Genomic DNA, 115,343 nt, shown 5'->3' on the forward strand with positions numbered 1-115,343 from the left:
TGGCAAGCGCGTGAACTCCGGCGGCTTCTACTCGATGGCCACCAACGCCGACGGCTCGGTCAACCAGAGCGGGATCAACACGTTCGCCGACTCGACGGTCGCCTTCATCAAGAAGTACGGCTTCAACGGCGTCGACATCGACTACGAGTACCCGACGACCATGAAGGACGCCGGCAACCCGCTGGACTGGACCCTGTCCAACGCCCGCCGGGCCGGACTGGTCAAGAGCTACGCCGCGCTGATGAAGACCCTGCGCGAGAAGCTCGACCGGGCGTCCGCCGCCGACGGCACGCACTACCTGCTCAGCGTCGCCGCCCCTTCGTCCGGCTACCTGCTGCGCGGCATGGAGACCTTCCAGGTCCAGAAGTACCTGGACTACGTCAACATCATGTCGTACGACCTGCACGGTGCCTGGAACGAGTACGTCGGCCCGAACGCCGCGCTGTTCGACGACGGCAAGGACGCCGAACTCGCCCAGGCCAGTGTCTACTCGACGTCGCAGTACGGCGGGACCGGCTACCTCAACACCGACTGGGCCTACCACTACTTCCGCGGTTCGATGCCGTCCGGCCGGATCAACATCGGGCTGCCGTACTACACCCGCGGCTTCAAGAACGTGCAGGGCGGCACCGACGGCCTGTGGGGCAAGGCGGCCACCACCGACTGCCCGGCAGGCGCGGGTCTCACCAAGTGCGGGGACGGCGCCGTCGGCATCGACAACCTCTGGCACGACCTGGACACCAGCGGCAAGGAGGCGCCGGCCGGCTCGAACCCGATGTGGCACGCGAAGAATCTGGAGAAGGGCGTGGTCGGGGACTACGTCACGGACTACGGATTCCCCGCGAACACGCAGCTGACCGGCACGTACGTCCGCAAGTACGACACGACGCTCGTCGCCCCGTGGCTGTGGAACGCCCAGAAGAGGGTCTTCCTCTCCACCGAGGACGAGCAGTCGGTGAAGGCCAAGGCCGACTACGTGGTCGACAAGGGCATCGGCGGCACCATGATCTGGGAGCTCGCGGGCGACTATGGCTGGAATGCCGCCAAGGGCCAGTACGAGCCCGGCTCCACCCTCACCTCGACGATGTACGACACCTTCAAGTCGGCCAAGCCGTACGGTGCCAAGCGCTCCACCATCGATCTGCCCACCAAGGCGCTGGACATCGACGTGTCCTTCGACCAGTTCCCGCTGGGTGACTCCAACTACCCGATCAGCCCCAAGCTGAAGATCACCAACAACACCGCGGCGACGCTGCCCGGCGGCACGGAGTTCCAGTTCGACTACGCGACCTCGGCGCCCGCCAACGCCAAGGACCAGTCCGGCTTCGGCACGACGATCGTGCGCAGCGACCACACCGCCGCCAACAACATCGGCGGGCTGAAGGGCGACCACAACCGCGTCTCCCTGAAGCTTCCGTCCTGGCAGAGCGTGGCGCCCGGCGCCTCGGTTCAGGTGGACTTCGTCTACTACCTGCCCACGTCCACGCCGTCGAACTGGACGGTGACCTTCGGCGGCACGTCGTACGCACTGGCCGCCGATCTGGCCCGGGGCACCACGGTCGTCCAGCCGGGCACCGGCACCACGCCGTCGCCCGACCCGACCACCAGCACCCCTCCGGGCCCCGGCGGCGCCTGCGCCGCGACGGCCTGGAGCGCATCCTCCGAGTACGGGGCCGGTGCGACGGTCAGCCACGGCTCGCACGAGTGGAAGGCCAAGTGGTGGACGAAGGGCGAGACGCCCGGATCCACCGGTGAATGGGGGGCCTGGGAGGACCGCGGCGCCTGCTGAGCCCCTCTCCACACCCGCCCGGCGGTGACCGGATCGCCCCCGGTCACCGCCGGGCCCCTTCGTTGCCGGGCCCCGTCACCGACGGGGCCCGGCGCGCGTTCCCCGTCATGGTTTTCGCGGTCCCGCAACGGGGCCGACAGCCTCCGGGCCCGGCCAACGGATCGGGCCGGCGAGGCCGGGCGCACCGGACCGGTAGTTCAGAGTGCCGGGGCGAACAGCGCGTCCTGAGCCGCCTCCCGGGCGGCGAGCAACGCGCCGCGCAGGACCGCGGTCCCGCCGAGCAGACCGGCCCTGACCTCGGTGCGCAGCGGGGACATCGTGGCCAGCCGATCCTCGACCCGGGCGGCCAGCGCGTCGCCGCCCGCGTGGCCGACCTCGCCCGACAGCAGCACGCACCCCGGGTCGAGGACCGAGACGACGGCTGCCGCGCCCAGGGCCAGCCGGCCGGCGAGGGCGTCGAGGAACGCCTCGCTGTCGCCCCTACCCGCGAGGGCCGAGCGTACGGCGATCGCCGCGCCCGGCTCCTGCCCGCCGGACGGGGCGGGGATGCCGTGGACGGCGGCCAGTTCGCAGAGTGACGCCGATCCCGCCAGGGAGTGGAACCCGCCGTCGCAGTTGACGGCTGAGGGGGTGCCGATGGTGCCGGGGACCGGCAGGAAGCCGATCTCGCCCGCGCCGCCGGAGACCCCGCGGCGCAGCTTCCCGTCCAGCATGACGGCCGCCCCGACACCGTGTCCGAGCCACAGCAGGACGAAGGTGTCCTGGTCGCGGGCCGCTCCGACGCGGTGTTCGGCGACGGCGGCGAGATTGGTCTCGTTCTCGACGAGCACGGTCGCGGGCAGCCGCTGCTGAAGCACCCGGACCAGGGTGCGGTGCCAGGCGGGCAGGCCGTTGGTGTCGCGGAGTTCGCCGGTGACCGGGTCGATGAGGCCGGGGGCGCCGATGCCGACGCTGTGCAGCGGCGCGGTGCCCGCCCGGTTCGCGGTGCGTTCCAGGAGGGCCACGGCCTGCTCGACGGCGTCGTCGGTGGCGGTCTCGCTGCCGATCGGCAGGGTCGCCTCGGCCAGTGTCGCGCCCAGGAGGTCGGCGACGACCACGGCGACGCTGTCGGTACGCACGTCCAGGGCGGCCAGCTGGGCACGGTCGGCGACGATCCCGTAGAGCCGGGCGTTGGGCCCGCGGCGCTCGGCTCCGGCTTCGCCGACCACCTGGATCAGGCCCGCCCCCTGGAGCCGTTCGACCAGGTCGGCGACCGTGGGCCGGGAGAGTCCCGTCAGGGTCTTCAGCTGTGTGGCCGTCAGCGGGCCGTCCTGCTGGAGGAGTCGCAGGGCGAGCCGGTCGTTGATGGCCCTGGCGGTGCTCGGTGATGCGGGCATGCCGGGATCCTTCCAGACCTCCGCCGCAGTCGATGCCGGCACGGTCTATTTATCAGGCAGGGTTCCTGATAGTTTACTGCCCGCATCGTGGAGAAGGGCGCCGAGGAGCGTCGCGGGCCGCGGCGTCGAAAAGTTTCCAGGGGAGGGCACGGCGGTATGACGACAGATTCCACGGCAACGGTCTTCAGTACGGAACAGGTGAGGCGCGCCAGGTACGCCGTCGCCTCGGTCTTCGCCGTGCACGGCGCGGTGACCGGCAGCTTCGCCACCCGGGTGCCGTGGATCCAGGACCACGCCGGGGTCAGCGCCGGGCAGCTCGGTATCGCCCTGGCCTTCCCGGCGATCGGCGCCTCCCTCGCGATGCCGCTGGCCGGTGCGGTCAGCCACCGCTTCGGTGCCCGGACCGCGCTGCGCGGACTGCTGATGGTGTGGACCCTGGCGCTGATCCTGCCCGCCCTGGCCCCCAACCTGCTGACGCTGTGCGGGGCGCTCTTCGTGTACGGGGCGTCGGCCGGCATGTCGGACGTGGCGATGAACGCGCTCGGGGTCGAGGTGGAGAACCGCCTCGACAAGTCGATCATGTCCGGGCTGCACGGGATGTGGAGCGTGGGCGCCCTGGTCGGTTCGGCGGCGGGCACGGTGGCCGCCCATCTGGGGGCCGACGCGCGGCTGCACCACACCATCGCCGCACTCGTTCTCACGGCACTCGGTCTGATCGCCTGTCAGCGGGTGCTGGATCTGCGCAGCGAGCCGGACTCGGAGGCTCCGCCGCGCTTCGCCCTGCCGCCCAAGTCGGCGTTGATCATCGGCGCGGTCGGCTTCTGCGCGGTGTTCGCCGAGGGCGCCAGCCTGGACTGGTCGGCGGTCTACCTCCGGGATGTCCTGGGCAGTTCCGCGGGCCTGGCGGCCGCGTCGACGACCGCGTTCGCCCTGACCATGGCGGTCGCCCGGATCGCCGGTGACCGGGTCGTCGACCGCTTCGGCGCGGTGCGGACCGTACGGACCGGCGGCGTCCTCGCCACGGTCGGCGGGGTCCTGGTGGTCACCGCGCCCAACGCGGTCCTGGCGATGTGCGGGTTCGGCCTGATGGGCCTCGGTATCGCCGTGGTCGTGCCGCTCGCCTTCGCGGCGGCCGGGCGCAGCGGACCGAACCCGAGTCAGGCGATCGCGGGTGTCGCGACGATCACCTACACCTCGGGGCTGATCGCCCCGTCGGCGATCGGCTCGCTCGCCGAGGCGACCTCGCTGATCGTCTCCTTCAGCCTGGTGTCGGTGCTGGCCTTCGGGCTGGTACTCGGCGCCGGGGTGCTGCGGGCGGGCGACCGCAAGACGGTGTCCTCACCGGACGCCGGTGCCGCGAGCCGCGCACCGGCCGAGCCGCGCCCCTGAGCCGTCCGGGCCCCTGGGTACGGCGGGCGGTTCACCGGCGATCGAGTCGAGTTGCTCCGCGGCGGGCCGCAGGGCCCGCGGGTCGCCGTCGGGCGGTGCCTGAAGCCGCCCGACGGCGGCTCGGGCCCCGGCCTCACCGGCGTCGGCGGCCGCGTGCGCGATGTCGCTCGCCGCGTACCGGTAGAACTCCAGCTCCGGATGGGGCCAGGGGGACTCCCCGGTCGCGGCGGGCAGTAGATGGTCGAGCGCCGAACACCCCCAACAGTCCCCTGTACGAACCACGTTCACGAGAGAGACCCTCGTGTGCGTAGGGCTGCCTGATCGGGGTGACACTACCTCGCACACCATTCACGGATGGGTTCCGGAGCGGCGAGCCTCGTGCCCGTATCCCGGCCGAAGGCGCATCCCGATCCGGCACTAACATGGCGCTGATCATTTCTGCGGTCCGCGCCGGATCCCCGCGAGGCACCGGTCTCCATACCTACGCACAGGGAGCGACCATGGGCCTCGGCGATGAGCGCGCAGACCGGCACTCCCCCGCAGAGCACGACGCCCCGGGCTGATTCCCCGCCCTCGCGGCCAGCCCTGTCGGCACGCGTCTGAACTGCATGTTCCGCTAGTCGCTGAGCCCTCCGGTCCAGCCGGCGGGTCTCGGCACCACCCCGGCGACACATCAAGGAGCAAGACCATGGCGGGCTTCGGCTGGAAGCTGCACGGCGACGGCAAGCGCCTCGAACCGGGCGAGGTCGTAAGACCGGACGAACGACTCACCTGGGGGCGCACCGTCGGTCTCGGCGCGCAGCACGTGGTCTCCATGATCGGAGCCTGCTTCGTCGCCCCCATCCTGATGGGTCTCGATCCCAACCTTGCCGTGATGGCCTCCGGCGTGGCCACCATTCTCTTCCTGCTGATCACCCGGGGTCATATCCCGAGTTACCTGGGCAGCAGCCTGTCGTTCATCGGTGTCGCCGCTGTCATCAAGACACAGGGCGGTGACGCGGCGACTCTCACCGGCGCGCTCCTGGTAGTCGGCGCGGTCCTCTTCCTGTGCGGGGCCGTCGTCCGCGCCCTCGGGGCCCGCGTCATCCATGCCGTGCTGCCTCCCGTGGTCACGGGTGCGGTGGTCATGCTGATCGGGTTCAATCTGGCTCCGGTCACCGCCGGTACCTACTGGCCCCAGGATCAGTGGACAGCTCTTCTGACCATGCTGTTCACAGGTTTCGCCCTTGTCGTACTGCGCGGCTTCTGGTCCCGTATCGCGATCTTCCTCGGGCTGGCCTTCGGGTACGTCATCTCATGGATCTTCGACCGTGCGTTCGGCAAGATCCACTCCCCCGCGGGCGGTGCCGAGTCCATTGACCACTGGCGTCTCGACCTCTCGGGCGTGTCCAAGGCGGACTGGATCGGCCTTCCGACCTTCCATGCCCCGAGCTTCTCCCTCTCGGCCGTTCTGGTCGCCCTGCCCGTCGTCATCGCCCTTGTCGCCGAGAACGCGGGACATGTCAAGGCTGTCGGTGAGATGACCGGTGAACCACTGGACGACAAGCTCGGTACGGCCATCATGGCCGACGGCGCGGCGACGATGGTGTCGACCGCCGTGGGCGGGCCTGCCACGACCACGTACGCCGAGAACATCGGTGTCATGGCCGCCACGCGTGTCTACTCGACCGCCGCCTACTGGTGCGCGGCCGGCTTCGCGATCCTGTTCGGGCTCTGCCCCAAGTTCGGTGCTGTCGTGGCCGCCATTCCCGGCGGCGTCCTCGGCGGAATCACGGTCATCCTCTACGGCATGATCGGCCTGCTGGGCGCCCAGATCTGGGTTCGTTCCCGCGTCGACCTCTCCAACCCCCTGCACCTGGTACCGGTGGCCGCGGGGCTCATCATCGGAATCGGCAATGTGAGTCTGAGCCTCACGGACAACTTCCAGCTCAGCGGCATCGCGTTGGGAACGCTGATCGTCGTCATCGGCTACCACGCCCTGCGCATCATGGCTCCCGCCCACCTGACGCACGAGCCCCCGCTCCTCGATCCGGAAAACCCGGGGTACGACCGAGGCCAGGCGGATCGTAACCGCGAGCGTGGCCGGTGAGCCGCAGCGGCCGGATCTCGGCACAGTTGCCGCCCAGCTGAGACGGGACAGCGCCTCGGCTCGCCCACGGCTGCCGCGAGTTGCTCCCGATCGGTGATCGGTTCGGGGACGTCCCGGTTCTTGGCTTGACGGAACCGCCGGGGCTGACCTGCGCGCATGAGGTATCCGGCAGGCGTGGGGCTTCCGGCCGCGGCCGGGAGCCCCACGGGCCCACGTGGTCAGATCGTGCTCGGGGCCGATGAACGGACCCGTACCTGGAACTCCAGGGTCGCCACCGCCGCACGGGCCGCCTCGACCGCCTCGTCCGCCGTAGTGGCCAGCGCGCGGGCGTACGCCACGCGGGACACCGAGCTCTCCAGGGCGCCCACCTTCGCACCGGGGCGGACCATCGGTTCCACCTCCGTCACACCGGGGAGGGCGCTGGCCTCCTTCAGACCCAGGATCTCGTCCAGGGTCCCGGGGGCTCCCACCGAGGCGAACCAGATCGCCGAGCTGTGCGGTTCGGGGCGCGGCTCGGCCAGCCGGGACCGGATGCCGGGCAGCACCTTCTCGCCGAGCGTCTGGCGAGCGGTGCAGTCGTCGATGTCCACGCCCGTCGCCTCCAGTGTCAGCGTCGGGATCATGTCACCGCCCATCCGGACATGCGTCTCGATCAGGCGGGGTCCCCTGTCGCCGAGGACGATCTCCGTGTGCGTGGGCCCGAATTCGACGGCCAGGGCGTCGAGAACGGAGCACGCGTAGTCCGATATCGCCTCGGTGTCCTCGGCCGGGAGCTCGGCCGGCGACACATGGCCGAGCTCCACGAAGCTCTCGGGGTCCGAGTACTTGCGCGTGATCGCGACCACCTGGTGCTCGCCCGCCTCGGAGAACGCCTCCACGCTGAACTGCGGTCCCTCGAAGAACTCCTCCACCAGCACACCCGTGTTCGACAGGCCCAGATAGCTGTCGGCCGCCCGCTCGAAGGCCGTCGCCAGTTCGCTCTCGTACGAGACCTTGGTGACGCCCGCGCTGCCTGAGCTGGAGACCGGCTTGACCACGCAGGGGGTTCCGTTCGCGCGCACGAAGGCGCGGAGTTCGTCCAGGTCCGCGACCCGGGCGCAGGCGGTCGCGTCCACGCCCGCCTCCCGCAGCCGGGTCCGCATCGCCGCCTTGTCGTGGACCAGTGTCACCGTCTCGACGGTGTGCGCCCGCAGACCCAGTGCCTCGGCCACGACCCCGTAGTGGTCCTGGTCCCGCTCGCCGAAGGTTCCGATCCGGGTGAACGGGTCGAGGGCGTGCGCCGCCGCGGCCAGGTCGATCCACTCCTGGTCGGGGGCGTCACCGCGGACGCCGATCACCCGGGCGTTCTCGCCGGGGGTGCGGACCTTGCCGAGGTAGTCCAGCTGGCAGATCACCGTGGTCCGGGTGCCCGGCTGCGCCTCGCGGATACGGGCCGGGAAATCGCGGCCGGGGCCCACGACCAGGACGTGCTCAAGGGAGTTGGGGGCCTCGGGAGGCATGGCGGTTCCTTTCGGTTGGGACGGTGCGAAGGAGGGAGCACGGAGCAGGGGTGGTGGTCAGCGCCACGCCGTGTTCTGCTGCCACCAGTCCAGCGCCTCCGCGAGGAGCTTGCGGACCGCTTCCGCGGTGGCCGCCTGAACGAAGACCGTGGCTGCCGCGTCCGTGACATGCTCCACGCCCTTGCGCCGGGTGCCGGGAGCCAGCAGCAACTCCACCTCGGCGCCCGGCACGGGGCAGGGCCCCGCGGGTGGTACGAACTCGCCGTGGCCCGGGGGCAGCAGCACCCAGCCGACGGCGACAGCGGGAGCGGCCGGCTGCTCGGCGAGGGCAAGGGGCGCGCCGCACTGCGCGCGCAGGCCCTCCCGGGCCAGCTGGACACCAAAGGCGCGCTCGTACGCCTCGGCTATCAGCCCACCGCCCGCGCGGCTGGCGATCTCGCACAGCACCGGCACTCCGTCGGGCGAGATCCACGCCTCCAGGTGGAAGGCGAGCGGGTGCGGGGCGGCGGGCAGGGCCGCTATCACGTCCTCGGCCATCTTCCGCATGACCGTCGTCCGCGGGTCGTCGGGCGCCAGCAGCACACTGCCGATGTGCAGTTCGTCGTGGATGCGCTCGGCGAGGCCGCCGCTGTACTGGCTGGGCCAGGCGTGCACGACGCGGCCGTCCCGCATGATGCCGTCGACGTGGAAGAACTCCCCCGTCGCATAGCCCTCGACCATCCACTGCCCCGGAAGGTAGGGGATGTCCGAGGTGCGTTCGCGGGACAGGAACGCGTTCACGTCGTCCGGGTCGCGCAGGATCGCCACGCCCTCCGCGCCCGCGCCGAGCCGTGGCTTCGCCACCACCGGGAAGCCCTCGGCCGCGATGAAGTCCAGCAGGTCCGTCGTGCTGTCGACCGGGGCGAAGGCGGGAACCGTGATGCCGGCCGCCCGCGCCAGCCGCTTCATCACCACCTTGTCGCGGTACGCCGTCGCCGAGGCGGTGTCCTGGCCCGGCAGCCCGAGGCGGCCGCGCAGCCGGGCCGCGCGCAGCACATCGCTCTCGCTGGTGCTGGCGACAAGGTCGGCCCCGTACCGAAGGGCGGCCTCCTCGGCGGCCTGCTCGGTGGACCAGCCGTGGTAGTCGTCCACCAGGTGGTGCATCGGGAAGTGCTCGGTCAGCGTCTCCTCGTCGCCGGCCACCGCCTTCGGCGCGGTCAGGAGGATCACGTCGGCCGCGGTGGAGTCGAGCCACTCCTGCAGTGGCCGCTTGGTGAGCGGCTGGCGGGAGAGCAGCAGAACTTTGGGCATGGTCAGGTCCTCGCAGGAGTGGGGGCGGTCACCGGCCGTAGATCCCTGTGCAGATGCACCAGGCTGTCGCCGGGCGTTCCGTGCCGTGCGTATTCGACGGCTCCCACCAGCAGATGGTGGTCACCGAGCCGCAGTTGCTCGTACGGGGAGCAGACCAGCCAGCTCAGGCAGTCGTCGAGCAGCGGCACCCCGTGCGGGCCGGGGTGCCAGGCGGTGGGCGGCGCGAACCGGTCGCCGGGCCGCGCGAACCGCATCGCCGTCTCCGCCTGGTGGGCGCCGAGCAGCTGGATGCCGAACCGGCCGCAGTCCTTGACCCGGGCCCAGGTGGTGGAGGTCTCGGCAAGCGTGACGGAGACCAGGGCCGGGTTCGCGCTGACCGAGGTGAACGAGGTCACGGTCACGCCGACCGGTCCGGCCTCGTCGGCGGCGGTCAGCACGGCGACCCCGGCAGCGTGCGCCCGCAGCACGGAACGCAGTTCGCCGCCGCCGACGGTGCCGGTGCCGGTGCCGGTGCCGGTGGCCGTACCGGGGACGGTCACCGACCGCTCCCCGCTGCCGCCGAGCCGAACGAGGGACGGGGCAGCCCCAGGTTCTCCCGGAGCGTCGTGCCCTCGTACTCGGTGCGGACCAGGCCGCGGCGCTGCAGTTCGGGCACGAGCAGGTCGACGATCGCGTCGAGGCCGCCGGGGTGGTAGTCCGGCATGATGTTGAAGCCGTCGGCTGCTTCGCTCACGAACCACTCCTCCAGCTGGTCCGCGATGGTCTCGGGGGTTCCGAGGAGGAAGCGGTGACCGCGGCCGGCCGCCACGGACAGGTACAGCTCCCGGATGGTGAGGCCCTGCCGCCGCGCCTGCTCGTAGATCATCTGCTGCTTGCTGGTGCTGCCCTCGGTGGCCGGCAGTTCGGGCAGCGGGCCGTCCAGCGGGTAGCCGGAGATGTCGACCATGCCGAGCTGGTAGGACAGCATGCCGAGGCCGACGACCGGGTCGACCAGCGACTGCAGGGTCTCGTACTTGTCCTCGGCCTCGGCCCGGGTGCGGCCGACGACTATGAACGCACCGGGGAGGATCTTGACGTCGTCGGGGTTGCGGCCGTAGTCCGCGACCTGCTTCTTCAGGCCCCGGTAGTAGACCTGAGCCCGGTCCAGGGTCTGCTGCACGGTGAAGACGACCTCGGCCCAGCGGGCGGCGAAGTCCTGGCCGTCCGGGGAGGATCCGGCCTGCACGATCACCGGGTAGCCCTGCGGCGGACGCGCCACGTTCAGCGGGCCCTTCACCGAGAAGTGCTCGCCCCGGTGGCCGAGGATGTGCAGCTTCTCCGGGTCGAAGAAGCGGCCCGACTCCTTGTCGTAGAGGAAGGCGTCGTCCTCCCAGCTGTCCCAGAGGCCGGTGACGACCTCCATGAACTCGCGCGCCCGGTGGTAGCGCGCGGAGTGCTCCGGCTGCTTGTCCAGGTTGTAGTTGCGGGCCTCGGCATCGGTCGCGGAGGTCACCACGTTCCAGCCGGAGCGGCCCGCGCTGAGGTGGTCGAGCGAGGCGAACTGCCGTGCCACGGTGAAGGGTTCGTTGTACGTGGTCGAGGAGGTCGCCGTCAGGCCTATGTGCGTGGTGTGCACGGCGAGCGCGGACAGCAGCGTCAGCGGCTCGAAGTGGACCATGCGGCCCTGCCGGCTGAGCTCGTCCGCGTCCTTGTACTTGGTGCGTACGCCGGCACCGTCGGACAGGAACACCATGTCGAACCTGCCGCGTTCGGCGGTCTGCACCAGCGAGCGGTAGTAGTCGAAGTCGAGTCCGCCGTCGGGCCGCGCCTCGGGGTGGCGCCAGGCGGCGACGTGGTGTCCGGGCGCGGGCAGGAAGGCGCCGAGTTTCATCATGCGGCGGTGCGGGCTGCTCACCGGGGGTTCTCCAAGTGGGTGGGGTTGCGGGTCTTCGGGGGTGTACGAGGCCGGGGGCACCCCCGGCCTCGTAGCGCAACGGCGTCAGCCGAGGCGGCGGACCGGTGCGCCGGCCAGATAGGCCTCGATGTCCTCGACCGCGTGGCCGTAGTACGTGCGGTAGTTGTTCCCCGAGACGTAGCCGAGGTGCGGGGTGGCCAGCAGGCGGGGTGCGGTGCGCATCGGGTGATCGGCGGGCAGCGGCTCCACGTCGAAGACGTCGACTCCCGCTCCGGCGATCCGGCCCTCGTGCAGTGCGGCGAGCAGGGCGTCCTGGTCGACGAGGCCCGCCCGGGAGGTGTTGACCAGGTAGGCGGTGGGCCTGAGCAGGGCCAGTTCGGGGGCCCCGAGAATTCCGCGGGTGCGGTCGCTCAGCACGAGGTGCAGCGAGACGAAGTCACTGGTCTCCAGCAACTCCTCTTTCGAGGATGCCAGTTGGACACCGACCTCGTCCGCGCGCTCCTTGGTGAGGTGGTGGCTCCAGGCCGTCACCTCCATGCCGAAGGCGAGGCCGACCTGCGCCACCCTGCTGCCGATCTTGCCGAGGCCGAGCAGCCCGAGCCGGCGGCCGTGCAGATCGGCGCCGACGGTGGACTGCCAGGGGCCGCCGGAGCGCAGCGCGTTGTTCTCGGTGACCAGGGAGCGGGCAAGGCCCAGGAGCAGCGCCCAGGTCAGCTCCACCGGCGGGGTGGAGGTGCTCTTGGTGCCGCACACGGTGACGCCGTTGCGCTCGGCGGCCGCGTAGTCGATGACCGAGTTGCGCATGCCGGAGGCGATGAGCAGCTTGAGCCGGGGCAGCCGGTCGAGGAGGGACGCGGGGAAGGGGACGCGTTCGCGCAGGGTCACGACGATGTCGAAATCCGCGAGTGCGGAGGCGAGTTCGTCCTCGGACGCGAAGTGCTCGGTGAAGCTGACGACCTCCGTCCTGTCCTGGACCGGGGTCCAGTCGGCCAGGGTGGTGGCGACGTCCTGGAAGTCGTCGAGCACGGCGCAGCGCAGCCGCATGTCAGTCCTCTCCACGGGGTTGGTTGACGGGGGTGGCGCCGATGCCGGGCTCCTCGGGCAGCGTGAGGTCGCCGCGGTCGATGCGTACGCCGGTGAACGGGTCGTCGAGCAGACCGACGGGACCGTCCAGGTCCAGGTGGTCGGCGAGACCCGCGAGCTGTGCCATGGCGGTGGTGCCGAGGGCGCTCTCCACCTTGCAGCCGAGCATAGTCCGCAGGCCGCAGGCCCTGGCGAGCAGCAGCATCTCGTGGGCCCTTGCGAGCCCGCCGCACTTGAGCAGCTTGATGTTGATGCCGCTGACCCGGCCGCGCAGCCTCAACACGTCCTCGGGGCCCGCGCAGTCCTCGTCGGCGAAGACGGGGACCGTCGAGCGCTCGTGGACGTACTGGAGGTCGTCGAGCGCACCGGGTGCCACGGGCTGTTCCAAGAGCTCGACACCGTGACGGTCCAGCTCCTCGGCGACCCGCAGGGCCTGGTCGGGGGTCCAGGAGCCGTTGCCGTCGATGCGGATGCGGCCGCCGTAGACCGAGCGGAGCACTCCGGCGCGGCTGCCGTCGTCCTCGGGGGTGAGCTTGAGCTTGAGGATCGGCCAGTCGGCCAACTCACGTGCCTGTTGGACGAGTTCCTCGTCAGGGCAGGCGCCGATGGACAGGGCGGTGGGCTCCATGGGCAGGCCGTCGAGCCCGAGGAGGCGGTGCAGGGGCTGCCCGGTGGCCTTGCCCAGCAGGTCGTGCAGCGCCATGTCGAGGGCGGCCCGGGTCGCCTGGGTCACCTGGAGGCGCTCCAGCGCGGCGCGCATCCCGTACGGGGACGCGTCGGCGAGGAGCGGGGCGCAGCCGTCGAGTTCCGCCGGGGTGGCGCCGCGCGAGGTGCCGTGTCCGAGCAGGCCCTCCCAGTGGAGCTCGACGATGCTCTGGCGCACCTCGGTGGTGGTGCCGGTGTTGCTGACGAACGGTTTCTTCAGGGCGATGACGACCTCGTGGTGGCTGAGTCTCATCCCAGTACCTCTTCGAAGGCCGCGACGGCGCCGCACGCCTGGCGGAAGGTGAGTTCCCGGAATCCCTCGGGCTGCACAGGGACGGCCGGGTCCCGCGGGGTGCCGTCGGCGGGCACTCCGCTGCCGGCGCGGAAGCGGCCGCGCAGGTAGTCCGAGAGCCGGTCGCGGTTGCCGTCGAGCCAGGTCAGGGTCGTGTCGTACGAGGCTTCGGGGCCGGCCGCCCGCACCGAGCGGAACAGCTCGGCCAGCACCTCGGTGTCGTCCGGCGATGTGCTGGGCGGGCAGAGCATGAACGCCTGGGCGGGCAGCAGTACGAAGGCCGTCGGGCTCGCCTCGTCGAAGTGCCGGACCAGTGGATCGGTGATCGCACGCAGTGAGCGCACCGTGGAGCGGCGGGACAGATAGCCGCCGCGCCGGGGCGGGCAGCCGGCCATCGCCCGTGCCCCCCAGTGGAGATGGGTGATGAACGGGCTCTCGGGGGCGCCGGCCGGGGTGTCCGGGTGGTGCGTGTCCAGCAGCGCGAACAGCACGTTGGTGAGCTGCAGCGACATCACCGGGAGCACCGGCGGCAGTTCGGGCAGCCGGGCGAAGAACTCGGCCGGCTCCACCAGCGCGCGCACCGCGAGCATGACCGTCTCGGCGAGGGCGCGGGCGGACGGGTAGTGGTGGCCGTCGAGCCGATAGCCCGTGCCGTCCGGCCTCAGATCGCAGCGCGCCACCTCGCCGTCCAGCCGCACCGCCTGGCTGATCAGCTCGGCGAACGCCTGGTTGCGGCCTTGGGCCGCGGCCTGTTCCAGGAGCAGGGTGAGCATGTCGGTGACGAGCGGCGCGTTGGCGGTGAGGGGTGCGGCCCACTGCTTGAAGCGGTAGCGGCCCGGCAGGGCGAGCATGCGCTGCCAGTGCAGTTCGACCAGGGGGACGAGTTGACCGTCCACCTCGGCCTGCACCAGGGGGCAGAACAGTGCCTTGCCGCGGTCCCGGCGCACGAAGCCGGTGCCGTCCCAGGTGTACAGCGGCAGGGTGTGCCGTTTGCCCTGGTCGATGAGCGAGCCCGGCTGGTAGGCCTCGTCGCCGCCCTCCGTCTCGGCCTCGGTGCGGGTGAAGCCGTAGATCAGCGGATAGCCCCAGCCGCCGCCGCAGATCGCGGTGTTGAAGTCCATCGGTCCGGACCGTCCGGCCGCGATGTCCTCCCAGTTGCCCAGGTGGCCGGTGCGCGGGGGCAGCAGGGCGGGGTCGGCGTCGAGCGCGTCGAGCACCGTGCCGACGGGTACGTCATGGGTGCCGACGTGCACCGGGACGAAGGTCTTCGTGCCGGCGGCGAGCGCCTCGGCGCCGGCGGCCTCGCGCAGGCCGAGGGTGTCGAGGATGTGCGCCGTCATCGCCCGGCCTCTCCTTCGGCCCGCAGCCGCTGGAGCAGGAACGGCAACGTGCCGCCCGCCAGCAGCACGTCCCACTCCCCCGCCGACGGCACATCGGTCCGTACGGTGAAGTCCTTGCCGCCCGCGGTGACGCGCACCTCGCCGGTCTCCCGCATCCGGTCCAGGTCGAGGGCGAACTTTTCGTGCCCGGTCAGCCCGAGCGCGGCCCAGCCCTGCGGGAGCAGCAGCGGCAGGATGCCCATCGCGCACAGGTTGGCGCGGTGGATGCGCTCGAAGCTCTCGGCGAGGACCGCGCGGACGCCCAGCAGCCAGGGGCCCTTGGCCGCCCAGTCGCGCGAGGAGCCCATGCCGTAGCTGTGGCCGGCCAGCACGACGAGAGGGGTGCCGTCAGCGGCGTACCGTTCGGCGGCCTCGAAGACGGGCAGTCGCTCGCCGGAGGGCAGGTGCAGTGTCGTGCCGCCGCTGTCGCCTTCGCCGACCAGGTGGTTGCGCAGCCGCGGGTTGCTGAAGGCGCCGCGGGCCATGACCTCGTGGTTGCCGCGCCGGGAGCCGTAGGAGTTGAAGTCGCGCACCTCCCGCTCGGCCAGGTGCCGTCCGGCGGGCGAACCGGCGGGTATCGCGCCGACCGGGGAGATGTGGTCGGTGCTGATGTCGTCGCCGAGTGCCAGCAGGGCGCGGGCGCCGGTCATCGAGGCGAGGGCGGGCGCCGGGTCGACGTAGACGGGGGGACGGATGTAGGTGGAGGACTCGTCCCAGGCGAACACCTCGCCGTCGGAGGCGGTGATCGCCTGCCAGGCGGCGCCGGGCGCCTCGTCCTGGGCGAATACCTCGGGAGTGATGAACTCGTCCTCCAGTTGCTGGAGTTCGCCGCTGTGTGGCCACAGGTCGCGCAGATAGACGGGGGCGCCGCCTGGGTCGGTGCCCAGTGGCTCGTTCTCCAGGTCGGCGCGGACCGTGCCGGCCAGTGCGAGGGCGACCACGAGAGCCGGGGAGGCGAGGTACCCGGCGCGCACCTGGGAGTGCACGCGGGACTCGAAGTTGCGGTTGCCGCTGAGCACGGCGGCCACCGTGAGGCCCGCGCGGTCCACGGCCTCGCCGACTCCGGGATTCAGCGGCCCGCTGCCGCCGTTGCAGGTCATGCAGCCGTAGCCGGCGACGTGGAAGCCGAGCTTCTCCAGATCGGGGAGGAGTCCGGAGTCCTCCAGGTATCGGGTGACCGCGCGGGAGCCGGGCGAGAGGCTGGTCTTGACGTGCGCGGGCACGTTCAGGCCGCGCTCGACGGCGCGCCGGGCGAGCAGTCCGGCGGCCAGCATCGCCTTCGGGTTGGAGGTGCTGGTGCAGGAGGTGATGGCGGCGATGACCAGGTCCCCGTCGAGGATTCCGGCCTCGCCGCGTACCTCGCCGGAAAGCAACGCCTCGAAGGAGGAGGGGAGTTCTCCCAGCGAGATTCGCTGGTCGGGGCGGCTGGGACCGGCGAGGCTGGGGCCGACCCGGCCGAGGTCGAAGTCGATGGTGCGGCCGAAGACGGGCTCGGGCCCGTCACGCAGCAGCCGCTGGGTACGGCAGTAGTCCCGTACGCGTGCGATGGCCGCCTCCGTGCGGCCGGTGCGGCGCAGATAGTCGAGGGTCTCCTCGTCGACCGGGAAGAACGCGGACATGGCGCCGTACTCCGGGGCCATGTTGGCGATGGTGCAGCGGTCGGGCGCGGAGAGTGCGGCGACGCCGGGCCCGGTGAACTCCAGCATCAGGGCCCGTACGTTCTCCTCGCGCAGTCTCTTGGTGAGTCCGAGGACGACATCGGTGGGCGAGGTACCGGGGCTCACCGCACCGGTGAGGCGGACCCCGACGATCGCCGGGACGCGCAGCGGCTGGGCGAGGCCCAGCATCTGCGCCTCCGCCTCCAGGCCGCCGACGCCCCAGCCGAGCACACCGAGGCCGTTGACCATGGTGGTGTGGCTGTCGGTGCCGATCACGGTGTCGGGGAACAGGGTGCCGTCCGCGCCTTCGGCGACCACGGTCGCGAGGCGCTCCAGGTTGACCTGGTGGACGATGCCGCGGCCCGGCGGGATGACCCGCAGTCCGTGGAAGGCGCCCTCGGCCCACTTCAGGAAGGCGTAGCGCTCCTGGTTGCGGGACATCTCCAGCGCCTCGTTGAGGCCGAGCGCGTCCGGCCGGCCGGCCCAGTCGGTCTGCACCGAGTGGTCGACGACGACGTCAATGGGCAGCGCCGGGTTGACCCGGCCGGGCACGGCGACACGGTCGCGCAACGCGGCGAGGTCGACGAGGAGCGGGATTCCGGTGTAGTCCTGCACCAGGATGCGGGCGGGGCGGAACTCCATCTCCAGGCCGGGTTCCTCGCCGGCCGCGAGCCGCTTGCCGAGGACGGCGGCCCGCTCCGGGTCGCCGGAGCGCAGCAGCGATTCGAGGAGTACGCGGCCGGTGTACGGGAGGGCCCCGAGGTCGAAGCCGTGGTCCTCGGCGAAGCCGGGAAGGTCGGTGCGGCTCATCGGGCATCGGCCCCCGGGTAGGTACGGCCCTGTGGTCCGACGTAGTCGAGCAGCGGACGGATCAGCACGTTGTTGGACTGCTGCTCCAGGGCCTGGGCGACCCAGCCGGGGGTACGGCCGACGGCGAACAGCGGGACGGCGAGGTCGTCGGGCAGACCGAGGAGGCGGTAGGCGAGACCGGCGTAGAGGTCGACGTTGGCGGCGACGCCGTGCCGGCCGTACGGGGACATCGCCGCGGCCACGGCGTCGAGGATGTCGAGGCCGCCGGTGTCGCCGCGCTCCTGGCTCAACTCGACGACGGTGGAGCGCAGATGGCGCACCCGGGGGTCCTCGGTCCGGTACACGCGGTGGCCGAAGCCCATCACGGGCTCGCCCCGGCCCTGCACCGCCGCGACATGCGCCTCGGCGTTCTCCGGGGTGCCGACCCGGTCGATGAGGCCGACGACGCGCTCGGCGGCGCCGCCGTGCACGGAGCCGGCGAAGGCCGCGACGGCGGCGGTGAGCGCGGCGGTCATGCCGGCCCGGCAGCCGATGGCGACACGTGCGGTGAACGCGGAGGCGTTGGAGCTGTGGTCGGCGTGGACGATGAAGCCCTTGTCGATGAACCGCACCGCGGCCGGGGTGGGCCGCTCGCCGAGCAGCACGGTGAGGAACGCCTCGGCGTGGGTGGCGCCCTCGGCGGGCCGCAGCGGCTCGCGGCCGCTGCGGAAGGCGTGGTGGGCGGCGACGATCATCGGTATCCGTGCGATCAGCTCGATACCGGCCTCTCGCGCCTCGTCGTAGCTCTCGTCGGTGCCGGCCGCGCGGCGCGGCGCGTGGGCGCCGAGGGCGGAGACACAGGTGCGCAGGGCGTCCATGGGGTGGGCGTGCGCGAGAGAGCGGGCCAGGTCCAGGACGGGTTGCGGCAGTTCACGGGCGGCGCTCAGCTGCTTGGCGAAGGCCTCCAGGGCGGCGGCGTCGGGGAGTTCGCCGTGCACGAGGAGATGGGCGACCTCCTCGAAGGAGGCCTGCTCGGCCAGGTCGTGGATGCTGTAGCCGCGGTATTCGAGGGTGCCGGCGGCGCCGTCGATACGGGTGACGGCGGTCTGGTCGAAGACGACGCCCTCGAGTCCGCGGTGGACGGTGCGGCGGCCGGCGGGGGCCTTCGCCGGGGTCTCGGCCACCCCCCGGACCGTTCCCCCGGCGGCAGTTCGGTCCGCGCCCTCGCGGGTGGTCCCCTCGGCGTTCCGGGCAGCGGCGAACCCCCGGATCGCGGCGACCGAACGGAGCTCCAGCGTGAGGTCGTCGTCGACCTCGACGCCGTACGCCTCCTCGATGGCGACCATCAGCGAGACATGGCCGAGCGAGTCCCACTCCCTGATCGACTGGTATTCGAGCCCGTCGGTGACGCGGTCCTCGGTGATCCCGAGGGTGTGCGCTATGAGCTGGTCGGCGTTGCTCACGGTGGCCTTTCTGCGGAGGTGGCGTGGGGGCGGGGTCAGCCGCGGGAGGTGGAGATCTCGTCGAGCCGGCGGCGCAGCGCAGCCCGGTCGACCTTGCCGTTGCCGTTGACCGGCATCTCCTCGACCAGATGTACCGAGCGGGGGGCCATGTAGGCCGGCAGCGAGCTGTCGCAGGCGGCGGCCAGCGTGGCCGTGTCCGCCGCGCCGGAGACGACGGCGGTGATGGTCTCCGGGTCGGGCCAGAGCAGCGCGACGGCTTCGACGGCGCCGGCGCGACGCAGCACGGCCTCGATCTCGCCCAGTTCGATGCGGTAGCCGCCGACCTTGACCTGCTGGTCGTTGCGCCCCAGGCAGACGTATTCGCCGTCCTGGAACCGGACGAGGTCGCCGGTGCGGTAGTAGGTCTGCCCGGCGTGCGTGAAGTAGCGCTCGGCGGTGATCTCGGGGGCCCGCCAGTAGCCGGGGGTGGTCTGCGGCCCTGCCATGCAGAGCTCGCCGCTCCCGCCGTCGGGTACGGGGTTCAGCTCGTCGTCGACGACCAGGGGCCGGAGTCCGGGGTAGGGCTGCCCGATGGGCACGTTGTCGTGCACACAGGCGGCCGGGCTGGTGGCCGGGTCCCAGCGGTGCACCGTACAGGCGATGGTCAGCTCCGTCGGCCCGTACAGGTTCTCCACGACCGACTGCGGGGCGGCGGCCTGCCAGTCCTCGGCGGTGGCGCGGGGCAGTGCCTCGCCGCAGAAGAGGCTCCAGCGGAGCGTGGGCATGCTGCCCGGCTTGAGCACCCCGCGTCTGCGCAGCATGGCGGCGACGGAGGGCACCGAGAACCAGACGGTGATCCCGTTCCGTTCCAGGTACTTGAAGGGCGCGAGGATCTCGATGGGGTCCATGGAACAGACGCGGGCGCCGTGCTCCCACGCCATGAAGAGGTCGAAGACCGACAGGTCGAAGGTCTGGTCGAAGGTCTGGGTGAGCCGGTCCTCGGGCGTCAGCCGGTACCTGGCCTGGTTGGCCTCCAGGAAGGCTCGGACATTGCCGTGGGTGACGGGCACTCCCTTCGGGGTCCCGGTGCTGCCGGAGGTGAAGAGCAGATAGGCGATGTCGTCCCGGGACACCTCGGGCAGCCGCACCAGCGGCGCGGCCGCGGCGAGATCGACCGCGTCGGCCACGCGCGCACCGCCGAGGTCGCCCGCCTCCCCGCGTACGACATCGGGAAGCAGCACGAGGGGCTTGCCGGGCAGGCCCCGCAGGATCTCGGCGAGCCCGGGCAACGAACCGGCGTCGACGATCAGCGCGTCGACATCGGCGCGCTCCAGCATGGAACGGGTGCGCTCGGCGGGGAACTTCCGGTTGAGCGGCACGAAGGCGGCGCCGGCGAGCAGCGCGGCGGCGGCGCCGAGATAGGAGGCCTCACTGCGGTGGGCGAAGACGCCGACGCGGCGCGGCCGCCCACCAGCCGCCTCGACGAGCACACCGGCCCACCGCCGGGCGATGCCGGCGGCCTCCTCGTAGCTGTATTCACGGCGCCCGACGGTCAGGGCGACGCTTTCGGGCCGGAGGCACGCGTGGTCGAGCAGCCCGGCGCCCAGGCGCGGGTTCAGTGCTGTGGTCATGTCGATCCGTACACATCGGCAACGGGACGTGACCGACGCTAATGGCGGCTTCCGGGGCCCGGACCGGTTGCGCGCGCTGAACCCCTTAACCCTCTTAGAAGAGAAAATCCCGTTGTGCTCAATCGCTGTGCGATCCGACCGCGGGGCAGCGAATTCCATGGAAAGAGCGAGTGGCCGACGGTCCGGAGACCGTCGGCCACTCGCTCACATGGACATGGACCGAAGGGAATTCAGTCGGTGAAGCCCTGTTCGCTCAGCGCCTTCTCGATGCGCGCACGGTGGTTCGCCTCCCAGGCGTCCAGGGTCTCGTCCGCCTCCTTGGCCAGCTTGGCCCGGGCGCCGGACAGGGTGCCGGAGGCCTTGGCCGACGGTGTGACGACCACGCCCTCCTCGTCGGCGACCACGATGTCGCCGGCGTGGATGAGCACACCGCCGACCCGGGCCGGCTCACCCAGGGTGCCCAGCTTCTTCTTCGCGCCGGGGATCGGGATCACACCCCGCGAGAAGACCGGGAAGCCGGCGTCTCTGACCTCCGCCAGATCCCTGATCACGCCGTCCACGACGAAACCCACGATGCCCCGGCGCTGGGCGACGGCGCACACATTGCCGCCGGCCAGGGCGTGGTCCGTGTCGCCCGACTCGACGACGATCACCGAACCGGGATCGGCGCGGTAGATGGCGGCGTGCAGCATCAGGTTGTCCCCGGGTGCGCACTTCACCGTGTACGCCGGGCCCGCGATCCGCGGCGAGTCCCACAGCGGGCGGATGCCGGTGTCCATGACCTGCTCGCGGCCCAGCAGGTCCGCCAGGGTCGTGGTGGGTACGTCCTTGAATGCATCGATGTTCGTCATGTGTCTTTCTCCGGGCTGTAGAAGTGCTGCTCCCAGGTGGTGCCGCCGTCAGCGGTCGACAGTATGGTGCCCTCGTCGCCGATGATCCAGAGGGCCTCGGGCGAGAGGACCCGGACGTTCCAGAGGGACACTCCCGCGCCTGTGGCCGTCAGGGTCCAGGTCAGGCCCCCGTCGAGGGTCAGTACGGCTGTGTCGCTGCGGCCCACCGCCATGCCGGTCCGGCCGTCCGGGGTGAAGTGCACGGCGGTGAGGTTCTGTCGGGTCGGGCCGCTGATCCGCCGCCAGGTGGCGCCGCCGTCCCGGGTGTGCGCGACGACGCCCTTGTGGCCGACCGCCCACGCCGTCCGCGGGTCCACCGCGTGCACGTCGATCAGGTCGTCCTCGCCGCCGCTGTCCTGGCTGGTCCAGGTGGCGCCGCCGTCGGTGGTGGCGAAGACCGTGCCGCCCGTGCCCACCGCCCAGCCCGTGGCCCCGTCCGCGAAGTCGACCGCCCACAGGCCGCAGTCCTGGTGGGGGCTGGTCTGGTGGGTCCAGGTGGCGCCGCCGTCGGTGGTGGCGAGGACGGTACCGCCGTCGCCGACCGCCCAGGCCGTCAACGCGTCCGGGCGTACGTGGACTTCGATGAGGTCCTTGGTGCTGCCGCCGGCCTGTCGCGCCCAGGTCGTCCCCGCGTCCCTGGTCACCAGGATGGTGCCGGCCCGGCCCACGGCCCATGCGGTCGAGCGGTCGGCCGGCGAGACCGAGTAGAGGTTCGCCGCGGTGCCGCTCGGCTGCGGCGCCCAGCGGGCCCCGTCCCGGCGGGCCAGTACCGTACCGCCGTCGCCGACCACCCAGCCGTCCCGGCCGCCGGGGAAGAGGTGGGCTCCGTACAGGTTGCGGCCGGTGCCGGCGACGCGCGAGGACCAGGTCGCGCCGCGGTCCGTGGTGGCGATCACTGAACTGCCGTCGCCGACCGCGTACACCTGGCTGCCGTCGGGTGCCGCCCAGACCGCCTTCAGGTTGTCCACGACGCCGGCGGCCCGGCGGGTCCAGCTCGCGCCGCCGTCCTCGGTGGCCAGGACCGTGCCGCCGTCGCCGACCGCCCAGCCGTGCTCGCCGGCATCGGTGAACGCGACGCCCCGGAGCGGGACTTCGACCCCGGCGTCCTGCGCCTGCCAGGTGACGCCGGCGTCTTTCGTGGTCAGTACGGTGCCGGCGCCGCCGACGACACGGGCGGCGCCGTCGGTGCCGGCGTGGACATGGGTCAGGGTCTGCCGGGTCGGGGTGTCCTGCCTGGTCCAGGTGGCGCCGCCGTCGTCGGTGGCGAGGACCGTGCCCTCGGCGCCGACCGCCCAGCCCTGCTTGCCCTCGGGGGCGAAGGCGACGCTCAGGAGGGGCAGTTCGGTGGGGGTGGCGGCCGGGTGCCAGGTGCGGCCGCCGTCCTCGGTCCGCAGGACCGTGCCGCCGTCACCGGCCGCCCAGCCGCGCTCGTCCTCGAAGTGCACGGCGTACAGGGGCCGTCCGACGGCATCCTGGCGGGTCCAGCTCACCCCGCCGTCCTCGGTCGCGAGGATCGCGCCCGTGTCGGCCACCGCCCAGCCGCGTCGGGCGTCCGCCAGGAAGACGACGTCCCAGATCAGTTCGCCGGTCCCGGTCCCGCCCACCTGCCAGGTGGCGCCGCCGTCCGCGCTGGCCGCCAGCAGACCGTCCCGGCCCATCGCCCAGCGGGCGGAGCCGGATCCGTACACACTGGTCAGGTCCTTGTGCATGCCGTCGAGTTGCGGGCTCCAGGTCTCGCCGCCGTCGCCCGTGGCCAGGATCAGGCCGCAGTCACCGACCATCCAGCCGTGCCGCGCGTCCGGCATCAGCGCGAGCGAGACCACGTCCGCGGCGGTGCCGCTGTGCTGCGGCGCCCAGGTGCGGCCGCCGTCGTGGGAGGCGAGGACCGCGCCGTCGTCGCCGGAGGTGCGGACCTCCCGGCCGTCCGGTGCCGCCCACAGCCCGTACAGGTCGAGGCCGGTCCCGGCGTCCTCGCGGATCCAGGTGGCGCCGCCGTCCTCGGAGCGCAGCAGGGTGCCCATCCGGCCGGCCGCCCAGCACAGCTCGCGCGAGACGGCGTAGATGCCGCGCAGGTCGTTCTCGGTGCCGCTCCGCTGCACCGTCCAGGTCCTGCCGCCGTCGGTGGTGGCGTGGATGGCCCCGTGCTTCCCGATGATCCAGGCGGTCCGGTCGTCCAGCGCGAAGCAGCGCGTGAAGCGGGTGTCGTCGGAGTGCTGCGGCTGCCAGCCGAGACCCCCGTCGGTGGAGACGAGGATGGTGCCGCTGTCGCCGACCGCCCAGCCGGTGCGGCCCGACGGCTCGAAGGAGACGCCGTAGAGGTTGCGGTCGGTGCCGGTGGAGCGGCGCTCCCAGGTGCGGCCGCCGTCCGTGGTGTGCAGGATCGTGCCGTCCCGGCCGGCTATCCAGCCGCGCTCGGTATCGGCGAAGCAGACCATGCGCAGGTCCTTGTCGGTGTCCCCCTGCGTGTGCCAGCGGGAGCCCCCGTCAGCGGTGGTGAGGATCATGCCTCCGTCGCCGACGGCCCAGCCGTGCATCTCGTCCACCAGGCAGACGCCTTGGAGGTTCACGCTCCGGGGGGCAATGGTGCAGATCATGGGCGGGCCTCGCTGTCTCTGGTGGTGCGTACTGCGGTGGCGGGGGGGGTACGGGACCGGCGGGCCTCAGGCAGTGGCCTGGGCGGGCTCCGCGGCGGCCCGGCTGCGTACCCCGCGGGCCACGACGGCCGGCATGGCGGCGCCCAGGACGGCGTACGACACGCCGAGGACGATCCAGCCGATCGTGCCGTGGTCGATGATCAGCCAGGCGAAGAGGGCGGGGGCGAACATCTTGCCGATGTCTCCGCCCATCTTGTACGTGCCCTGGTACTGGCCCTGGGCGTGGTCGGGCGCGAGGTCGAAGGTGATGGTCCAGCTGCCGGCGGCCTGGCGGATCTCGCCGAGCGCGTGCAGCAGGGCGCCGACCACCAGCAGCCCCACGGCCGCGATCACCCCCGTACTGCTGGTCAGGGCGAACACCAGGCACGCGACCGCGACGCAGCCGGCGCCCTGCAGGCTCGCCCAGGAGGCGGATCTGAGGTCGCCGGTGCCCCGGGCGGCCCTGGTCTGGAAGGCCACCACGAAGGCGGTGTTGATGAGGAGGATGACCGCGCTCATCCAGCGCGGGGCGTCGGTGTGGTGGATGACCCACAGCGGCAGGACGAGGTCGAGGAGCAGTGCGTGGGTGACGAGCAGCCCGTCCAGGGCGGTGAACATCAGGAACGGTACGTCGCGCAGTACCGCGAAGGCCGCGCCCGCCGAGGCCGGAACCGGAGGCACCGGCGCCTCCTTCACGGTGAGCAGGCCGGTGACGAGGAAGCAGAGCGCGGTGAACAGGACGGCGCCCTGGTACCCGATGCGTTCGCCCCAGGCCAGGACGAGGCCGGAGAGGCAGGCGCCGATCGCCATCGTCGCGTTGAGGGCGGCGCGGATGTACGCCATGACGTGCGCCCGGTTCTTCTGCGGGACGTTGGCCGCGATCATCGCCTTGCGGGCGTTGTTGGCCGCCCGGTACGCCAGCCCCTGCACCGAGGTGACCAGGAGGTACGACCAGAATCCGTGGACGAACAGCAGCCCCGCGGTCAGCGGCGCCAGCGACAGGAACGACCACATCTGCACGGAGCGCGGCCCGGTCCGGTCGGCGAGATGGCCGAGCGGGATGCTGGACATGAGGACGAGCGCGGCCGATATGCCGAGACTGACGCCGAGTTGACCCGCGGTGAGGTGGACCATCGTCACCGCGTAGATCGCGTTGATCGCCATCCACAGCCCTTGCCCCAGGCTCATCACCATGGTGATGACGGTGAGCAGCCGGACGGGGCCGGGCGGGGGGAGAATACGGGTCAGCACGGATCGTTTCCTGTCGCGGTCGTCCCTGTGAATTCCCTTCGGGACTTGGGGGTTTCCCCTCTCGCCGCCCGTCTCCCCCGCGGGAATGCCTGGCTCTCTGGACTCGCGGCAGGCAAGAGGCACCGCGGCACTGGCTACAGAGGCTAGATGACGGGTGTGAACGGACAACCGTTGTCACCACAAACCGACTTGACCCCGAAGACTTCGTTTATCTCGTAAATCCCAACAAGGTGCCGAAGCCTCGTCACCGCACCCGCGGGCCACACCGCCGCCCGTTTGCCGCACATCCGCACCACGTCCGGGGACCGATGCGGAAGTCGCCGCATCCCACATGCCCGATCGCGGTCGCCCAAGCCCGCCTACGGCCGGATCGTCCGACCGACCCCAGCCATCCACACACGTACAAAACACCCACATACTGGTCCAACTTGCGGGGTTTCAGAAGGAGTTACCCGGTCGGTCCTCATGGACGCACCGAACGACCTCTTTACCATTCCGGTCTTGCCGATACGACACCCTTCTGGATGCAATGGCATGTTCGCCTCACCAGCTGCCGACACCACAAGAAAGCTGCTCCCTGTGATCCATCACCTTCTTCCGACCGTCCCACAGGCACAAGCCGCACGACGCGGCCCAGATCTCAGTACGGCGCTCCTCCCCGGAGGCCGGAGCGAAGGTACGGAGCTCCTCCCCGACGGCCGCGAAGACGCCGCCCTGGTATCCCTGGAGCATGCGCTGCTGGACGCCCCGGGTGACGGCCGCTATCTCGCCGACGCTCGCATCCGACGCCACGAGCGGCGCAACGCACTGCACACGCTGCATGGCCTGATGGAACTCGCCCGGCACGCCGAGAAGCGCCCCGAGCTGCTCGCCGCTTCCCCCGGCATCCCGCTCGCCAAGGTCTCGGATGTCATCAGGCGGGTCCAAGACCCGCTGATCCGAGCCCAGTTGGTGGGCAAGACCCTGGCCGCCGGGGAGCGCGACATCGCGCTGCGCCTGGGTTCGGGGTCCTCTCTCAGCGGCCATCCCGAACGGGCCGGCGAGATCGCCACCGTGCTCGGCAACCTCATCGACAACGCCATGGACGCCGTGGCCTGCTTCGGCACTCCCGACCCACGGGTCGAGGTGTCCTTCCGCGACACCGGCTGCGGCGTCGAGCTCGGCGTCACCGACAACGGCACCGGCGTCTCACCGGACCTGCGCGAGCTGATCTTCGCCCGGGGCTTCTCGACGAAGCGACGCACCGGCGTACGGCCGCGGGGCGAAGGGCTCGCGCTGGTACGGGACATCGCCGGGGCGTACGGCGGCACGGTCGAGGTGGCCGACCGTGACGGCGGCGGCGCAGTGTTCACCGTACGGATGCCGCTGCTGTACGACATCGGGAGAAGCGCGCCGTGATCGATGTCCTGGTCGTCGACGACGACTTCTACGTGGCCAAGATCAATGCCCATTACGTCTCCGAGGTGCCCGGCTTCCGGGTCACGGGCATCGCACACAGCGCCGCCCCGGCACTCGCCGCCGTCGAGCGCGGCGGCATCGACCTGGTCCTCCTCGACCAGCACCTGCCCAACGAGAGCGGCCTGTCGCTGACCCGTCGACTGCGCCGTCAGGGGCACGACATCGACGTCATCATGGTCACCGCCGACTGCCGCCCCACCTCCGTGCGCGAGGCGCTGCGCGCCGGCGTACTGCACTACCTGGTGAAACCGTTCACCAGCGAGGGCCTGCGCGGCAGACTGGAGGCGTACGCACAGCTGCGCTCCACCGTCGACGACGGCGCCGAAATGGATCAGGCCGGCATCGACCGCATGGTCGGCGCGCTGCGCACGCCGGAGAACAGGCACGCCATACCCAAGGGCTTCTCGGACCGCACGGCCGCGCTGGTCTCGCGCATCGTAGGGGAATACGGCGCCGAGCGGCACATCTCCGCTCAGGAAGTGTCCGAACGCGCGAGGGTCAGCCGCTCCACCGCGCAGCGATACCTCAAGTTTCTCGCGGAGAACGGCACGTTACAGCTCACCCTGCGGTATGGGGAGAGCGGCAGGCCCGAGCACCTCTACTACTCGGGTGCTTGACGGCGACGCCCCGGTTCGATGCCCATGGCGTGGCCAGTCGGTGTCGGCGGGGTCGGCCCGAAGGTCTGCGACGACTTCGAGCGGGCTGTCAGGAGCCCGCCGGTTCAGAAGCAGTCGCCGTACCAGTGGACCGCGCCGGGCGCCGTGACCGTGGCCCGCACGGACTCGGCCGTGGCGTGCAGCGGACGGGCCATCCCCACGTGCTCCGTCATCTGCCGGGCCTCCGCCAGCAGGGCGGGGAGCGCGGCCCGCACGCCGGGAGTGGCGGAGAGCCGGACCCGGGCCCGGGTCAGTCCCGCCGCCCGGCCCCGGGAACCGACGGCGGCCAACAGCGCCCCCAGGCACCCGGCCGCACCCGCGAGCTCGCGCACCTCCACGCAGTCCCCCTCGTACCCGGCCGCCACCCAGCCGACGAGCGCGCCGGATACGGGGTCCTCCGCCACGAGCGACCGGTCGAGCGCGCCGTACCAGGCGGGGACGCGCACCGCCCAGTCCTCGGGAGCACGCAGCGAGCTGAGCGGCCGCTTCGCGTTGTACGCGTGGTGCAGCGCGGCCACCTCCACGGCGTCCCGCTCGGTGGCGCCCCGGACCCGGAACGCCCCGGCGGCGCAGGAACCGGCGGAGGAGGGGACGAGCGTCCCCTCGGTGTACGTGCCGGCGAACTCCCGCCAACCCGAGCTCCGGTAGACGCCGGGCGTCCCGGTGAACAGCAGGGACCAGGCGCACTGTTCGGCCGTCATGGTGCGCCCCGCCGCCACCAGCAGCCGTCGCACCAAGGGATAGCCAGGCATGTTCACCGATGAGGCCGCACTCGAAGAGCGGCTCAATCGGCGCCCCGGTGGCCCGGCCCTCCGCGCTGCTGTGCATCGGCCAGAACTGCGCGGCCCACGCGGCGGAGTCCGGTGCCGCGCCGCCCGAGCAGCCGATTCTCTTCCACAAGTCCCCGAACACGGTCGTCGGCCCGTACGACGACGTCCTCATCCCGCGGGGCTCGAAGAAGACCGACTGGGAGGTGGAGCTGGCCGTCGTCATCGGCCGTCGCGCCTCCTACCTGGACTCCCCCGTGGACGCCGCCGCGCACATCGCGGGATACGCGGTGAGCAACGACGTCTCCGAGCGCGCCTTCCAGCTGGAGCAGTCGGGCGGCCAGTGGTCCAAGGGCAAGAGCTGCGCCACCTTCAACCCGCTGGGCCCGGTCCTGGTGACGGCCGACGAGGTCGGTGACCCGCAGCAGCTGCGGCTGACCAGCCATGTCAACGGTGAGCCCCGGCAGGACTCCTCCACCGCGGACATGATCTTCAGCGTGGCGCATCTGGTGCACCATCTGTCGCAGTACCTGGTGCTGGAGCCCGGCGACATCATCAACACGGGTACCCCGCAGGGCGTGGCCCTGTCCGGCCGCTTCCCGTATCTGGGCCCGGACGACGTGATGGAGGCCGAGATCTCCGGCCTGGGCCGGCAGCGCAGCGTCTGCCGGCCCGCGTAGTCCCGCTCAGTCCTCCGGGAGTTCGACCGGGGCGATCGCGTCGAAGACGTCGCCCGGGCCGGGGTTGGCCGCGTCGGTCGCACCGCCGAACTGGGACATCACGCCCCAGACGGCGTTCAGTGCGGTCTGTACGGCCCCCTCGGCCCAGCCGGCCGTCCAGGAGATGTCGTCGCCCGCCAGGAACAGACCCCGCTTGTCGGCGGGCAGCCGGTCCTGCATGAAGTGGGTGAAGAGCCGCCGCTGGTAGCGGTAGTGGCCGGGCAGATTGGCCTTGAACGCACCCATGAAACAGGGCTCGTTCTCCCAGGAGACCGTCACCGGGTTGCCGATGATGTGCTTTCTGATGTCGACGCCCGGATAGATCTCGCCGAGCGACTTCAGCATCACGTCCATGCGCTCGGTCGCCGAGAGCGGCAGCCACTTCAGGCTGTCGTCGCACCAGGTGTACGAGAGGCAGATGCTGGCCGGCTTGTCCGGTCCGTCGTCGAGAAGGTACGTGCCGCGCGTCATCCGGTCGGTGAGCGTCATCGACATGGTGTCCCGGCCGGTCGGTTCCCCGTTGCCGTCGACGGCCTTGTCCAGCCAGAACGGCCGGTCGACGGGGACGAACAGCTTGGAGGACTCCATGTAGTGGGTGCGCTCCATCGCCGTCCAGTGGTCGATCGGGAAGAGCGCGTCGTCGCAGGCGATCTTGGAGAGCAGCAGCCAGGACTGCCCGGTGAAGACGGCAGCCCGGAAGGTGCGGATGTCGCCGGAGGCGTCGGTGACGGTGATCCTGTTGCCCGCGGTGCGGTTCAGCCGGGTCACCGCGGGACGCGGCTGCCCGTCGTGCAGCGAGGCCAGCGAGGTGCCGAGCGGCCAGTGGATGATCTTCTGCGGTTCGCGTTCCCAGAGGCGCAGCGGAAGCTGCTGGCTGCCGCCGACGATGGAGCGGTGGTGGTCGTCCGCCTCGGTGTAGACGACGCGCAGGATCTCCAGGATGGAGTTGGGGAAGTCGGTGTCCCAGCCGCCGGTGCCGAAGCCGACCTGGCCGAAGACCTCGCGGTGCCGGAACGACTTGAAGGCGTCGGAGTCGCAGAGGAACCCGTAGAAGGTCTGGTTGTCGAGCTTCTCGACGAGCCGGGCCCAGATCTCCCGGATCCGCGGCACGTCGCGCTCACGCATCGCGCGGTTCATGTCGGAGAAGTCGGCGCCCTCCTCCAGACAGCTGTTCCAGGCGTCCATCACATCCCGGTAGATCTGCGGAAGATCGTCGACGGTCCGGGCGTAGTGCGACTCGCCCTTGAGGTCGACGACGGTCGACGGGGTGGCCGGGGAGAGCGGGTTGGGGAACGGTTTCGTCTCCAGTTCGACCAGGTCGATGTAGTGCTGGAGCGCGGTCGAGGACGGCGGGAAGCGCATGGCGCCCATCTCCGCGGTGAGCGGCTGCCCGTCCACCGTGCAGCCGTCGAACTCGACCGTGCGCAGCCGTCCGCCGATCCGGTCGGCCTCGTAGAGGACGGGCCTGAGCCCCATCTTCATCAGCTCGTAGGCCGTGATGATCCCGGAGAGTCCTCCGCCGATGACCGCCACCTCGCTGCCGTGCTCGGTCGCCGGGATCTGTCCGATCCCGGCGGGGTGCGCGAGGAAGTCGTCGTACGCGTACGGGAAGTCCGGCCCGAACATGGTGATCGGCGGGGCTGCCTCGGTGTGCTGGACGGCGGTGGGCACCGTGGACGTCATGGGGTACGGACTCCTTGCGGGGACGGTGTGTGAGCGGGGCGGCGGGCTCAGACGAGGGAGCCGTACAGACCGGGGCGGCGGTCCCGCAGATACGGGTTGCCGGCCCGGGACGCGGTCAGGAGGTCCGGGTCGACGTCCCCGAGGAGAAGCTCCTCGCCGCGTCCCGCGCGGGCACGGACCGTGCCGTCGGGACCGGCCAGGCAGCTCAGCCCGACGAACTCGAACTCGCCTTCCGGACCGGTCCGGTTGACGTAGGCCACGTACAGCTGGCTCTCGAAGGCGCGGACCGGGACGACCGACTCGGCGACGAACGGGAAGGGGTGCATCAGCGCCGTGGGAACCAGCAGCAGATCGGTGCCGGCGAGGGCGTGCGCCCGTACGTTCTCCGGGAACTCGACGTCGTAGCAGGTCAGGAGGCCGATGCGGACCCCGTCGAGCTCGGCCTGGACGACCGGCCGGTCACCGGGGGTGAACCACCGCTCCTCGAAGTCCCCGAAGAGGTGGGTCTTGCGGTAGTTGGCGAGCGCGGTCCCGTCGGGCCCGATGAGCTGCGCGGCGTTGTACAGGGCGTCGCCGTCGCGCTCCGGGTAGCCGTAGTGAATCGCGAGCCGGTGCCGTGCGGCGATCTCGGCGACGGCCTGCGCGGCGGGCCCGTCGGCGGCCTCGGCCAGCCGGGGTACGTCGTCCCCGATCGCGTACCCGGTCAGGAACAGCTCGGGACAGACGAGCAGCCTGGCCCCGCCGGTGGCGGCGCGCTGTGCGGCGTCTTCGAGCACCTCGATGTTCCGGGCCACCGAGCCCGGGCATCCGGAGCTCTGGAGCAGGGCGGTACGCAACGGCGGCATGGCAGACCTCGGGCGGTGCGGGCGGTGCGGGGACGTACTGACGGTACGGTCCGCGATCGACCCCGGACAAGGCGCGACCGTTGCGCACCGACCGTCGATCCATTGCGTCCGACCGGGTGTACGCGACGATTCATTGCGCCCCGGGTTCCCGCAGGTCAACAACGTGACCCAGGTCTCCCGGGCGCACCCGCACCGGCCGAGTCCAGCCCGTCCGGTGTCCGAGGACGATCGGTCGCCGCGGGGCCCGGCCCGCGCACCGTCACCGGCCGGCGCGCGGCCTTCGCGGCGGCGACGCCGCACCGCTAGGCGGCGACGCCGCACCGCTACCCCGGCGATCCCGACGAGTACCGCCGCAACAGCGGCGAGAGCACCAGCACGGACTTCGTCCGCTCCACGTACGGCTCGCCCGCGATCCGCTCCAGCACTTCCTCGAAATGCCGCATGTCCGCCGCGAACACCTGGACGATCGCGTCGGCGTCCCCGGTCACCGTGGACGCGGACGCGACCTCCGGGAACCGGGCAAGACCATGCTTGATGGACTCCGGCGAGGTGTTGCGGCTGCAGTAGATCTCGATGAATCCCTCGGTCGCCCAGCCGAGCGCCGCCGGATCCACCCGCACGGTGAACCCTGTGATCGCGCCCTCGGCGCGCAGCCTGTCCACCCGGCGCTTCACCGCGGGCGCGGACAGCCCGATGATCGAGCCGATGTCGGCGTAGGAACGGCGGGCATCTTCGGCGAGAGCGTGGACGATGCGTTCGTCGAGGTCGTTCAGTCGCACGTCGTACGGATCACTTCTCTGCGATGACCATGGCAAGGGCTAGGTGACGGCCATGGCGACGGCCGGTTCGGGGGCGGCGGTGCCGCCCCCGAAGTAGACCATGGGCCCGCCCCGCAGGGCGCGCTCACCGCAGGTGGAGCAGGGTCAGAACGGGAACTGCGAGCGCCCGTGCTGCACGGAGATCCACTTCTGGGTGGTGAAGGCGTCGAGCATCGAGTCGCCGTTCAGCCGTCCGAGTCCGGAGCTCTTCTCGCCACCGAAGGGAACGATCGGCTCGTCGTGGACGGTGCCGTCGTTGATGTGGATCATGCCGGTACGGATCCGCTGTCCGACCCGGACACCGCGCTCGATGTTTCCGGTGTGCACCGCGCCGCTCAGCCCGTACGGGGTGTCGTTGGCGATCCGGACGGCCTCGTCCTCGCCGTCGAACGGCACGAGGAGCGCGACCGGGCCGAAGATCTCCTGGGACAGCACCGGCGAGTCGGCCGCCAGACCGGTCAGTACCGAGGGGCTGACGAGGTTGCCGTCGGCCCGCCCGTGCAGCAGTGCGGTCGCACCGGCCTCCACGGTCTGGTCGACGAGCGCGGCGATCGCCTCGGCCTGGGTGGAGTTGATCAGCGGACCGATCTGGGTCGCCGGGTCGGCCGGGTCACCGACCCGCAGCGAGGCGACCTTGGCCACGAACTTCTCGGTGAACTCCTGCTCCACCGAACGGTCGACCAGAATCCGGTTGGCGGCCATGCAGACCTGCCCCTGGTGCACGTAACGGCTGAACACCGCCGCGTCGACCGCGTAGTCCACATCGGCGTCGTCCAGCACGATGAGCGCGCTGTTGCCGCCGAGTTCGAGCACGGAACGCTTGAGGTTCGCCGCGCACACGGTCGCGACGTGCCTGCCGACCTTGTCCGAACCGGTGAAGGAGATGACCTGCGGAACGGGGTGCTCCAGCAGTGCGTCACCGATCTCGGCGATGTCGGTGACCACCACGTTCAGGAGTCCGGCGGGCAGCCCGGCGTCCTCGAACACCTTCGCCACCAGGGTGCCGCCGCAGATCGGCGTGTTCTGGTGCGGCTTGAGCACCACGGCGTTGCCGAGCGCCAGGGCGGGGGCGACCGACTTCAGCGACAGCAGGAAGGGGAAGTTGAACGGGCTGATGACGCCCACCACACCGACGGGCACCCGGTAGACCCGGTTTTCCTTGCCCTCGGTCGGCGAGGGCAGGATCTGCCCCGTGGAGCGCAGGGCGAGCTGGATCGACTCGCGCAGGAACTCCTTGGCCAGATGCAGTTCGAAGGCCGCCTTCAGACGCGTGCCACCGAGCTCCGCGACGATCGCGTCACCGATCTCCGCCTCCCGGTCCTCGACGATCCGCAGCGCCTTCTCCAGCACGGCACGCCGGGCGTACGCGTTGGTGTCGCCCCACGCCTGCTGAGCGGTCTCGGCGGCCCGGTACGCGAGGTCCACCTCGTCGGCCGTGGCGACCGTGATCGAGGCGAGCTTCTCGCCGTTGAAGGGGTTGAAATCGATGATGTCCCAGGACCCCTTGCCCGGCCTCCACTCGCCGTCGATGTACTGATGGGCCAGGTCGGTGAAGAAGGACATGAGATCCCTTACCGGAGAGAGAGGGCAGCTGATGGAGATTCATGTTACTTAGTTTTCAACTGAGTTGGAAAGTGTGAAAGCTTGCACGAGCACCCGGATCCGGACACCTGGAACAGCCCGCGCGAGCCCCCCCGAACGCACCGTGCCCCTTCCGGCGCGAACGGCCTGAAGGGGCACGGATGGTGCGGTGACTCGCAATCAACTCCAGCTGGCGTGCAGCGGCTTGCCCTCCGCGTATCCGGCGGCGCTCTGCACACCGACGACCGCCTTCTCGGCGAACTCCGCGAGGGAGGCCGCACCGGCGTAGGTGCAGGAGGAGCGGACGCCCGCGATGATCGAGTCGACCAGGTCCTCGACGCCGGGACGGGACGGGTCCAGGAACATCCGCGAGGTGGAGATGCCCTCCTCGAAGAGCGCCTTGCGGGCCCGGTCGTACGACGACTCGTCGGAGGTGCGGTTCTTCACGGCGCGCGCGGACGCCATGCCGAAGGACTCCTTGTAGAAGCGGCCGTCGGCGGACTGCTGGAGGTCGCCGGGCGACTCGTACGTCCCGGCGAACCAGGAACCGATCATCACGTTGGACGCGCCCGCGGCGAGCGCCATGGCGACATCGCGCGGGTGGCGGACGCCACCGTCCGCCCAGACGTGCTTGCCGTACTTCTTCGCCTCGGCGGCGCACTCCAGGACCGCGGAGAACTGCGGCCGGCCCACGCCGGTCATCATCCGGGTGGTGCACATGGCGCCGGGCCCGACACCGACCTTGATGATGTCCGCGCCGGCCTCGATGAGGTCACGCACTCCCTCGGCGGCGACGATGTTGCCCGCGACGATCGGCACCTTCGGGTCCAGTGCCCGGACCGCGCGGACCGCACTGATCATGGACTCCTGGTGGCCGTGCGCGGTGTCGACGACCAGCGTGTCGGCGCCGGCGTCGAGGAGCTGCTTGGCCTTGCCGGCCACGTCACCGTTGATGCCGACGGCGGCGGCGATCCGCAGCTTGCCGCCCGCGTCGGTGGCGGGGGTGTAGAGCGTCGCGCGCAGTGCCGCCTTCCGGGTGAGTATGCCGACGAGACGGCCCTGCGCGTCGACCGCGGGAGCCAGCTTGCGGTTGGCGCCGTCGAGCTTGTTGAACGCGTCGCGCGGGTCGATGTCCGCGTCGAGCAGCACCAGGTCCCTGGACATGACCTCGGAGAGCTGGGTGAAGCGATCGACGCCGGTCAGGTCGTGGTCGGTGACCACGCCGACGGGCCGGTGGTCGCTGTCGACGACCACGCCGGCGCCGTGGGCGCGCTTGGGCAGCAGGGACAGCGCGTCGGCGACCGTCTGGCCGGGAGCCAGCACGATGGGCGTGTCGAGCACGAGGTGGCGCGTCTTGACCCAGGTGATCACATCGGTGACGACCTCGATCGGAATGTCCTGCGGGATGACGACGAGCCCGCCGCGACGGGCGATCGTTTCGGCCATCCGGCGGCCCGCGATCGCCGTCATATTCGCGACAACGAGCGGGATGGTGGTGCCGGTGCCATCGGGCGAGGACAGGTCGACCCCTTGGCGGGATCCGACCGCCGACCGGCCGGGGACCATGAAGACGTCGTCGTACGTGAGGTCGTACGGGACCGAGGGGGACTCCGTGTATCGACCGGTGCCGGGTTCAAGAAAACGCATAACACTCATTTTTTCATACGAAATGGCGCAGGTCGTTTCCACGAAGACACAACAAATGACTCCCGCGTTCGTATGTTCCTCCGAGGAACATAGTCGGGAGTCCCGGGCAAGTGGAACCTGCCTTGCCCACAGACCCTACCCGCATCGCATCCGAATCATTGGCGATCATCCCCTCTGGACCTGGTGACAGGGAGTCAGGTAGCTTCAAACGCGCAGGTCCCGCGGGTCACCATGCGCCCCGGGTGGACAGGCGCAATGGTCACAACTTCCGTCATATGTACGACCGGAGAGGATCACGACCCACCCGTGGAGAGCGAACTGCCGGACATCTACTGCCCGTTCCCCCGACGTACGAACCCGCACGTCGAACACGTAAGGGAACATCTCGACCGCTGGACCCGCAACACCGGCCTGGTGCACCGGGATTCAGCCAGGGAGCGCTTCGAGCAAGCGGACTTCGGGGCCTTCGTAGGCATGGTGTACCCGACCGCCGACAGTGAGAATCTGGACCTTGTCGCCGACTGGTTCGTCTGGCTGTTTCTCGTCGACGACCAACTGGACGACGGTCACCTCGGCCGCAGCCCGGACCGGGTACGCCATGTGGTCGCCATGATGCAGTCCGTGGTCAACGGCGCGGGCGCACCGGCGGACGTGGAACTGCCGGCCGCTGTCGTCGCCCTCGCCGATCTGTGGGAACGCACGATGCCCACCTCCGCGGCACACTGGCGGCGCCGCTTCTCCTGGCACCTGATGACGTATCTCACCACCGCCACCACCTGGGAGGCCGGGAACCGGGCCGACGACGTGGTCCCGCCCGAAGCGACGTACATCGAGAAGCGCCGCCACACGGGTGCGATCCATGTCTGCATGGACCTGATAGAGATCGTGGCCGGTATCGAGGCACCCGAGTCGATCCACAACGACCCCCGGTTCATCACCGCGCTGGAAGCCTCGTGCAACGTCGTGTGCTGGGCCAATGACGTGTACTCGTACGAGAAGGAGCAGGTACTCGGCGAGATCCACAATCTCGTCCATCTGGTCCGGCACCACCGCGGGTACGGCGAGCAGCAGTCGCTCGACCACGTCTGCACCGAGATCGCCACCGAGACCGAGCGCTTCCTCGCCGCGGAGAACGAGCTGCTCACCGCGTACCCGCAGCTCAACTGGATGCTGGAGCCGTATCTGGACGGGATGCGGAGCTGGATGCGTGGCAATCTCGACTGGTCGCGGCAGACACCGCGGTACAACCCTGCCGACGTCAGCCAGTACAAGGAGCCGGCGCAGTATCTGGAGGCGACGGTCCTGGGCGTGCGGCAGGACTGACCCGGGCCGGCGCGAGCATCGAGGGCGTGGGGGTGCGGGCGGTGTCACCGCCCGGGCCCCCGCGCCCTTCGCTCACTCCCCGTCGGGGTCGGCCCGCTCCAGCGCGGGCCGGCGCGGCACGGCCGAGTCGGTCAGCAGATAGTCGGCCGCCGCGGTGTCCGTCACCAGACTGGTGACCAGTCCGGACCGCAGTACCGCGCCGATCGCCGCCGCCTTGCGCTGGCCGCCCGCGATCGCCACCACCTCGGGAATCCGGCGCAGCCGGTCCGCCTCGACGGTGATGCAGCGCTCGCCGAGGTCCCGGCCGACCCGCCGCCCCTCCGAGTCGAAGAGGTGCGCCGACATCTCGGCGGCGACGCCGAGCGAGGCGTAGTGCTCCCGCTCCTCGTCGGACAGCATGTCGTGGACCGTGGAGATGCCGGGCTCCCAGGAGCCGATGGACACCGCCGCGACCGTCACCTTGTCGAAGTAGTCGAAGGCGCGGGCGATCCCGGTCTGGTGGCGCAGCGCGGCGGCCGTCGCCGGGTCGGGCAGCAGCATCGGCGCGTAGATCGGGTGGGCCTCGCCACCGGACACCTGGGCGGCCCGCCGGACCGCCTCGACCGAGCCGCGCTCGGCGGTCCCCGCGTCGTACACCCCGGTGAGCTGCACGACCGTGCACGGCGGGAGCCGGTCCAGGGCCGCCGCCATGTGGATGGTGGACCGGCCCCAGGCGAGCCCGAGCACATCGCCCTCGTTCACCAGTTCGCCGAGCAGGTCGGCCGCGACCTCGCCCAGGTTCTCCGGGTCGGCGGCGTCGTCCTGCTCCTCGGCGGGGGATTCGACCACGACCGCGTGGCGCAGCCCGTAGCGGGCGCGGAGCGCGTCGGAGCGCTCGGCGTCCAGCTCGGCGGGGACCCGGATCTCGATCCGTACGAGGTCACGCTCCAGCGCGGTCTCCAGGACCCTGGCGACCTTGAAGCGGCTGACGCCGAACTCCTCGGCGATCTGGATCTTGGATTTGCCCTCGAGGTAGAAGCGGCGGGCCATGGCCGCCGCCTGCACCAGCTCCGCGGGCCCCATCCGCAGGGCGGACCGGCCCGCCGACATTGCAGACACCGCGCTCTCCTCACTCCTGTTCACGCTCTTGATACGCCGTTCATCCTGTCAGATACGGCGATCCTTGATCGGCCCCGTCGGACCACGTTCATCTGCCCTTGGCCGGGCCGACCGGCAATCGGGGGCCGAAGCGGCTGTCTGCTCCGTCGCCCGGGTCAGTGGCCGCACGCCCACTCCGCCGAGGCGATGGCTCCGTCGGCCTTGGCGCGCAGGGCCCGTACCGCCGCGGCCGGGTCCTTGGCGCCGTACACGGCGGAGCCCGCGACGAAGACATCGGCGCCCGCGTCGGCGCACCGCTCGATGGTGGACTCGGAGACCCCGCCGTCGACCTGGAGCCACAGTTCGAGACCGTGCCTGGAGATCAGCTCACGGGTGCGGCGGATCTTCGGCAGCATGATGTCCAGGAAGGACTGGCCCCCGAAGCCCGGCTCCACCGTCATGATCAGCAGCATGTCGAGCTCGGGGAGCAGGTCCTCGTAAGGCTCGATGGGCGTCGCCGGCTTGAGCGCCATGGACGCGCGGGCGCCCTTGGCCCGGATCTCCCTCGCCAGCCGCACGGGGGCGGCCGCGGCCTCCACGTGGAAGGTGACGGATCCCGCCCCCGCCTCGACGTACTGCGGGGCCCAGCGGTCCGCGTCCTCGATCATCAGATGGCAGTCCAGCGGCGTGGCCGTGGCCCTGCTGAGCGATTCCACGATCGGAACGCCGAGGGTCAGATTGGGCACGAAGTGGTTGTCCATGACATCGACATGGAGCCAGTCGGCACCCTCGACGGCCCGCGCCTCCTCGGCGAGGCGCGCGAAGTCGGCGGAGAGAATGCTGGGGTTGATCTGGGCCATGGGCCAAGCCTGCCACGTTCTGCGGCACTTCCCCGCTTCAGTGCGCTCCAAAGCCTCACGGGATCATTACGGTTCGCACATTCCAGACTTTTCGCCGCCGGTCCGGGGGCGGCGGCTCCGTCGGCCGGTGTGAACGGCCGGTGTGATCAGCCGGTACGCCGCAGCAGGGCGAGGTACATCGCGTCCGTGCCGTGCAGATGCGGCCACAGCTGGACGTCCGGTCCGTCGCCGAGGGCGGGCACCCCGGGCATCAGCGCACGGGCGTCCACCCACTCGGCCTCGACCGGCGCCCCACCGCGGCCCTTGAGCACGTCCTCGACGACCACCCGGGTCTCCGCGAGGTGCGGGGAGCAGGTCGCGTATCCGACGACGCCACCGATCCGTACGGCCTTCATCGCCTCGCGGAGCAGACCGCGCTGGAGCGGCGCGAAGCTCTCCAGGTCCTCCTTGCGGCGGCGCCAGCGGGCCTCCGGCCGGCGGCGCAGCGCGCCGAGACCCGAGCACGGGACGTCCATCAGGATCCGGTCGAAGGTGCCGGGCTGCCAGGGCGGGCGGGTGCCGTCGGCGGTGATCACCTGGTACGGGCCGGGGTTGCCGGCCAGGGAACGCTCGACGAGGCGGGCCCGGTGCGGCTGCTTCTCGGCCGCCAGCAGGGCGGCGCCGCGTCCGGCCGCGAGGGCGGCCAGCAGGGCGGCCTTTCCACCGGGGCCGGCGCAGCCGTCGAGCCAGCGGGTGTCGCGGCCTTCCAGCGGGGCGTTGGCGAGGGCGGCGGCGACGAGCTGGCTGCCCTCGTCCTGGACACCGGCCCGGCTCTCCTGCACGGCGGTCAGCGCGCCGGGCTCGCCGCCCTCGGCCATCCGCACGGCGTAGGGCGACCAGCGTCCGGGGAGTCCGTTCTCCTCGCCGAGTGCCTCCAGCAGCTCCTCGGTGGTGGAGCGGCCGGGCCGGGCGACCAGGGTGACCTCGGGCCGCTCGTTGTCGGCCTCCAGCAGGTCCTCGATGCCGGCGCGCCCGCCGCCGAGGGCGTCCCAGAGTGCGGAGACGACCCACCGCGGGTGCGAGTGCACGATGGCGAGATGGTCCTCGGCGTCGTCCTCGTACGAGGGCGCGACCCGCGCCACCCACCCGTCGAGGTCGTCGGCGGACACCTTGCGCAGCACGGCGTTGACGAACTTGGCGCGCCCCTCGCCGAGCACCACCCGGGCCAGCTCCACACTGGCGGAGACCGCGGCATGGGTCGGGATACGGGTGCCGAGCAGCTGGTGCACGCCCATGTTCAGCACGTCCAGCACCGGCGGGTCCACCTCGCGCAGCGGCCGGTCGATGCAGGCGGCGACGATCGCGTCGTACGTGCCCTGCAGGCGCAGCGTTCCATAGACCAGCTCGGTCGCCAGCGCCGCGTCCCGGCTGTCGAAGTCCCCCTTGGCGCGGGCCTTCTTCAACAGCGGGGGAAGGACGAGGTTGGCGTACGCGTCGCGTTCGTCGACAGCCCTGAGGGCCTCGAAGGCAAGGAACCGGACCGGGTCCTTCTGCGGGCGGCGGTGCGGTGTGGCGGGACGGCGACGCGGCTGGTCGTTCACGTGAAAGGTGCTCCGCTGATGGTGAGAGGACGAACTGCCCCAGCCTACGTCCCCGCCCCGCCCCGCCGTTCCGCAAGAGGCGCCGAAGGCCCTGGAGCGCCACGCGCGGAGCCCGCGGGGAAGGTGCTAGATCCCCACGAGCTCGCCCGCGACGATGCGCACCCCGCGTGCCCAGTCCGCGGCACGCATCGGCTTCTTGCCCTGCGGCTGGACCCAGAGCAGCTCGATCGCGTGCGATCCGGTGCCCACGTAGACGTTGTTCTTGGCCACGGACAACTCGCCGGGCGCCAGATCGGTCCGGTCCAGAACGGGCACGGCCTGGATCAGCTTGAGCCGTTCCCCCCGGAAGAGGGTCCAGGCGCCGGGGGCGGGAGTGCAGCCGCGGACCACCCGGTCGACGCGCAGCGCGGGCGCCGACCACTGGACCTGGGCGTCCTCGACGTTGATCTTCGGTGCGAGGGTGATCCCGTCGGCGGGCTGCGGAACGGCGTGCAGGGTGCCGTCCTCGATGCCGTCCATGGTCGCGACGAGCAGACCGGCTCCGGCGAACGCCAGCCGGGTCAGCAGATCACCGCTGGTGTCGGTGGGCCGGACCTCTTCGGTGAGGACGCCGTACACGGGCCCGGAGTCGAGCCCCTCCTCGATCAGGAAGGTGGAGGCACCCGTCACCTCGTCGCCCGCCATGACCGCGTGCTGCACGGGTGCGGCGCCGCGCCAGGCCGGGAGCAGCGAGAAGTGGAGGTTGACCCAGCCGTGGGCGGGTACCTCCAGCGCCGTCTTGGGCAGCAGTGCCCCGTAGGCGACGACCGGGCAGCAGTCCGGTGCGATCTCCCGCAGCCGCGCCAGGAAGTCCTCGTCCCGTGGCCGGGCCGGCTTGAGCACCTCGATCCCTGACTCCTCGGCCCGCTCGGCGACGGGACTGGCCACCAGACGGCGGCCGCGCCCCGCAGGCGCGTCGGGCCGGGTCACGACGGCGGCGACCTCGTGCCGGTCGGAGGCGATCAGGGCGTCCAGTGCGGGTACGGCTACCTCGGGGGTGCCTGCGAAGACGAGCTTCATGGGTGGCTGACTGCCTCTCAGGCCGAAACGTTACGGTGACGAGCAACGCACCAGTCTATGGGCCCGGCGGCCGGGGGGCGTACGCATCGTTGCGCGCCCCTCGCACGTGCGTATACGCCCCCGAAGCGTGACCACATCCCCGGGTGAGGCGTTGGTCAAGAGAGATTGACCGAAGCGAGCCGCCACGGTGCGGCCCGATCCCTTTCAACGCCGGTTCGAGAGGCTTCTTCATGGCCGAGCACGCAACCCACGACGCCCAAGCGCGGGCCAGCCTGCATCTTCTGGTGCGAGACATCGAGCGGGTCCGGCGGCAGGTGGACGCGCTGCGCACGCTCACCGCCCAACTGGGCAACGTCTACCGTCCGCGCCGCTCCGGCCCGTCCGCGGGCTTCGTCGTCTACGGCAGGGCCCCGGCCCCCACCGTCAGGCTGGCGCAGGAACTGCGGGACAGTGTCGAGACCCTGGTGACGGCGGCGGTGGACTTCGACCGTTCGCTGGGCTTCTCCTGGGACGCAGTGGGCTCCGCGCTCGGGGTCACCAAGCAGGCGGTCCACCGCCGCTACGGCGCACGGCGCACCACCCCTCAGCCGTTGGCTGCCGAGGTGGACGAGCCCGCGGTGCAGCGTCCGGTACCGGTGGTTCCCGGCTCCCCCGCGGCGGTCGCGCTGCCCGCCGTTCCGGCCGCGCGCTCGATGCCTCCGCAGCCGTCGGCGGACCGCCCGTCCCTGCGCGAGGACCTGCGCCCGGGCGCCTTCCCCGGCCCGCGCAACGGCTGACACCACACCTGTGTGCCTGCCCCGCCACACCCTGGCCACCGGGACCCACCGGGGCAGGCACCCCCCGATCCCCCCAGGCCCGCCCGCGCCGCACTCGGGCTCGCGCGGGCCCCATCAGGCCGCAGCTCGCCCATCGAGCCCGCCCGCGCCCGCTCAAGCCCGTCCGGCGGCTGAGGACGAACGGCCCAGCGGGCGCCCCCGCGCCGTCGCGCCCCGGCCCCGCCTCAATCCGCCCCGCCGCAGGCGCCTTATCACCCGGTCACCCGATATCTGGCGGATCCACCCGAATCCGCACCGTACCTCCACCGCCCCGGGACATCCGCGCCGCCTGCGCCGCCTTCAGCGCGGCCGCCAACGCCGCCCCGCTGCCCGGGCGCACCCGGACCAGGGCCCGCTCCCAGGTCTCCCCCGGCGGTGCGTCGAAGGGCCTGCGGGGCCGCCCCGGCTCGCTGCCGGGGACCGGCACCGGGCCGAGCACCTCCGCGTCCGGCGGCAGGTCCGCGGCGGACAGGAACGCGGCGAGCGCCTGCGGCTCGCCCGTCACCGAAGCCATCCGGGACACCGGCGGAAAGCCCAGCTCGGCCCGTTCCGCTAGCTCACGGCGCGCGTGCCCGACCGGGTCCCAGCGCACCAGGGCCTGCACGGGCCGCAGCGTCGGCTCGGCGACGATCACCACCGTGCCGCCCTCGGGCTGCCCCCGTACCAGCGCGGCGGCAGCTGTCCAGCGGCGCAGCGCCTCCTCCCCGGCCCGCAGGTCGGGGCGGCCGACCATCGCCCAGCCGTCCAGCAGCAGCGCCGACGCATAACCGCCCTCGGCGACCGGTTCGGCGCCCGGGGTGCTGACCACGAGTGCGGGCTGGTCCGGTACGGAGTCCAGCACATGGTCGCGCCCGGAGGTACGCACCGGCACGGCGGGAAACGCCCGGCCGAGCTCCTCCGCGGTCCGGCGGGCGCCGACGATCTGTGCGCGCAGCCGCCGGCCCCCACAGGCGACGCAGTGCCAGGACGTCTCGGCCCGGCCGCACCAGGCGCAGTTCAGGTCCTGCTGGTCGGGCGCCTCCAGCGGCCCCGCGCAGTGCCGGCACCGCGCGGGCTCCCGGCAGCGCTCGCAGGCCAGCCTCGGGGCGTACCCGCGACGCGGCACCTGCACCAGCACCGGGCCGCTGCGCAGTCCGTCACGCACGGTCTGCCAGGCGAGGCTGGGCAGCCTGGCGGCCCGTGCGGCGCCGTCCCGTGCGAGCTCGCCGTCGCCGACGGTACGCACCAGCGGCGCCGCGATCCGCGTCTGCTCCCGGTCGGCGCGCAGCGGCAGTGCCCAGCCGCTCTCCACCAACTGGGCCGCCTCCACGGTGCAGTTCGTACCGCCGAGCAGGAAGGCGCACCTGCTGTGTGCGGCCCGTAGCTCCAGGACCTCGCGGACGTGCGGGAAGGGGGCGTTGTCATCGCTGTGGCTGGAGTCCCCGTCGTCCCAGATCACTACCAGGCCGAGGTCGGCGACCGGGGCGAACATCGCGGCCCGCGTCCCGACCACCGCCCGGACGGACCCGCGCCGCACGGCGAGCCACTCCCGGTACCGCTTCTCGGGCCCCGAACCGGCCGTCAACAGGGCGTGCCGGCCCTCCCCGAGGATCCCGCGGAGCGCCGCGTCGACCCGGCCCGCCACCCGCCCGTCGGGCACCACGACCAGCGCGCCGCGTCCCGATGCGAGGGTCGCGGCAACGGCCCTGGCGATCTCCTCCGGCCAGTGCGGGCCCGGCAGCGCGGTCCACACGGCCCGCGGCGCACCCCCCGCGGCGAGTGCCTCCAGGAACGCCGCCCCCTGCCCGTACCGCGCCCAGGTACCCGGAGCGGGCGCCGCGGGCGGCGGCAGCGGTTCGGGAGACGGTCTGGACTCGGCCCGTGCGTTCCTCGGCGGCACCGCGAGCTGCAGGACGTCCGCGAGGCTGCCCGCGTAGCGGTCGGCGACGGCCCTGGCGAGACCGAGCAGCTCCGGCCCGAGGACGGGTTCGGGGGACACGACGGAGGCGAGCGCGGCCAGTGCGCCGCTGTAGTCGGACTCGGCCAGCCGCTCGACCAGGAATCCGTCGATCAGCCCGCCGCCCTCGCGCCGCCCGCCCCGGACGTTGCGCCCCCCGGCACCGAAGCGCACCCGTACCCGCACCCCGGGCTGCGCATCGGCGTCGAGTTCCTCGGGGACGGCGTAGTCGAAGTACTGGTCGAGATGGAGCGCGCCCTTGTTCACCAGGACGCGGGCGACGGGCAGCTCACCGGCAAGGGTGGCTCCGCGCCAGGTCCGTGGTTTGGCGCGGGGCACCTTGGCCTGCCGCACCGTCTCCCGGATCAGCGCAAGCTGTTCCGGCGCCCCGGTGTCGGGCTCGTCGGACCGCTCGTTGTCGCTGCTCACAGCCAAATTCCTACCAGACGCCACTGACAGCGGCGCCGGACGGACGTGTGGGTCTCCCGAGATCAGGCAGGCCGCGGCGGGATTCCCTTCACCACGGGGCAGCGCCCCGCTCCAGAAGTATCCGCGGCCTTCGCACCGGGAGAACATCATCTCATGGCCCCCGCGCCTCGGCGGCGCCCCCGAATTCCGCGGCCCCGCCCGGTCCGGGCAGACGGTACGCCGGAGCCCGGACGCCGTTGACGGCGTCCGGGCTCCGGCGAACAGGGGTGCCCGCAAGGGGGAGCCGGCGAACCTACAGGCCCGCGGCCTTGCGCAGTGCGTCCACCCGGTCCGTGCGCTCCCACGTGAAGTCGGGAAGCTCGCGGCCGAAGTGGCCGTACGCGGCGGTCTGGGCGTAGATCGGACGGAGCAGGTCGAGATCGCGGATGATCGCGGCCGGGCGGAGGTCGAAGACCTCGCCGATGGCGTGCTCGATCTTCTCGGTGTCGACCGCGGCGGTGCCGAAGGTCTCGACGAAGAGGCCCACCGGCTCGGCCTTGCCGATCGCGTAGGCGACCTGTACCTCGCAACGGGCGGCGAGGCCCGCGGCGACGACGTTCTTGGCGACCCAGCGCATCGCGTAGGCGGCCGAGCGGTCCACCTTCGACGGGTCCTTGCCGGAGAAGGCGCCGCCGCCGTGACGGGCCATCCCGCCGTAGGTGTCGATGATGATCTTGCGGCCGGTCAGACCGGCGTCGCCCATCGGGCCACCGATCTCGAAGCGGCCGGTCGGGTTGACCAGCAGGCGGTAGCCCTCGGTGTCCAGCTTGATGCCGTCCTCGATCAGCTGCCCGAGCACGTGCTCGACGACGAACTCGCGGATGTCGGGCGCGAGGAGCGAGTCGAGGTCGATGTCGCTGGCGTGCTGCGAGGAGACGACGACCGTGTCGAGACGGACGGCCTTGTCGCCGTCGTACTCGATGGTGACCTGGGTCTTGCCGTCGGGGCGCAGGTACGGGATGGTCCCGTTCTTGCGGACCTCGGAGAGGCGGCGCGAGAGCCGGTGCGCGACGTGGATCGGCAGCGGCATCAGCTCGGGCGTCTCGTCGCAGGCGTAGCCGAACATCAGGCCCTGGTCGCCGGCACCCTGCTTGTCGAGCTCGTCCTCATCGCCCTCGACCCGCTTCTCGTACGCGGTGTCGACGCCCTGCGCGATGTCGGGCGACTGCGCGCCGATGGACACCGAGACGCCGCAGGAGGCGCCGTCGAAGCCCTTCTTGGAGGAGTCGTAGCCGATCTCCAGGACCTTGTTGCGTACCAGCGTCGGGATGTCGGCGTAGGCCTTGGTCGTGACCTCACCCGCAACATGCACCAGACCGGTGGTGATCAAGGTCTCGACGGCGACACGCGACGTCGGGTCCTCGCGAAGGAGTGCGTCGAGAATGGTGTCGCTGATCTGGTCAGCGATCTTGTCGGGGTGACCCTCGGTAACGGACTCCGAGGTGAAGAGACGGCGGGACACATCGCTCCCTGGGGTTGCAGCGGCTGCTGGCTGATCATTGGGCGGACGGTCCGGGAGCTGCGCCCGGTACGATCCTGGACCAGTTTATCGGTCGGCTCCGGCTGTCGGACAACGTGTCTCGCCCTTTGGGAGTTCTGTGACATGCGGCACGGGCGCCCGGAGGCCCTCCGGAAGTCTCCGAAGGCGCCGTCGAAGCCCGCGCCCCAAGGGATCGGGGCCGCCGGGGCGAGGACACGGGAATTTCATCCAAGACGCGCCGACACGAGATCCCAGACCGTGTCGGCGAGCGCTTCCTTGGGTCCGAACGGCACCGGGGTCTCGCCGCCCCCGGCCGCGAGCACCACCGCTTCGTTCTCCTCGGAGCCGAAGGTCCTGCGCTCCCCCACCTCGTTGACCACCAGCAGGTCGCAGCCCTTGCGGCGGAGCTTCTCGCGACCGTTGGCCAGGACGTCGTCGGTCTCGGCGGCGAATCCGACGACGATCTGCTCCGGGCGGGCGCGTCGCCCGGCGACCTCGGCGAGGATGTCCGGGTTGCGGACGAGTGTGATCGGCGCGGGCTCCTGGCCGTCCTTCTTCTTGATCTTCCCCGTGGCGTACTCGGCCGGGCGGAAGTCGGCGACCGCCGCCGCCATCACCACGACGTCCGCGTCCGACGCCGCCTTCAGCACGGCCTCGCGCAGCTGCATCGCGGTCCCGGCCCGGACGACGTCGGCCCCGGACGGATCGGGCAGGCCGGTGTTGGCCTCGATGAGCGTGACCCGCGCGCCGCGGGCGACCGCGGTGCGGGCGAGGGCGTATCCCTGCTTCCCGGAGGAGCGGTTGCCGAGATACCGGACCGGGTCGAGCGGTTCCCGGGTGCCGCCCGCGCTGATCACCACATGGCGGCCCACCAGGTCGGGTGCGACGGGGCCGCGGGCCAGCACGCGTCGGCAGACCTCGAAGATCTCGCCCGGGTCGGGCAGCCTGCCCTTGCCGGTGTCGACGCCGGTGAGCCGGCCGACAGCGGGCTCGATGACGAGGACGCCCCGGCGGCGCAGGGTGGCGACGTTCTCCTGAGTGGCCGGGTGCTCCCACATCTCGGTGTGCATGGCGGGCGCGAGGACGACCGGACAGCGGGCGGTGAGCAGCGTGTTGGTGAGCAGGTCGTCGGCCAGGCCGTGCGCCGCCCTGGCGAGCATGTCGGCGGTGGCGGGGGCGACGACCACGAGGTCGGCGTGCTGCCCGATCCGCACGTGCGGTACCTCGTGGACGTCGTTCCAGACCTCGGTCGACACCGGGTGGCCGGAGAGCGCCGACCAGGTGGCCGCGCCCACGAAGTGGAGCGACGACTCGGTCGGCACGACCCGTACGTCATGGCCGGACTCGGTCAGCCGCCGCAGCAGTTCGCACGCCTTGTACGCGGCGATGCCCCCGCTGACGCCCAGTACGACCTTCGGCTTCTCCACTGCGTCTCCCCGCACTCGGGTACGTACTCGGATACGTACGCACCCATGCTGCCTCACCGCCGCGGACGCCGGTCCGCCGCCCCGGACACACCACAGGCCCGGCGGATGGTGACCGCCGGGCCTGTGGTGAAGGTGCGTTTCCTGCTTACTGCGCGGGGCCCTCGATGGCCTCGGAGGTGAGCAGGCCCGCGTTGATCTCGCGGAGCGCGATCGAGAGCGGCTTCTCGTGCACATGGGTGTCGACGAGCGGACCGACGTACTCGAGGAGTCCCTCACCGAGCTGCGAGTAGTACGCGTTGATCTGACGCGCGCGCTTGGCGGCGTAGATCACGAGGCTGTACTTCGAGTCGGTTGCTTCGAGGAGCTCATCAATCGGCGGGTTGATGATGCCCTCGGGCGTGGTGATGGAAGAGGACACTCTCTGCCTTCCGAAGGGGGTGAAGATCAAAGAAATCTTTGACAGTCAGGGGCTGTGTGGTGCGGTCCCCGTGTCGGTGCGTCTACTGAGTTCAGTTTCAGTCGCTTCCTGCACGGTGGCCGGAAGCCTCCAGCATCAAGGCTAGCAGCTCACGCGCCACATCCTCGACGGAGGTATTGACAAGCGTCGTATCGAACTCGGATTCGGCAGCCAGTTCGATCTTGGCCGCGCCGAGACGACGCTCGATCACCTCGGGCGCCTCGGTTCCGCGGCCGGTGAGCCGGCGGACCAGCTCGTCCCAGCTCGGCGGCGCCAGGAAGACCAGCTGGGCGTCGGCCATCGACTGCCGGACCAGCCGGGCGCCCTGGAGATCGATCTCCAGCAGCACCGGCTCACCGGCCTCCAGCCGCTCCTGCACGGCCCTGCGCGGGGTGCCGTAGCGGTTGCCGGCGAACTCGGCCCACTCCAGCAGTTCGCCGTTGGCGATGAGCTTGTCGAACTCTCCGTTGTCGACGAAGAAGTAGTGGACACCGTTGCGTTCGCCGGGGCGGGGCTTTCGGGTCGTCGCCGACACCGAGAGCCACACCTCGGGGTGAACCTTGCGCATATGCGCGACGACCGTGCTCTTGCCGACCCCCGAGGGGCCGGAGAGCACGGTCAACCGCGGACGTACGTCCGGGGGTACGGGGGACGTCCCCCGGGATGTTGCAGCCATGGAGCGATTATCCAGGTTCTCAGGAGTGCCTGAGAACCTCAGGCGGCGCTGCCGCCGAACTCACGCTCCAAGGATGCGATCTGGTTGGAGCCAAGACCCCGGACCCGGCGGCTCTCGGAGATGCCGAGCCGCTCCATGATCTGCTTGGCGCGGACCTTGCCCACGCCGGGCAGGGACTCCAGCAGGGCGGAGACCTTCATCTTGCCGATGACGTCGTTCTCCTGGCCCGACTTGATGACCTCGTGGAGGGAGGCGCCGGAGTGCTTGAGTCGATTCTTGACCTCGGCCCGCTCCCGGCGAGCCGCGGCGGCCTTTTCGAGCGCGGCTGCGCGCTGTTCAGGGGTAAGGGGCGGAAGAGCCACGCCTACGTCACCTCGGATGTCGATCTGTCGGATACGGACCGGTGAGGCAACTGGATCGCCCCTCACCTGGTGAGCCAACGCACAACCTGTGTGCGTTGGCTCTCGACGGAGACTAGCGGCCTGGGCCGCCGGAGTCAGCGAGAACAGACGAAAAGTCCTGGTCAGCCTTTGTCGACCAGGACATTCCTGGCATAACAACCGAGTTTTTTGGTCAGGATTACGTCAACACGCAGTTACGTGGGATGGTCAGCCGTCCGAGACGACCGCGCGGACCTCGTCCGCGAACCGCTCGGCGGCTTCGCGCAGCCCTGCCGCGTCCGGACCGTGGCGCAGCACGCCCCGGCTCACGCTGGGCAGCACATTGCGTACCGCGTCCCCGAAGACCCCCGGCAGATCCGCGGGGGTCGCGCCCTGGGCGCCGATGCCGGGCGCGAGCAGCGGTCCGTTGATCGCGAGGTTCACACCCGCGTCGCCGAGCGTGGCCCCGACCACCGCGCCGACCGATCCGAGCGGGGTGACCCCCTCGTTCTCGGCCGCCATGTGGTCGAGCATCAGCTGGGCCAGCGAGCGGCCGTCGGCCGCGGTGGCACGCTGCACCTCGGCGCCCTCCGGGTTGGAGGTGAGGGCGAGCACGAAGACCCCCGAGCCGGAGATCTCGGCCGCGTCGAGCGCCGGCCGCAGCGAGCCGAAGCCGAGGTACGGGGAGACGGTGACCGCGTCGGAGAACAGCGGCGAGTCCTTGTCCAGGAAGGTGGCCGCGTAGGCGCCCATGGTGGAGCCGATGTCGCCGCGCTTGGCGTCCATCAGGACCAGGGCCCCGGCGGCCCGGGCCTCCTCGACGGTCTTCTCCAGGACGGCGATGCCGCGCGAGCCGAAGCGCTCGAAGAACGCGGACTGCGGCTTGAGCACGGCGACCTGGCCGGCCAGCGCCTCGACGACCGTGCGGGAGAACCGCTCCAGGCCGGCGACGTCGTCGTTCAGTCCCCAGGAGGTGAGCAGGGAGGCGTGCGGGTCGATGCCGACGCAGAGCGGACCACGGGTGTCCATGGCCCGGCGCAGACGGGCGCCGAAGGGTTCCTGAGTCATTTCGCGGCCTTCCTGGATTCCGCGCCGACGGCATCGGCGAGGGTGGCGTACGGGGAGGCGGCCAGGCGTGCGGCCAGGCCCTTGTGGATCGCGCGGGCGTAGAACGGGCCCTCGTAGATGAAGGCGCTGTAGCCCTGGACGAGCGTGGCACCGGCGAGAAGGCGCTGCCAGGCGTCCTCGGCGTTCTCGATGCCTCCGACACCCACCAGGGTGATCCGGTCGCCCACGCGCCCGTAGAGGCGGCTCACGACCTCCAGGGAGCGCTCCTTGAGGGGTGCGCCGGACAGTCCGCCGGTCTCCCCGGTCAGGGACGGTGAGGACTTCAGGCCCAGGCTGTCGCGGGCGATGGTGGTGTTGGTGGCAATGATGCCGTCCAGGCCCAGCTCGACCGCGAGGTCGGCGACCGCGTCGATGTCCTCGTCCGCGAGGTCGGGGGCGATCTTGACGAGCAGCGGCACCCGGCGGTCGGTGACGGTCCGGTCGGCTGCCTCGCGCACGGCGGACAGCAGCGGGCGCAGCGACTCGGTGGCCTGGAGGTTGCGCAGGCCCGGCGTGTTCGGCGAGGAGACGTTGACGACGAGGTAGTCGGCGTGGGCGGCGAGCCGCTCGGTGGACTTCACGTAGTCGGCGGCGGCCTCGGCCTCGGGGACGACCTTGGTCTTGCCGATGTTGACGCCGACCGTGGTCCGGAAGACCGGCACCCGGGCGGCCAGGCGGGCGGCCACGGCGGCCGAGCCCTCGTTGTTGAAGCCCATGCGGTTGATCAGCGCGCGGTCAGCGACGAGGCGGAACAGCCGCTTCCTGGGGTTCCCGGGCTGCGGTTCGCCGGTGACCGTGCCGATCTCGATGTGGTCGAAGCCGAGCATCGACATGCCGTCGATCGCGACGGCGTTCTTGTCGAAGCCGGCGGCGAGGCCGAAGGGGCCGTGCATCCGCAGGCCGAAGGCCTCGGTGCGCAGTTCCTCGTGGCGCGGTGCGAGGGCGGCGGCGACGAAGGTGCGCAGGACCGGGATGCGGGCGGCGAGGCGGATCCACCGGAACGCGGCGTGGTGGGCCTGTTCCGGGTCCATGCGCTTGAAGACCAGCTGGAAGAAGATTTTGTACATCACGGTGTCCTCATGAAGAGGGGGACACCGTTTCCGGTGTCCCCCTGCTGGGCTTCTCTAGTCGCGGGCCGCGGTCAGATGTTCCGCGTGTTCCTGGAGGGAACGGACGCCCACGTCGCCGTGGGTGAGGGCGTCGATGCCCTGGACCGCCGCGGCGAGCGCCTGGACCGTGGTCAGGCACGGTACGGACCGGGCGACGGCCGCGGTACGGATCTCGTAGCCGTCGAGCCGGCCGCCCGTTCCGTACGGCGTGTTGACGATGAGGTCGACGTCGCCGTCGTGGATCAGCTGGACGATGGTCTTCTCACCGTTCGGGCCCTCGCCCTCGGACTGCTTGCGCACGACCGTGGCGTTGATGCCGTTGCGCTTGAGCACCTCGGCGGTGCCGGAGGTGGCCATCAGCTCGAAGCCGTGGGCGACCAGCTCGCGGGCCGGGAAGATCATCGAGCGCTTGTCGCGGTTGGCGACCGAGATGAAGGCGCGGCCCGTGGTGGGCAGCGGGCCGTACGCGCCGGCCTGCGACTTGGCGTACGCCGTGCCGAAGGCCGAGTCGATGCCCATGACCTCGCCGGTGGAGCGCATCTCCGGGCCGAGGACCGTGTCGACGCCGCGGCCGTGGATGTCGCGGAAGCGCGACCACGGCATGACGGCCTCCTTGACGGAGATCGGCGCGTCCAGCGGCAGCGTGCCGCCGTCGCCGTGCTTCGGCAGCAGGCCCTCCTCGCGCAGCTCGGCGACGGTCGCGCCCAGCGAGATCCGGGCGGCGGCCTTGGCGAGCGGGACCGCGGTCGCCTTCGAGGTGAAGGGGACGGTGCGCGAGGCGCGCGGGTTGGCCTCGAGGACGTAGAGGATGTCGCCGGAGAGCGCGAACTGGATGTTGATCAGTCCGCGTACCCCGACGCCCTTGGCGATGCCCTCGGTGGAGGCGCGCAGCCGCTTGATGTCGTAGCCGCCGAGGGTGATCGGTGGCAGTGCGCAGGCGGAGTCCCCGGAGTGGATACCGGCCTCCTCGATGTGCTCCATGACGCCGCCGAGGTAGAGCTCGGTGCCGTCGTAGAGCGCGTCGACGTCGATCTCGATGGCGTCGTCGAGGAAGCGGTCGACCAGGACCGGCCGGGTGGGGCTGATCTCGGTGGACTCGGAGATGTACGAAGCCAGCCGGGTCTCGTCGTACACGATCTCCATGCCGCGGCCGCCGAGCACGTACGACGGGCGTACGAGGACGGGGTAGCCGATCTCGTCGGCGATGGCCTTGGCCCCGGCGAAGGTGGTGGCGGTGCCGTGCTTCGGGGCGGGCAGGCCGGCCTCGGCCAGGACGCGGCCGAAGGCGCCGCGGTCCTCGGCGGCGTGGATCGCCTCCGGCGGGGTGCCGACGATGGGCACACCGTTGTCCTTGAGCGCCTGGGCCAGGCCGAGCGGGGTCTGGCCGCCGAGCTGGACGATGACACCCGCGATCGGGCCGGCGAGGGACTCCGCGTGCACGATCTCCAGCACGTCCTCGAGCGTCAGCGGCTCGAAGTACAGGCGGTCGGAGGTGTCGTAGTCCGTGGAGACGGTCTCCGGGTTGCAGTTGACCATCACGGTCTCGTAGCCCGCGTCGCTCAACGCGAAGGAGGCGTGGACGCAGGAGTAGTCGAACTCGATGCCCTGGCCGATGCGGTTGGGGCCGGAGCCGAGGATGATCACCGCGGGCTTGGTGCGGGAGGCGACCTCGCTCTCCTCGTCGTAGGAGGAGTAGAAGTACGGGGTCTTCGCGGCGAACTCGGCTGCGCAGGTGTCGACCGTCTTGTAGACCGGGCGGATGCCGAGCGAGTGCCGCACCTCACGGACGACGTCCTCGCGCAGGCCGCGGATCTCGGCGATCTGGACGTCCGAGAAGCCGTGCCGCTTGGCCTCGGCCAGCAGCTCGGGGACGAGCTTGTCGGCGGCGGCCAGCTCGTCGGCGATCTCCTTGATCAGGAAGAGCTGGTCGACGAACCAGGGGTCGATCTTCGTGGCGTCGAAGACCTCGTCCTGGGTGGCTCCGGCCCGGATCGCCTGCATGACGGTGTTGATCCGGCCGTCGGTCGGGCGGACCGCCTCGGCCAGCAGCGCGGCCTTGTCGCCGGGCTCGCCGGTGAAGGCGAACTGCGAACCCTTCTTCTCCAGGGAGCGCAGCGCCTTCTGCAGCGCCTCGGTGAAGTTCCGGCCGATCGCCATGGCCTCGCCCACCGACTTCATGGTGGTGGTGAGGGTGGAGTCGGCGGAGGGGAACTTCTCGAAGGCGAAGCGCGGGGCCTTGACCACGACGTAGTCGAGGGTCGGCTCGAACGACGCCGGGGTCTTCTCGGTGATGTCGTTGGGGATCTCGTCGAGCGTGTAGCCGACGGCCAGCTTGGCGGCGATCTTGGCGATCGGGAAGCCGGTGGCCTTCGACGCCAGCGCCGACGAGCGGGAGACGCGCGGGTTCATCTCGATCACGATGACCCGGCCGTCGACCGGGTCGATGGCGAACTGGATGTTGCAGCCGCCGGTGTCGACGCCGACCTCGCGGATGATCGCGATGCCGATGTCGCGGAGCCGCTGGTACTCGCGGTCGGTGAGCGTCATCGCCGGGGCGACGGTGATCGAGTCGCCCGTGTGGACACCCATCGGGTCGAAGTTCTCGATGGAGCAGACGACCACGACGTTGTCGTTCCGGTCGCGCATCAGCTCCAGCTCGTACTCCTTCCAGCCGAGGATGGACTCCTCCAGGAGCACCTCGGTGGTCGGGGAGAGCGTGAGGCCCTGTCCGGCGATGCGGCGCAGCTCCACCTCGTCGTGGGCGAAGCCGGAGCCGGCACCGCCCATGGTGAAGGACGGACGGACGACGACGGGGTAGCCCCCGAGCGTGTCGACGCCCTTGATGATGTCGTCCATGGAGTGGCAGATGACGGAGCGGGCGGACTCGCCGTAGCCGATATTCGCCTTGACGGCCTCGACGACACCCTTGAAGAGCTCGCGGTCCTCGCCCTTGTTGATGGCCTCGACGTTGGCGCCGATGAGCTCGACGCCGTACTTCTCCAGGACACCGTTCTCGTGCATGGAGATCGCGGTGTTCAGCGCCGTCTGGCCGCCGAGGGTGGGGAGCAGCGCGTCGGGGCGCTCCTTGGCGATGATCTTCTCGACGAACTCGGGGGTGATCGGCTCGACATAGGTGGCGTCGGCGATCTCCGGGTCGGTCATGATCGTCGCCGGGTTGGAGTTCACCAGGATGACGCGCAGGCCCTCGGCCTTGAGGACGCGGCAGGCCTGGGTGCCGGAGTAGTCGAACTCGGCGGCCTGCCCGATGACGATCGGACCGGAGCCGATGACCAGGACGGACTGGATATCGGAGCGCTTAGGCACGCTGGCCCTCCATCAGGGATACGAAACGGTCGAAGAGGTACGCGGCGTCGTGCGGGCCGGCGGCGGCCTCGGGGTGGTACTGGACGCTGAAGGCCGGCCGGTCGAGGAGCTGGAGGCCCTCGACGACCTGGTCGTTCAGGCAGACGTGCGAGACCTCGGCCCGCCCGTAGGCGGTGTCGGAGACCTTGTCGAGCGGGGCGTCGACGGCGAATCCGTGGTTGTGCGCGGTGACCTCGACCTTGCCGGTCGAACGGTCCTGCACGGGCTGGTTGATGCCGCGGTGGCCGTACTTCAGCTTGTACGTGCCGAAGCCGAGGGCGCGGCCCAGGATCTGGTTGCCGAAGCAGATGCCGAAGAGCGGGGTCTTCCGCTCCAGGACGCCCTGCATGACGGAGACCGGGTGGTCGGCGGTGGAGGGGTCGCCGGGGCCGTTGGAGAAGAAGACGCCGTCGGGCTTCACCGCGTACACCTCCTCCAGGGTGGCGGTGGCGGGCAGCACGTGCACCTCGATGCCGCGCTCGGCCATCCGGTGCGGGGTCATGCCCTTGATGCCGAGGTCGACCGCGGCAACGGTGAACTTCTTGGTGCCGATCGCGGGGACGACGTAGGCCTCCTTCGTGGCGACCTCGGCGGAGAGGTCGGCGCCGGTCATCTCGGGGGTCTGGCGCACCTTGGCGAGCAGCGTACCGTCGTCGGCGAGTGCGTTGCCGGAGAAAATGCCGACGCGCATCGCGCCGCGCTCGCGCAGGTGGCGGGTGAGCGCGCGGGTGTCGATGCCGCAGATCCCGACGACGCCCTGGCTCACGAGCTCCTCGTCGAGCGAGCGCTGCGAACGCCAGTTGGAGGACACCCGGGCGGGGTCGCGCACGACGTAGCCGGCGACCCAGATGCGCTTCGACTCGGGGTCCTCGTCGTTCACACCGGTGTTGCCGACGTGCGGGGCGGTCATCACGACGACCTGGCGGTGGTACGAGGGGTCGGTCAGCGTCTCCTGGTAGCCGGTCATGCCGGTGGAGAACACCGCCTCGCCGAAGGTCTCCCCCACAGCCCCGTAGGCACGGCCGCGGAAGGCGCGGCCGTCCTCCAGGACGAGTACGGCGGGAGCCTTGGCGGCTCCCCGGGTGGAGATCGTCATCGTGCGGTGCCTTCCGTAGAGCTGGCGAGTTGGTTGACGGCGTCGACCCAGGCAGGGTGTTCGGCCGAGTGGTCGGAGCGGAATCCGGAGTCGATCAGCTGATCACCGAGCGCCCAGGTGATGATCAGCAGACCGCCCTCGGGGAGGACCTTGCCCGCGAGGGCCTTGTCGGTCCGGGCCTCGCGGAGGTCGGCGGCGGGGACGAAGAAGTCCGTCGCGCCGGGCCGCACGACGTCGAGGCCCTGTTCGGTGAGGGTGAGCTCGACGCGGCTGCGGGTGCCGAGGCCGTGGGCGACGATGCGGTCGAGCCACTGCCCGGCCGTCGTCGAGGCGTGGTAGCGCCCGGTCAGGGTGAGGATTTTCTCGCCGTCGGCGAATCCGTCCGGGGTGGTCGCGAGCTCGGACAGTCCGGACTGGAGGCTGCCGCGCCACTTCCATCCCTGGCGCATCAGCCAGTAGATGAAGGCGACGAGGACGATCAGTCCGATCACCCAGCTGATGCGGGCGGACCAGTCGGTCACCTCCGCCGACTTCTGTTCGGCGGCCAGTTGGTAGAGGGGGGTCAGTGTTGTCACGCGAGCTTCCCGTCGACGACCGTGGCACGGCCCCGCAGGAAGGTGTGGGTCACTCGGCCCGGCAGCTCGCGCCCCTCGTAGGGAGTGTTGCGGCTGCGGGAGGCGAAGCCCGCGGGGTCCACCGCTCCACGGTATGCCGGATCGACCAGGGTGAGGTTGGCGGGCTCGCCCGCCGCGACGGGCCGGCCGTGGCCGTCCAGCCGGCCGATGGCGGCCGGGCGCAGCGACATCCGGTCGGCGACGCCTGCCCAGTCGAGCAGTCCGGTCTCGACCATCGTCTGCTGGACCACGGAGAGCGCGGTCTCCAGGCCCACCATGCCCATGGCGGCCGCGGCCCACTCGCAGTCCTTGTCCTCGTGCGGGTGCGGGGCGTGGTCGGTGGCGACGCAGTCGATGGTGCCGTCGGCGAGGGCCTCGCGCAGGGCCAGGACGTCGGCCTCGGTGCGCAGCGGCGGGTTCACCTTGTAGACCGGGTTGTAGGAGCGTACGAGCTCGTCGGTGAGGAGCAGGTGGTGCGGGGTGACCTCGGCGGTGACGTTCCAGCCCTTGGACTTGGCCCAGCGGACGATCTCGACGGAACCGGCGGTCGACAGGTGGCAGATGTGCACCCGGGAACCGACGTGGGCGGCGAGCAGCACGTCGCGGGCGATGATCGACTCCTCGGCGACCGCGGGCCAGCCGCCGAGGCCGAGCTCGGCCGAGACGACGCCCTCGTTCATCTGGGCGCCCTCGGTGAGGCGGGGCTCCTGGGCGTGCTGGGCGACGACTCCGTCGAACGCCTTCACGTACTCCAGCGCGCGGCGCATGATCACCGCGTCGTCGACGCACTTGCCGTCGTCGGAGAAGACCTTCACTCCGGCGGCCGAATCGTGCATGGCGCCGAGTTCGGCGAGCTGCTTGCCCTCCAGGCCGACGGTGACGGCGCCGACGGGCTGCACGTCGCAGTAGCCGGACTCCTTGCCGAGCCGCCAGACCTGCTCGACGACACCGGCGGTGTCTGCGACCGGGAAGGTGTTGGCCATGGCGTGCACGGCGGTGAAGCCGCCGATCGCAGCGGCCCGGGTGCCGGTCAGGACGGTCTCGGAGTCCTCCCGGCCGGGCTCGCGCAGATGGGTGTGGAGGTCGACGAGGCCGGGCAGCAGGACCTGGCCCGCCGCCTCGACGACGGTGGCGTCGGCGGCGTCGAGGCCGGTGCCGACCGCCGCGATGGTCTCGCCGTCGATCAGGACGTCCTGCGGCTCGCCGCCGAGGACCTTCGCGCCGCGGATAAGGATCTTGCTCATGGTTACTTGTTCTCCTCGGTACGGGCGGCGGGCGACGGGTGGGTGGTGGCGGGCTCGGAGCCGCCCAGCAGCAGGTAGAGCACGGCCATCCGGATGGAGACTCCGTTGGCGACCTGCTCGACGACCGTGCAGCGGTCGGAGTCGGCGACCTCGGCGGTGATCTCCATGCCGCGGACCATCGGGCCGGGGTGCATGACGATGGCGTGCTCGGGCATCTTCGCCATCCGCTCGCCGTCCAGGCCGTAGCGGCGGGAGTACTCCCGCTCGGTCGGGAAGTACGCGGCGTTCATCCGCTCACGCTGCACACGGAGCATCATCACCGCGTCCGACTCCGGCAGCACCTTGTCGAGGCTGTAGCTGACGTCGCACGGCCACTGCTCGACGCCGACCGGGACCAGGGTCGGCGGGGCCACCAGGGTGACATGGGCGCCGAGGGTGGTCAGCAGGTGGACGTTGGAGCGGGCGACCCGGCTGTGCAGGATGTCGCCGACGATCGTGATGCGGCGCCCGTCGAGGTCCTTGCCGAGTCCGGCGTCGGCCCCGACCAGTCTGCGGCGCATGGTGAAGGCGTCCAGGAGTGCCTGGGTGGGGTGTTCGTGGGTGCCGTCGCCGGCGTTGACGACCGCGCCGTCGATCCAGCCCGAGGTGGCCAGACGGTAGGGGGCGCCGGAGGCGCCGTGCCGGATGACGACGGCGTCGGCGCCCATCGCCTCCAGGGTCAGGGCGGTGTCCTTGAGCGACTCGCCCTTGGAGACGGACGAGCCCTTGGCGGAGAAGTTGATGACATCGGCGGACAGCCGCTTGGCGGCTGCCTCGAAGGAGATGCGGGTCCGCGTCGAGTCCTCGAAGAAGAGGTTGACGACGGTCCGGCCGCGCAGGGTCGGGAGCTTCTTGATCGGCCGGTCCGCGACTCTGGCCATTTCCTCGGCGGTGTCGAGGATCAGGACGGCGTCGTCGCGGGTGAGGTCGGCGGCCGAGATGAGGTGGCGCTTCATCTGGGTGTTCTCCGGGTGGCTGGAGGATTCAGGCGTGCGGGCGCGCGGAAGCCGCGGTACGGCGGGTGGGCCGTACGGGAGGTGTGGCTACTGCCGGCCCGCCGGGGCGGTCCGCTCGACACCGAGCAGCACGGCGTCGCGGCCGTCCTCCTCGGCGAGCTGGACCTTGACCGTCTCCCGCAGCGACGTGGGGAGGTTCTTGCCGACGTAGTCGGCACGGATCGGGAGTTCGCGGTGTCCGCGGTCGACGAGGACCGCGAGCTGCACGGCGCGCGGGCGGCCGATGTCGCCGAGCGCGTCGAGCGCGGCGCGGATCGTACGGCCGGAGAAGAGGACGTCGTCGACGAGGACGACCAGGCGGCCCTCGATGCCCTCGCCGGGGATCTCGGTGCGTGCCAGGGCCCGTGCCGGGTGCATCCGCAGGTCGTCGCGGTACATCGTGATGTCGAGGGAGCCGACCGGCATCTTCCGGCCGGTGATCTCTTCGAGCTTGTCGGCGAGCCGGCGGGCGAGGAAGACGCCGCGGGTCGGGATGCCGAGAAGCACCACGTCGTCGGCGCCCTTGGCGCGTTCGACGATCTCGTGGGCGATGCGAGTGAGTACTCGGGCGATGTCGGGAGCCTCGAGAACGGGGCGTGCCGCATTGCCGGTGGCGTCGTGCTGTGCGTCCATAAGAAACGGACCTCCTTCTCCGCCTCACTGGACGGATCTTAAAGGACGTCGAAATTGCGTCATCAACGTTACCAGGGCTTGTGCAGGGCCCTCGTCGCACCCCCTGGAGGTGCCGGTCCGGAGCTTTCAGCTTGACGCACCCAAGTAACGCTGCGTAACCTCACAGTGAGTTACCAGCCACGCGGCGGAGCCGCGAAATGTTCCAGCGTCCCGGGAGCCTTATGTCCAGCGAATACGCAAAGCAGCTCGGGGCCAAGCTCCGTGCCATCCGCACCCAGCAGGGCCTCTCCCTCCATGGCGTCGAGGAGAAGTCCCAGGGCCGCTGGAAGGCCGTCGTGGTGGGGTCGTACGAGCGCGGTGACCGTGCCGTGACCGTACAGCGCCTCGCCGAGCTGGCCGACTTCTACGGTGTCCCGGTGCAGGAGCTCCTGCCCGGCACGACACCCGGCGGCGCAGCCGAGCCGCCGCCGAAGCTCGTTCTGGACCTGGAGCGCCTCGCCCACGTCCCGCCGGAGAAGGCCGGACCGCTGCAGCGCTACGCGGCAACGATCCAGAGCCAGCGCGGCGACTACAACGGCAAGGTGCTCTCGATCCGCCAGGACGACCTGCGCACGCTTGCCGTGATCTACGACCAGTCGCCGTCCGTGCTCACGGAACAGCTGATCAGCTGGGGCGTGCTGGACGCGGACGCGCGCCGCGCGGTCGCCCACGACGAGGGCTGAGCACCCCCGCAGAAACGTACCGCCGGATCGGCGGGGCCCTTTCCCGGATGCCCCGCCGGTCCGGCGTTCCTGTTTCCCGGCACCCCGCCCCGGCGGGGTGGGCCGGAGTACGACGAAGGGCCCCCGGTCTGCTTGACCGCGGGCCCTTCGTCGGCTGAGCGCCGCCGGCGGCTACTGCTCCCGGCGAAGGTTCGGCTTGAGGTCCTTGAAACGGGCCAGCAGGCCGTTCACGAAGGACGGGGAGTCGTCGGTGGAGAACTCCTTGGCGATCTGCACCGCCTCGTCGATCACCACCGCGTCCGGGGTCGCGTCCACCCAGATCAGCTCGTACGCACCGAGCCGCAGGATGTTCCGGTCGACGACCGGCATGCGGTCGATCTCCCAGTCCACGGCATAGGTGACGATGAGGTCGTCGATCCGGTCCGCATACTGCGCGTACCCCTCGACAAGCTCCATCGTGTACTCGGTGACCGGCGGCTGACGGGTGTCGGACCGCGAGTGCCGCACCCAGTCCGCGAGGACCGTCTGCACGGACTCACCGCGCTGGTCGGCCTCGAAAAGGATCTGGAAGGCGCGCTTGCGGGCCGTATTCCGGGCAGCCACGGTTAGCTGTTCACCCGGCCGAGGTAATCGCCCGAACGCGTGTCGACCTTGATCTTCTCACCGGTCGTGATGAAGAGCGGAACACCGATCTCGTAACCGGTCTCCAGCGTGGCGGGCTTGGTGCCACCGGTGGAACGGTCGCCCTGGACGCCCGGGTCGGTGTGCTGGACGACGAGCTCGACGGCGGCCGGCAGCTCGACGTAGAGCACCTCGCCCTCGTGCTGCGCCACGGAGGCGGTGAAGCCCTCGATCAGGAAGTTGGCGGCGTCGCCGACGGACTTGCGGTCGACCATCAGCTGGTCGTAGGTGTCCATGTCCATGAAGACGAAGTACTCGCCGTCCATGTACGAGAACTGCATGTCGCGTCGGTCGATGGTGGCCGTTTCGACCTTCACACCGGCGTTGAACGTCTTGTCGACGACCTTGCCGGAGAGCACGTTCTTGAGCTTGGTGCGCACGAAGGCAGGGCCCTTGCCGGGCTTGACGTGCTGGAACTCGACGACGGACCAGAGCTGGCCTCCGTCGAGCTTGAGCACCAGGCCGTTCTTGAGGTCGTTCGTGGAAGCCACGGTTGCGGAATCTCCTGGACTGAAGCTGGTGGAACGACCGAGGATGCGCGCTAGAGCGCGAGCAGCTCCTTGGTCGTAATGGTGAGTAGCTCGGGTCCGCCGTCCGCCTCGGGGCGCACGACGAGCGTGTCATCGATCCGGACTCCGCCCCGGCCCGGGAGGTGGACCCCCGGTTCGACGGTGACCGGCACACAAGCGTCCAGTTTACCCATGGCATCAGGTGCCAACTGCGGGTCCTCGTCGATTTCGAGCCCCACCCCGTGCCCGGTCCGGGGTGTGAGGCCCTCGCTGTGGCCCGCGGAGTCCAGGAGCTGGCGGGCGGCACGGTCCACGTCACGGTAGGCGGCACCGGGCACAAGAGCCTCCCGTCCAGCCCTCTGAGCGGCGAAAACCAGGTCGTAGAGCTCGATCTGCCAGTCGGCCGGAGCCGTTCCGATGACGAAGGTACGGCCGATCTCGCACCGGTAGCCGCGGTAGTTCGCGCCGAGGCGGACGGAAAGGAAATCTCCTTCCTCCACCCTTCGGTCCGAGGGCCGGTGGCGGCCCCGGCCGGAGTTTGGACCGGTGGCGACGGAGGTGGCGAAGGCGGGGCCGTCGGCGCCGTGGTCCACCAGCCTGCGCTCCAGTTCCAGCGCGAGGTGCCGTTCGGTCCGGCCGACCAGGATCGATTCGAGGAGTTCGCCGAGCGCCTGGTCGGTGATCTCGGCGGCGATCCGCAGGCAGCCGATCTCCTCCTCGTCCTTGACGATGCGCAGCTGCTCGACGGTGACCCCGAGGTCGGCCAGCCGGAGCTTCGGAGCGACCGCGCCCATGGCCCGGTGCCGGGCGACCGTCAGATCGTGCTCCTCGACGGCCAGGGACTCCGCGCCGTGGGAGGCGGCCAGATCGGCGGCGGCGACCACCGGATCGCCCCCGGTGACCGACAACCGGTCCACCCGGAGCCGCTCGTCGGTACGCCCTTCGGCCAGGTCACCGGTCGGGGGGCGCGGGCAGAGCAGAACGTCCTCGTCGGGGCCGAGCAGCAGCACGGCGCCCGGGGGCGCTCCGCCCGCCAGATAGTGGACATTGGCGGGGCGGGAGACCAGGGCGGCCGCGGATCCGACGGCGGCGCACCGGTCGCGGAGCAGCCCGCGGCGGACGGCGTACACCTCTGACATGCATCGAGCGTACGAGCGCGGGCGCGAGCCCGCCCGGTCAGCGCACCCGACCGGGGGGCCCGGCGGGCGGTGGAGGTGGGCGTGGAGGCGGAGCCGTCCGACGCCGCGGCTACCAGGCCGGGGGGCTGGCTATGGAGCGGGCGAGTATGTCGTCCAGGACGCGGGCGGTGGTCTCCACGTCGTACGTCGAGTTGTCGATGATCGGCAGCCCGGAGCCGTACCAGCCGGCCATCCGGCCGTGGATCCGGGCGACTTCCTCGTCCGAGAGGCGGCGGTTGCCGCTGCGGGCGGCGTTGCGCTCCAGGACGATCTCCAGGCCGGGCAGCAGGACGACGGGCAGCAGCCCGGGGCCGACATGGCGCTTCCAGCCGCCGAGGCCGACCACGGGGCGGTCCGGGAAGACCGCGTCGTCGAGGATGCAGGAGATGCCGTTGGCCAGGAAATTGCGGGCGGCGAAGCCACAGGTGCGACGGGCCAGGCGGTACTGGGCCTCGGACTGGTCGTTCCACCCGGCCTGCGGGTCCGCGAAGCCGGAGCAGACCCACTCCCGGACGTCGTCGAGGCTGACGTGAGCGGTGGGGACCCGGCGGCGGCTCGCCCAGAGCTTGGCCACGGTGGTCTTCCCGGCGCCTGCGGGGCCGATCAGGAGCACGGCGAGGGTCGCGGTGCCGGTCCCGGGCTCGGCGGGCGGCGCCGGCAGCGCCACGGGCCCGCCGGGTGGCAGTTGGACCTGCCCAGTGGTCTCCCTGGAGACCGGCACGGGGGCCTGCTGTGGTGCGGGCGCGCTCCAGGACTGACTCTGCCCCTGGCGGGCGGGCGGGTCCGGTGGCGGCGGGACGGGGCGGCTCGACGGGGGCGGGCCCGGGTGACCGCTCGGGGGCTGGACCGGCGGACCGGGGTGGCCGGGGTGCTGGGCCTGGTGCGACCAGCCGACGGGGCCGTTTCCGGGCCCCTGGGGCGGCGGCAGCGGTGCCCCCACTGCGTGCTGCATCCGGTGGCACTCCGTCTCGTACAGGCAACTGGCGCTGGTGGAACGGCAACCGTACCGTCCCCGGCCGCCACAGAGGGAACGGCCGGGGACGGTGCGGAGTGCCCGGTCGGCCAAGTCGGCCGTCCGGTGCGACGGTCCGTCAGTCCGTCAGCTCGTCCGCGAGAGCGCGCAGGGCGAGCCGGTAGGAGCCGACGCCGAATCCGGCCACGGTCCCGGTGGCGACCGGTGCGACCACGGAGTTGTGGCGGAATTCCTCCCGTGCGTACGGGTTCGAGATGTGCACCTCGATCAGCGGGGCGGTGCGCTGGGCGGCCGCGTCCCGCATACCGTACGAATAGTGCGTGAAGGCACCCGGGTTGAGAACGACCGGAATTGAACCGTCCGCGGCCTCGTGGAGCCAGCGGATCAGCTCCCCCTCGTCGTTGGTCTCCCGGACGTCGACGTCGAAGCCGAGCTCCTTGCCGAGGGTGCGGCAGACGTCGACGAGTCCGGCGTACGAGGTGGCTCCGTAGACGTCGGGCTCACGGGAGCCCAGCCGGCCGAGGTTCGGCCCGTTGAGCACGAGGACCCGGCGGGTCACGCCGACACCTCCCCGTAGGCGGCGAGCAGGACGGCCGGGTCGGGGCCCTCCAGGACGGTGGGCTTTCCGAGGCCGTCCAGGACGATGAAGCGCAGCAGATCGCCGCGGGACTTCTTGTCGACCTTCATGTTCTCCAGCAGCTTGGGCCACTGGTCGCCGCGGTAGGTGAGCGGCAGTCCGACGGACTCCAGGACGGCACGGTGCCGGTCGGCGGTCGCGTCGTCGAGGCGGCCGGCGAGGCGGCCCAGTTCGGCGGCGAAGACCATGCCGACCGAGACGGCCGCGCCGTGGCGCCACTTGTAGCGCTCGTTCTTCTCGATCGCGTGGGCCAGGGTGTGGCCGTAGTTGAGGATCTCGCGCAGCCCGGACTCCTTGAGGTCGCTGGAGACGACCTCCGCCTTGACCCGGATGGCGCGCTCGATCAGCTCGCAGGTGTGCGGTCCGGCCGGCGTACGCGCACCCTGCGGGTCCGCCTCGACGAGGTCGAGGATCGCCGGGTCGGCGATGAAGCCGGCCTTGATGATCTCGGCCATGCCGCTGACGTAGTCGTTGACCGGCAGCGAATCGAGGGCGGCGAGGTCGCAGAGCACTCCGGCAGGCGGGTGGAAGGCGCCGACGAGGTTCTTGCCCTCGGCGGTGTTGATGCCGGTCTTGCCGCCGACGGCCGCGTCCACCATGGCCAGGACGGTGGTGGGTACGGCGATCCAGCGCACTCCGCGCAGCCAGGTCGCCGCGACGAACCCGGCGACGTCCGTGGTCGCGCCGCCGCCGACGCCGACGATGACGTCGCTGCGGGTGAAGCCGGTCTGGCCGAGCGCCTTCCAGCAGTAGGCCGCGACCTCGACGGTCTTGGCCTCCTCGGCGTTCGGCAGCTGGATGGCGATGGCCTCGTAGCCCTGGTCGGCAAGGTCCTGGCGGACCGCCTCGCCGGTCTCGGCGAGCGCCTCGGGGTGCAGGACCGCGACGCGCTTGACGCGGTCACCGATGAACGTCGGCAGCTCGCCGAGGAGCTGCCGGCCGATCACCACCTCGTACGGGTCGGTGCCCGCGCTGCCGGCGATCTGGATGCGTGTGGGGCCCTGGTCCGTCATCGTTGAGTTCTCCCGGCCGGACGACGCCGCGTCCGGCAGTTCCAGTGCGTCGAGGACCGCCTGGGCGACCTCTTGCGGTGTGCGCTCGTCGGTCGCGACGACCGCGCGGGCCACGTCCGTGTAGAGGTGGCGGCGGGCCTCCATGAGTTCGCGCCACTGCCGGCGGGGATTCACGGCGAGCAGCGGACGCGCGGTGTTCAGCCCGACCCGTTTGACCGCCTCGTCGACATCCATCGAGAGGTAGACGACGGCATGGCCGGCCAGCAGGGTGCGCGTCGTCTCGTCGAGGACGGCGCCGCCGCCGAGCGAGAGAACGCCCGTGTGCTCGGCGACCGCGGCCCGGACGGCCCGGCTCTCCAGCTCGCGGAAACGCTCCTCGCCCTCGTCGTAGAAGATCTCCGCGATCGGCTTCCCCGCCGTGGCCACGACATCGGCGTCGGTGTCCCGGTAGGTGGCGCCCAGCCGTTCGGCGAGCAGCTCGCCGACGGTGGACTTGCCGACGCCCATCGGGCCGACGAGGACGATCAGCGGGGCGCTCATCGGATCTGCAGGTGGTCGAGGTACGACTGCACATTGCGGTGGGTCTCGGGGACGCTGTCGCCACCGAACTTCTCCGCGACCGCGTCGGCGAGCACCAGCGCGACCATCGCCTCGGCGACGATCCCGGCGGCCGGTACGGCACAGACATCGGAGCGCTGGTGGTGGGCCTTGGCGGGCTCGCCGGTCACCACGTCGACGGTGGCCAGGGCGCGCGGCACGGTCGCGATGGGCTTCATCGCGGCGCGGACGCGCAGCAGCTCGCCGGTGGTCAGTCCGCCCTCGGTGCCGCCGGCACGGCCGGAGGCCCGCTTGATGCCGTCCTCGGTGACCAGGATCTCGTCGTGCGCCTGCGAGCCCGGCACCCGGGCCAGGTCGAAGCCGTCGCCGACCTCGACGCCCTTGATGGCCTGGATGCCCATGAGCGCGGCGGCCAGGCGGGCGTCCAGCCTGCGGTCCCAGTGCACGTGCGAGCCGAGGCCGACCGGCACTCCGTACGCCAGCACCTCGACCACACCACCGAGCGTGTCGCCGTCCTTGTGGGCCTGGTCGATCTCGGCGACCATCTGCTTGCTCGCGGCGGCGTCGAGGCAGCGCACCGGGTCCGCGTCGAGCTTCTCGACATCGGCCGGGGTCGGGTAGACCCCGTACGGAGCCTTGGCGGCGGCCAGCTCGACGACATGGCTGACGATCTCGATGCCGGCCGTCTCCTTGAGGTACGACCGGGCGACGGCGCCGAGGGCGACGCGGGCCGCGGTCTCCCGGGCGCTGGCGCGCTCCAGGATCGGCCGGGCCTCGTCGAAGCCGTACTTCTGCATGCCGGCGAGGTCGGCGTGGCCGGGCCGGGGACGGGTCAGCGGGGCGTTACGGGCCTGGGCGGCCAGCACGTCGGGGTCGACCGGGTCGGCCGACATGACCTGCTCCCACTTGGGCCACTCGGTGTTGCCCACCATCACGGCGACCGGCGAGCCCATGGTCAGGCCGTGCCGTACCCCGCCAAGGAAAGTGACCTCGTCCTTCTCGAACTTCATCCGAGCGCCGCGGCCGTATCCGAGCCGCCGCCGGGCGAGCGCGTCCGCCACCATCTCCGTGGTGACCGGGACACCGGCGGGAAGGCCCTCCAGCGTCGCCACCAGTGCGGGGCCGTGCGACTCCCCCGCGGTCAGCCAGCGCAACCTGCTCAACGGTGCTCCTCATGCTCGCGCCTGAAATCCTACGGCGCGACCGGGTGCGCGGCCCTGGCCCGCCGCCCCCGATCCTCCCACGGACGGGGGTGCGGTCCGGCCGCCGGTCCAGCAGACGGACGGATCAGATGCCGAATGCGTGCGCGCAACCTCGACCGATGTGTCCCGGCGAGTTCGGACCGGGGCGGCTCCGAGGCAGCCTCACCCTAGGAGCCGCACGCGGTGGTCCGCCGGTTCAGCCGCAGTTGCCGTACGGGCTGGTGTAAAGGATGTCGTGCGGGAGGCTGGCCCCGTACTCCTCGAAGTAGGCCCAGAACCTTACGCACTTGCCCGGCGCGTTCAGGTAGACGGGACCGGCGTAGTACTTGTAGTCGCCCTGGTCCTTCTTCATGCTGCCGCCCTCGGCCTGGATGCCCGCGCCCAGTCCGGTAGCCGTCCCGTAGACCCAGCCCATGTCGCTGTGCTTGACCGTGACAGCACAGTTGTTGCGCGACGAACTGTTGTACAGAAGGTACGCCGTGACCGAGGCCCCCCAGCCGATCGTCGCCTTGCGCTGAATGTAGTACCCCGAGCCGCAGGCGGACTGAGCCGCACCGTCCGGGGTGGCGGCCTGTGCCGTTCCCGTGCCCGTCACCACCAGCCCGAAGACTGCGATGAATATCGCCATGAGGCGCCCGACCGACTTACGCATGGTTCTCCCCTCCCCGCGGCACACTGCTGCGCCGCATCTCGAAAGAAGAATCTAGGTGTGGACGATCATGAACAGCACACGTATTCCAGCCATCCGCAAAAGTGGCTGTTATGCGCCGGGCAGTCTGCCCCTCAACGCTTCCTCCCCGGCAGCACGCAGCGTGCCGACGCGGCAAGAGGCCAGACCCGTCATCTGCTCGACCTGGAGGACGGCCTGGTGCACCAGGAGATCGAGACCTCCGACGACTGCGCCGCCGCTGTCCGCCCAGGCGGCTGCGAGTCGGGTGGGCCAGGGCTCGTACAGCACGTCGAAGAGTGTGCCGGGAGCCTTCGGTACCGATCCCGTCAGCACGTCCGTGGCCCCGGCCGGAGTGGTCGCGATGACCAGCGGGGCGTGCAGTGCCTGCTCGGCCTCCGCCCAGTCGGCGATGCGGACGTCGACGCCGAGCCGTTCGCCCCAGCCGCGCATCTCGTCACCGCGTCCCCGGCTCCGGACGTATGCCGTGACCGTTCCCGTGCAGATCTCGGAGAGGGCGGCGAGCGCGGAGGACGCGGTGGCTCCGGCGCCGAGGACGGCCGCGGACTCGGCCTTCTCCACACCGCGCTCACGCAGGGCGGCGACCATGCCCGGGATATCGGTGTTGTCGCCGAGCCGCCGGCCGTCCTCGGTGAGGACGACCGTGTTCACGGCCTCGACCGAGGCAGCGGTCCCACTGACGGAATCCAGCAGCGGAATGATCGCCCGCTTGAGCGGCATGGTCAGTGACAGCCCGGCCCACGTGCCGTCCAGCGCCTCGATGAAGCCGGGCAGTGCCTGCTCGTCGATCTCGAACCGGTCGTAGGACCAGTCGTCGAGGCCGAGTTCTGCATACGCGGCCCGGTGCAGGACCGGGGAGAGCGAGTGGGCGATGGGTGAGCCGAGGACGGCCGCACGGTGGCGCCGGTCAGTCGAGGGCATCGAACTTTCCCTTGAGCTTCAGGAATTCGTCGTAGTTCTTGGCGAACTCGGTCTTGCTGTTGCCGTCGGTCGCCACGAAGTAGATCCAGCCGTCCGTGGTCGGATGCAGCACCGCCGCCAGGGCTTCTTCGCCGGGATTACCGATCGGCCCCGGAGTCAGCCCTGTCCGGGTGTACGTGTTGTACGGATCGTGATTCTCCTTGATCTCCTTCACGGTGATCTTGATCTCGCTCTTGCCTCTGAGGTAGTTGTAGGACGAGTCGAACTGGAGGTATTGGTTGGTCTCGGTGTTCGTCGCCTTGAGACGGTTGTAAACGACCTCGGCCATCTTCCGGAAGTCTTCGTGGGTCTTGCCCTCGGCCTGGACCAGGCTCGCCGTGGTGAGCAGTTCCCAGGCATTGGCCAGATGGTGCTTCTTGGCGTTGGCCACGAGGTCGATCTTGTCGTACTCGGAGTTGGCGCGCTCGACCATCTTCTTGAGGACGGACTCCGGCTTCATGCCCTTGGTGACGGGGTACGCGGCCGGATAGAGGAATCCCTCCAGGGGGTCCTTGACCTTGGCGTGCCCCTTCGCCCAGGGCGGCAGACCGAGGTCGGCGGCATTGGCCTTGGCGATCCCCTTGGTCGTGCCCTCCTTGAGCCCCAGCCGCGTGTCGATCTTCGCGTAGATCACACCGTTGCGTGTGCCCTCCGGAATGATCAGAAGATTCTGGCTCTTCGGGTCGACCAGCATCTTCACGGCCTCGGCCGCCGACATCTTCTCGTGGAGGAGATACACGCCGGCCTGGATGAGCTTGCCCTTGGAATTCTCGTTCTGCGCCGACACGAACGCGTCGACGCTCTTGACCACATCGTGCTGCTTCAGGATGTTGCCGATGTCGGATACGTACGCGCCCTTGGGGATCTCGATCTCGACCGAACCCGAGCCGCTGCCGACGTAGTCCGGCGCATCGCCGAACTTGTCCTGGTAGAACGAGTAGCCGAAGTAGGCCGCTCCGCCGAGGCCGCCGACCAGGACGAGGGAGACGACCAGGCAGGCACAGCCGCTTCGGCTCTTCTTCTTGCCCTTGCCGCGACGCTCGCCGCCGCCCCTGCGGGATTCGCGCGGGTCGTCGTCGTACTCGTCGTCCTTGCCCTCGGCGTCGGCGTCGTCGGCGCCCGTGAAGAAGGGGTGGGTCTCCTCCGGCTGGACCTCCGGGTCCCAGTCGGGGTTCTGCGCCGGGGCCGGTTCGGGCACGGCCTCGCGGCGGCCCGGGGGCTGCGGCGGCGGGTAGGCATCAGGGGTGCCGTAGGAGTCGTCGGCGCCGTAACCGGCCGGCTGGCCGTACGGGTCGCCGGGCTGGCCCCCGTGCGGCATCGCAGCGGGCTGCTGTCCGGTGTCCCAGCCGCCGTCGTAGGGAGCCTGCCCGCCGTACGGGTCCTGCTGGGCGCCGTACGGCGGCTGCTGCTGGTACTGCGGCTGCTGGGCGTAAGGATCCTGCTGGTGCTGCTGGCCGGCGTACGGGTCCTGCTGCTGCGCGTACGGGTCCTGCGACTGACCGGCGTACGGGTCCTGCGACTGACCGGCATACGGATCCTGCGGCCGGCCCGCGTACGGGTCCTGCGGCTGCTGCTGCGCGTACGGATCCTGCGGCTGGTGCTGGGCGGCGTACGGGTCCTGCGGCTGCTGCTGAGCGGCGTACGGGTCCTGCGGGTAGGGCTGTTGCTGGCCGCCGTACTGGCTCTGGCCGTGGGCAGGCTGCTGGCCTCCCCATCCCTGGTCCCCGTACAAGGGATCCTCGGGATGCCACGGTTCGGAGCCGGGGCCCCGGCCATACTCAGTCATCGATCCCCTTGAGCCGCGAGACGACGTTCCGTCTCTTTGCTGTGCGATGTTTATTCGAACACCGCCGCATCGCGCGGAACGTTACCGTATCGCGATCAGACAACCACTTCGACGCCTTCGCCGGGAGGATTACCCGAAGCCCGTTCGGACTCCAGAGCGTTCTGAAGGATCACCACAGCGGCAGCCTGGTCGATGACGGATCGGCCTTTTTTGGACTTCACGCCCGATGCGCGCAGGCCTTGACTGGCCGTCACTGTGGTCATCCTCTCGTCCACCAATCGCACCGGAATGGGTGCGACCGCGCGGGCGAACACATCGGCGAAGGCACGGACCTTGACCGCGGCCGGTCCCTCTCCACCGCCGAGGGACCTGGGCAGGCCGACGATGACCTCGATCGGCTCGTACTCCTCGACGATCTGCCCGAGCCGCCGGTGGGCGGCCGGGACATCGCGTCCCGGTACCGTCTCCACCGGCGTGGCGAGGATCCCGTCGGGGTCGCACGAGGCGACCCCGATACGGGCGTCCCCGACGTCGATCGCCAGTCGGCGACCGCGGCGCATCTGCGTCATGTCCGCCGTCACGCCGTCTCGGCGACGAGGCGTTCGACGGCGGCGACGGCGTCGCCGACAGCGTCCGGGTTCGTGCCGCCGCCCTGGGCGACGTCCGGCTTGCCGCCGCCGCCACCGCCGAGGGTCTTGGCGGCGGTACGGACCAGGTCGCCGGCCTTGAGGCCGCGCTCACGGGCGGCCTCGTTGGTGGCGATGACGGTCAGCGGCCGGCCGTTGGCCGTGGTGAACAGGGCCACGACGGCCGGGCGGCCGCCCTGGATGCGCCCGCGCACGTCGAGGACCAGCTTGCGCAGGTCGTCGGCCGAGGTGCCGTCCGGCACCTGACCGGTCACCAGGGCGACGCCCCGTACGTCCTTGGCGGAGTCGACCAGTCCGGCGGCGGCCTGAAGGACCTTCTCCGCGCGGAACTTCTCGATCTCCTTCTCGGCGTCCTTCAGCTTGCCGAGCATCCCGGCGATCTTCTCCGGGAGCTCCTCGGGGCGGCCCTTGACCAGCTCCTGGAGCTGGGCGACGACCGTGTGCTCCTTGGCGAGGAAGTGGTACGCGTCGACGCCGACGAGGGCCTCGATGCGGCGCACACCGGAGCCGATGGACGACTCGCCGAGCAGCTTCACCAGGCCGAGCTGGGCGGTGTTGTGGACATGCGTGCCACCGCACAGCTCCTTGGAGAAGTCGCCGATGGTGACGACCCGGACCCGCTCGCCGTACTTCTCGCCGAACTCGGCGATCGCACCCTGCTTCTTGGCCTCGTCGATGGACATGACCTCGGCCTGGACGTCCAGCTCGCGGGCCAGCACTTCGTTGATCTTCTGCTCGACGTCGGTGAGGACCGTGCCGGGAACGGCGGCGGGCGAGCCGAAGTCGAAGCGGAAGCGGCCCGGAGAGTTCTCCGAACCGGCCTGGGCGGCCGTCGGGCCCAGGGCGTCGCGCAGCGCCTGGTGCGTGAGGTGGGTGGCGCTGTGCGCGCGGGCGATGGCCCGGCGGCGGGTGTTGTCGATGGAGGCCAGGACGCCGGCGCCGACCGTCACCTCGCCGACCTGGACCGAGCCCTTGTGCACCGAGACGCCCGGGACCGGCTGCTGGACGTCGCGCACCTGGATGACGGCGCCGGTGTCGAGCCGGATGCGGCCCTGGTCGGCGAGCTGACCGCCGCCCTCGGCGTAGAACGGGGTGCGGTCCAGGACGACCTCGACCTCGTCGCCCTCGGAGGCGGCGGGCGAGGGCACACCGTCGACGAGGAGGCCGACGATCGTCGACTCGCCCTCGGTGGTGGTGTAGCCGGTGAACTCGGTGAGGCCGGAGTTGTCGGCGACCTCGCGGTAGGCGGACAGGTCGGCGTGACCGGTCTTCTTGGCCTTGGCGTCGGCCTTGGCCTTGTCCCGCTGCTCCTGCATCAGGCGGCGGAAACCGTCCTCGTCCACGGACAGGCCCTGCTCGGCGGCCATCTCCAGCGTGAGGTCGATCGGGAAGCCCCAGGTGTCGTGGAGCAGGAAGGCCTTGTCGCCGGCGATGACCCGGCCGCCGGCGGCCTTGGTCTCGGTGACGGCGGTCTCGAGGATGTTCGTGCCGCCCTTGAGGGCCTTCAGGAAGGCGGCCTCCTCGGCGAGGGCGACGGTCTCGATGCGCTTGCGGTCGGTGATCAGCTCGGGGTACTGCATCCCCATGGTCTCGATCACGACACCGACCAGCTCGTTGACGACAGAACCGGTGGCGCCCATCAGCCGCATGTTGCGGATGGCCCGGCGCATGATGCGGCGCAGCACGTAGCCACGACCCTCGTTGCCGGGGGTGACGCCGTCGCCGATGAGCATGACGGAGGTACGGATGTGGTCGGCGACCACGCGCAGCGAGACGTCCGTGCCCTGGGCGGCGCCGTAGCGCACGCCGGTGAGCTCGGTGGCCTTGTCCATGACGACGCGCAGGGTGTCGGTCTCGTACATGTTCTGCACGCCCTGCAGGATCATCGCGAGGCGCTCGAGGCCGAGGCCGGTGTCGATGTTCTTGGAGGGCAGGTCGCCGAGGATGGGGAAGTCGTCCTTGCCGTCGCCGGCGCCGCGCTCGTACTGCATGAAGACCAGGTTCCAGATCTCCACGTACCGCTCGTCGTTGACGGCCGGGCCGCCCTCGACGCCGAACTCGGGGCCGCGGTCGTAGTTGATCTCGGAACAGGGGCCGCAGGGGCCGGGAACGCCCATGGACCAGAAGTTGTCCTTCTTGCCCAGGCGCTGGATGCGCTCGGCCGGCACGCCGATCTTGTCGCGCCAGATCTGCTCGGCCTCGTCGTCGTCGAGGTAGACCGTGATCCACAGCCGCTCGGGGTCGAGGCCGAAGCCGCCGTCCGCCACGGAGCCGGTGAGCAGCTCCCAGGCGTACTCGATGGCGCCTTCCTTGAAGTAGTCGCCGAAGGAGAAGTTCCCGCACATCTGGAAGAAGGTGCCGTGCCGGGTGGTCTTGCCGACCTCTTCGATGTCCGGTGTACGGACGCACTTCTGCACGCTGGTGACGCGCGGGGCGGGCGGCTTGACCTCGCCGAGGAAGTAGGGCTTGAAAGGCACCATGCCGGCCGGGACCAGCAGCAGAGTCGGGTCGTCCGCGATGAGCGACGCCGAAGGGACGACGGTGTGACCGCGCTCCTCGTAGAAGCTCAGCCAGCGGCGACGAATTTCAGCCGACTCCATCAGTGGTCCTCATTCCGGTTGTACGAGTTGTAGGGGAGCTTGCGGTATCCGGCGGGCGTCCTGCGCCCGTCGGACTCCGCCGCCTCGACGGCGAAGTGGCGCTGCACGGGGAGGTCGGGGTCGACCGGGGCTTCGAGCCCCAGCGCCTCGCCCAGTTCGACCTCGCGTCTGGCCATGCCCTCGCGGACGTCCAGGGCGAAGTCCTTGAGCTTGTGACCGGCCACGACCGCCTTGTCGGCGGCCTGCGCCGCGAGGCTTTCGGGGGTCAGCTGCTTGATCTTCCGGTTGACCTTGGCGGTGGCCCAGACTCCGGCGGCTGCGCCGGCGGTGAACCAGAACGTACGGCGGAACATCGCTGCGTCAATCCTTCGATCCGCGGGATTTTCTGCCGTCGCGCTTCCTGCCACGCGCGGACGGCACGGTCCGGCCGACGATCACCGATCGCCTGGAACGCGCTTCCGGTTCGGGGGCGGTCCTGCGGCCGATGGCCTGCCGGACCCCGTAGCCGAACGCCGCGACCTTGACCAGCGGGCCGCCGAAGGTCGAGGCGACGGTGGTGGAGAGCGCTGAGGCGTTGGAGGTGACCTCCTGGACGTCCGTCGCGATCGCGTCGACCTTGTCGAGCTGGGTCTGCGCGGAGCGTACGGTCGCGGAGGCGTCGGCGAGCAGCGGGACAGCCTGTTCGGTCACGTCCGCCACGAGTTTGGTGGTCGCCCTGAGTGTCTGGGCGAGCCTCACCAGCACGACGGCGAGGAACGAGACCAGGATCGCCCAGAAGACGGCCACCAGGATCCCGGCCACCTCGCCACCGGACACAGTGCACCGCTCTCTCTGGCTTGTCGTCTGTCTCTGTCTTGTTCTCTGCTCGTTCGGCGTCGGCCTTCGTAGCGGCCGGTCACCGCCTCCGAGCCTATCGCGCCAAGGCTCACGCCCTGTACCGCATTACCGTTGGCCGTCGCCGGAGTTCCCCGGACAAGTTTGTACGGAGCGCTTTCGGGCCAGTACTCTGCGTGTTTCATGCGACGCTCCCAGCGCCCCTCCCCCTCCTCCGGTGATCCGGATCCGCTGCCCTGCGCCCATGGCGGACCCGCCCACGGTCTCCCGGGCAATCTGCCGGCGGAACTGAACCGGTTCGTGGGACGCGAGGACGAGTTGGCCGATCTCGCCCGGCTGCTGGAGGAGTCCCGGCTCGTCACCGTCGTCGGGGTGGGCGGGGTCGGCAAGACCCGGCTGGTCAGCACAGCCGCGGCCCTGCTGGAGAAACGGTACTGCGACGGGGTCTGGCTGGTTGAACTGTCCGCCGTCCACGATCCGGAGCTGCTGGAGCACGCGCTCGTCGACGCGCTCGGCCTCACCGATCACACCAGCAGGCCGCCCCGCACGACACTCCTGGAGCACTGCGCCGAACGACGGCTGCTGCTGGTGATCGACGGCTTCGAACATCTCGTGGACGCCTGTGCGGAGTTGGTACGGGATCTACTGCGCCGGGCCCCGCGGCTGCGGGTGCTGGCGGCAGGCCGGCTGCCGCTGGAACTCGACGGCGAGGCGCTCTACCCGCTCGCGACGATGACCGACGAGGACGCGCTCCGGCTCTTCGCGGAGCGGGCCACGGCGGTGCAGCCGGATTTCCGGCTGACCGAGCGCACCCGGGGCGCGGCCCAGGAGCTCTGCCGGCGGCTGGACGGGATTCCGCTCGCGCTGGAGCTGGCGGCGGGGCGGCTGCGGGCCCTGTCGACCGATCAGGTGCTGGAGCGGCTGGACGACCGTTTCCGGCTGCTGACCGGCGGCAGCCGGAGTGCGCCGGCCCGCCATCAGACGCTCCGTACGGCCATCGGCTGGAGCCATGAACTGTGCGCCCCGGAACAGCGGCTGCTGTGGTCGCGGCTCTCCGTCTTCGCCGGACAGTTCGATCTGGAGGCGGTCGAGTACATCTGCAGCGGCTCCGACCTGCCGGCCGAATCGGTGCTCGATGTGCTCTCCGGGCTGCTGGCGCAGTCCATCGTGCTGCGGGAGGACTCCGCGGCGGGCACCCGCTACCGGATGCTGGACACGGTGCGCGAGTACGGCGCCGAGTGGCTGGCGGCCACGGGTGACACGGAACGCCTGCGCCGGCGTCACCGCGACTGGTTCCTGGGGCTCGCGACCTGGTGCGAGCTGGACTGGTTCAGCCCGCGGCAGGGCGAGGTGGCGGCACGGGCGGAGAGCGAACTGCCCAATCTGCGGCGGGCCATGGAGTGTTCGCTGGAGCGCCCGGAGGAGGCGCATCTCGCCCAGTACCTGGCGGGCACGCTCTGGTTCCTGTGGATCGGCTGCGGGCGGCTCTCGGAGGGCCGGCGCTGGCTGGACCATGTGCTGGAGGAGGAGACCCCGTACGACTCCTCACGGCTGAAGGCGCTGTGGGTGCTCGGCTACGTCGCGGTGCTGCAGGGAGACCCGGTGGCTGCGATCTCGGCACTGACGGAGTGCCGGGAGGAGGCGGATCTGGTGGGTGACGCCACGGCGTCGGCGTACGCGGTGCACCGCACCGGCTGCCTGGCACTCGTCACGGACGACATGACACGCGCGCAGGAACTGCTGCACGACGCGCTCGGCCGTTACCGGGAACTCGGTGAGCTGAACAGCAATGTGCTGATGGCTCAGGTCGAGCTGGCGATGGCGGTCGGGTTCCGGGGCGAGCTGGACCGCGCGGTCACGATCTGCGAAGAGGTCCGGGACATCTGCGAGGACCACGGGGAGCGATGGGCCCTCAGTTACGCGTTGTTCGTGCTCGCGTTCGCCGCACTGCAGCGGGGCCGTCCGGCCCGGGCCCGGGAACTCCTCGGGGAGTCGCTGTCCATCAGCCATGCCTTCCACGACCTGCTCGGCACGGTGCTCTCGCTGGAACTGCTCGCGCTCGTCACGGTGGTCGAGGGCGATGCGGCCGAGGCGGCGCTGCTGCAGGGGGCCGCCGAACAGATCTGGCCATCGGTGGGACTGCCGCTGTTCGGTTCGGCGCACTACGGGGCGCCGCGGGCCCGGTGCGAGGCGCTGGCCCGTCATGAGCTGGGCGAGGAGCGGTACGCGTCACAGCGGCGGGCCGGCGGCGAGCTGGGCGCCGACGCGGTGGTGGCAAGGGCTCTGGCGGGCCGGCCCGGGAAGCAGCGGGAGGACGCGGATTCCGGCGGACCGGAGGCACCGGGTCCGCAGCCCGAGGCCGGGAAGACGCGAAAGCCCGCCGCCTCCCCGGCTTCGGGAAGGGGCGGGCCTGAGCGCTGGTGAAGAGCGGCTACGCCTGGATCAGCGAGCGTAGTACTCGACGACGAGCTGCTCGTCGCAGATCACGGGGATTTCCTTGCGGTTCGGGTCCCGGTCAAGGCGGAAGGCCAGGGCCTTCAGGTTCACCTGCAGGTAGCGCGGGGTCTCACCGTCGGTGTCGTAACCACCCTCGCGGGCAACCTGGAAGGGGTACTTGTCGCGGCTGCGCTCGCGGACCATCACGATGTTGTCGGGACGGACACGGAAGGACGGCTTGTCGACCTTGTGGCCGTCGACCTCGATGTGGCCGTGGACGACCATCTGGCGGGCCTGGTAGATCGTCTTGGCGATGCCCGAACGCAGAACCAGCGCGTCGAGACGGCGCTCGAGCTCGACGACGAGCGCCTCGCCCGTCTTGCCCTCGGCCTTCTTGGCACGGTCGTAGGCACGCGCCATCTGGCGCTCGCTGATGTCGTACTGGGCGCGCAGACGCTGCTTCTCCAGCAGACGGACCTTGTAGTCCGAGTTCTGCTTGCGGCCGCGGCCGTGCTCGCCCGGCGGGTAGGGGCGGGCCTCGAAGTACTTGACAGCCTTCGGCGTCAGCGCAATGCCGAGCGCGCGGCTCTTCTTGACCTTGGGACGCGACTGATTAGGCACGTTCTCCAGACCTCCGTTGTAGGTTAGGCTCACCTTACTCAAGGAGATCGCATGTCTCGCCCTGGGAACACCACGCACGTCACGGACAGCACTGACAGTGTCGACGCACCTGAGGGCGTCGATACGACGGAGGACCGATCAGATCGTGGTCAGCCGCGTCCCAGCGGGCTTGAAAACACTCGGATGCCGTCAGCAGCCGAGCGCACACGAACTCTCGTACAGAGTACCTGCTCCGCGGCACTGCTCGTCCCCGGCCTCGACCCAGCGGGCTCGGACCCGCTGATGCCGTTGTCGCGCAGCGTGGGTCCGGACGGCGATCTCATCCTCGAACATCCCGCCGCTTCCCCGGCGGTACGGGCCGCGGCGCACGCCCAGGACGACGAACTGACGGCCGTACTGGAGATCACCGACGTGGCCCCGGTCTCCGTACCGCACCGCATCCGCGGCCGGGCCCGGGTCTTCGGACGGCTCACCACCGTACCCGGCATGGCAGGACCCGGCCGGATGCTGCTGAGGCTGGAGACGGGCGAGGCGTACGTCGACGACCTGTGGGGTGCTGAGCGCATCGGGCCGGAGGAGTTCCGGGACGCGTCCGCCGACCCGCTCGTCGACCATGAGACGGAGCTGCTGCAACATCTGCACACGGCGCACGGAGAGCAGCTGGGAACGTTGCGCGGGCTGCTCGGCAAGCGGGTCGCGTCCGGCTGCCCGGCACACCGGCCGGCCGTCGTGCCGGTCGCGCTGGACCGTCTCGGGCTGCGGGTGCGTCTGTGCGGGCGGGACGGAAGCTGCTTCGACGCCCGTTTCGATTTCCCCGAGCCGGTGCGCGATGTGGTCGAGCTGCGGCGCGCCATGCACACGCTCTTCGAAGCGGCCGCGCACTGAGGCTTCGAGACCTCTCGCGGATGCGGCCTATGCCTCGGACGGGCCTGTGTCGCCGCCGGTGTCCGTGCGGCCGAGCCGCTCGCGGACCCGGTCCGCCACGTCCCCGTACCGCGCCTCGGCGCCGTACCGGGTGGGCAGGTAGTAGCGCTTGTCCCGGACGGCGTCCGGGGCGTACTGCTGGGCGGCGATACCGCCGGGGACGTCATGCGGATAGACATAGCCCTGTGCGTGGCCCAGCTTGGCGGCTCCCTTGTAATGGCCGTCGCGCAGATGGGCCGGGACGGGGCCGGCCAGGCCCTTGCGCACATCCTCCTGGGCGGCCGAGATCGCCATCGTCGCCGCGTTGGACTTGGGGGCGAGAGCCAGGGCGATGGTGGCATGGCTGAGAGTGAGCGCCGCCTCCGGGAAGCCGATCATCGCGACGGCCTGGGCCGCCGCGACCGCGAGGGGCAGCGCCGTGGGGTCGGCGAGACCGATGTCCTCGCTGGCCGAGATCATCAGCCGCCGGGCGATGAACCGGGGGTCCTCCCCCGCCTCGATCATCCGGGCCAGATAGTGCAGCGCGGCATCGACGTCCGAGCCGCGGATCGACTTGATCAGCGCACTCGCCACGTCGTAGTGCTGGTCCCCGTCCCGGTCGTACTTCACCGCCGCGCGGTCGACGGTCTCCTCCAGGGTCAGGAGCGTGATCTCCTTCTCCTGCTTCGACAGCGCCGCACCGGCCGCCGCCTCCAGAGCCGTCAGCGCACGGCGCGCGTCGCCCCCCGCGATGCGCAGCAGATGCTCCTCGGCGTCCTTGGGCAGGGTCACCGCGCCACCGAGTCCCCGCTCGTCGCCCAAGGCCCGGCGCAGCAGATCGCGCAGGTCGTCGTCGGTCAGTGACTCCAGGGTCAGCAGCAGCGAGCGCGAGAGCAGCGGGGAGATGATCGAGAAGTACGGATTCTCGGTGGTGGCCGCGATCAGCGTCACCCAGCGGTTCTCCACGGCCGGGAGCAGCGAATCCTGCTGCGCCTTGGAGAAGCGGTGGATCTCGTCCAGGAAGAGAACGGTTTCCTTGCCGTAGCCGCCGGTGGCGCGGCGGGCGCCCTCGATGACCGCCCGCACTTCCTTGACCCCCGCGGTGATCGCGGAGAGCTCGACGAACCGCTTGTGGGTGGCCTTGCTGACCACGTAGGCCAGAGTCGTCTTCCCGATGCCGGGCGGACCCCACAGGATCACCGACGAGGGGCCCGCCGGTCCCCCGCTCCCCTCGCCGACGAGACGACGCAGCGGCGAGCCCGGCTTGAGCAGATGCTGCTGGCCGACGACCTCGTCGAGGGTACGGGGCCGCATCCGGACAGCGAGGGGGCTGCTGGACGGGTCCTTCTCCTGGCGGTCTTCGGCTGCTGCGGTAAAGAGGTCGGGCTCCACGTTTTGAAGCCTATGTCACCGCACCGACATCCCTGCCTGGCCCCGGTGGGACCTGATGGGACCCGGCGACACGAGAGGTCCGCTCAGCTGGTCCAGAAGTCCCACCAGCGGGTCAGGATCAGCATGCCGATGATGCCGATCCACAGGACCGGCGGCACCCAGTGGAACTCGGTCAGGCCGTTGCGCAGCCAGTTCGGCGCGGGGATGATCCGGTGCTTGATGTTGTGCGTGGTGACGTAGCAGAACATGAAGATCGTGGCGACCCAGGCCAGGCAGCACCACAGGCAGAGGGAGTTGATGCTGTAGAGCGACTGGTACTGGAGCCAGGTGCAGAAGCCGACGCCGAACAGGGTGCCGGCGTTCATCCCCAGCCAGTACCAGCTGCGGAAGCGGGCTCCGGCGAGCAGCGCCAGGCCGATGCCGATGATCACGGGGTAGGTGGCCAGACCGAGCATCGGGTTGGGGAAGCCGAAGGCCGACGCCTGCTCGCTCTTCATGATGTTGCCGCAGGCCACCACGGGGTTGAGGCTGCAGCCCGGGGTGAAGCTGGGGTCCTCGAGGAGCTTGAACTTGTCGATCGTGATGACCCACGCGGCAAGGAGTCCGGCAGCACCCGTGATCACCAGCAGCAGTGCGAAGGCGCGGCCCGCGCCGATGGTTCTCTTCCCGCCGTCCTCGTCCTGGTCGGCAGAGGGATGGTCAACCGCTGCAGTCGTCATATCGCCATTCCGTCACTGAGTAGCCATGCTGGGCATGGTCATTGTGCCGTACCGCTCCACCGGTCTTCCGTTCGATGAACATAAAGGTGCGCGGTGAACGGGCGCGCACGAGCACCGGCGTTGAGATCCTTCAGGGCCGTCCCAGCAGCGGCGGGGGGACGGTCTCCGCCCGCGGCCGGGCTTCGGCCTCCGCTGACGCTCTTCGGCCGGAATCGTCCAGAATCGTCCGGCAGGATGAATCCGCGCCCGCGGAGTTGACGGTACGGACGGCGGTGACGAACGCGTCGGCATGTCCGCCGGCACCTCTGCCCGCCGTGACTGTCGGCCTTCGGGTGGAGGGTACGGGCGGAGAGTACGGGCCGGGGCCGAGCGACCCATCCCGGTCGCGGGCGGACGGAGCACCGCCCGCCTGCGACCGGGATGGGAAACTACGCGAGGCGCGTCCGGATCACCTCGGTGACATCGGCCAGGGCCACGGCCGTCTGCTCGCCGGACTCCATGTCCTTCAGCTGCACGACGCCCTCGGCCAGGTCGCGCTCGCCGGCCACGACGGTGAACCGCGCACCCGACCGGTTGGCGCTCTTCATCGCGCCCTTGAGACCACGGCCCCCGAACGCGAAGTCCGCGGCCACGCCCTCGCGGCGCAGCCGCGTGACGATGCCGAACAGCTCGCGCCGCGCCTCCTCGCCGAGCGGAACGGCGAAGACGCTGGTGGTCGAGGGCAGTTCGAGCTCGACGCCCTCCGCCTCCAGGGCGAGCACCGTGCGGTCCACGCCGAGCGCCCAGCCCACCGACGGGAGCGCCGGGCCACCGATCATCTCGGACAGGCCGTCGTACCGGCCGCCGCCGCCGACCGCCGACTGCGAGCCCAGTCCGTCGTGGACGAACTCGAAGGTGGTGCGGGTGTAGTAGTCGAGCCCGCGGACGAGCTTCTCGTCGTCCTCGTACACCACACCAGCCGCGTTGAGCAGGTCCCGCACCTCCTCGTGGTACGCCTTGCAGGCGTCGCAGAGGTAGTCGCGCAGCACCGGGGCGCCGGTCAGCTGCTTCTGGACCTCGGGGCGCTTGTCGTCGAGGACCCGGAGCGGGTTGATCTCGATGCGGCGGCGGGTCTCCTCGTCCAGGTCGAGCTCGCGCAGGAAGCCCTGGAGCGCGTCACGGTAGACGGGCCGGCACTCCTTGTCGCCCAGCGAGTTCAGCAGGATGCGGAATTCACGCAGACCCAGGGTGCGGTACGCCTGGTCGGCCAGGATGATCAGTTCGGCGTCCAGGATCGGGTCCTCGGCCCCGATGGCCTCGGCGCCGACCTGCGAGAAGTGGCGGTAACGGCCCTTCTGCGGGCGCTCGTAGCGGTAGTACGAGCCGGAGTACCAGAGCTTGACCGGCAGGTTGCCGAGCTTGTGGAGGTTGGCCTCCAGGGCGGCCCGCAGCACGGACGCGGTGCCCTCGGGGCGCAGGGCCAGCTCGTCGCCGCCCTTGGTGGTGAGGGTGTACATCTCCTTGCTCACGATGTCGGTGGACTCACCGACGCCTCGGGAGAAGAGGGCGACGTCCTCGAAGCCGGGGGTCTCGATGTAGCCGTAGCCGGAGCTCTTCAGCGGTGCGGAGATCGCCTCTCGCACCGCGAGGTACTTCGCGGAGTCGGGCGGGGTCAGGTCGTACGTGCCCTTGGGGGCCTTGAAGGTGCTCACGATTTCGCTCTCGTCACATTCCTCGTCGGGGCGCGTCCATACCGTGCAGATACGGATTGGTGGCGCGCTCGCGGCCGATGGTCGTCTGGGGGCCGTGGCCGGACAGCACCACGGTCGAGTCGTCGAGCGGCAGGCACACACGGGCCAGCGACTCGAGCAGCTCGGCGTGGTCGCCGCCGGGCAGGTCGGTACGTCCGACGGAGCCGGCGAAGAGCAGGTCGCCCGAGAAGAGGACCTGCGGAACCTCCGCGGCCTCGGGCATCCTGAACGTCACCGACCCCTTGGTATGGCCGGGCGCGTGCGAGACACCGAACTCCAGACCGGCCAGCATCAGCCGGGCGCCGTCGCTCAGCTCCTTGACGTCGTCCGGCTCCCCCACCGTCAGCTCGCCCATGAGCGGCATCCCGATGGAGCGGCCGAGGGCCTTCTCCGGGTCGCTCATCATGTAGCGGTCCTCGGGGTGGATCCAGGCAGGGACGTCGTGCGCGCCGCACACCGGGACGACCGAGGCGACGTGGTCGATGTGGCCGTGGGTGAGCACGACGGCGACGGGCTTCAGCCGATGCTTCCTCAGCGTTTCCTCGACCCCGGACGCGGCCTGGTGGCCCGGGTCGATGATCACGCACTCCTCACCTGCGGCGGGGGCGACCAGGTAACAGTTGGTCCCCCAGGCCCCGGCGGGGAACCCGGCAATGAGCACGATCGTCCTTAATGGTCGTCCGACGAGGGGTTGCGGCTGCGAGGTCGCAGCAGTTCAGAGCCTACCGGCGCTCCTCATTCCACAGCTAACCCATATACGGTACGGGGCAACTCAGGCCCGATCACACGACGTACAAGGAGATCACCCGGTGGTCAGCAGCGATCAGCGGCGGCGGCAGCTCGCCAGGGAGAAGTTCGAGCGGCAGCAGCAGCGTCGGGAGGAGGCTCGCCACCGGACGCGGCGGCTGACGGTCATCATCACCTCCGCGGTGGCCGTGGTGGCCGTCATAGGCGGCGTCACGTACTTCGCCACCGGCGACGACGGCAAGAAGGACAAGACCGATTCGGCCGCGAGCGCGAGCCCGTCGGCGTCCCCCTCGGCGAGCGAGAAGAGTGCGCCCGAGCCGGCGATGAAGATCGACAAGAAGGCGAAGTACACCCTGTCGCTCAAGACGAGCCAGGGCGACATCGCGTTCACGATGGACGCGGCGAAGACCCCGCACACCGCGAACTCCTTCAAGTCGCTCGCCGACAAGAACTTCTTCGACGGCACGAAGTGTCACCGGCTGACCACGGAGGGGATTTTCGTCCTCCAGTGCGGCGACCCGAAGGGTGACGGCACCGGCGGTCCGGGCTACACGATTCCGGACGAGAACCTGACCGCGCTCGGCAAGGCCGGCAAGGACGGCACGGTGACCTACCCGGCGGGCACGGTGGCGATGGCCAACACCGGCCAGGCGCACACCGGCGGCAGCCAGTTCTTCCTCGTCTACAAGGACAGCAAACTGCCGCCCACCTACACGCCGTTCGGCACGATGGACGAGGCGTCGCTGAAGGCCGTCAAGGACGTCGGCAAGGCGGGTGTCACCGGCGGCGCCGCCGACGGTGCGCCGAAGAAGGCCGTGAACATCTCGAAGGCGACCGTCGACAAGGCGTGAGCCCGGCGGGCCCGGCATGATCCGCACGACAGGCACCGGGCGCGGGGCCGGATAATTTCGGCCGCGCGGAGTGCGGACAGCCGGGTGGCCCGTCGCCTAGATTGACGTTGTGCAGGGCGGGCGCTGCCCGCCCCAGGAAACTGTGGACGATGCCAGGGGGGTGAACCCTCTCGCGGGCATCAGGTGGAGGAGGCGCTGTGAGCAGCGACCCGTGGGGCCGTGTCGATGAGACAGGCACCGTGTACGTGCGTACAGCCGACGGCGAGCAGGTCGTCGGATCGTGGCAGGCCGGTTCTCCGGCGGAGGCCCTGGCCTACTTCGAGCGCAAGTACGAGGGCATTGTGGTCGAGATCGGCCTCCTCGAGCGGCGGGTGAAGACCACCGATCTGTCCGCGAAGGACGCGACGACGGCCATCGAGCATCTGCGTGCGCAGGTGGACGAGCACCATGCCGTCGGCGACCTCGACGCGCTGCGCAAGCGGCTGGACGCCCTGGTGGCGACGGTCGACTCGCGGCGCGAGGAGCGCAAGGCCCAGAAGGCGAAGCAGACCGACGAGGCGAAGCACGCCAAGGAGGCGCTGGTCGTCGAGGCCGAGGAACTGGCGCAGAGCGAGCAGTGGCGTTCCGCGGGCGAGCGGCTGCGTGCGCTCGTCGACACGTGGAAGGGCCTGCCGCGGCTCGACCGCAAGTCGGACGACGAGCTGTGGCACCGCTTCTCGCATGCGCGCTCGGCGTTCTCCAAGCGCCGCAAGGCCCACTTCGCCTCGCTGGACGCCCAGCGCGAGGAGGCCCGCAGGGCCAAGGAGAAGCTGGTCGTCGAGGCCGAGTCGCTGTCCCGCTCCTCGGACTGGGGCACGACGGCCGCCCGTTACCGCGACCTGATGACGGAGTGGAAGGCCGCGGGCCGCGCCCAGCGCGAGGCCGAGGACGATCTGTGGAACCGTTTCCGCGGTGCCCAGGACGTCTTCTTCGCCGCCCGTAGCGAGGTCTTCGCCGAGCGGGACGCGGAGCAGAGCGAGAACCTCAAGCTCAAGGAGGAGCTCGCGGCCGAGGCCGAGAAGCTGGTGCCGGTGAAGGACCTGAAGGCATCCAGGGCGGCGTTCCGGTCCCTCAACGAGCGCTGGGAGGCCATCGGCCACGTGCCGCGTGACGACCGCCCGAAGGTCGAGGGGCGGATGCACACGGTGGAGCGGGCGCTCCAGGAGGCCGAGGAGTCGGAGTGGCGCCGGACCAACCCGGAGGCACGCGCCCGTGCCGCGGGTCTGACCGGGCAGCTCCAGTCGGCCGTGGACAAGCTGCGTACCCAGATCGACGCGGCGCGCGCCTCGGGCAACAACTCCCGTGCGGACAAGCTCGCCCGCGAGCTGGAGGGCCGGCAGGCGCTCCTGGACCAGGCTCTGAAGGGCCTGGAGGAGTTCGGCGGCTGACGCCCGGCTTGCCGGTTGCTTCGTGAAGGGTCCCCTCCGCCACCGGCGGAGGGGACCCTTCACATGGTGGACGGGGTCGGTGCGGCGCACCGCAGCCCCCCGCGTGTGCACGCGAGGGGCTGGAGGGCCGGTGGACGGCCTGGGTCAGGGCCGGCGGGCCGATGTCACCCGGTAGACGTCGTAGACGCCCTCCACGCTGCGTACGGCCTTCAGGACATGGCCGAGGTGCTTCGGGTCGCCCATCTCGAAGGTGAAGCGCGAGGTGGCCACCCGGTCGCGGGAGGTCTGCACGGCCGCGGACAGGATGTTGACGTGCTGGTCGGACAGGATCCGCGTGACGTCCGAGAGGAGCCTGGAGCGGTCCAGTGCCTCGACCTGGATGGCCACGAGGAACACCGAGGACTGGGTGGGCGCCCATTCGACCTCAAGGATCCGCTCCGGCTGCTGCGAGAGCGAGTCGACGTTGACGCAGTCCGCACGGTGGACGGAGACTCCGCTGCCCCGGGTCACGAACCCGATGATCGGGTCACCGGGAACGGGCGTACAACAGCGGGCCAGCTTGACCCAGACGTCCTCGACGCCCTTGACGACCACGCCCGGATCCGCCTTGGCGCGGCGCTTGTTGCGTCCGTGCGAGGGCGGGGAGCTCTCCGCCAGGTCCTCGTTGGCCGCGTCCTCGCCGCCCAGCGCCTGCACCAGCTTCTGCACGACGCCGGCCGCCGCCACATGCCCCTCGCCGATCGCGGCGTACAGGGACGAGATGTCGGGATAGCGCATCTCGTGGGCCAGGGTGACCAGTGAGTCGCCCGTCAGGATCCGCTGGATCGGCAGATTCTGCTTGCGCATGGCCCGCGCGATGGCGTCCTTGCCCTGCTCGATCGCCTCGTCGCGGCGCTCCTTGGAGAACCAGGCGCGGATCTTGTTGCGTGCCCGCGGCGACTTGACGAACCCGAGCCAGTCGCGGGAGGGCCCGGCACCGGCCGCCTTGGAGGTGAAGACCTCGACCAGGTCGCCGTTGTCGAGCGTGGATTCGAGCGGTACGAGCCGCCCGTTGACCCGTGCTCCTATGGTCCGGTGGCCGACCTCCGTGTGGACGGCGTACGCGAAGTCGACCGGTGTCGCCCCCGCGGGGAGCGCTATGACGTCGCCCTTCGGTGTGAAGACGAAGACCTCGTTGCGCGAGAGGTCGAAACGCAGGGAGTCCAGGAACTCGCTGGGGTCCTCCGTCTCCTTCTGCCAGTCCAGGAGCTGGCGCAGCCACGCCATGTCGTTGACGGTGTCCTGGCCGCGGCCGGTGTTCTTGGGGACGTCGGTGCGCACCTTGGAGGCGCCCGCGACGGCCTCCTGCTTGTACTTCCAGTGCGCGGCGATGCCGTACTCGGCTCGACGGTGCATGTCGAACGTACGGATCTGCAGCTCGACGGGCTTGCCGCTGGGACCGATCACCGTGGTGTGCAGTGACTGGTACATGTTGAACTTGGGCATCGCGATGTAGTCCTTGAACCGGCCGGGGACCGGATTCCACCGCGCGTGCACGGTGCCGAGCGCCGCGTAGCAGTCGCGGACGGTGTCCACGAGGACCCGGATGCCCACCAGGTCGTAGATCTCGGCGAAGTCCCGGCCCCGCACGATCATCTTCTGGTAGACGCTGTAGTAGTGCTTCGGCCGTCCGGTGACGGTGGCCTTGATACGGGCGGCGCGCAGATCGGACTGGACCTCGTCGGTCACTATGGCGAGGTACTCGTCGCGCTTGGGGGCCCGCTCGGCGACGAGGCGGACGATCTCGTCGTACATCTTCGGGTAGAGGATCGCGAACGCGAGATCCTCCAGCTCCCACTTGATGGTGTTCATGCCCAGGCGGTGGGCCAGTGGGGCGTAGATCTCCAGCGTCTCGCGGGCCTTCTTCTCCTGCTTCTCCCGCTTGAGGTAGCGCATGGTGCGCATGTTGTGCAGCCGGTCGGCGAGCTTGATGACCAGCACCCTGGGGTCCTTGGCCATCGCGACGACCATCTTGCGCACGGTCTCGGCCTGCGCCGCCTCGCCGAACTTGACCTTGTCCAGCTTGGTGACGCCGTCGACCAGCAGGGCGACCTGGTCGCCGAAGTCGCGGCGCAGGGTGTCCAGGCCGTATTCGGTGTCCTCGACAGTGTCGTGCAGCAGTCCCGCCATCAGAGTGGCCGGATCCATACCGAGCTCGGCCAGGATCGTGGTCACGGCGAGCGGGTGGGTGATGTAGGGGTCGCCGCTCTTGCGCTTCTGGCCGCGGTGCCAGCGTTCGGCGACCTGGTAGGCACGCTCGATCTGGCGCAGCGTGGACGTCTCGATCTTGGCGTCGTTGCTGCGGACGGTACGCAGCAGCGGTTCCAGTACCGGGTTGTACGGGCTGGAGCGCTGGACGCCGAGCCGGGCCAGCCTGGCCCGGACCCGGTTGGAGGAGCCGCCGCCGGTACGGGCCACCGGGGTCGCGGGCGCGGTGGCCGATACCGCGGGCTTCGCCGGGGGCTTCGGCGCAGTCGGGGGCGGTGAGGCGGGCTCGGCCGGCTGGGCCGGGGAAGCGGGCGCGGGCCCGTTCGCCTCCGCGGGGGCGGGGCCCGTGCCGGGCTCGGGCGCCGGAGGCTTCGGCTTCTCCGCGGCCTGCTGCTTCGCGGGCGTGGCTGGGGCCGCCGCGGGCTTGTCGGGCTGCGGGGCGGCGACTGGCTGGGCCTCGTCTGGCAAGAGTGCTCCTCGTGCGGATCCGGACACCCGGAAAGGCCATCGTATCGACCCTGCGGCCGGTCCTCCCCCGGGGTGACCGTGGGAGCCCGCACAACGCGAAGCGGGCACCCGGTTGTTCCCGGGTGCCCGCTTCGGTGCGTGTGATGCGGTGCCGCGTGAGGTCCGTCGGCGTTCAGACCGTGATCAGGGCCTCCAGCGGAGCGCCCTGCAGGTGCTCCTCCAAGCGGCCCCGCCCGGCCAGGAATCCCAGCTCCATGAGGACGGCCACGCCGGCGACCCGGGCCCCGGCACGCCTGATGAGTTCCAGCGAGGCTCCGGCGGTGCCGCCGGTGGCCAGGACGTCGTCGATGACCATGATCCGGTCGTCGGGGGACAGGTCCTCCGCGTGGATCTCGATCTCCGCGGTGCCGTACTCCAGCTCGTACGCCTGGCTGAGCGTGGCGCCCGGCAGCTTCCCGGCCTTACGGACGGGGACGAAGCCGAGTCCGGCCCGTACCGCGACGGGTGCGGCCAGGATGAAGCCTCGGGCCTCCAAGCCGACGATCTTCGTGGCGCCGTGCTTCACGCACAGTTCCGCGAGGGCGTCGGTGAGTGCGGTGAAAGCCACCGGGTCCGCGAGCAGCGGGGTGATGTCCTTGAACATCACCCCCGGCTTCGGGTAGTCCGCCACGTCACGGATCCGGCTGAGCAGGAGGTCCCTCGTGCTCGCGGTGGTGCTGCTGGTCATCGACGCTTCCCCGAGGTCCGGCCGTGGCCCCTGGGGGGCTCCTGGCGCTGGCCGACGACCGCGGCGGCGGGTTCGACGTCCTCGGGGATGCCCTGCTCCGCCTGCTCCGCCTCGGAGAGCTCGCCCTTGGCGGCGGCTGCCGCGCGCTTGGCGAGGATCCGCTTCTTCAGGGCCTTCATCTGCGGGTCGCGTTCCTTGAGGTCGGCGACGAGCGGAGTGGCGATGAAGATCGAGGAGTACGCACCGGCGGCGAGGCCGACGAAGAGTGCCAGGGAGATGTCGTTCAGCATGCCTGCGCCGAGGACACCGCCACCGATGAACAGCAGACCGGCGACCGGCAGCAGGGCGACGACCGTGGTGTTGATCGAACGGACCAGCGTGCCGTTGATGGAGCGGTTGGCGATCTCGCTGTACGTCCACCGGGTCTGCTTGGTGATCCCCTGCGTGCCCTCCTTGAGGCTGTCGAAGACGACGACCGTGTCGTAGAGGGAGTAACCGAGAATCGTCAGCAGGCCGATCACGGTGCCCGGGGTGACCTCGAAGCCCACCAGGGCGTAGACGCCGACCGTGATGGTGATGTCGTGGATCAGCGCGACCAGTGCCGCGATGGCCATGCGCCATTCGAAGGCGATGGCCAGGTAGATCACGACGAGGACCATGAAGACGCCGAGTCCGGTCCAGGCCTTGTTGGCGATCTGCTCACCCCAGCTGGGCCCGACCAGGTCGGCGGCGATCTTCTCGGCCGGAACGCCGAGGTCCTTGGAGAGCTGGCTCTTGATCTGGTCCGACTTCGCGGTGTCGACCTCGGTGATCTGAATCCGCAGACCGCCGTTGCCCAGCTTCTGGACGATGGCCTGGTGCCCGGAGGCATCCGTGGCCAGCGTCTCCGCGCTGGCGACCGTGACGCTCGTCTTCGGTGTGGTGAAGACGGCACCGCCCTTGAACTCGATGCCCATGTTCAGGCCGCTGACCGCCAGGGCGACGATGGCCGTGATGGTGATCAGGATCGAGATGCCGTACCAGATCTTGCGGTTGCCGATGAAGTCGTAGCCGACCTCGCCGCGGTAGAGACGGGCGCCGAGATTGCCGAGTCGCGACATCTCACGCCTCCTTCGGGTCGGTGGGGGCGTTGACACGGCGCGAACGACGCAGCGGCGGCTTGGCACCGAGCCGCTTCGGGTCCAGTCCGGACCACGGGTGACCACTCGCGAAGAATTTGGTACGGGCCATGAGCGTCATGACGGGCTTGGTGAAGAGGAACACCACGACCACGTCGAGCAGGGTGGTGAGACCCAGCGTGAACGCGAAGCCCTGGACCTTTCCGACGGTGACGACGAACAGCACCGCCGCGGCCAGGAACGACACGAAGTCGGAGACCAGGATGGTGCGCCGGGCTCGCGGCCAGGCCCGCTCGACGGCCGGACGGAGCGTTCGGCCCTCGCGGATCTCGTCACGGATGCGTTCGAAGTACACGATGAACGAGTCCGCGGTGATACCGATCGCCACGATGGCGCCGCAGACCGCCGGCAGGTTCAGTGCGAAGCCGATGGCCGGACCGAGAAGCGACATGAGCGTGTAGGTCAGGATGCCGGAGACCAGGAGGCTGAGGAGCGCGATGAGCGCCAGCCCGCGGTAGTAGGCCACCAGGTAGATGACCACGAGGGCCAGGCCGATGGCACCGGCGATCAGGCCCGCCCGGAGCTGCTCGCCACCGAGGGCGGCGGTGACAGTGGTGACACTCTGCTCGGTGAAGGAGAGCGGCAGCGCACCGTAGGACAGCACGTTCGCCAGTTCCTCGGCGGACTGCTGGGTGAAGCTGCCGGAGATCTCGGCGCTGCCGCTGAGCGTCTCGTTCACCTGGGGTGCGGAGACAACCTCGCCGTCCAGTGCGATGGCGAACTGGTTCTGCGGGGACTGCTGTGCGGAGAGCTTCTTGGTGATCGTCTGGAACTGCTTGGAGCCCTTGCCGGAGAACTCCATCTGGACGATCCACATGCCACGCTGCTGGTCAAAATTGGCCTTGGCGCTGTCCACCTCGGTACCGGACACCTCGGCCGGGCCGAGCACGTACTTCGCATCGCCCTCGGAGCTGCACGCGACGACCGTGTCGGTGGGCTTGACGCCCAGGGCCGCCTTGGAGCGACTGGCCCTGCTGGAGCAGTCGAGCTCCTCGAACTGCTTCTGCAGCTTGGCGGCGGCCGCCTGCTCCTCCGCGGAGGCCGTCGGGGCGCTGCTCGCCGCGGGGGTGGGCGAGGTGTCGGCCTTCAGGCCACCGGTGACCGCGCGGCCCTGTGTGGTGGCACTCGCGCTCGGCTTCCCGGACGGGCTCGTCGCCTTGTCCGAGGCGGAGGAGCTCGGCGATGCCGACGGGCTGGCCTTGTCGGAGGACGAGGCACTGGGTGCCGGGGTGGGCGTGCCCTGGGCGACCGTCAGCACCGGCCGGAAGTAGAGCTTGGCCGTGGTACCGACCTGCGCCCGGGCCTGGGCGGAGTTCGTGCCCTTGGGGATGTTGACGATGATGTTGCGATTGCCCTGGGTCTGGACCTCGGCCTCGGAGACACCAAGACCATTGACGCGGCGTTCCATGATCTGGACCGCCGTGTCCATGTTGGTCTTGTTGATCGCCGACTCCTGACCGGGCTCGGCCTTCGCCTCGAGCGTGATGGACGTGCCGCCCGCCAGGTCGATGCCGAGTCGCGGCGTCGGCTGATGGGCCAGGAACATCCCGCCGGTGAGCGCGACCATGGCCATCAGGATCAGAGCCAGGGCACGCCCCGGCCTGCCCTGACCACCGGCCGGACCTCGGCCCTTCTTCGGTGCTGCCACCTTCTCGTTTCTCCCTAGTCCAACCGCCCCGCGCCGGGTACGCGCCCAAGCGGCCACGAAGTGTAGTGGGGACCCGCCCCCGCAGAAGACCGCACGGTCCGGGGATGGCCGGATGCCTGTGGGCTCATGGCATCCCCGGGTCGTGTGCTACTTCGCGTCGGCCTCGCCGTCGGCCTTGCCGTCGGCCTTCTTGTCGGCCTTCTTGTCGACCTGGGTGTCGGCCGCCTCGGCCTCGTCGGCCTCGGCCTTCTTGCCCAGATCGATCTTCGTGTCGTCCGAGGTGTCCTCGTCCGTGGCGTCGTCGAGCTCGGTCAGCGAGGAGGCGTCATCGGGCACGACCGCGCCGTCGACGTCGAGCTCCTCCTCCTCGTCACCGTGGACGATGCGGTTGTACTCCGCGTCGTCCAGAACGGCGCCGATGGAGTTCTTGGCGTAGACGGCATGGACGCCGGGAGCGATCTCAAGGAGCACCGAGTCGTCGTGAAGCTCCTTGACGGTGGCGTACATGCCCCCGATCGTCCGGACGCCGGTGCCGGGCTGCATCTCATTGCGCATGGCCGCAGCCGCCGCCTGCTTCTTCTTGGCGGACCGCGTCATCAGGAACATGGCCCCGATAAGCACGATGAAGGGGAGGAGAGTCACGGGATTCACGGGACGAGTTTCCTTCGCACGACCGCGCTGGAAGGCGGCCTGATCTACGGGGGTGGGTACACCGACCTTTAAGGGCGGCATCGGCGGAGTCTAAGTCAGTCCGCATCGATGGAACAACGCCCAGCATGGCACCCGGGTTCCGCTACGGGCCAACCTGTGACGCATCACGCCCCGAACAGGCCCTGTTGTCCCTTTCCGTCATGCTGCGGTGGAACCAGCCCGAGGTGGGCCCAGGCAGCCGGTGTGGCGACCCGCCCGCGCGGCGTCCTGGCCAGCAGCCCTTCCCGCACCAGGAAGGGCTCGGCGACCTCCTCGACCGTCTCCCGCTCCTCCCCCACGGCGACCGCGAGCGTCGACAGGCCGACCGGGCCGCCGCCGAAAAGTTTCATCAGCGCGCCGAGCACCGCCCGGTCCAGCCGGTCGAGACCGCGGGCGTCGACCTCGTACACCTGGAGGGCCGCCGCGGCGATGTCCCGGTCGATCCTGCCGTCGGCCTTGACCTGGGCGTAGTCCCGGACACGGCGCAGCAGCCGGTTGGCGATTCGGGGCGTGCCGCGGGAGCGGCCGGCGATCTCCGCGGCGCCCTCGACGTCTATCCCGACGTCGAGGAGCCGGGCCGAGCGATGAATCACCCTTTCCAGTTCGACGGGGGTGTAGAACTCCATGTGCCCCGTGAAGCCGAAACGGTCGCGCAGCGGGGGCGGCAGGAGTCCGGCCCGGGTGGTGGCGCCGACCAGGGTGAAGGGCGGCAGCTCCAGCGGGATGGCGGTCGCCCCCGGTCCCTTGCCGACGATCACGTCGACCCGGAAGTCCTCCATCGCCATGTAGAGCATCTCCTCGGCAGGCCGGGACATGCGGTGGATCTCGTCGAGGAAGAGGACCTCACCCTCCTGGAGCGAGGAAAGGATCGCCGCGAGATCGCCCGCGTGCTGGATGGCGGGGCCCGAGGTGATCCGGATCGGCGCGTTCATCTCGGCGGCGATGATCATGGAGAGGGTGGTCTTGCCCAGGCCCGGGGCGCCGGAGAGCAGCACGTGGTCGGCGGTGGCGCCACGGGCCAGGGCCGCCTTGAGCACCAGGTCGAGCTGTTCGCGCACCGTCTCCTGGCCGACGAACTCGTCGAGGTCCTTGGGGCGCAGCGCCGCCTCGACGGCGGTGTCCTCGCCGTCCGCGCCGGCGGCGACCAGCCGCTCGTCGAGCAGCTCGCCGGTGTCGGGTCCGGTCTCGTCCCAGTTCATCTCGTCAGTCCCGCCTCGGGTGTTTCGGTGCCGGCCGTACGTGGCGGCCCCAGGGTGTCGCTGTCCGGCCGGCGCGGCGCCGGCCGGGGCTCGCTCAGCGCGCGCGGTTGAGGGTCTGCAGGGCGGCGCGCAGCAGCTGCGGCACGGGGGGCTGCGCGCCCTCCGCGATGGCCGCCTCCGCCTGCGGGGCCACGGCGGACACCGCCTCGTCCGCCTCGCGGGTCGCGTAGCCGAGGCCGATCAGGGCGGCCTGCAGCTGGTCCCGCCAGGAGGAGGAGACCGGGGTGCCGATGCCCTGCTGGCCGATGTGGGCGCCGACCGGCTCGCCGAGTCTGTCCTTGAGTTCGAGCAGGAGCTTCTGCGCGCCCTTCTTGCCGATGCCGGAGACCGCGGTGAGCGCCTTCTCGTCCCCGGTGGACACGGCGATGCGCAGGGCGTCCGGGCTGTGCGTGGCGAGCATGGCCTGGGCGAGCCTGGGTCCGACCCCGCTCGCGGTCTGGAGCAGCTCGAAGGTCTGCCGCTCGTCGTCGTCGGCGAAGCCGTAGAGCGTGAGGGAGTCCTCCCGTACGACGAGGGAGGTGGCGAGTTTCGCCTCCTTGCCGATACGGAGGCCGGCGAGGGTGTTCGGCGCGCACTGGACGGCCATGCCGATGCCGCCGACCTCGATCACGGCCGTGGTCGGGGCTAGCGCGGCCACGGGGCCGCTGACGAAGGCGATCATCGGGGGACCTTCCGGACGGGAACTGCTGCGGTGCGCGGAACGCGCGCGGTACGGGCTGCGGCGGCCGCGTGCGCCTGCTGGAGACGGTTGACCGCCGGGGCGCGCCAGATGTGGCAGATGGCGAGGGCGAGGGCGTCGGCGGCGTCGGCCGGCTTCGGTGGGGCGTCCAGCCGAAGGAGCCGGGTGACCATGGCGCCGACCTGTGCCTTGTCCGCGCGGCCGCTGCCGGTGACGGCGGCCTTGACCTCGCTGGGGGTGTGCAGGGCCACCGGGATGCCGCGGCGGGAGGCGCAGAGCATGGCGACCGCGCTGGCCTGGGCGGTGCCCATCACCGTGCGGACATTGTGCTGGCTGAAAACCCGCTCGACGGCGACGACTTCGGGGCGGTGCTCGTCGAGCCACTCCTCGATGCCGCGCTCGATGGCCACCAGCCGGTGCCCGAGCTCGGCATCGGCCGGTGTGCGCACGACTCCGACGCCGAGCATCGTCAGGGGACGGCCCGCGACGCCTTCGACGACTCCGATGCCGCACCGGGTCAGCCCGGGGTCCACACCGAGTACCCGCATGGGTCGCCCCCTCCCTGCCGATCGGTCAACTGTTCCCGCAGGCTATCGGCTCGCACTGACAGTGCGACGGGCCGACGGGGCGTGTCCCCCGTCGGCCCGTCCCCGGAAAGCTGCGCCGGTCGGCCGGCGACCGCTCAGGCGTCGACCTTCTCCATGACCTCGTCCGAGACATCGAAGTTGGCGAAGACGTTCTGCACGTCGTCGCTGTCCTCCAGCGCGTCGATCAGCTTGAAGATCTTGCGCGCGCCCTCCTCGTCGAGGTCGACCTGCATGGTGGGCAGGAAGTTGGCCTCGGCCGAGTCGTAGTCGATGCCGGCCTCCTGGAGCGCGGTGCGCACCGCGACCATGTCGGTGGCCTCGCTGACGACCTCGTACGTCTCACCGAGGTCGTTGACCTCCTCGGCGCCCGCGTCGAGGACCGCGTCCAGCACGTCGTCCTCGGACAGTTCACCCTTGGGGACGATGACGACGCCCTTGCGGTTGAACAGGTACGAGACCGAGCCCGGGTCGGCCATCGAGCCGCCGTTGCGCGTCATGGCGACGCGTACGTCGGACGCGGCGCGGTTGCGGTTGTCGGTGAGGCACTCGATGAGCACCGCGACACCGTTCGGGCCGTAGCCCTCGTACATGATCGTCTGATAATCGACGCCGCCCGCTTCGAGACCGCCACCGCGCTTGACCGCGGAGTCGATGTTCTTGTTCGGGACCGAGCTCTTCTTCGCCTTCTGGATCGCGTCCACAAGAGTCGGGTTGCCCTCGGGGTCCACACCACCGGTGCGGGCCGCGACCTCGATATTCTTGATCAGCTTCGCGAAGAGCTTGCCGCGCTTGGCGTCAATCACGGCCTTCTTGTGCTTCGTCGTAGCCCATTTAGAGTGGCCGGACATCTGCCTTCTCCTTCGCGTCACCAAATTCCGTACGAACCCGAGAGATCCTACCGGGATCGAGTCAGCGCGCTGCGCGCACCATGTCGACGAAGTACGCGTGAAGCCGGTGGTCCCCGGTCAGTTCGGGATGGAATGACGTGGCAAGAGCGTTTCCCTGCCGTACTGCCACGATATGGCCGCCGTGCTCGGCAACGACCCGGGCCTGCGCGCCCACGGATTCGACCCAGGGGGCGCGGATGAAGACGCCCTCGACCGGTCCGCCGTCGATTCCGGCGACCTCGACGGCCGCCTCGAACGACTCGTTCTGCCGCCCGAAAGCGTTACGCCGCACGATCATGTCGATGCCGCCGATGGTCTCCTGGCCCGAACGCGGGTCGAGGATCTTGTCGGCGAGCAGGATCATTCCGGCGCAGGTGCCGTAGACCGGCATCCCGGCGGCCACCCGCTCGCGCAGTGGTTCCAGCATGCCGAACAGCGCGGCCAGTTTGGACATCGTGGTGGACTCGCCGCCGGGGACGACCAAGCCGTCGACCTCGGCGAGTTCCTCGGGCCGCCGGACCGGCCTGGCCAGGGCGTCAGCCGAGGCCAGGGCGATCAGGTGTTCCCGTACGTCGCCCTGAAGAGCCAGGACTCCGATCACAGGGGTGTCGCTCATCTGTGACTACCAGCCACGGTTGGCGTAGCGCTCGGCCTCGGGCAGGGTGTCGCAGTTGATGCCGACCATGGCCTCGCCCAGGTTGCGGGAGGCGTCCGCGATGATCTTCGGGTCGTCGTAGAACGTGGTGGCCTTCACGATGGCGGCGGCGCGCTTGGCCGGGTCGCCGGACTTGAAGATGCCGGAGCCGACGAAGACGCCCTCGGCGCCGAGCTGACGCATCAGCGCGGCGTCGGCCGGGGTGGCGACGCCGCCCGCGGAGAAGAGAACGACGGGCAGCTTGCCGAGCTCGGCGACCTCCTTGACCAGCTCGTACGGGGCGCGCAGGTCCTTGGCCGCGGCGTACAGCTCGTTGTTGTCGTAGCCGCGCAGCCGGGCGATCTCGTTCTTGATCTGACGCAGGTGGCGGACGGCCTCGACGACGTTGCCGGTGCCGGCCTCGCCCTTCGAGCGGATCATGGCAGCGCCCTCGGCGATGCGGCGCAGGGCCTCGCCCAGGTTGGTGGCGCCACAGACGAACGGGGTGGTGAAGGCGAACTTGTCGCTGTGGTTGACCTCGTCGGCCGGGGTGAGCACCTCGGACTCGTCGATGTAGTCGACGCCGAGGGACTGGAGCACCTGGGCCTCGACGAAGTGCCCGATGCGGGACTTCGCCATGACCGGGATGGAGACGGCCTCGATGATCTCCTCGATCATGTTCGGGTCGGACATCCGGGCCACGCCGCCGTCCTTACGGATGTCGGCCGGCACCCGCTCCAGAGCCATGACGGCCACGGCGCCCGCGTCCTCGGCGATCTTCGCCTGCTCTGCGTCGACGACGTCCATGATCACGCCGCCCTTGAGCTGCTCGGCCATGCCGCGCTTGACGCGGGCGGTGCCGGTGGCCGGGGAGTCGGCGGACTGCGGGGTGGTGGGAAGCGTGGACACGGATCGACCTCACTGGGAAATAGGACACTGAGCGTGCATGGGGGTGATGCACTGCTGAGCAAACTCCCCATGACCGGTCCACAGCAAGGGCCAATGGGAGGCCGGTGGATCGTTTTGGCCCGGTGGCGGGGCGGGCAGGGCCCGTGTCCGGTGGCAGGGCGGGCAGGGCCCGTGTCCGGTACGTACCGGCGGCCGGCGGCGCCTGCCGGAAGCCGTCCCGCCACGTGCGCCGTGCGGGCGTCAGCTGACGGGGCGGGCGGCGAGGGCGACCGGCGGTTCGTCGTCCATCTCGAAGGCGAGCGGGAACGGGGCGTGTCCGGCCAGCCGGAACCAGCGCACCGTGCGGTGACGGCGCAGCGCCCGGGCGGCCCGCACCGCGTCGTTGTGGAAGCGGCGCGCCATCGGGACCCGGCGGACGGCGGCGGCCAGTTCGGACGCGGCCTCCTCGCCGCCCGGGATCTCCTTCACCGTCTCCACCTGGGCCGGTTCGCCGAACACCGCGCGCAGCGCGGCGCTCAGTTCGCTCTCGGCGACCTCGCGTTGCTCCTCCTCCGCCTGCCGGGCGGCGTGCGCGGCCTCGTAGAGGACAATGGACGCGGCCGGGTCGAGGACTCCGGACGTGGCGAGTTCCTGGGTGACCGAGGCCCGGCGCAGCAGTTGTGCGTCGAGCGCGGCCCGGGCCGCGTCGATACGGGTGTGCAGACGGTCCAGACGGCCGGCGGTCCAACTGAGGTAGAGGCCGATCGCGACGAGCACGACGACGGTCCAGATGAGGGTTTCGGTCACGGGCCGAAGGCTACCGGTGACCGGGCACCGCACCGCCCCCTCGGCCGCCGGGAGGGCCGCCCGGAGAACCGGCACGGTTCAGGGGCTCCTGGGCGGTCCGACGGCCCCTCAGTCCCGCGTCAGCCCGAATCTGGCCCGCAGCCCCGTGCGTTCGTCCGTCGCCACCGACGCCGCCCCGTCCGTCACCGTCTCGTACACCGCGAGGATGTCCGCCCCCACCGTCGACCAGTCGAAGCGCCGCACATGTGCGACGCCGCGCTCCCGCAGCTCCGCCCGCCGCTCCGGGTCGCCCAGCAGCCGGATCGCCGACCCGGCCAGCGCGTCCGCGTCCTCGTTGGCGAACAGTTCGCCCGCCGCTCCCAGGTCCAGGACCTGGGCGAATGCGTCCAGGTCGCTGGCCAGGACCGGCGCGCCCGCCGACATGGCCTCGACCAGGATGATGCCGAAGCTCTCGCCGCCGGTGTTGGGCGCGACGTACACATCGACGCTGCGCAGCAGCCGCGCCTTGTCCTCGTCGCTCACCATGCCGAGGAACTCGACACGCGCACGCATCTCCTTCGGCAGCGAGGCGACGGCATCCTCCTCGTCGCCCCGGCCGGCCACCAGCAGCCTGGTGTCCGGGCGGGCGGCCAGGATCGCGGGCAGCGCCCGCATCAGAACGGGCAGGCCCTTGCGGGGTTCGTCGATGCGTCCGATGAAACCGATCGTGCCGCCCTGCCATTCGGGCCTGGGCTCGGCCGCGGCGAAGAACCCGACGTCGACACCGTTCGGAATGACCACCGCGTCGCCGCCCAGATGCTCGACCAGGGTGCGGCGCGCGTACTCGCTCACCGCGATGCGCGCGCTGATCTTCTCCAGCGCCGGCTGGAGGATCGGATACGCGGCGATCATCGCCCGGGAGCGCGGATTGGACGTGTGGAACGTGGCGACGATCGGCCCCTGAGCGGCCCAGCAGGCCAGCAGACCCAGCGACGGCGAGGTCGGCTCATGGATGTGGATCACGTCGAAGGTGCCGTCGTGCAGCCAGCGCCGTACCCGGGCGGCGGACAGGAATCCGAAGTTCAGCCGGGCCACCGACCCGTTGTACGGGACGGGCACGGCCCGGCCCGCGGACACCACGTACGGCGGGAGCGGCGTCTCGTCGTCGGCCGGGGCCAGCACGGACACCTGGTGGCCGAGCCGGATCAGATGCTCGGCGAGGTCCCGGATGTGGAACTGCACGCCGCCCGGTACGTCCCAGGAGTACGGGCAGACGATGCCGATCTTCACTGCTGGTCTCCGAGGGGTTCGAGGTCGGCGAGCCAGAGCCGTTGCAGCATGTGCCAGTCCTCCGGGTGCTCGGCGATTCCCAGGGCGAAGGCGTCGGCCAGTGCCTGTGTCATGACGGACGTGCGCTGCGCGCGGTCACCTGAGCCGGGAACCTCGACGGGCGGGTGGATCCGCGCCTTCATGACCGGCGTGTCGTCGTAGTTGAGCGTGACCGGCAGCAGCAGTGCCCCGGTCTGCTGGGCGAGCAGCGCCGGACCGGCCGGCATCCGGGCCGTGTCGCCGAAGAACGTCACCTCGACGCCGGAGGCCGACAGATCGCGGTCGGCGACCAGGCAGACCAGGCCGCCCGCCCGCAGGCGCTGTGCCAGCGTTCCGAACGCGGTCCCGCCGTTGTGTGCCAGGACCTCCATGCCCAGTCCCTCGCGGTACGCCACGAACCGGTCGTACAGCGACTCGGGCTTCAGCCGCTCGGCGACCGTGGTGAACGGGACCCGCAGATCCGTGGTGACCCACGCGCCCGCCAGATCCCAGTTCCCCAGGTGCGGCAGGGCCAGAACGACACCGCGTCCCGCGGCGAGCCCCTCGGTCAGCCGGTGCGCGTCTGTCACGTCTATGGAGGCCTTGATCCGCCGCGCACTCCAGGTGGGCAGCCGGAACGACTCCATCCAGTACCGCATGTACGAGCGCATCCCGGCCCTGGACAGCTCGGCGAGACGCGCCGGGCTCGCGTCCGGCACGACCCGCGCCAGATTCGACTCCAGCCTCAGCACGCTCTTGCCGCGCCGCTTCCACACCTGGTCGGCGATGGTGCGGAAGAGCGCCCGCGCAGCCGGTTCGGGAAGCTTCTTCACGGCGGCCCAGCCGAGTCCGTACAGCCCGTCGCTGAGCCGTTCCTTGGGACCGGGCTTCGCGTCCTCGGGCGGGTGGCTCACTTCGCGTCCTCGCTCCCCCGGTCCGCCGTGGCCGACCGGGCGGCGGCCTCGTCGGCCTCCGCGGACTCGCGGCGCACCGTCACGACGCGCTGCACGAGCGTCACCAGGCTGCCCGCGGCGACGATCCAGAGCGCGATCGGGAGCAGGATCTCGATCGCCGGCACTCCGAACTTGTGCAGACCGGCGAGTCCGGCCGCCACGAGTGAGATCACCAGTCGCTCGGCACGCTCCACGAGCCCGTTGACCGCGACCGGCAGACCGATCGACTCACCGCGTGCCTTGGTGTACGAAACCACCTGACCGCTTGCGAGACAGAAGATCGCGACCGCGCACAGGACGTTGTCGTCGCCGCTGCCCGCGTACCAGAGGGCGAAGCCGGCGAAGATCGCCCCGTCGGCCACCCGGTCGAGCGTCGAGTCGAGGAACGCGCCCCACCGGCTGGAGATACCGGCCTGCCGCGCCATGTTCCCGTCGACGAGGTCGGAGAAGACGAAGATCGTGATGACGATCGTGCCCCAGAAGAACTCCCCCATCGGGTAGAAGACCAGCGCACCTGCCATCACCCCGGCCGTGCCGATCAGAGTGACCGCGTCAGGACTCACGCCGAGACGGAGCAGCAGTGCGGCGAACGGCGTGAGGACACGCGTGAAGAATGCACGCGCGTACTTGTTCAGCATGGCCTTCCCGAGGGTTCGGTGGCCGCATGGCCCCGTCGGCCACCGGCTGGCCCATCGTAGTCACCACCGCCGCACTCCACCGTCCGGGCACCCCCGGGCTTCCGGGTCCGGTCGTGCGGATCGTGCCGCAACCACGGCCCCGTCCGGACGGTGGGCCCGGGCCGCGGCTCATGACGTATGGACGCATCCCGGACGGAGTGGAAAGCTCGGAAGTACCGCGGGCGTCGCCGAAGCCGCCGTGGCGGCTCCCCCGTGCCCGTGCACCCACTCCCCACCCCGCGCCCGGCGGTTCTCCCGCCCCGCGCCATCACCTGGGAGGCACACACCATGGGCGACAAGGCGCACGCACACACCGGGGCCGCCGGAAGAGCGTCGACGGCCGGCCACCCCTCCTCCATACGGAACGTGGTGCTGGTCGGCCACAGCGGCTCGGGCAAGACCACTCTCGTCGAGGCGCTCGCACAGACCGCGGGCGCGGTCAACCGGGCCGGCCGGGTCGAGGACGGCAGTACGGTCTCCGACCACGACGGCATCGAGCACCGGCAGCGACGCTCCGTACAGCTCTCCCTCGTCCCCGTCGAATGGGGCGGGGTCAGGATCAATCTGCTGGACACCCCGGGATACGCGGATTTCGTCGGGGAACTCAGGGCCGGTCTGCGAGCGGCGGACGCGGCTCTCTTCGTTGTCTCGGCGGCCCAGGAGGCCGACGCCGTGGCCGGTGCCACCCGCGCCGTCTGGGAGGAGTGCGCGGCCGTCGGCATGCCTCGCGCCATCGTCGTCACCCACCTCGACACCGCCCGCACCTCGTTCGACGCGATGACGCGGATCTGCGGCGAGATCTTCGGCGGCGACGACCCCGACGCCGTACTCCCGCTCCACCTGCCCGTGCACGGGCCCGAGGGCCCCGACGGCCACGCCCCGCTGACCGGGCTCACCGGACTGCTCTCCCAGCGGATCTTCGACTACTCCAGCGGCGAGCGGACCCAGAACCCGCCCGCCGAGGACCAGCAGGGCGCCCTGGCCGACGCCCGTAACCGGCTCATCGAAGGGATCATCGCCGAGAGCGAGGACGAGACCCTGATGGACCGCTACCTCGACGGCGCGGACATCGACGTCAAGACACTCGTCGACGACCTGGAACGCGCCGTCGCACGCGGCACCTTCCACCCCGTTCTCACCGCTGCCCCCGCCACCGAGGGCGCCCACCAGGGCATCGGCACCGTCGAACTCCTCGACCTGATCACCGGCGGCTTCCCGACCCCGCTCGAACGCCCGCTCCCCGCCGTCACCACCCTGCACGGCGATCCGCTCCCCGCCCTCGGCTGCGACGCCCGGGGACCACTGGTCGCCGAGGTCGTCAAGACGGCCTCCGACCCCTACGTCGGCCGGCTCTCCCTGGTGCGCGTCTTCTCCGGCACCCTGCGCTCCGACGACACCGTGCACGTATTCGGCCACGGGCTCACCGACCCCGGCCACGAGGCCAGGCCCTTCCACGAGTCGGAGATCCGTGTCGGCGCGCTCTCCTCACCGTTCGGCAAGCAGCAGCGCCCCCTCACCGAGTGCGTCGCCGGGGATCTCGCCTGCGTGGCCCGGCTGGGCACCGCCGAGACCGGCGACACCCTGTCCGACCCGGACCACCCGCTGCTGATGGAACCCTGGACCATGCCCGACCCGCTGCTGCCGCTGGCCATCGAGGCGCACAGCAAGGCCGACGAGGACAAGCTCTCCGAGAGCCTCGCACGGCTGGTCGCCGAGGACCCCACCATGCGCCTGGAGCAGAACCAGGACACCCACCAGGTGGTCCTGTGGTGCCTGGGTGAGGCCCATCTGGACGTGGCGCTCGACCGGCTGCGCAGCCGGTACGGGGTCCAGGTCGACGCGGTCCCCCACCGCGTGGCCCTGCGCGAGACCTTCGCGGGCCCGTCCACCGGACGCGGCCGGCACGTCAAGCAGTCCGGTGGCCACGGCCAGTACGCCATCTGCGAGATCGACGTCGAGCCCCTGCCACCGGGATCCGGCATCGAGTTCATCGACAAGGTGGTCGGCGGATCGGTACCGCGCCAGTTCATCCCGTCCGTCGAGAAGGGCATCCGCACCCAGGCCGCCCGCGGCGTCGCCACCGGGCACCCGCTCGTCGACCTGCGGGTCACCCTACGGGACGGGAAGTCCCACTCCGTGGACTCCTCCGACGCCGCCTTCCAGACCGCAGGCGCCCTGGCCCTGCGCGAAGCCGCAGCGGACACCCGCATCCAACTGCTCGAACCGGTCGCCGAGATCCGCGCCCTGGTCCCCGACGACTGTGTCGGCCAGGTGATGAGCGATCTCTCGGGTCGCCGCGGGCGGGTGGTCGGCACGGAACAGTCCGGGCCCGGACGCACCCTCGTACGGGCCGAGGTGCCGGAGCTGGAGATCGGCCGGTACGCGGTCGACCTGCGCTCCCTGTCCCACGGCGCCGGCCGCTTCGACCGCACGTACACCCGCCACGAGGCCATGCCCACGCAACTCGCGGACCGGATGCGCGAACAACAGCACAACGGCGTGAACGGCACCTGACGCACCGCGTCCCCCACGGTTGTCCACAGGGCCGGACACCGAATCGATCCGGACGATACGCTGTGGTCCCAGCTCAGAAAGTGTGCCGGGCACGGCAGTTGGGAAACAGCCGCAGGAGCGGTTCCTTGGCGGGCGAGTGGGGGCGACAGTGGCCAACGACGGATTCGATTTCTCTCCCGGAGCGCAGATTCCACTTCAGGGAGCAGCGGGAGCGGCGGTGGCGACGAACGCCCTCGCCTCTGCCGCGTACCGCGACAGCCCGGTGGACGAGATCCTCAAGGCCAACAGCGAGTGGCACAAGTCCGAGGTGAAGGCCGGCCGGTCCAAGTTCATCAAGTCCGACTACTTCAAACCCAACCTCGGCGAGGCCTTCTCCCGCGCCGTACAGGAACGCACGCTGGGCGGCGCCCGCAAGGCACTGATCCAGTCCTTCGGCAGCGATCCGCAGACCGTCGTCGAGCACTGTCTGTCCGCGTCCCGGCTCCGCAAGGCGCGCGATACCAAGCTCACCGTGGTGACCGCCCTGTTCGGCTTCCTCTTCCTGCCCGGAATGCTGTTGTGGGTCATCGCGTTCCGGCTGCGCGACGCCCTCTCCAACACCAAGGACAAGGGCCTCTCCGGCCTTGGCAGCGCCCTGCTGCCGATCATCGGGATCGCCGCGGTGTTCTTCCTGATCAAGATGCCCCTCACCGGATTCCTGGGGCTCTACGTGCGGGCGATGGTCGTCGCCCCCGTCATCGGCTGGCTGATCGCCAAGCGGATCGCCGAGGCCTCCGCCCAGGACATGCGTGTCCGCTGGGAAGGCCTCCTCTCCGGCGGCGGTGTCGTCGCCAAGATCCCCGAAGCCGTACCGAAGAACCCGAGCGAGACCGCCCGTGAGGCACTCCGGCAGGGCCTGGAGAAGCTCTCGGCGGAGCAGCAGTCCAACTCGGTCTTCTACGCCGGCCCCAAGGGCATCCTGGGCATGGGCACCCGCTGGGGCAGCTGGCAGCTCGCCGAGGACCTCGTGGCCAAGGATCCCGGCAAGGAGTTCCACCAGTTCCGCAGCTGGGACCTGGTACGCGTCATCCACGACCAGCTCAAGATGCTGGAACGCGGCCCGCTGAACACCGGCGGCTTCCCCAAGCCCTCGGTCACCCACTGGATCGTGTCGCCCGTCGGTGAGAACGCCGACTCGGTCTCCCGCCCGGCGGGCGAGGACGTCGCCACCTTCCAGGTCAAGCCGCACGAGATACAGCGGATCTGCAACCACCAGCAGTTCGGCGGCGGTGACCGCCACTACCTCGGCGTCCAGTTCACCCTCTGGGACGGCCAGTTGGTCATCACCATGATGATCACCGTCACCGTGCTCTTCGAGACCCTGCGCATCGAGGTCACCGGACACGCGCTCGGACCGGTCCACTCCCTGTTCACCAGCAAACCCGCCGCCAAGAAGAAGACGGTCAACAAGACCGTCAGGTTCTGGGAGACCCGCGACATCACGCTGGCGCTGGTCGAGTCCCACGAGGTCGTCCGCCTCGCCCTGCGTGCCCCGTTCACCTGGTACCCGCCGCTGCTCGACTACCTCGGCGGCAAGATCGCGCTGCCGGAACCGTTCGGGCTGCGGCATGCCTGGGCCGAGAAGCCGTGGCGCCACCGCTTCATGGCCGACGACGCGATGCGTGCGGCCACGCCGGTGCTGCGCGTGGTGCACAGCGCCGTCATCAAGGTGCTGGACGAGAACGGCGTCGACACCGAGCGCTTCGGCAACCGCTCGTCGATACTGAGCGGACTCGTCCAGGACCCGACCCCGCGCAAGGCCGACCTGTACGACGCGTAGACGCCGGCCACGCGCACACACGTAGGGCGCCCCGGAGAACCGGGGCGCCCTACGGTGAAAGCCGGATCGAAGCGCGGCCGACCACCGGACCGGAGGCCGGACCGAACACCGGATCGGATGGATCGGTCGAATCAGGCTGTGCGGACGGGTCAGACGGGCCAGGCGTCGGCCAGCATCTTCCGGGTGTCCGCCAGCAACTGCGGCAGCACCTTGGTGTGCCCGACCACCGGCATGAAGTTGGTGTCACCGCCCCAGCGGGGCACCAGATGCTGGTGCAGATGCGCGGCGATGCCCGCACCGGCCACGGCACCCTGGTTCATGCCGATATTGAATCCGTGCGCCCCCGACGCCGCACGCAGCGCGGTCATCGCACGCTTGGTGAAATCGGCGAGCTCCACCGTCTCCGGACCGTCCAGCTCGGTGTAGTCCGCGACGTGCCGGTACGGCACCACCATCAGATGCCCACCGTTGTACGGGTACAGATTCAGCACGGCATAGACCTTCTCGCCGCGCGCGACGACGAGCCCGTCCTCGTCCGACATCGAGGGAATCGCGCAGAACGGACAGCCGTCGCCGGCCTCCGGACCGGTCGGCTTGTTCTCACCCTGGATGTACGCCATCCGGTGGGGCGTCCACAGGCGCTGGAACGCGTCGGGCGTCCCCACTCCGATCTGCTGCTCCGGCTCACTCGTCATGCCGATCAGCATATTGCTTACCCCGTGCGGAGCGTGTCGCCGGGGCCGAACCCGTTCCCGCACCGCGATGCTTAACCGATGAGCGACCGTGCCACGGCCCAGTCCCCTCCCGCTCTGACCCGATGGGAGCAGCGCGCCGAGGGACCGCTCTTCGTCGCCTCACTGCTGTTCCTGCTCGGCTACGCGACCCGCGTCCTCGCGCCGCACCACGCCGAACCCTGGCGCGGCTTGTCCCTCGTTCTGGTCGGCGTCACCTGGCTGCTCTTCGTCATCGACTACGCCATCAGAATCCGACTCAGCGGTCTCGGCCACCGCTTCGTCCGGGTGCACTGGCTGGACACCCTGGTACTCATCCTGCCGCTGCTGCGGCCGCTGCGCGTGGTCAAGGTCTACACGGCTGTCCAGAAGCGCCGCGACAAGCCCCGGCTGAGCCTGTACGCGCGCGTGATGTCGTACGCCGGCATGACATCCCTGCTGCTGGGCTTCTCGGCCGCCCTCGCGATCTACCACCTGGAGCACAACGCTCCGGGTGCCTCGATCCGGACCTTCGGCGACGCGGTCTGGTGGGCGTGCGCGACGCTCACAACGGTGGGGTACGGGGATGTCGTGCCGGTGACACCGGTCGGCCGGATCGTCGCAGCGGGCCTGATGGCCTGCGGGCTGGCGCTGCTGGGAGCCGTGACGGGTTCCTTCTCGTCGTGGCTGATCCAGACGTTCCGCCGGGAGGACGAGAAGGTGCCCCCGGCGGGCGGATAGCTCGCCGGGGGCACCTTCTCGTGACCGATCAGACCTGGACGCGGTCCTCGACGGCCTTGGCGATCTTGGCGATGGCGTCCTCGACCGGAATGCCGTTCTCCTGCGAACCGTCGCGGTAGCGGAAGGAGACGGCGCCGTTGGCCATGTCCTCGTCGCCCGCGATGATCATGAAGGGGACCTTGGCCTTCTGCTGGTTGCGGATCTTCTTCTGCATCCGGTCCGACGAGGCGTCCACGTCGACCCGCAGCCCCTGCTTGCGGGCCTTGGCGGCGAACTCCTGGAGGTAGGGGATGTGCGCGTCGCCGATCGGGATGCCGACCGCCTGGACCGGGGCCAGCCACACCGGGAACGCACCCGCGTAGTGCTCCAGCAGCACCGCGAAGAAGCGCTCGATGGAGCCGAACAGGGCGCGGTGGATCATCACCGGGCGCTGCTTGGTGCCGTCCGGGCCGGTGTACTCCAGGTCGAAGCGCTCCGGCAGGTTGAAGTCGAGCTGCACGGTCGACATCTGCCAGGTCCGGCCGATGGCGTCCTTGCACTGCACCGAGATCTTCGGGCCGTAGAACGCGGCGCCGCCCGGGTCCGGGACCAGCGGCAGACCCTGCTTCTCGGCGACCAGGCGCAGCGTCTCGGTGGCCTCGTCCCATGCCTCGTCCGAGCCGACGAACTTCTCCGGGTCCTTGGTGGAGAGCTCCAGGTAGAAGTCGGTCAGGCCGTAGTCGCGGAGCAGGTTCAGGACGAAGGTGAGCGTCCGGTCCAGCTCCTCGGCCATCTGCTCCCGGGTGCAGTAGATGTGCGCGTCGTCCTGCGTGAAGCCGCGCGAGCGGGTCAGGCCGTGCACGACGCCCGACTTCTCGTACCGGTACACGGTGCCGAACTCGAAGAGGCGCAGCGGCAGTTCACGGTAGGAGCGGCCACGCGCGTCGAAGATCAGGTTGTGCATCGGGCAGTTCATCGGCTTGAGGTAGTAGTCCACCCCGTCGTCGAGCTGCATGGGCGGGTACATGCCGTCGGCGTACCAGTCCAGGTGGCCGGACTTCTCGAAGAGCTTGCCCTTGGTGGCGTGCGGACTGTAGACGAACTCGTAGCCCTCCTCCTCGTGGCGGCGCCGCGAGTAGTCCTCCATGGCCCGGCGGATGACGCCGCCCTTGGGGTGGAAGACCGCGAGGCCGGGGCCGATCTCGTCCGGGAAGGAGAAGAGGTCCAGCTCGCTGCCGAGCTTGCGGTGGTCGCGCTTGGCGGCCTCCTCCAGGAACTCCAGGTGCGCCTTCAGCTCGTCCTTGGTGGGCCAGGCGGTGCCGTAGATGCGCTGGAGCATGGGGTTCTTCTCGCTGCCGCGCCAGTAGGCGGCCGCGTTGCGCATCAGCTTGAACGCCGGGATGAACCGGGTGGTCGGCAGGTGCGGGCCCCGGCAGAGGTCCTTCCAGCAGAGGTCCCCGGTCTTCGGGTCGAGGTTGTCGTAGATGGTCAGCTCGCCGCCGCCCACCTCGACGTCCGCGCCGTCGTCCGTGGAGGCTGAGCCCTTGATGCCGATGAGCTCCAGCTTGTACGGCTCGTCGGCCAGCTCCTCGCGCGCCGCCTCGTCCGTCACGACCCGGCGGGAGAACTTCTGGCCCCGCTTCTGGATCTCCTGCATCTTCTTCTCGATGGCCTTGAGGTCCTCGGGCGTGAACGGCTTCTCGACGTCGAAGTCGTAGTAGAAGCCGTCCTTGACCGGCGGGCCGATGCCGAGCTTGGCCTCGGGGTGCAGCTCCTGCACGGCCTGCGCCATGACGTGCGCGGTGGAGTGCCGGAGGATGTTGAGGCCGTCCTCGGACGAGATCAGGACGGGCTCGACGGTCTCGCCGTCGGCGACGACGTAGGCGAGGTCCTTCAGCTCACCGGCGATGCGGGCGGCGACGACGGTGCGTTCGCCCGGGAAGAGCTCGGCTGCCGTAGTGCCCGTCGTCACCACGCGTTCTTCCCGCTCGGAATCGCGCTGGATGATCACACGGACGTCTGACACCGGTCTCTCCTGACTCAGGGGGTGCGGCGCATTCCTCCTGCGCGCGCAAGAGGAATCGTACCGAGCCTGCACCCCTCTTAGCGAAAGGGCCGGATTCCGTGGTCCGCGACCGGCTACTCCCCCGTGCATGCCTCCTCGAAATAGTCGATGTTCTCCTGGAGCGACTTCATCAGCCGGTCCCGTTCCGCGTCGTCGACCTGCACGGGAATCACCTGCGAGGTCCTGGTCAGCCGCCGGAAGCCGCCCCGGCTCTCCAGCCTGCCCTCCACCCGCACCGGCAGCCCCACCAGATGGGCGTGGCCGGCGATCCGGTACGCCTCCTCGTCGAGCTCCAGCCGCACATGCGGGACCTCGGCGCCCGCCAGCACCCGAAGCCGTACGATTCCGGCGCCGCGCGGCCCCGAGCGGCGCAGGCGTACGACGGCGCCGGTGATCCGCACCGCGACCGCGGGTTCGTCCCGGAGGTAGCGGGCGCCCGCCCGGCGCAGCGCGGGCAGGTCGCCCGGGGAGAACTCCACCGGTTCGGGGCGCGCCGGGCAGCCGTCGGGGGTTCCCGCGGCGGGGGCCCACTCCAGGGCGATCCCGGCACCCTCGGAGCCGCGGACGAGCGCGACGACGGCCTCGGTCAGTTCACGGCTGACGCCCGCCGCCACGGCGCTGTCGAAGGCCTCCATGCCGCCGGTCGCCCGTTGGTAGTCGACGGCCTCGCGGGTGGCGTGCAGGGCGTGATGGAGCCGTACCGCGACGGGGCGGCCGGTCTCGACGGGGACGAACGCGGTGAGGTCGCGGCCGCCGGGCGCGGGTCCGACGAGGATGCCGTCGAGGGCCGCGAGGGCACGCCGCCGGTGGCGGGCACCGTGGTACCCGGCCCGGCCGCGGACGGCGAGGGCGCCGGCGAGCAGGATCTGCCGGGCCGCGCCATGGAGCTGCTCGGCTCCCGTCCAGCTGGCCACGCCGACGGTTCCGGCGGCCGGTTCGGGGGCCTCGCGCCACCAGCGGATCTCGTCGCTGGGGACGGCGAGGGAGACGAGGATGTCGCGTGCGGAGGGGGCCGCGCTGCGGGCCAGCGCGGTCAGCGCCTCCCCCAGCAGGTCCTCGCTGTCGGGAAAGGCCCCGTTGTCGGGTACGAGCAGGCTGGTGGAGCCGCCGGGTGGGGCGGGTGGTCCGGGCGGCGTCCAGCGGCTGTAGCGTCCGGCGGCCCCGCCGCGCCGCCGCCAGCCGTGGCGCGCGAGCAGGGTGCCGAGCACCGCGGGGTCCACCCGGGCGGGATCCGGCAGGCCACCGGCGGTTGTCGGCCCGATGGGCCGGAGCCCGGGCGGCTCGGTGGGATGGGGTCGTACGACTGACGGGATCGCTTCGTCGGCGGACTCGTCCATAGGCCGGTGCATCAGGGTCTCCCTCCTGCCCCGACACGGGTCATGATCTCGCAGAGCGCCCGGTCGTCGAAGATGCGCGAGGTCGGGATCCGTACGGTCGTCCGGTGCCGGCCGGTCACCGGGTGGCCGGCCAGATTGGTCCAGTAACAGCAGTGCCGCAGGTCGAGGCGGTCGTGTCCGGCGCTGAGCCAGTCGTCCTGGCTGCGGGGCACGAGCATCACGACGAGGATCTTGTGCACCGACACGGGGCTCCGGGCGAGCTTCACGAGGTGGGCGTTGTCGAGCGTGAAGGCGAACGTCGCGCCGGGCGGGCGGGCCGGTATCTGGTAGGTGCATTTCAGCTGGACCTTGATGGTCACCTCGTCGTCGACGACATGGCCGGGGGCACCGTGGCTGACGTGCCAGTCGATGCCGTTGTCGGGGAACGGCTGCGACAGGGAGCACCCCGCCGCGGCCGCGACCGCGTGCAAGTAGCCCACCTGGAGGGTCTCCATGCAGGCGGTGGTGGCGAGTGTGCCGCGCAGCGGTGCGATCCGCTGGGGCAGCAGCCCACTCGGTTCGGGCTGCGCGAGTGCCATGGCTCCGTATGCCTTCCGGGCCGTGCCAATGGGTCGGCGGACGCGGAGGTGTACCAACTTCCGTCCCCGTCATCTGTGTTGTCACCGCAGCGGGCGGTCCGCAAACGGCGTATCAGGCAAAGGGTGCGGGTATCACCGAAACGGGCAGGGGAATCACGCCATCTGCCGCTCGGGCGCGAGGAGTTCGGGGATGACTCAATGGTACGAGGGGCCACTGGCCGCTTTTGACACCGAGACGACGGGAGTGGACGTGGAGGGTGACCGGATCGTTTCGGCCGCCCTCGTCGTCCAGGACAGTGCCGGCGGGCGGATGCGCGTCACCCGCTGGCTGGTGAATCCGGGGGTACCGGTGCCCGCGGGGGCGACCGAGATCCATGGGCTGACCGATGACCACCTCCAGCGCAACGGGCGGTGGCCCGCGCCGGTGGTGGAGGAGATAGCCCGGGCGCTGTCCGAGCAGAGCGCGGCCGGCCGGCCGCTGGTGGTGATGAACGCGCCGTTCGACCTGACGCTGCTGGACCGGGAGCTGAAGCGGCACCGGGCGTCGTCACTGGCCGGCTACCTGGAGAACACGCCGTTGTGTGTGCTGGATCCGCGGGTGCTCGACAAGCACCTGGACCGCTACCGCAAGGGCCGGCGCACACTCACGGACCTGTGTGAGCTGTACGGGGTGGTACTGGACGGGGCGCATGACGCGGCGGCCGACGCGGCGGCGTCACTGGAGCTGGTCCGGGCGGTGGGGCGGCGGTTCGCGACCCGTCTGGAGCGGCTGACCCCGGCGGAGCTGCACACACTGCAGGCGGTGTGGCATGCCGCCCAGGCGCGCGGCCTGCAGGCGTGGTTCACCAAGAGCGGCACGCCGGAGACGGTGGACCCGGCGTGGCCGTTGCGTCCGGAGCTGCGCGCCGCCGCGTGAGCTCGTGCGGTCCCTGCGGAGGGCGCGGAGAACGGTTCCGGAGCCGACCGCGCAGCCGGACACGCAGAGGCCGGTCCGTCGGTGTTGCTGACGGACCGGCCTCTCCCGGGGTGGGCGATACTGGGTTCGAACCAGTGACCTCTTCGGTGTGAACGAAGCGCTCTCCCACTGAGCTAATCGCCCGGGAACGGGTTGAACCATACAGGGCTCGGCGGGTGTGGTTCAAACCGCTTCCAGCCGGGCCGCGAGGCCACGACGTCCGGCCCGCATCATCAGTGCGTGATTGGCCCGGAACACGGGCCGCCCCGGCACCGCGAGCACCCGCAGCAGCCTCTTGCGTACCTCGACCTCCTGTTCGTACGTGGCACGGCTCCCGGCCCCGTGCCGGGTGACGGTCCAGCGGGCCCAGCCTTCGAGGTCGCCGGTGAGGGCCACTTCCAGCACCCCGGCAAGCGGGTCGCGCCGACGTTCGCGGAACGTGATGACGAGGTCGTACGGGATCAGTGAGCGGATCCGGGTGGTGCCGGAGGTGTCGTCGACGGGGGTGACCTCGCGGACCTGCGGCCACCATCGCGGGTACTGCTCCGCCCGTTCCAGGAGCTGGTACACGGCGCCGGGCGGGGCCACGAAGTCCCAAACACTCATAAATCGGTAGTGATTCCAGTCCATGAGTCCAGGATGCACGTACTCAGCCGGGGAACTGAGTATCCGTGCGCATGTCCGAATGGGTGACCGCCGCCACACTCGCGTTCATGGAACATCTGCTGCCGCCCACCGAGGAACTGGCGCTCCTCGACCGTGAGCTCGCCGGGCTGGATCTGCGCCGGTCCCAACTGCTGCGCCGCCGCGCCTGGCTGGTGAGCGTCCTGCAGACGCCCGGCCCGCTGACCGTCGGGCCGCCCACGCCCTCGTTCCCGCCGCCCGCCGGCCACACCTCGGCGCCCTTCGCGGCTCCGGGCCGGCCGGCCGCTCCTGCGGTCCGCACCCGCGGTGCGCAGAATGTGCTGCTCACCCTCGGCGGACTGCTGCTGACGGTCGCGGCGATCGCGTTCACCCTGGTCAGCTGGGGTCACATGGGGATCGGCGGCCGCTCGGCGGTCCTGTCGACCGTGACGGTGGCGGCGCTGGCCGCGCCTGCGGTGCTGCTGCGTCGGGGGCTGTCCTCGACGGCCGAATCACTCGCGGCTCTCGGGGCGGTGCTGATGGTGCTGGACGCCTATGCGCTGCATGAGGTGGCACTGCCGAGGACCGGGGGCCTGGGCTTCGCGGCGACCGCTTCGGCGGTGCTGGCCGTGCTCTGGGCGGCGTACGGACTGGTGCTCGGCGGGCTGCGACTGCCGCTGCCCGCCGCGGTGCTCGGTGCGCAGTTGCCCCTGCTGCTGTGGGCGTGGGCGGAGCGGGCGGATGCCCTGGTGTTCGCCGGTGCGCTGCTGGCCACGGCGGCGCTGGACTGTGTGATCGCGTTGCGGGGCAAGGGAGTTGCGGTACGGGTGGCGGCCTGCTCCGGGCTCTGGGTGACCGGTGGCGCGGGGCTGCTGGTGGCGTTGATGGAGTCGCTGTCGGCCGATGCGCCGGCGGACGCGGTGCTGCCGGGGGCGCTGCTGCTGGCCGGTTCCGCCATCGCGTTGTCCGGGGCCCGGCGGGCACCGGCGGGCGTTGCGGTGGCCGGTGGTCTGGTGGCGGGCCTGGCGGCCGTCGCCGCCGTCTCCGGAGTGTTGGTCGCGGGGGTTTCCGGCGGCTGGGTGGTGCCGGTGTACCTGCTGTGCGGCGGAGCGCTGCCGGTCGCTGTGCGGGCTCCGCTGGGTCGTCCGGCCGGGCAGGGGCTGGTGTGGGCGTCGGGGGCGGTCACCGCCGGTTCGGTGCTGTTCTCGCTGCCGCCGGTCGCGGTGTCGTTGGCAGGTCCGGTGGGGCAGCTGGACCGGGTGTGGGCCGGTGCGCCCCGGGACGGTGTGCGGGGTGCGCTGGGTGCGACGGAGCTGCCGTGGTCGGAGATGGCCGCTGCCCCGGTGGTCCTGCTCCTGGTGGCGGCGGTGCTCGCGGCGGCGTACCGGTGGTGGGAGGGCGTACTGCGGTGGGCCGGGCCGGTGCTCTCCCCCGGTCCGGCTGCGCGGGGCGTTGTCGGGGCGACGGCTCCGGTGCTCGGCTGGGCGGGGCTCGCGGTGCTGCCGGCCGCGCTGGACGCCTCGTACGCGGTGGCCGTTTCCGTGCAGTTGGTGCTGGTCGCGGGCGTGTTCGCGGTGGCGGTGGGCGGTCTGCGGCGCGGGATGACGGGGGTGGCGCTGACCGCTTCGGTGTGCGGGGCGGCGGGTGCGGTGGGCGTGGCGCTGTTGTCGCTGGGCACGGAACCGGCCACGTATGCGGTGTTCGGGGCGTTGCTGGTGGTGTTCGTGGCGGCTGCGGTCGCGTGGGACGCTCCGGTGGCCGCTGCCTCGCGGCCGGACCGGGTGCCGGTGACCGTGCAGGCGGTGGCGGCGTGCGCGGCCGTGGCCTGTGCCGTGGTGCTGGCCGGTGCGTGCGGTGCGTCGCTGGGCCTGGCCGCGCATCGGGCGGCTCCGGTGATCCTGGCCGTCCCCGCGGTGACCGTGCTGCTGGGCGCCCGGCTGAAGGGGCGTGCGGTGGCGCTGCCGGTGGAGCTGGCCGGTGGTGCGGCGGCGCTTCCGGCCGTGGGCCTGGCGATGGGCGACATGCCGTTCCTGGCTATGGTGCTGGCCCTGTGCGCGGTACTGGCCGCGGGCACGGCGTTGCGTCCGGAGCGGCGGCCGGTGGCCGGATATCTGGCGACCGCGCTGTTCGTGGCGGCTGCCTGGGTCCGGCTGTCGGCGTCCGGGGTGTCGTCCCCGGAGGCGTACACCCTGCCGGTGACCGTTCCGGCTCTGGTGATCGGTGTGCTGCGCCGCCGCCGCGATCCCGCCGCGTCGTCGTGGACCGCGTACGGGGCGGGGCTGACGGCGACGCTGGTGCCGTCACTCGTCGCCGCCTGGGCCGATCCGCACTGGCTGCGGCCGCTGCTGCTCGGTACGGCGGCGCTCGTGATCACGCTGCTGGGGGCGCGGTGGCGGCTCCAGTCCCTGCTGGTGCTGGGCGGTGCGGTGCTGGCGCTGGACGCGCTGCACGAGCTCGCGCCGTATGTCGTCCAGGTGGTCGGCACACTGCCGCGCTGGGTGGCTCCGGCGCTGGCCGGGGCGCTGCTGCTGGCGGTCGGGGCGACGTACGAGAAGCGGCTGCGCGACGCCCGGCGGCTGAGGGACGCCCTGGGCCGGATGCGGTGACGTACCGCACGGCCGGCCCGGGGCGCCCTCATGGGCCTCAGGCCGGCATCCGGTCACCGACGAGGGCGAGGTTCTCGATGGCGGCGAGGCCGTAGAGCGCGGTGTCGTTGGTGTAGACCCAGTTGGCCTCGCTGCCCGGGACGGTGGTGACCGGGCCGCTCACCTTCTCGGTCTTCCAGGGTGCGGATTCCTTGTACCCGTCACTGTTGTAGAACTTCTCCCAGGCGCGCGCGGCGAGCTTAGCGTCGCCGGTCTGCACGGCGGCGTACGCGTCCATGCGGGAGTGGCCCTGGAAGAGGAGCAGGGTGCCGAAGTTGGAGCCGTAGCGGGCTGCCTGTTCGGTCTTGGAGGCGTTGAAGTAGCGGCAGTAGTCGAGGTACGCCTCCTTGAACTTCGGCATGTCGACCAGGTCGATGAGTTCGGCGCACAGTTCGCCCAGCCCGAAGACGCCGGACAGGTGGGAGACGCTGACCACGGGTTCGGTGGCGACGGCGAACTTCCCGGTGTCCAGGTCGTAGAGGCCGCTGCCCTGGACGAATCCGTTGGGCTGGGCGGCGATCGTCTCCATGGTGCCGAGGACCCGCGCCCTGGCCTTCTCGGCCTGCGGGCCGCCGCGCTCCCATTCGGTGAGCCAGGCGGAGACGAGTCCGCTCCAGTCGGTACCGAAGCCGATGGACAGGGCGTGCCGGTCCGGGGTGTAGGGCTCGGTGCGGATCTTGCGGAGCGGATCGAGAGCGAGGAAGGTCTCGTCGGAGTCGACGTTGGCGCGCATCAGGTCGCCGACGCGTTCGTCCCCGGTGAGGAAGTAGTAGAACCGCCGGTAGGTGGTGTTGGCGATGCGTTGCTGCTTGGCGCTGTCGGCGTAGTGCTGGACGCCGTGGCGGGTGCCGAGGCCCGCCCAGTCGCCGAGGTGGTAGACGTCGACCTCACCGGTGTGGCGGGTCATGGCCTCGGCGAAGCGGAAGATGTCGGCGCGGCCGGAGCGCAGGTAGGC

96 protein-coding genes, 1 tRNA gene and 1 pseudogene (2 of these 98 running past the window's edge) are annotated in these 115,343 nt (G+C 70.7%); 18 read left to right on the forward strand and 80 right to left on the reverse strand.

Features of this window, described 5'->3' with window-relative positions:
* Positions 1-1,789, forward strand: the 3' portion of a protein-coding gene (locus FHX80_RS01080) for a chitinase C-terminal domain-containing protein (RefSeq protein WP_145767014.1). It extends 548 nt beyond the left edge of the window; the window shows 1,789 of its 2,337 coding nt (coding positions 549-2,337); the start codon falls outside the window, past its left edge; its stop codon occupies positions 1,787-1,789.
* A 197-nt stretch (positions 1,790-1,986) separates the two neighbouring features.
* On the opposite strand, the gene FHX80_RS01085 is transcribed toward FHX80_RS01080, so the two are convergent.
* A complete protein-coding gene (locus FHX80_RS01085; protein ID WP_145762360.1) occupies positions 1,987-3,165 on the reverse strand; it encodes an ROK family transcriptional regulator in 1,179 nt (392 codons plus the stop codon).
* A 156-nt stretch (positions 3,166-3,321) separates the two neighbouring features.
* Between FHX80_RS01085 and FHX80_RS01090 the strand changes: the two genes are divergently transcribed.
* Positions 3,322-4,554 (forward strand): MFS transporter, encoded by a 1,233-nt coding sequence (locus FHX80_RS01090; RefSeq protein ID WP_145762361.1) that lies wholly within the window; start codon positions 3,322-3,324, stop codon positions 4,552-4,554.
* A 33-nt stretch (positions 4,555-4,587) separates the two neighbouring features.
* Here FHX80_RS01090 and FHX80_RS01095 read toward each other — a convergent pair.
* Positions 4,588-4,803, reverse strand: a pseudogene (locus FHX80_RS01095) (alginate lyase family protein); the annotation flags it as partial.
* Between the two features lie 439 nt (positions 4,804-5,242).
* On the opposite strand from FHX80_RS01095, the gene FHX80_RS01100 reads away from it, so the two are divergent.
* The gene (locus FHX80_RS01100) at positions 5,243-6,643 is read left to right on the forward strand and encodes a uracil-xanthine permease family protein (RefSeq protein WP_145762362.1); all 1,401 of its coding nucleotides are present in this window, start codon (positions 5,243-5,245) and stop codon (positions 6,641-6,643) included.
* Between the two features lie 218 nt (positions 6,644-6,861).
* On the opposite strand, the gene FHX80_RS01105 is transcribed toward FHX80_RS01100, so the two are convergent.
* The 13 genes from FHX80_RS01105 to FHX80_RS01165 form a co-directional block, all read right to left on the reverse strand.
* Positions 6,862-8,142 carry an ATP-grasp domain-containing protein gene (locus FHX80_RS01105; RefSeq protein WP_145762363.1) on the reverse strand — a complete coding sequence of 427 codons (1,281 nt, stop codon included), beginning with the start codon at positions 8,140-8,142 and terminating at the stop codon, positions 6,862-6,864.
* A 57-nt stretch (positions 8,143-8,199) separates the two neighbouring features.
* The gene (locus FHX80_RS01110) at positions 8,200-9,432 is read right to left on the reverse strand and encodes an ATP-grasp domain-containing protein (RefSeq protein ID WP_145762364.1); all 1,233 of its coding nucleotides are present in this window, start codon (positions 9,430-9,432) and stop codon (positions 8,200-8,202) included.
* A 2-nt stretch (positions 9,433-9,434) separates the two neighbouring features.
* The gene (locus FHX80_RS01115; RefSeq protein WP_145762365.1) at positions 9,435-9,971 is read right to left on the reverse strand and encodes a flavin reductase family protein; all 537 of its coding nucleotides are present in this window, start codon (positions 9,969-9,971) and stop codon (positions 9,435-9,437) included.
* Entirely contained in the window at positions 9,968-11,326 is a 1,359-nt protein-coding gene (locus FHX80_RS01120; RefSeq protein WP_145762366.1) for an LLM class flavin-dependent oxidoreductase, read from the reverse strand. Before FHX80_RS01120 ends, FHX80_RS01115 begins: the two co-directional genes overlap by 4 nt.
* An 84-nt stretch (positions 11,327-11,410) precedes the next feature.
* Positions 11,411-12,370 (reverse strand): D-2-hydroxyacid dehydrogenase family protein, encoded by a 960-nt coding sequence (locus FHX80_RS01125; protein ID WP_145767015.1) that lies wholly within the window; start codon positions 12,368-12,370, stop codon positions 11,411-11,413.
* 1 nt (position 12,371) lies between these two features.
* On the reverse strand, positions 12,372-13,367 hold the full coding sequence (locus FHX80_RS01130; RefSeq protein ID WP_145762367.1) for a dipeptide epimerase: 996 nt from the start codon (positions 13,365-13,367) through the stop codon (positions 12,372-12,374).
* Entirely contained in the window at positions 13,364-14,746 is a 1,383-nt protein-coding gene (locus FHX80_RS01135; RefSeq protein WP_145762368.1) for a DUF6025 family protein, read from the reverse strand. The genes FHX80_RS01130 and FHX80_RS01135 overlap by 4 nt, the downstream gene beginning before the upstream one ends.
* Positions 14,743-17,253: an aconitate hydratase AcnA gene (gene acnA, locus FHX80_RS01140; protein WP_145762369.1), complete on the reverse strand. Its 2,511-nt coding sequence runs from the start codon at positions 17,251-17,253 to the stop codon at positions 14,743-14,745. The genes FHX80_RS01135 and acnA overlap by 4 nt, the downstream gene beginning before the upstream one ends.
* Positions 17,250-18,695 carry a citrate/2-methylcitrate synthase gene (locus FHX80_RS01145; RefSeq protein WP_208764560.1) on the reverse strand — a complete coding sequence of 482 codons (1,446 nt, stop codon included), beginning with the start codon at positions 18,693-18,695 and terminating at the stop codon, positions 17,250-17,252. Before FHX80_RS01145 ends, acnA begins: the two co-directional genes overlap by 4 nt.
* A 35-nt stretch (positions 18,696-18,730) precedes the next feature.
* Positions 18,731-20,305 (reverse strand): amino acid adenylation domain-containing protein, encoded by a 1,575-nt coding sequence (locus FHX80_RS01150; protein WP_145762370.1) that lies wholly within the window; start codon positions 20,303-20,305, stop codon positions 18,731-18,733.
* A 230-nt stretch (positions 20,306-20,535) separates the two neighbouring features.
* Positions 20,536-21,156, reverse strand: a complete 621-nt coding sequence (locus FHX80_RS01155; protein WP_145762371.1) for an RraA family protein — start codon at positions 21,154-21,156, stop codon at positions 20,536-20,538.
* Positions 21,153-23,789 (reverse strand): WD40/YVTN/BNR-like repeat-containing protein, encoded by a 2,637-nt coding sequence (locus FHX80_RS01160; RefSeq protein ID WP_145762372.1) that lies wholly within the window; start codon positions 23,787-23,789, stop codon positions 21,153-21,155. Before FHX80_RS01160 ends, FHX80_RS01155 begins: the two co-directional genes overlap by 4 nt.
* Positions 23,790-23,855: 66 nt before the next feature.
* The gene (locus FHX80_RS01165; protein ID WP_145762373.1) at positions 23,856-25,079 is read right to left on the reverse strand and encodes an MFS transporter; all 1,224 of its coding nucleotides are present in this window, start codon (positions 25,077-25,079) and stop codon (positions 23,856-23,858) included.
* A gap of 579 nt (positions 25,080-25,658) precedes the next feature.
* Here FHX80_RS01165 and FHX80_RS01170 point away from each other — a divergent pair.
* The gene (locus tag FHX80_RS01170) at positions 25,659-26,477 is read left to right on the forward strand and encodes a sensor histidine kinase (RefSeq protein WP_167523344.1); all 819 of its coding nucleotides are present in this window, start codon (positions 25,659-25,661) and stop codon (positions 26,475-26,477) included.
* A complete protein-coding gene (locus tag FHX80_RS01175) occupies positions 26,474-27,154 on the forward strand; it encodes a response regulator (RefSeq protein ID WP_145762375.1) in 681 nt (226 codons plus the stop codon). The genes FHX80_RS01170 and FHX80_RS01175 overlap by 4 nt, the downstream gene beginning before the upstream one ends.
* 104 nt (positions 27,155-27,258) lie before the next feature.
* On the opposite strand, the gene FHX80_RS01180 is transcribed toward FHX80_RS01175, so the two are convergent.
* Positions 27,259-27,945 (reverse strand): GNAT family N-acetyltransferase, encoded by a 687-nt coding sequence (locus FHX80_RS01180; RefSeq protein WP_145762376.1) that lies wholly within the window; start codon positions 27,943-27,945, stop codon positions 27,259-27,261.
* Between the two features lie 8 nt (positions 27,946-27,953).
* On the opposite strand from FHX80_RS01180, the gene FHX80_RS01185 reads away from it, so the two are divergent.
* Positions 27,954-28,640, forward strand: coding sequence for a fumarylacetoacetate hydrolase family protein (locus FHX80_RS01185; RefSeq protein WP_145762377.1), 687 nt, complete (start codon positions 27,954-27,956; stop codon positions 28,638-28,640).
* Between the two features lie 6 nt (positions 28,641-28,646).
* Here FHX80_RS01185 and FHX80_RS01190 read toward each other — a convergent pair whose 3' ends face one another.
* From FHX80_RS01190 to FHX80_RS01210, 5 genes are all read right to left on the reverse strand, one after another.
* A complete protein-coding gene (locus FHX80_RS01190; protein ID WP_145762378.1) occupies positions 28,647-30,362 on the reverse strand; it encodes a flavin monoamine oxidase family protein in 1,716 nt (571 codons plus the stop codon).
* Positions 30,363-30,409: 47 nt separating this feature from the next.
* Positions 30,410-31,207, reverse strand: a complete 798-nt coding sequence (locus FHX80_RS01195; RefSeq protein WP_145762379.1) for a carbon-nitrogen hydrolase family protein — start codon at positions 31,205-31,207, stop codon at positions 30,410-30,412.
* A gap of 323 nt (positions 31,208-31,530) precedes the next feature.
* A complete protein-coding gene (locus FHX80_RS01200; protein ID WP_145762380.1) occupies positions 31,531-31,986 on the reverse strand; it encodes an Lrp/AsnC family transcriptional regulator in 456 nt (151 codons plus the stop codon).
* A gap of 144 nt (positions 31,987-32,130) precedes the next feature.
* Positions 32,131-33,588 carry an aldehyde dehydrogenase family protein gene (locus FHX80_RS01205; RefSeq protein WP_145762381.1) on the reverse strand — a complete coding sequence of 486 codons (1,458 nt, stop codon included), beginning with the start codon at positions 33,586-33,588 and terminating at the stop codon, positions 32,131-32,133.
* 198 nt (positions 33,589-33,786) lie between these two features.
* Entirely contained in the window at positions 33,787-35,253 is a 1,467-nt protein-coding gene (locus FHX80_RS01210; protein ID WP_145762382.1) for a GuaB1 family IMP dehydrogenase-related protein, read from the reverse strand.
* 306 nt (positions 35,254-35,559) lie between these two features.
* Between FHX80_RS01210 and FHX80_RS01215 the strand changes: the two genes are divergently transcribed.
* The gene (locus FHX80_RS01215; protein ID WP_145762383.1) at positions 35,560-36,576 is read left to right on the forward strand and encodes a terpene synthase family protein; all 1,017 of its coding nucleotides are present in this window, start codon (positions 35,560-35,562) and stop codon (positions 36,574-36,576) included.
* Positions 36,577-36,648: 72 nt separating this feature from the next.
* On the opposite strand, the gene FHX80_RS01220 is transcribed toward FHX80_RS01215, so the two are convergent.
* From FHX80_RS01220 to fmt, 4 genes are all read right to left on the reverse strand, one after another.
* Positions 36,649-37,665: a sugar-binding transcriptional regulator gene (locus FHX80_RS01220; protein ID WP_145767017.1), complete on the reverse strand. Its 1,017-nt coding sequence runs from the start codon at positions 37,663-37,665 to the stop codon at positions 36,649-36,651.
* A 164-nt stretch (positions 37,666-37,829) separates the two neighbouring features.
* On the reverse strand, positions 37,830-38,513 hold the full coding sequence (rpe, locus tag FHX80_RS01225) for a ribulose-phosphate 3-epimerase (RefSeq protein ID WP_145762384.1): 684 nt from the start codon (positions 38,511-38,513) through the stop codon (positions 37,830-37,832).
* Positions 38,514-38,659: 146 nt separating this feature from the next.
* The gene (locus FHX80_RS01230; RefSeq protein ID WP_145762385.1) at positions 38,660-40,093 is read right to left on the reverse strand and encodes an RsmB/NOP family class I SAM-dependent RNA methyltransferase; all 1,434 of its coding nucleotides are present in this window, start codon (positions 40,091-40,093) and stop codon (positions 38,660-38,662) included.
* A gap of 126 nt (positions 40,094-40,219) precedes the next feature.
* On the reverse strand, positions 40,220-41,152 hold the full coding sequence (gene fmt, locus FHX80_RS01235; RefSeq protein WP_145762386.1) for a methionyl-tRNA formyltransferase: 933 nt from the start codon (positions 41,150-41,152) through the stop codon (positions 40,220-40,222).
* 230 nt (positions 41,153-41,382) lie between these two features.
* On the opposite strand from fmt, the gene FHX80_RS01240 reads away from it, so the two are divergent.
* Entirely contained in the window at positions 41,383-41,928 is a 546-nt protein-coding gene (locus tag FHX80_RS01240; RefSeq protein ID WP_145762387.1) for a hypothetical protein, read from the forward strand.
* A 259-nt stretch (positions 41,929-42,187) separates the two neighbouring features.
* Here FHX80_RS01240 and FHX80_RS01245 read toward each other — a convergent pair whose 3' ends face one another.
* The 14 genes from FHX80_RS01245 to pyrR all read right to left on the reverse strand — a co-directional run bounded on the left by FHX80_RS01245 (position 42,188) and on the right by pyrR (position 58,991).
* The gene (locus FHX80_RS01245) at positions 42,188-44,332 is read right to left on the reverse strand and encodes a primosomal protein N' (protein WP_145762388.1); all 2,145 of its coding nucleotides are present in this window, start codon (positions 44,330-44,332) and stop codon (positions 42,188-42,190) included.
* Positions 44,333-44,624: 292 nt separating this feature from the next.
* Positions 44,625-45,833 carry a methionine adenosyltransferase gene (gene metK / locus FHX80_RS01250; RefSeq protein ID WP_145762389.1) on the reverse strand — a complete coding sequence of 403 codons (1,209 nt, stop codon included), beginning with the start codon at positions 45,831-45,833 and terminating at the stop codon, positions 44,625-44,627.
* Positions 45,834-46,075: 242 nt separating this feature from the next.
* Complete coding sequence (coaBC, locus tag FHX80_RS01255; RefSeq protein WP_145762390.1) at positions 46,076-47,278, reverse strand: bifunctional phosphopantothenoylcysteine decarboxylase/phosphopantothenate--cysteine ligase CoaBC; 1,203 nt, start codon at positions 47,276-47,278, stop codon at positions 46,076-46,078.
* Positions 47,279-47,423: 145 nt separating this feature from the next.
* Positions 47,424-47,696 (reverse strand): DNA-directed RNA polymerase subunit omega, encoded by a 273-nt coding sequence (gene rpoZ, locus FHX80_RS01260; protein ID WP_003970369.1) that lies wholly within the window; start codon positions 47,694-47,696, stop codon positions 47,424-47,426.
* Positions 47,697-47,793: 97 nt separating this feature from the next.
* Positions 47,794-48,411, reverse strand: a complete 618-nt coding sequence (gmk, locus tag FHX80_RS01265; RefSeq protein ID WP_145762391.1) for a guanylate kinase — start codon at positions 48,409-48,411, stop codon at positions 47,794-47,796.
* A gap of 38 nt (positions 48,412-48,449) precedes the next feature.
* Entirely contained in the window at positions 48,450-48,773 is a 324-nt protein-coding gene (locus tag FHX80_RS01270; protein WP_018524251.1) for an integration host factor, read from the reverse strand.
* Positions 48,774-49,019: 246 nt separating this feature from the next.
* Entirely contained in the window at positions 49,020-49,859 is an 840-nt protein-coding gene (pyrF, locus tag FHX80_RS01275) for an orotidine-5'-phosphate decarboxylase (protein ID WP_145762392.1), read from the reverse strand.
* Positions 49,856-50,965 carry a quinone-dependent dihydroorotate dehydrogenase gene (locus FHX80_RS01280; protein WP_145762393.1) on the reverse strand — a complete coding sequence of 370 codons (1,110 nt, stop codon included), beginning with the start codon at positions 50,963-50,965 and terminating at the stop codon, positions 49,856-49,858. The genes pyrF and FHX80_RS01280 overlap by 4 nt, the downstream gene beginning before the upstream one ends.
* Before the next feature lie 57 nt (positions 50,966-51,022).
* The gene (gene carB, locus FHX80_RS01285) at positions 51,023-54,331 is read right to left on the reverse strand and encodes a carbamoyl-phosphate synthase large subunit (RefSeq protein ID WP_145762394.1); all 3,309 of its coding nucleotides are present in this window, start codon (positions 54,329-54,331) and stop codon (positions 51,023-51,025) included.
* The gene (carA, locus tag FHX80_RS01290) at positions 54,324-55,466 is read right to left on the reverse strand and encodes a glutamine-hydrolyzing carbamoyl-phosphate synthase small subunit (RefSeq protein WP_145762395.1); all 1,143 of its coding nucleotides are present in this window, start codon (positions 55,464-55,466) and stop codon (positions 54,324-54,326) included. The genes carB and carA overlap by 8 nt, the downstream gene beginning before the upstream one ends.
* Positions 55,463-56,041: a PH-like domain-containing protein gene (locus FHX80_RS01295; protein ID WP_145762396.1), complete on the reverse strand. Its 579-nt coding sequence runs from the start codon at positions 56,039-56,041 to the stop codon at positions 55,463-55,465. Before FHX80_RS01295 ends, carA begins: the two co-directional genes overlap by 4 nt.
* Positions 56,038-57,324, reverse strand: a complete 1,287-nt coding sequence (locus FHX80_RS01300) for a dihydroorotase (protein ID WP_145762397.1) — start codon at positions 57,322-57,324, stop codon at positions 56,038-56,040. Before FHX80_RS01300 ends, FHX80_RS01295 begins: the two co-directional genes overlap by 4 nt.
* A 2-nt stretch (positions 57,325-57,326) precedes the next feature.
* On the reverse strand, positions 57,327-58,319 hold the full coding sequence (locus tag FHX80_RS01305) for an aspartate carbamoyltransferase catalytic subunit (RefSeq protein WP_145762398.1): 993 nt from the start codon (positions 58,317-58,319) through the stop codon (positions 57,327-57,329).
* Between the two features lie 87 nt (positions 58,320-58,406).
* Positions 58,407-58,991 (reverse strand): bifunctional pyr operon transcriptional regulator/uracil phosphoribosyltransferase PyrR, encoded by a 585-nt coding sequence (pyrR, locus tag FHX80_RS01310; RefSeq protein WP_145762399.1) that lies wholly within the window; start codon positions 58,989-58,991, stop codon positions 58,407-58,409.
* A 221-nt stretch (positions 58,992-59,212) separates the two neighbouring features.
* Between pyrR and bldD the strand changes: the two genes are divergently transcribed.
* Positions 59,213-59,713 carry a transcriptional regulator BldD gene (gene bldD / locus FHX80_RS01315; protein WP_014157378.1) on the forward strand — a complete coding sequence of 167 codons (501 nt, stop codon included), beginning with the start codon at positions 59,213-59,215 and terminating at the stop codon, positions 59,711-59,713.
* 171 nt (positions 59,714-59,884) lie between these two features.
* Here the strand turns inward: bldD and nusB are convergent, their stop codons facing one another.
* The 14 genes from nusB to FHX80_RS01385 all read right to left on the reverse strand — a co-directional run bounded on the left by nusB (position 59,885) and on the right by FHX80_RS01385 (position 73,946).
* The gene (nusB, locus tag FHX80_RS01320) at positions 59,885-60,316 is read right to left on the reverse strand and encodes a transcription antitermination factor NusB (RefSeq protein WP_024490948.1); all 432 of its coding nucleotides are present in this window, start codon (positions 60,314-60,316) and stop codon (positions 59,885-59,887) included.
* Between the two features lie 2 nt (positions 60,317-60,318).
* On the reverse strand, positions 60,319-60,885 hold the full coding sequence (efp, locus tag FHX80_RS01325; protein WP_145762400.1) for an elongation factor P: 567 nt from the start codon (positions 60,883-60,885) through the stop codon (positions 60,319-60,321).
* Positions 60,886-60,935: 50 nt separating this feature from the next.
* The gene (locus FHX80_RS01330; RefSeq protein WP_145762401.1) at positions 60,936-62,042 is read right to left on the reverse strand and encodes an aminopeptidase P family protein; all 1,107 of its coding nucleotides are present in this window, start codon (positions 62,040-62,042) and stop codon (positions 60,936-60,938) included.
* Positions 62,043-62,151: 109 nt separating this feature from the next.
* The gene (locus FHX80_RS01335; RefSeq protein WP_145762402.1) at positions 62,152-63,033 is read right to left on the reverse strand and encodes a Pro-rich N-terminal domain-containing protein; all 882 of its coding nucleotides are present in this window, start codon (positions 63,031-63,033) and stop codon (positions 62,152-62,154) included.
* 139 nt (positions 63,034-63,172) lie between these two features.
* Positions 63,173-63,613, reverse strand: coding sequence for a type II 3-dehydroquinate dehydratase (gene aroQ / locus FHX80_RS01340; RefSeq protein WP_145762403.1), 441 nt, complete (start codon positions 63,611-63,613; stop codon positions 63,173-63,175).
* The gene (gene aroB, locus FHX80_RS01345) at positions 63,610-65,244 is read right to left on the reverse strand and encodes a 3-dehydroquinate synthase (RefSeq protein ID WP_145762404.1); all 1,635 of its coding nucleotides are present in this window, start codon (positions 65,242-65,244) and stop codon (positions 63,610-63,612) included. The genes aroQ and aroB overlap by 4 nt, the downstream gene beginning before the upstream one ends.
* Positions 65,241-66,425 carry a chorismate synthase gene (gene aroC / locus FHX80_RS01350; RefSeq protein ID WP_145762405.1) on the reverse strand — a complete coding sequence of 395 codons (1,185 nt, stop codon included), beginning with the start codon at positions 66,423-66,425 and terminating at the stop codon, positions 65,241-65,243. The genes aroB and aroC overlap by 4 nt, the downstream gene beginning before the upstream one ends.
* Positions 66,426-66,660: 235 nt before the next feature.
* Complete coding sequence (locus FHX80_RS01355; protein ID WP_145762406.1) at positions 66,661-67,116, reverse strand: serine/threonine protein kinase; 456 nt, start codon at positions 67,114-67,116, stop codon at positions 66,661-66,663.
* Positions 67,117-67,224: 108 nt separating this feature from the next.
* The gene (locus tag FHX80_RS01360; protein ID WP_145762407.1) at positions 67,225-68,073 is read right to left on the reverse strand and encodes a shikimate dehydrogenase; all 849 of its coding nucleotides are present in this window, start codon (positions 68,071-68,073) and stop codon (positions 67,225-67,227) included.
* A complete protein-coding gene (gene mltG, locus FHX80_RS01365) occupies positions 68,060-69,898 on the reverse strand; it encodes an endolytic transglycosylase MltG (RefSeq protein ID WP_145762408.1) in 1,839 nt (612 codons plus the stop codon). Before mltG ends, FHX80_RS01360 begins: the two co-directional genes overlap by 14 nt.
* Positions 69,899-69,993: 95 nt before the next feature.
* Positions 69,994-70,467, reverse strand: a complete 474-nt coding sequence (gene ruvX / locus FHX80_RS01370; RefSeq protein ID WP_208764561.1) for a Holliday junction resolvase RuvX — start codon at positions 70,465-70,467, stop codon at positions 69,994-69,996.
* Positions 70,468-70,475: 8 nt separating this feature from the next.
* Entirely contained in the window at positions 70,476-73,145 is a 2,670-nt protein-coding gene (gene alaS, locus FHX80_RS01375) for an alanine--tRNA ligase (protein WP_145762410.1), read from the reverse strand.
* Positions 73,145-73,498 carry a DUF6167 family protein gene (locus tag FHX80_RS01380; RefSeq protein WP_145762411.1) on the reverse strand — a complete coding sequence of 118 codons (354 nt, stop codon included), beginning with the start codon at positions 73,496-73,498 and terminating at the stop codon, positions 73,145-73,147. Before FHX80_RS01380 ends, alaS begins: the two co-directional genes overlap by 1 nt.
* Positions 73,499-73,505: 7 nt before the next feature.
* Positions 73,506-73,946 carry a DUF948 domain-containing protein gene (locus FHX80_RS01385; protein WP_145767018.1) on the reverse strand — a complete coding sequence of 147 codons (441 nt, stop codon included), beginning with the start codon at positions 73,944-73,946 and terminating at the stop codon, positions 73,506-73,508.
* Between the two features lie 216 nt (positions 73,947-74,162).
* On the opposite strand from FHX80_RS01385, the gene FHX80_RS01390 reads away from it, so the two are divergent.
* Positions 74,163-76,403 carry an ATP-binding protein gene (locus FHX80_RS01390; RefSeq protein WP_145762412.1) on the forward strand — a complete coding sequence of 747 codons (2,241 nt, stop codon included), beginning with the start codon at positions 74,163-74,165 and terminating at the stop codon, positions 76,401-76,403.
* Positions 76,404-76,421: 18 nt separating this feature from the next.
* Here FHX80_RS01390 and rpsD read toward each other — a convergent pair whose 3' ends face one another.
* The gene (rpsD, locus tag FHX80_RS01395; protein WP_145762413.1) at positions 76,422-77,036 is read right to left on the reverse strand and encodes a 30S ribosomal protein S4; all 615 of its coding nucleotides are present in this window, start codon (positions 77,034-77,036) and stop codon (positions 76,422-76,424) included.
* Between the two features lie 183 nt (positions 77,037-77,219).
* Here rpsD and FHX80_RS01400 point away from each other — a divergent pair, with 183 nt between their 5' ends.
* A complete protein-coding gene (locus FHX80_RS01400) occupies positions 77,220-77,921 on the forward strand; it encodes a DUF2470 domain-containing protein (protein WP_145762414.1) in 702 nt (233 codons plus the stop codon).
* Positions 77,922-77,948: 27 nt separating this feature from the next.
* On the opposite strand, the gene FHX80_RS01405 is transcribed toward FHX80_RS01400, so the two are convergent.
* The 4 genes from FHX80_RS01405 to FHX80_RS01420 form a co-directional block, all read right to left on the reverse strand.
* Positions 77,949-79,331 (reverse strand): replication-associated recombination protein A, encoded by a 1,383-nt coding sequence (locus FHX80_RS01405; protein ID WP_145762415.1) that lies wholly within the window; start codon positions 79,329-79,331, stop codon positions 77,949-77,951.
* Between the two features lie 83 nt (positions 79,332-79,414).
* Complete coding sequence (locus FHX80_RS01410; protein ID WP_145762416.1) at positions 79,415-80,050, reverse strand: vitamin K epoxide reductase family protein; 636 nt, start codon at positions 80,048-80,050, stop codon at positions 79,415-79,417.
* 428 nt (positions 80,051-80,478) lie between these two features.
* On the reverse strand, positions 80,479-81,741 hold the full coding sequence (gene hisS / locus FHX80_RS01415) for a histidine--tRNA ligase (RefSeq protein ID WP_145762417.1): 1,263 nt from the start codon (positions 81,739-81,741) through the stop codon (positions 80,479-80,481).
* 13 nt (positions 81,742-81,754) lie between these two features.
* Positions 81,755-82,441 (reverse strand): MBL fold metallo-hydrolase, encoded by a 687-nt coding sequence (locus FHX80_RS01420; protein ID WP_145762418.1) that lies wholly within the window; start codon positions 82,439-82,441, stop codon positions 81,755-81,757.
* Between the two features lie 148 nt (positions 82,442-82,589).
* On the opposite strand from FHX80_RS01420, the gene FHX80_RS01425 reads away from it, so the two are divergent.
* Together FHX80_RS01425 and FHX80_RS01430 are read left to right on the forward strand one after the other, a co-directional pair.
* Positions 82,590-83,378, forward strand: coding sequence for a peptidylprolyl isomerase (locus tag FHX80_RS01425; protein ID WP_145762419.1), 789 nt, complete (start codon positions 82,590-82,592; stop codon positions 83,376-83,378).
* A gap of 197 nt (positions 83,379-83,575) precedes the next feature.
* Entirely contained in the window at positions 83,576-84,805 is a 1,230-nt protein-coding gene (locus FHX80_RS01430; RefSeq protein WP_145762420.1) for a DUF349 domain-containing protein, read from the forward strand.
* A 144-nt stretch (positions 84,806-84,949) separates the two neighbouring features.
* Here FHX80_RS01430 and FHX80_RS01435 read toward each other — a convergent pair whose 3' ends face one another.
* The 15 genes from FHX80_RS01435 to pgsA all read right to left on the reverse strand — a co-directional run bounded on the left by FHX80_RS01435 (position 84,950) and on the right by pgsA (position 100,382).
* Positions 84,950-87,520, reverse strand: a complete 2,571-nt coding sequence (locus FHX80_RS01435) for a RelA/SpoT family protein (RefSeq protein WP_145762421.1) — start codon at positions 87,518-87,520, stop codon at positions 84,950-84,952.
* Positions 87,521-87,692: 172 nt separating this feature from the next.
* Positions 87,693-88,247, reverse strand: coding sequence for an adenine phosphoribosyltransferase (locus FHX80_RS01440; RefSeq protein ID WP_145762422.1), 555 nt, complete (start codon positions 88,245-88,247; stop codon positions 87,693-87,695).
* The gene (secF, locus tag FHX80_RS01445) at positions 88,244-89,347 is read right to left on the reverse strand and encodes a protein translocase subunit SecF (RefSeq protein WP_145762423.1); all 1,104 of its coding nucleotides are present in this window, start codon (positions 89,345-89,347) and stop codon (positions 88,244-88,246) included. The genes FHX80_RS01440 and secF overlap by 4 nt, the downstream gene beginning before the upstream one ends.
* Position 89,348: 1 nt before the next feature.
* A complete protein-coding gene (gene secD, locus FHX80_RS01450) occupies positions 89,349-91,073 on the reverse strand; it encodes a protein translocase subunit SecD (RefSeq protein ID WP_145762424.1) in 1,725 nt (574 codons plus the stop codon).
* 147 nt (positions 91,074-91,220) lie between these two features.
* Positions 91,221-91,724: a preprotein translocase subunit YajC gene (yajC, locus tag FHX80_RS01455; RefSeq protein WP_145762425.1), complete on the reverse strand. Its 504-nt coding sequence runs from the start codon at positions 91,722-91,724 to the stop codon at positions 91,221-91,223.
* 164 nt (positions 91,725-91,888) lie between these two features.
* On the reverse strand, positions 91,889-92,962 hold the full coding sequence (gene ruvB, locus FHX80_RS01460) for a Holliday junction branch migration DNA helicase RuvB (protein ID WP_145762426.1): 1,074 nt from the start codon (positions 92,960-92,962) through the stop codon (positions 91,889-91,891).
* 94 nt (positions 92,963-93,056) lie between these two features.
* Entirely contained in the window at positions 93,057-93,683 is a 627-nt protein-coding gene (ruvA, locus tag FHX80_RS01465) for a Holliday junction branch migration protein RuvA (protein ID WP_145762427.1), read from the reverse strand.
* A complete protein-coding gene (ruvC, locus tag FHX80_RS01470; protein WP_145762428.1) occupies positions 93,680-94,249 on the reverse strand; it encodes a crossover junction endodeoxyribonuclease RuvC in 570 nt (189 codons plus the stop codon). The genes ruvA and ruvC overlap by 4 nt, the downstream gene beginning before the upstream one ends.
* A gap of 134 nt (positions 94,250-94,383) precedes the next feature.
* Positions 94,384-95,136: a YebC/PmpR family DNA-binding transcriptional regulator gene (locus FHX80_RS01475; protein ID WP_145762429.1), complete on the reverse strand. Its 753-nt coding sequence runs from the start codon at positions 95,134-95,136 to the stop codon at positions 94,384-94,386.
* A gap of 61 nt (positions 95,137-95,197) precedes the next feature.
* Positions 95,198-95,791, reverse strand: coding sequence for a pyridoxal 5'-phosphate synthase glutaminase subunit PdxT (gene pdxT / locus FHX80_RS01480; protein WP_145762430.1), 594 nt, complete (start codon positions 95,789-95,791; stop codon positions 95,198-95,200).
* Between the two features lie 6 nt (positions 95,792-95,797).
* Positions 95,798-96,718: a pyridoxal 5'-phosphate synthase lyase subunit PdxS gene (gene pdxS, locus FHX80_RS01485; RefSeq protein WP_145762431.1), complete on the reverse strand. Its 921-nt coding sequence runs from the start codon at positions 96,716-96,718 to the stop codon at positions 95,798-95,800.
* Positions 96,719-96,958: 240 nt separating this feature from the next.
* Positions 96,959-97,504 carry a LemA family protein gene (locus tag FHX80_RS01490; RefSeq protein WP_145762432.1) on the reverse strand — a complete coding sequence of 182 codons (546 nt, stop codon included), beginning with the start codon at positions 97,502-97,504 and terminating at the stop codon, positions 96,959-96,961.
* A 108-nt stretch (positions 97,505-97,612) separates the two neighbouring features.
* Positions 97,613-98,773, reverse strand: coding sequence for a glycosyltransferase family 4 protein (locus FHX80_RS01495; protein ID WP_145762433.1), 1,161 nt, complete (start codon positions 98,771-98,773; stop codon positions 97,613-97,615).
* The gene (locus tag FHX80_RS01500) at positions 98,770-99,705 is read right to left on the reverse strand and encodes a phosphatidylinositol mannoside acyltransferase (protein ID WP_145762434.1); all 936 of its coding nucleotides are present in this window, start codon (positions 99,703-99,705) and stop codon (positions 98,770-98,772) included. Before FHX80_RS01500 ends, FHX80_RS01495 begins: the two co-directional genes overlap by 4 nt.
* Positions 99,702-100,382 (reverse strand): phosphatidylinositol phosphate synthase, encoded by a 681-nt coding sequence (gene pgsA, locus FHX80_RS01505; RefSeq protein WP_145762435.1) that lies wholly within the window; start codon positions 100,380-100,382, stop codon positions 99,702-99,704. Before pgsA ends, FHX80_RS01500 begins: the two co-directional genes overlap by 4 nt.
* Positions 100,383-100,709: 327 nt before the next feature.
* On the opposite strand from pgsA, the gene FHX80_RS01510 reads away from it, so the two are divergent.
* Complete coding sequence (locus tag FHX80_RS01510; protein ID WP_145762436.1) at positions 100,710-102,935, forward strand: elongation factor G-like protein EF-G2; 2,226 nt, start codon at positions 100,710-100,712, stop codon at positions 102,933-102,935.
* A gap of 148 nt (positions 102,936-103,083) precedes the next feature.
* Positions 103,084-104,754, forward strand: coding sequence for a hypothetical protein (locus tag FHX80_RS01515; protein WP_145762437.1), 1,671 nt, complete (start codon positions 103,084-103,086; stop codon positions 104,752-104,754).
* Between the two features lie 149 nt (positions 104,755-104,903).
* Here the strand turns inward: FHX80_RS01515 and FHX80_RS01520 are convergent, their stop codons facing one another.
* Entirely contained in the window at positions 104,904-105,461 is a 558-nt protein-coding gene (locus FHX80_RS01520) for an HIT family protein (protein ID WP_145762438.1), read from the reverse strand.
* 66 nt (positions 105,462-105,527) lie between these two features.
* On the opposite strand from FHX80_RS01520, the gene FHX80_RS01525 reads away from it, so the two are divergent.
* Positions 105,528-106,205, forward strand: a complete 678-nt coding sequence (locus tag FHX80_RS01525) for a potassium channel family protein (protein WP_145762439.1) — start codon at positions 105,528-105,530, stop codon at positions 106,203-106,205.
* A 28-nt stretch (positions 106,206-106,233) separates the two neighbouring features.
* On the opposite strand, the gene thrS is transcribed toward FHX80_RS01525, so the two are convergent.
* The 3 genes from thrS to FHX80_RS01540 form a co-directional block, all read right to left on the reverse strand.
* Complete coding sequence (thrS, locus tag FHX80_RS01530; RefSeq protein ID WP_145762440.1) at positions 106,234-108,210, reverse strand: threonine--tRNA ligase; 1,977 nt, start codon at positions 108,208-108,210, stop codon at positions 106,234-106,236.
* Positions 108,211-108,323: 113 nt separating this feature from the next.
* Complete coding sequence (locus FHX80_RS01535; RefSeq protein ID WP_244318109.1) at positions 108,324-109,598, reverse strand: hypothetical protein; 1,275 nt, start codon at positions 109,596-109,598, stop codon at positions 108,324-108,326.
* Positions 109,598-110,164: a DUF4365 domain-containing protein gene (locus tag FHX80_RS01540; protein ID WP_145762441.1), complete on the reverse strand. Its 567-nt coding sequence runs from the start codon at positions 110,162-110,164 to the stop codon at positions 109,598-109,600. Before FHX80_RS01540 ends, FHX80_RS01535 begins: the two co-directional genes overlap by 1 nt.
* Positions 110,165-110,354: 190 nt before the next feature.
* Between FHX80_RS01540 and FHX80_RS01545 the strand changes: the two genes are divergently transcribed.
* Positions 110,355-111,080, forward strand: a complete 726-nt coding sequence (locus FHX80_RS01545; RefSeq protein WP_145762442.1) for a 3'-5' exonuclease — start codon at positions 110,355-110,357, stop codon at positions 111,078-111,080.
* A 111-nt stretch (positions 111,081-111,191) separates the two neighbouring features.
* Here the strand turns inward: FHX80_RS01545 and FHX80_RS01550 are convergent.
* Positions 111,192-111,263: transfer RNA gene (locus FHX80_RS01550), tRNA-Val, on the reverse strand.
* Positions 111,264-111,302: 39 nt separating this feature from the next.
* Positions 111,303-111,749, reverse strand: coding sequence for an SRPBCC family protein (locus tag FHX80_RS01555; RefSeq protein ID WP_145762443.1), 447 nt, complete (start codon positions 111,747-111,749; stop codon positions 111,303-111,305).
* Between the two features lie 47 nt (positions 111,750-111,796).
* Here FHX80_RS01555 and FHX80_RS01560 point away from each other — a divergent pair, with 47 nt between their 5' ends.
* Positions 111,797-114,349 (forward strand): SCO7613 C-terminal domain-containing membrane protein, encoded by a 2,553-nt coding sequence (locus FHX80_RS01560; protein ID WP_145762444.1) that lies wholly within the window; start codon positions 111,797-111,799, stop codon positions 114,347-114,349.
* Between the two features lie 37 nt (positions 114,350-114,386).
* Here FHX80_RS01560 and FHX80_RS01565 read toward each other — a convergent pair whose 3' ends face one another.
* Positions 114,387-115,343, reverse strand: the end of a protein-coding gene (locus tag FHX80_RS01565; RefSeq protein WP_145762445.1) for an exo-rhamnogalacturonan lyase family protein. It continues 1,785 nt past the right edge of the window; the window shows 957 of its 2,742 coding nt (coding positions 1,786-2,742); its start codon lies off the right edge, out of view; its stop codon occupies positions 114,387-114,389.

Origin of the sequence: Streptomyces brevispora, from assembly GCF_007829885.1 — a bacterium.
GTDB lineage: Bacteria > Actinomycetota > Actinomycetes > Streptomycetales > Streptomycetaceae > Streptomyces > Streptomyces brevispora.

What these genes read in the sequence shown, in the direction of transcription:
- FHX80_RS01520 (WP_145762438.1), bottom strand. Translation starts at nt 105,461, where the DNA reads ATGCTGATCGGCATGACGAGTGAGCCGGAGCAGCAGATCGGAGTGGGG.
- pgsA (WP_145762435.1), bottom strand. Translation starts at nt 100,382, where the DNA reads ATGCTGAACAAGTACGCGCGTGCATTCTTCACGCGTGTCCTCACGCCG.
- bldD (WP_014157378.1), top strand. Translation starts at nt 59,213, where the DNA reads ATGTCCAGCGAATACGCAAAGCAGCTCGGGGCCAAGCTCCGTGCCATC.
- ruvA (WP_145762427.1), bottom strand. Translation starts at nt 93,683, where the DNA reads ATGATCGCCTTCGTCAGCGGCCCCGTGGCCGCGCTAGCCCCGACCACG.
- FHX80_RS01090 (WP_145762361.1), top strand. Translation starts at nt 3,322, where the DNA reads ATGACGACAGATTCCACGGCAACGGTCTTCAGTACGGAACAGGTGAGG.
- FHX80_RS01380 (WP_145762411.1), bottom strand. Translation starts at nt 73,498, where the DNA reads ATGTTCCGCCGTACGTTCTGGTTCACCGCCGGCGCAGCCGCCGGAGTC.
- FHX80_RS01555 (WP_145762443.1), bottom strand. Translation starts at nt 111,749, where the DNA reads ATGGACTGGAATCACTACCGATTTATGAGTGTTTGGGACTTCGTGGCC.
- FHX80_RS01560 (WP_145762444.1), top strand. Translation starts at nt 111,797, where the DNA reads ATGTCCGAATGGGTGACCGCCGCCACACTCGCGTTCATGGAACATCTG.
- rpe (WP_145762384.1), bottom strand. Translation starts at nt 38,513, where the DNA reads ATGGCCCAGATCAACCCCAGCATTCTCTCCGCCGACTTCGCGCGCCTC.
- FHX80_RS01105 (WP_145762363.1), bottom strand. Translation starts at nt 8,142, where the DNA reads ATGCCTCCCGAGGCCCCCAACTCCCTTGAGCACGTCCTGGTCGTGGGC.
- FHX80_RS01540 (WP_145762441.1), bottom strand. Translation starts at nt 110,164, where the DNA reads ATGGCACTCGCGCAGCCCGAACCGAGTGGGCTGCTGCCCCAGCGGATC.
- FHX80_RS01300 (WP_145762397.1), bottom strand. Translation starts at nt 57,324, where the DNA reads ATGAGCAAGATCCTTATCCGCGGCGCGAAGGTCCTCGGCGGCGAGCCG.
- FHX80_RS01220 (WP_145767017.1), bottom strand. Translation starts at nt 37,665, where the DNA reads ATGTCGGCGGGCCGGTCCGCCCTGCGGATGGGGCCCGCGGAGCTGGTG.
- ruvB (WP_145762426.1), bottom strand. Translation starts at nt 92,962, where the DNA reads ATGAACTGGGACGAGACCGGACCCGACACCGGCGAGCTGCTCGACGAG.
- aroB (WP_145762404.1), bottom strand. Translation starts at nt 65,244, where the DNA reads ATGAGCGCCCCGCTGATCGTCCTCGTCGGCCCGATGGGCGTCGGCAAG.
- FHX80_RS01335 (WP_145762402.1), bottom strand. Translation starts at nt 63,033, where the DNA reads ATGCAGCACGCAGTGGGGGCACCGCTGCCGCCGCCCCAGGGGCCCGGA.
- FHX80_RS01440 (WP_145762422.1), bottom strand. Translation starts at nt 88,247, where the DNA reads ATGACCAGCAGCACCACCGCGAGCACGAGGGACCTCCTGCTCAGCCGG.
- FHX80_RS01100 (WP_145762362.1), top strand. Translation starts at nt 5,243, where the DNA reads ATGGCGGGCTTCGGCTGGAAGCTGCACGGCGACGGCAAGCGCCTCGAA.
- mltG (WP_145762408.1), bottom strand. Translation starts at nt 69,898, where the DNA reads ATGACTGAGTATGGCCGGGGCCCCGGCTCCGAACCGTGGCATCCCGAG.
- FHX80_RS01155 (WP_145762371.1), bottom strand. Translation starts at nt 21,156, where the DNA reads ATGACGAACATCGATGCATTCAAGGACGTACCCACCACGACCCTGGCG.
- fmt (WP_145762386.1), bottom strand. Translation starts at nt 41,152, where the DNA reads ATGAAGCTCGTCTTCGCAGGCACCCCCGAGGTAGCCGTACCCGCACTG.
- FHX80_RS01130 (WP_145762367.1), bottom strand. Translation starts at nt 13,367, where the DNA reads ATGAGACTCAGCCACCACGAGGTCGTCATCGCCCTGAAGAAACCGTTC.
- ruvX (WP_208764561.1), bottom strand. Translation starts at nt 70,467, where the DNA reads ATGACGCAGATGCGCCGCGGTCGCCGACTGGCGATCGACGTCGGGGAC.
- gmk (WP_145762391.1), bottom strand. Translation starts at nt 48,411, where the DNA reads ATGGCTGCAACATCCCGGGGGACGTCCCCCGTACCCCCGGACGTACGT.
- FHX80_RS01185 (WP_145762377.1), top strand. Translation starts at nt 27,954, where the DNA reads ATGAGGCCGCACTCGAAGAGCGGCTCAATCGGCGCCCCGGTGGCCCGG.
- FHX80_RS01400 (WP_145762414.1), top strand. Translation starts at nt 77,220, where the DNA reads ATGCCGTCAGCAGCCGAGCGCACACGAACTCTCGTACAGAGTACCTGC.
- FHX80_RS01535 (WP_244318109.1), bottom strand. Translation starts at nt 109,598, where the DNA reads ATGCACCGGCCTATGGACGAGTCCGCCGACGAAGCGATCCCGTCAGTC.
- FHX80_RS01510 (WP_145762436.1), top strand. Translation starts at nt 100,710, where the DNA reads ATGGGCGACAAGGCGCACGCACACACCGGGGCCGCCGGAAGAGCGTCG.
- FHX80_RS01330 (WP_145762401.1), bottom strand. Translation starts at nt 62,042, where the DNA reads ATGTCAGAGGTGTACGCCGTCCGCCGCGGGCTGCTCCGCGACCGGTGC.
- FHX80_RS01205 (WP_145762381.1), bottom strand. Translation starts at nt 33,588, where the DNA reads ATGTCCTTCTTCACCGACCTGGCCCATCAGTACATCGACGGCGAGTGG.
- FHX80_RS01160 (WP_145762372.1), bottom strand. Translation starts at nt 23,789, where the DNA reads ATGATCTGCACCATTGCCCCCCGGAGCGTGAACCTCCAAGGCGTCTGC.
- FHX80_RS01390 (WP_145762412.1), top strand. Translation starts at nt 74,163, where the DNA reads ATGCGACGCTCCCAGCGCCCCTCCCCCTCCTCCGGTGATCCGGATCCG.
- FHX80_RS01135 (WP_145762368.1), bottom strand. Translation starts at nt 14,746, where the DNA reads ATGACGGCGCACATCCTCGACACCCTCGGCCTGCGCGAGGCCGCCGGC.
- FHX80_RS01355 (WP_145762406.1), bottom strand. Translation starts at nt 67,116, where the DNA reads ATGCGTAAGTCGGTCGGGCGCCTCATGGCGATATTCATCGCAGTCTTC.
- FHX80_RS01150 (WP_145762370.1), bottom strand. Translation starts at nt 20,305, where the DNA reads ATGACCACAGCACTGAACCCGCGCCTGGGCGCCGGGCTGCTCGACCAC.
- pyrR (WP_145762399.1), bottom strand. Translation starts at nt 58,991, where the DNA reads ATGGACGCACAGCACGACGCCACCGGCAATGCGGCACGCCCCGTTCTC.
- FHX80_RS01110 (WP_145762364.1), bottom strand. Translation starts at nt 9,432, where the DNA reads ATGCCCAAAGTTCTGCTGCTCTCCCGCCAGCCGCTCACCAAGCGGCCA.
- FHX80_RS01190 (WP_145762378.1), bottom strand. Translation starts at nt 30,362, where the DNA reads ATGACGTCCACGGTGCCCACCGCCGTCCAGCACACCGAGGCAGCCCCG.
- carA (WP_145762395.1), bottom strand. Translation starts at nt 55,466, where the DNA reads ATGACGATCTCCACCCGGGGAGCCGCCAAGGCTCCCGCCGTACTCGTC.
- secF (WP_145762423.1), bottom strand. Translation starts at nt 89,347, where the DNA reads ATGTCGCGACTCGGCAATCTCGGCGCCCGTCTCTACCGCGGCGAGGTC.
- FHX80_RS01240 (WP_145762387.1), top strand. Translation starts at nt 41,383, where the DNA reads ATGGCCGAGCACGCAACCCACGACGCCCAAGCGCGGGCCAGCCTGCAT.
- FHX80_RS01195 (WP_145762379.1), bottom strand. Translation starts at nt 31,207, where the DNA reads ATGCCGCCGTTGCGTACCGCCCTGCTCCAGAGCTCCGGATGCCCGGGC.
- ruvC (WP_145762428.1), bottom strand. Translation starts at nt 94,249, where the DNA reads ATGCGGGTACTCGGTGTGGACCCCGGGCTGACCCGGTGCGGCATCGGA.
- FHX80_RS01125 (WP_145767015.1), bottom strand. Translation starts at nt 12,370, where the DNA reads ATGCGGCTGCGCTGCGCCGTGCTCGACGACTTCCAGGACGTCGCCACC.
- FHX80_RS01475 (WP_145762429.1), bottom strand. Translation starts at nt 95,136, where the DNA reads ATGTCCGGCCACTCTAAATGGGCTACGACGAAGCACAAGAAGGCCGTG.
- FHX80_RS01305 (WP_145762398.1), bottom strand. Translation starts at nt 58,319, where the DNA reads ATGAAGCGCCACCTCATCTCGGCCGCCGACCTCACCCGCGACGACGCC.
- pyrF (WP_145762392.1), bottom strand. Translation starts at nt 49,859, where the DNA reads ATGACTCAGGAACCCTTCGGCGCCCGTCTGCGCCGGGCCATGGACACC.
- FHX80_RS01525 (WP_145762439.1), top strand. Translation starts at nt 105,528, where the DNA reads ATGAGCGACCGTGCCACGGCCCAGTCCCCTCCCGCTCTGACCCGATGG.
- FHX80_RS01545 (WP_145762442.1), top strand. Translation starts at nt 110,355, where the DNA reads ATGACTCAATGGTACGAGGGGCCACTGGCCGCTTTTGACACCGAGACG.
- FHX80_RS01210 (WP_145762382.1), bottom strand. Translation starts at nt 35,253, where the DNA reads ATGCGTTTTCTTGAACCCGGCACCGGTCGATACACGGAGTCCCCCTCG.
- FHX80_RS01410 (WP_145762416.1), bottom strand. Translation starts at nt 80,050, where the DNA reads ATGACGACTGCAGCGGTTGACCATCCCTCTGCCGACCAGGACGAGGAC.
- pdxT (WP_145762430.1), bottom strand. Translation starts at nt 95,791, where the DNA reads ATGAGCGACACCCCTGTGATCGGAGTCCTGGCTCTTCAGGGCGACGTA.
- FHX80_RS01280 (WP_145762393.1), bottom strand. Translation starts at nt 50,965, where the DNA reads ATGTACAAAATCTTCTTCCAGCTGGTCTTCAAGCGCATGGACCCGGAA.
- alaS (WP_145762410.1), bottom strand. Translation starts at nt 73,145, where the DNA reads ATGGAGTCGGCTGAAATTCGTCGCCGCTGGCTGAGCTTCTACGAGGAG.
- acnA (WP_145762369.1), bottom strand. Translation starts at nt 17,253, where the DNA reads ATGAGCCGCACCGACCTTCCCGGCTTCGCCGAGGACCACGGCTTCGAC.
- FHX80_RS01360 (WP_145762407.1), bottom strand. Translation starts at nt 68,073, where the DNA reads ATGCCCTCGACTGACCGGCGCCACCGTGCGGCCGTCCTCGGCTCACCC.
- FHX80_RS01085 (WP_145762360.1), bottom strand. Translation starts at nt 3,165, where the DNA reads ATGCCCGCATCACCGAGCACCGCCAGGGCCATCAACGACCGGCTCGCC.
- FHX80_RS01180 (WP_145762376.1), bottom strand. Translation starts at nt 27,945, where the DNA reads ATGCCTGGCTATCCCTTGGTGCGACGGCTGCTGGTGGCGGCGGGGCGC.